Raw genomic sequence first — 115343 nt, forward strand, 5'->3', positions numbered from 1 at the left:
AGGTGAACCTGAACATTGAGGCAGCATATGAAGAAAGATATGGCACGATGCAGGATGAAGAGTTGGTTGGACGGATACACAACGGCGAAAGTGAAGCGTTGGATTACTTGATCCAAAAATACAGAAATTTTGTCAGGGCAAAAGCGCGTTCTTACTTTATCATCGGGGCCGACCGTGAGGATATTATCCAGGAAGGCATGATCGGGCTGTATAAGGCCATCCGCGACTACAGAGAGGACAAGCTCACGTCTTTCAAGGCTTTTGCTGAATTATGCATCAACCGGCAAATGATTACCGCAATTAAGACTGCCACCCGCCAAAAGCACATACCGCTTAATTCTTATATTTCCCTGGACAAGCCAATTTATGATGAAGAATCTGACCGTACGTTGATGGATGTCATCACCGGCGCGAAAATTTCCAATCCTGAAGAATTGATTTTAATCCGCGAAAAATATGTCCATATAGAAGTGAAAATATCCGAACTGTTGAGCGATCTGGAAAGAAAAGTGCTCGCCCTTTACCTGGACGGGCAGTCCTACCAGGAAATTTCAGAAGAATTAAACCGTCATGTAAAATCAATTGATAACGCTTTACAGCGCGTCAAAAAGAAGCTGGAGCGCCTGTTGGAAATGAGGGAGATGACTTACTGAGAAGGTGTTGTAAGCCGTTTTTCCGCCAGGCTGTTTTTCCCGAATGCAAGTGCAACATTAAGGCGTACAAAAGCACGTCTTTAAATGCCCGGTATTCAATGCTTTCGGGAAAAACCCGGCACATCCCTTCTCCTGCTACTAATTGACACAAGCTTTCTGCCGTGTTATGTTGATTTGTAGGATTTTATGTTTTGATACGATACCGGCGCGGAACCGGCAGCATCCAACAGATTCTCCCGGTTTTTCGGGGATCTTTACAGCGGCGGGTTCCGTTAACGCCGTAAGATCATAAGACAGCTGGTGATGAGATGCAGAAAAAAATGGTACTTGCCTGTTCGGTTTGCGGTTCGCGCAATTACACGACTACAACGGGCAACGGAAAGGCTGAAAGAATGGAATTAAAGAAGTTTTGCAAGCACTGCAACGAACACACCATCCACCGCGGGACAAAATAACAACGAACATGAGCTTACTTGGAGGTCTTAAATACATGTCCATCACAAATTTTTTTCGTAATGTTGCTTCCGAAATGCGAAAAGTCAGCTGGCCTGGGCGCAAAGAGCTGGTCAAATACACGATTACAGTCCTTGTAACAGTTGCCTTCCTGACATTGTTCTTTATTGTCATCGATCTCGGTATTTCCGCAGTGATCCGGTGGGCTGAAAACTCATTGTAAAAGGATCATTTTTCACTTGAATATCCAATGATAAAACATGGTATAATGGGAGTATCATAAGCAACGACTCAAACCCGGTTAGCGGGTTTTTTCATTTGTCCAAAAAATCAAAAGACCAACAGGGAGGGACGGACATCAAGTCCTATTAAATGGAAAAAAACTGGTATGTTGTCCATACGTATTCAGGCTATGAAAATAAAGTCAAAACCAATTTGGAAAAACGTGTAGAATCAATGGGGATGCAGGATAAAATTTTCCGGGTAGTGGTGCCGGAAGAAGAAGAACTTGAAGTGAAGAATGAGAAGAAAAAAGTGGTGAAACGAAAAGTTTTCCCGGGCTATGTCCTGGTGGAAATGGTGATGACGGATGATTCCTGGTATGTCGTCCGGAACACGCCGGGTGTCACCGGTTTTGTCGGGTCGTCGGGAGGCGGTTCCAAGCCGACGCCGCTTTTGCCTGAAGAAATTAATACCATCTTGAAACGGATGGGCATGGAAGAAAAACGGGCCGATGTGGACTTTGAAATCGGCGAGACGGTTACGGTAAAAGAAGGGCCGTTTGCAAACTTTGCCGGCAAGATTGTGGAAATGGACCGTGACAAAGGCAGGGCAAAAGTCATGGTCAATATGTTCGGTCGGGATACACCGGTAGAGCTCGTTTTTGAACAAATTGATAAAATATAACGGGATAAAACTTGAAATCGATATGCTGAGATGTTAATATGTTATAAGTCAGTATGTTCTTTGCGGATGGCCCGCTGACCGGGATCCCACAAAGAACAGACACAATGCAATCACATGATCTTATGATACACTCGTGACGCGGGTCATGAGATGAATTGGCTTCGGATATGGCTTGTCTTTTTAGCTTGTCCATTGTCCGGCTAACCGCAAGAACTTGCGGGGATAGCCTGCGAAGATAACGAAGCATGTTTCGTTGTCTGCAGGAAGCTCGCGGCTTCAGCCGTGAGGGGTTCAATCAAACAGATGAGTGGGAGGGCTCAGCCCTGTTACCACATCACGGACTTAAGGAGGTGTGTCTCGTGGCTAAAAAAGTAGTAAAAATTGTTAAATTGCAGATTCCTGCCGGTAAAGCAAACCCTGCACCACCAGTTGGTCCTGCACTGGGCCAGGCCGGCGTCAATATTATGGGATTTTGTAAAGAATTTAACGCTCGTACTGCAGATCAGGCAGGCTTGATTATACCTGTTGAAATCACGGTGTTTGAAGACCGTTCATTTACATTCATCACAAAAACCCCGCCAGCTGCAGTTTTGCTGAAAAAAGCAGCCGGCATTGAATCAGGTTCAGGTGAGCCGAACCGTACAAAAGTGGCAACTGTGAAGCGTGACAAGGTGCGTGAAATCGCAGAAACAAAAATGCCTGACTTAAATGCGGCAAGTGTTGAAGCGGCAATGCGTATGGTGGAAGGCACGGCGCGCAGCATGGGGATTACGATCGAAGACTGATTCATGCAGTACTAGTTCTGTCCAACGGGGTTGCGATGCGATACTGGCTCGCAACCTTTTTCGTGGGAGGTTATTCCGTTAAAACCACATTCGAGGAGGAAATACAAATGGCGAAAAAAGGAAAAAAATATGTTGACGCTTTGAAACTCGTTGACCGTTCCAAAGCTTACCCGGTTCAGGAAGCCATTGAACTGGTGAAAAAAACAAGTTTTACAAAATTTGATGCAACCGTTGAAGTTGCATTCCGCCTCGGCGTTGACCCGAAAAAAGCGGACCAGCAAATCCGCGGTGCCGTCGTGCTTCCAAACGGAACAGGGAAAACCCAGCGCGTGCTTGTTTTTGCAAAAGGCGAAAAAGCAAAAGAAGCGGAAGCAGCCGGTGCGGATTATGTCGGCGATACAGACTACGTCAACAAAATCCAGCAGGGCTGGTTTGATTTTGATGTCATCGTGGCAACGCCGGATATGATGGGCGAAGTTGGTAAACTCGGACGCATCCTTGGGCCGAGAGGGTTAATGCCGAACCCGAAAACCGGCACGGTAACATTTGATGTGACCAAAGCGGTTCAGGACATTAAAGCCGGTAAAGTCGAATATCGTGTTGACAAAGCGGGCAATGTCCATGCTCCGATCGGGAAAGCCTCTTTTGAACCGGAAAAGCTGGCTGAAAACCTGACGACATTGTTTGACACATTGATGAAAGCAAAACCATCAGCTGCAAAAGGCACTTACATGAAGAATGTTTCTGTCACATCGACCATGGGGCCTGGCATCAAAGTGGACCCGTCTTCTTTTGCGGTAGCAAAATAATCATTTGACATGCTGCATATCGGCTGATATAATGAAAAACGGCTTTGAAAAGTAAACATTTGTACCGTAGACAGCAGGTGCCGAAGGGCTTAATTTCCTGCCGAGGTAATGCGTATAAATCCGGGGGTGCCTTAGGCCCTCCGCATGCATGAAACCTCCATGTCTCGGGATATGGAGGTTTTGTTTTGGTATAAATGTTCATCAAGAATATCTGTAGGAGGTGTCAAGATGGGCAGTGTAATTGAACAAAAGAAACAACTGGTGGAAGAAATCACCGATAAATTCAAATCAAGTACAGCTGTTGTGGTTGTCGATTACCGCGGCTTAAACGTGGCTGAAGTAACTGAACTGCGTAAACAGCTGCGCGAAGCAGGCGTTGAATTCAAAGTGTACAAAAACACGATGACGCGCCGTGCTGTAGAAGCAGCCGGGTTGGATGGATTAAACAGCGTGATGACCGGCCCGAATGCGATCGCATTCAGTACGGAAGACGTGGTTGCACCTGCGAGAATCCTGAATGATTTCGCAAAAGACCACGAAGCTTTGGAAATCAAAGCGGGTGTCATTGAAGGCAATGTTGCAACCGTTGATGAAATCAAAGCACTCGCAACGCTTCCTTCACGCGAAGGCCTGCTTTCCATGCTTCTCAGCGTACTGCAGGCGCCGATCCGCAACTTTGCTCTTGCTGCAAAAGCAGTCGCAGATCAAAAAGAAGAACAAAGCGCATAAGTTTTACGAAATATACTTTGAAAAAATATCTTGTAGGAGGATATGAAAATGACGAAAGAAGAAATCATCTCTGCTGTCAAAGAAATGACAGTGCTTGAATTGAACGATCTTGTGAAAGCCATTGAAGAAGAATTTGGCGTAACCGCTGCTGCACCGGTTGCTGTTGCTGGCGGCGCTGCAGGCGGGGAAGCTGCTGCAGAAAAAACGGAATTTGATGTTGTGCTGACTGAAGTAGGCGCACAAAAAATCAAAGTCATCAAAGTTGTCCGCGAAATCACTGGCCTTGGCCTTAAAGAAGCAAAAGAACTCGTTGACAATGCTCCAAAACCGCTTAAAGAAGGCGTATCGAAAGAAGAAGCCGAAGAACTTAAAGCGAAACTTGAAGAAGTTGGAGCCGGCGTAGAAGTGAAGTAAGACCCTTTTTAAAGTAAAAGCCCGCATTTGGCGGGCTTTTTTCAACATCTCTTCTTCCTGAATCCTCCAAGAAAGAGTGGGACTTTTCATGGCTGAACATTACTACTCGCAAAACCCTGAAGCAAAGCATCAACCGATAGATTTCACCTTTACATTGAGAGGCCATACCTTTCATTTTCAAACAGACCAAGGGGTTTTTTCAAAAAAAGAAGTCGACTTCGGCTCCCGCGTTTTGCTTGATCTGGTGACCATGCCTGAAACGGAAGGGCCGGTCCTTGATATGGGTTGCGGTTACGGACCGATCGGCCTTGCGCTTGCAACATCTTTTCCCGGCCGCCATGTGCATATGGTGGATATTAATACAAGAGCGGTCGAGCTGGCGGAGAAAAATGCTGCCCGGAACCATATTTCAAATGTTTCCATATACGAAAGCAATCTTTTTGAAAAAGTGAAAAGCGGCCCGTTTGCCCTGATTGCTACGAATCCCCCGATCCGCGCCGGAAAGCAGATCGTGCACCGGATTTTTGAAGAAAGCTACCAATATCTCGCAAAAAACGGGGAACTTTGGGTGGTCATCCGGAAAAAGCAGGGCGCCCCTTCTGCCAGGAAAAAATTAGAAAGCATATTTGATGAAGTGGATTGTGTTGGAAAAGAAAAAGGATATTTTGTTTTTAAAGCCAAAAAAATTTGACTCCCGATTTCATATATGTTAAAATCATAAAATGCCAATAGATTAAGGTTCTTTATGCAATTTAAGCTATATTTGTCAAGTATATATTTTGGATGAATTGGAAAATACTTATAAAATCATAAGCTCGTCATGCGATATGTGGTTTTTTCATAAAAAACCCTTTTTCTTTTTGCCTTAGCTTTATTGTTGTTTGACGAAAGATGCAAACAAAACGCTTGATTTGAGGGGTGAATCAGTTGTCACATCAACTAGTTCAGTATGGACGGCACCGCCAGCGCAGAAGTTACGCGCGCATCAAAGAAATTTTAGAGCTGCCAAACCTTATCGAAATTCAAACCGCATCTTACCAATGGTTCCTTGACGAAGGTTTGCGTGAAATGTTCCAGGACATCTCTCCAATCGAGGATTTTGCCGGAAACCTGTCGCTGGAGTTTATTGACTACAGCCTCGGCGAACCGAAATATTCCATCGACGAATGCAAAGAGCGCGATGTAACATACGCTGCTCCGCTTCGTGTAAAGGTGCGCCTTGTCAATAAGGAAACAGGTGAAGTAAAAGACCAGGACGTGTTCATGGGCGATTTCCCGTTAATGACCGAAACGGGGACTTTCATCATTAATGGCGCAGAACGTGTTATTGTATCCCAGCTTGTCCGTTCCCCTAGTGTTTATTTTAACAGCAAAATGGACAAAAACGGGAAATACGGCTACACCGCAACGGTCATTCCGAACCGCGGCGCCTGGCTTGAATATGAAACAGATGCGAAAGATGTGGCCTACGTCCGCATCGACCGCACAAGAAAGCTGCCGATCACGGTTCTCCTCAGGGCGCTCGGTTTCGGCTCTGACCAGGAAATTATTGATCTGATCGGTGATAATGAGTACTTAAGAAATACGCTTGAAAAAGATAATACTGAAAGCACGGAAAAAGCGCTTCTTGAAATATATGAACGCCTCCGTCCGGGCGAACCCCCGACCGTTGAAAATGCAAAAAGCCTGCTGATTTCGCGTTTCTTTGATCCAAAACGCTATGATCTGGCCAATGTCGGTCGTTACAAAATGAATAAAAAGCTTCACCTGAAATTCCGGCTGTTCGGGCAACGGCTGGCTGAATCAATCGCAGACCCTGAAACCGGCGAAATCATCGCGGAGGAAGGAACCGTTTTAGACCGGCGTACGCTTGATAAAATTGTGCCTTTTCTCGAAAAAGGCCTGAAGTTTGAAACGTACAGCCAGACTGGCGGCGTTGTTGATGATGATGTTACTTTGCAGTCCATCAAAATTTATGCCCCGATTGACGATAACGAAAAAGTCATCAATGTAATCGGAAATGCTTATGTTGATGAAAGCATTAAACATATTACACCTGCGGATATTGTGGCTTCCATTAGCTACTTCTTTAATTTGCTGCATGGCGTCGGCAATACGGATGATATCGACCACCTCGGTAACCGCCGTTTACGGTCTGTCGGCGAATTGCTGCAAAACCAGTTCCGTATCGGTCTTTCCCGGATGGAACGCGTTGTTCGTGAAAGAATGTCGATCCAGGACATTAACACCATTACGCCGCAGCAGCTGATCAATATCCGTCCGGTCATTGCGGCCATTAAAGAATTTTTCGGCAGTTCGCAGCTGTCCCAGTTCATGGACCAGACAAACCCGCTTGCGGAACTGACCCATAAACGCCGGCTGTCGGCACTCGGCCCGGGCGGTTTGACCCGTGAGCGCGCCGGGATGGAAGTGCGTGACGTGCACTATTCCCACTACGGCCGCATGTGCCCGATTGAAACGCCTGAAGGCCCGAACATCGGCTTGATTAACTCTTTATCAACCTATGCAAAAGTGAACCGTTTTGGCTTTATTGAAACGCCTTACCGCAGGGTTGATCCGGATACAGGGCGTGTTACGGAGCATATTGATTATTTAACGGCTGATGAAGAAGACAATTATGTCGTCGCACAGGCGAACGCACAGCTGGATGAAAACGGCTTTTTCGTTGACGATGAAGTATATGCGCGTTTCCGCGGTGAAAACATTGTTGTCAAAACAGACCGCGTTGATTATATGGACGTTTCGCCGAAGCAGGTTGTATCGGCTGCAACGGCATGTATTCCGTTCCTTGAAAACGACGACTCGAACCGTGCCCTGATGGGTGCAAACATGCAGCGCCAGGCTGTTCCGCTTATGAACCCGCAAGCGCCGATTGTCGGCACCGGGATGGAATATGTCAATGCGAAGGACTCCGGCGCAGCACTTATCTGCAAACATGACGGTATTGTCGAACATGTGGAAGCCAGGGAAATCTGGGTGCGCCGCGTCATCGATGTCGATGGCCAGGAAGTAAAAGGCGACCTTGACAAATACCGCCTGCAAAAATTCAAACGTTCCAACAATGGCATGTGCATTAACCAGCGCCCGATTGTGAAAAAAGGCGACCGTGTGGTAAAAGGCGAAATTTTAGCGGATGGCCAGTCAATGGACCACGGCGAACTTGCCCTTGGCCAGAACGTGCTCGTTGCTTTTATGACATGGGAAGGCTATAACTATGAAGATGCCATTATTATGAGCGAAAAACTTGTAAAAGAAGATGTGTATACTTCTATCCATATTGAAGAATACGAATCTGAAGCGCGCGATACAAAACTCGGGCCGGAAGAAATGACCCGTGACATCCCGAACGTCGGGGAAGATGCTTTGAAAAACCTTGACGAACGTGGGATTGTCCGGATCGGTGCCGAAGTAAAAGACGGCGATCTGCTTGTCGGAAAAGTCACCCCGAAAGGCGTTACGGAACTGACAGCGGAAGAACGGCTGCTCCACGCGATTTTCGGTGAAAAAGCGCGCGAAGTCAGGGATACATCGCTTCGCGTTCCGCACGGCGGCGGCGGCATCGTGCTCGACGTCAAAGTGTTTACACGTGAAGCCGGGGATGAACTCCCGCCTGGCGTGAACCAGCTTGTCCGCGTCTATATTGTACAGAAACGGAAAATCCACCAGGGCGACAAAATGGCCGGGCGCCACGGGAACAAAGGGGTTATCTCCCGGATTCTTCCGGAAGAAGATATGCCTTTCCTCCCGGATGGTACACCTGTCCAGATCATGTTGAACCCGCTCGGCGTGCCTTCCCGGATGAATATCGGCCAGGTGCTTGAACTTCACCTTGGCATGGCGGCCAAAAAACTTGGCCTCCACGTGGCGACGCCTGTATTCGACGGCGCGCGCGAAGAAGATGTATGGGAAACGATTGAAGAAGCCGGCATGGCACGCGATGCAAAAACGGTTCTTTATGACGGCCGCACCGGTGAGCCTTTCGACAACCGTGTGTCTGTCGGGATTATGTATATGATCAAGCTCGCCCACATGGTTGATGATAAACTGCATGCCCGCTCAACAGGCCCTTACTCGCTTGTCACCCAGCAGCCGCTCGGCGGTAAAGCGCAGTTCGGCGGCCAACGGTTTGGCGAAATGGAAGTATGGGCGCTTGAAGCCTATGGCGCAGCCTATACGCTCCAGGAAATCCTGACCGTTAAATCGGACGATGTTGTCGGACGTGTGAAAACTTATGAAGCGATCGTCAAAGGGGAAAACGTCCCTGAACCGGGTGTCCCGGAATCGTTCAAAGTGCTGATTAAAGAACTTCAAAGTTTGGGACTTGACGTGAAGATTCTTTCCGGCGACGACGAGGAAATTGAAATGCGTGATCTCGAAGACGACGATGACCTGAATCAGGCCGATACGCTGAATATTGCGCCTGAGACAAAAGAAGAACCGGAAGGAATCGGGGCATCCAAAGACTAATCGTTTATGTTGCTGGGAACAAACAGAGGCTTTTGCCCGGATTGTATGCCTTCGTACAATCCGGCTTCTGTTTCTGTTTCTTCTGCGTGTGTTTTAAGGTATGAACCTAAAGACGAAAGGGAGGCTGGCCCCTTGCTGGATGTAAATAATTTTGAGTACATGAAAATCGGTCTTGCTTCACCGGATAAAATCCGATCCTGGTCGTACGGTGAAGTCAAAAAACCGGAAACAATCAACTATCGGACGTTAAAACCTGAAAAAGACGGGCTTTTTTGTGAACGGATTTTCGGACCGACGAAAGACTGGGAATGCCATTGCGGAAAATATAAACGCGTCCGTTACAAAGGCGTGGTTTGTGACCGCTGCGGCGTGGAAGTAACAAGATCAAAAGTGCGCCGGGAAAGAATGGGACATATTGAACTTGCCGCCCCTGTTTCGCATATTTGGTACTTCAAAGGGATTCCAAGCCGCATGGGCCTTGTCCTTGACATGTCCCCGCGTGCCCTGGAAGAAGTCATTTACTTCGCATCTTACGTTGTCACGGAAGCAGGCGACACTTCTTTGGAAAAGAAACAGCTTCTTTCCGAAAAAGAATACCGTGCTTACCGTGAAAAATACGGCAATAAATTCCAGGCAGGCATGGGTGCGGAAGCCATTAAAAAGTTGCTCCAAGATGTAGATGTCAACAAAGAATGCGAAATGCTGAAAGAAGAGCTGAAAGTTGCCCAGGGGCAGCGCCGTACACGCGCCATCAAACGCCTTGAAGTACTGGAAGCTTTCCGTAATTCCGGCAATAAACCGGAATGGATGGTGCTGGACGTTCTCCCGGTCATTCCGCCTGAACTGCGGCCAATGGTACAACTGGAAGGCGGCCGCTTTGCGACATCCGACTTAAATGATCTGTACCGCCGTGTGATCAACCGGAATAACCGCCTGAAACGCCTGCTTGATCTTGGCGCGCCAAGCATCATTGTCCAAAATGAAAAACGGATGCTGCAGGAAGCCGTTGATGCTCTGATTGACAACGGCCGCCGTGGACGTCCGGTAACCGGCCCGGGGAACCGCCCGTTAAAATCGCTTTCCCATATGCTGAAAGGGAAACAGGGTCGTTTCCGTCAAAACCTGCTCGGGAAACGGGTTGACTATTCCGGCCGTTCCGTTATTGTTGTCGGCCCGAACCTGAAAATGTATCAATGCGGCCTGCCGCGCGAAATGGCGATCGAACTGTTCAAGCCGTTCGTAATGAAAGAACTGGTTGAAAAAGGCCTCGCCCATAATATTAAAAGTGCAAAACGGAAAATTGAACGTTTGCAGCCTGAAATTTGGGATGTCCTTGAAGAAGTCATTAAAGAACACCCTGTCCTGTTGAACCGTGCGCCTACTTTGCACAGGCTCGGGATCCAGGCGTTTGAACCGACGCTTGTGGAAGGCCGTGCGATCCGTCTTCATCCGCTCGTATGTACGGCTTACAACGCGGACTTTGACGGCGACCAAATGGCGGTTCACGTTCCGTTATCCGCCGAAGCACAGGCGGAAGCACGCATGCTGATGCTTGCCGCACAAAATATTTTGAACCCGAAAGACGGGAAACCGGTTGTTACCCCGTCCCAGGACATGGTACTTGGCAACTACTACTTAACGCTTGAACGTGAAGATGCAGTCGGTGAAGGATCTGTCTTCAAAGATGTAAACGAAGTGTACACGGCTTATTACAACGGCTACGTGCATTTCCATACGAGAATTGCCATTTATGCCGGATCGCTGAACAATCCGACGTTCACGGAAGAGCAAAACAAGAAGCTGTTGATTACCACAGTCGGGAAAGTGATCTTCAATGAAATTTTGCCGGAGAGCTTCCCGTATATTAATGAACCGACGACAACAAATCTTGAAGAAAAAACGCCGGATAAATACTTTGTTGATCCTTCGATTGACGTAAAAGCGCATATTAAAGAACAGCCGTTAATTCGCCCGTTTGTAAAGGGCTTCCTTGGCAGCATCATTGCCGAGGTGTTCAAACGGTTCAAGATTACGGAAACATCCAAGATGCTTGACCGCTTAAAAGATCTTGGCTTCCATTATTCGACCAAAGCTGGTATTACCGTTGGTGTTGCGGATATCGTCGTTTTAGGCGAGAAAGAAAAAATTCTTTCGGATGCCCAGAAAAAAGTCGATACAGTCATGAAACAGTTCCGCCGCGGTTTAATTACCGAAGACGAACGCTATGACCGTGTTATTTCGATCTGGAGCGGGGCTAAAGATACGATCCAGGGCAAACTGATGGAATCGCTCGATAAACGGAACCCGATTTTTATGATGAGTGACTCGGGGGCCCGGGGTAACGCGTCGAACTTTACACAGCTTGCCGGTATGCGCGGTTTGATGGCCAACCCGGCCGGCCGGATTATTGAATTGCCGATTAAATCGAGCTTCCGTGAAGGCTTAACTGTGCAAGAGTACTTTATTTCGACACACGGTGCCCGTAAAGGCCTTGCTGATACAGCCCTTAAGACGGCAGACTCGGGTTATCTGACACGCCGGCTTGTTGATGTGGCGCAGGATGTTATCATTCGTGAAGACGACTGTGGCACAGACCGCGGGCTTTTGATCAGTGCGTTGAAAGAAGGAAATGAAATCATTGAATCGCTTGAAGAACGGTTAACCGGCCGTTATTCAAGAAAAACGATCAAGCATCCCGAAACAGGCAAAGTCATCATTGAGGAAAACGGCTTTATTACTGAAGATATCGCGAAAGAAATTGTCGATGCCGGCTATGAAAAAGTCTGGATCCGTTCGGCCTTCACTTGCAACACCCGCCATGGTGTATGTAAAAAATGCTACGGCCGCAACCTTGCCACCGGCCAAGAAGTGGAAGTCGGCGAAGCAGTCGGGATTATTGCCGCCCAATCGATCGGCGAACCTGGTACACAGCTGACGATGCGTACATTCCATACAGGCGGTGTTGCCGGGGATGACATTACACAAGGTCTTCCGCGTATTCAGGAATTGTTTGAAGCTCGGAACCCGAAAGGCCAGGCTGTTATTTCCGAAGTGGAAGGTGTTGTCACTTCCATCAGCGAAGGGCGCGACCGTCAATATGAAATTGTCATTCAGGGCGCTGTCGAAACACGCACTTATACAGCCCCTTATACTTCCCGCTTGAAAGTGGCGGTAGATGACCACGTCGTGCGCGGGCAGGAACTGACGGAAGGTTCCATTGACCCGAAAGACCTGTTGCGTGTCACGGACGTCACAACCGTACAGGAATACTTGCTCCGTGAAGTACAGAAAGTTTACCGGATGCAAGGGGTGGAAATTGGCGACAAACATATTGAAGTGATGGTCCGCCAAATGCTGAGAAAAGTAAGGGTGCTCGATGCCGGCGATACGGATGTCCTGCCGGGAACATTGCTTGATATCCATCAGTTCGGTGAAGCGAATGAAAAGGCGCTCAAGGAAGGCAACCGCCCTGCAACAGGCCGTCCTGTTCTGCTCGGGATTACAAAAGCTTCCCTGGAAACCGATTCGTTCTTATCGGCAGCCTCCTTCCAGGAAACGACCCGCGTGTTAACCGATGCGGCGATCAAAGGGAAACGCGATGAACTGCTCGGCTTGAAAGAAAACGTCATTATCGGGAAACTTGTTCCTGCAGGGACGGGCATGACCCGCTACCGCAAAACGGTTCCTGAACTGGTGAAAAAGGAAGAAGAAGTGCCGGCTGAATAATCGGCGGCAGCACCGGCAAAAACCGGTGCTGCACCTTTTTCTGTTTTTTAGCAAAAAACCATGGCCTTTTTTACACAGGATGTTGACTTTGGATTTTCAAAGTGATAATATATTCAAGGTGCTCCTATGAATACCTGTATACTTTGGAGGATATTGCGATGTCTTATGAAAAAGTAAATCAGGCGAAAAGAATTGTTGTAGGGACAAAACAAACAGCGAAAGCGATAAAGTCCGGAAATGTGGATGAACTGCTCGTTGCCAGAGATGCTGATCCGAATATTACGGGCAAAGTCATTTCCGTTGCCGAACAATTCAATGTGCCGGTTACGTATGCCGAGTCGAAAAAACAACTTGGAAAAGTGTGCGGCATTGAAGTCGGAGCTGCAGCTGTTGCACTTATTTATTAAACACTTTTTGCGGGAGAAACCGCAAAAATTTGTTTTTGCCATTAAATGAACCACCTGGATGTGTGGACTTAAATTGTTCGAAGGGAGGAAAAACAGATGCCTACTATTAACCAATTGGTGCGCAAACCTCGTAAATCAAAAATCGAGAAATCTAAGTCACCTGCGCTGAATAAAGGCTATAACAGTTTCAAAAAAATCAATACCGATCTTTCTTCACCCCAAAAACGCGGTGTATGTACGCGTGTTGGGACGATGACGCCGAAGAAACCGAACTCGGCGCTTCGTAAATATGCCCGTGTCCGTTTAACAAACGGGATTGAAGTAACGGCTTATATCCCTGGTATCGGCCATAACCTGCAGGAACACAGCGTTGTTTTAATCCGCGGTGGACGTGTAAAAGACCTGCCTGGTGTACGTTACCACATCGTGCGTGGCGCGCTTGACACTGCCGGTGTTGACAACCGGAAACAAGGCCGTTCCAAATACGGGACGAAAAAACCGAAAGAAAAGAAATAATAAGAACGATAACCATACTTGAAAGGAGGATCATTTATGCCACGTAAAGGACCTGTCGCAAAACGCGACGTATTACCGGATCCGATTTACAATTCGAAACTGGTCACACGTTTAATCAACAAAATGATGATCGACGGCAAGAGAGGGAAAGCCCAGACGATCCTGTATTCTTCCTTTGATATTATTCGTGAACGCACTGGCAAAGATCCAATGGAAGTTTTTGACCAGGCATTAAAAAACATTATGCCTGTACTTGAAGTAAGAGCTCGCCGTGTCGGCGGTGCAAACTATCAGGTGCCGGTTGAGGTGCGCCCGGAACGCCGGACAACTTTAGGGCTTCGCTGGCTGGTCAATTATGCCCGCCTCCGCGGAGAAAAAACAATGGAAGAACGACTGGCGAACGAAATCATGGATGCGGCCAACAATACAGGCGCTGCCGTGAAAAAACGCGAAGATACGCATAAAATGGCGGAAGCAAACAGAGCGTTCGCGCATTATCGCTGGTAATATTCCGATACTCCTACATTACACCTATTAAGGAAGGAGAAAGTACGAGATGCCAAGAGAGTTCTCCTTAGAAAAGACTCGTAACATCGGTATCATGGCGCATATCGATGCCGGTAAAACTACAACAACCGAGCGCATCCTTTATTATACCGGCCGTATTCATAAAATCGGCGAAACGCATGAAGGTGCGTCTCAAATGGACTGGATGGAGCAGGAACAGGAGCGCGGGATTACGATTACTTCCGCTGCTACTACAGCACAATGGAATGACCACCGCATCAACATCATTGACACCCCGGGACACGTGGACTTTACCGTTGAAGTTGAACGCTCCCTTCGTGTCCTTGACGGTGCGGTTGCTGTCCTCGATGCCCAGTCCGGCGTTGAGCCTCAGACCGAAACCGTTTGGCGCCAGGCAACGACTTACGGTGTACCACGGATTGTATTCGTCAATAAGATGGATAAAATCGGGGCTGATTTCTTATATTCTGTCAGCACCCTGCATGATCGTCTGCAGGCAAATGCGCATCCGGTCCAATTGCCGATCGGTGCCGAAGACAACTTTGTAGGGATCATTGACCTTATTGAAATGAACGCTACTTTCTACGGTGATGATCTCGGCACGAAAATTGAAGTACGCGAAATTCCGGATGAGTACCGTGACCAGGCGGAAGAATATCATGAAAAACTGCTTGAAGCAGTTGCTGAAGTTGATGAAGATATTATGGAAAAATATCTTGGCGGAGAAGAGATTTCAAAAGAAGAACTGAAAGCTGCGATCCGCAAAGCAACCTGTAATGTTGAATTCTTCCCGGTACTGTGCGGCTCGGCATTTAAAAACAAAGGTGTCCAATTAATGTTGGATGCGGTTGTTGACTATTTGCCTGCGCCGACGGATGTTCCTTCCATCAAGGGGACGCTTCCGGATACAGGGGAAGAAGTATTCAGGCATTCCAGCGATGATGAGCCATTTGCGGCTTTGGCCTTCAAAGTCATGACAGACCCGTTCGTTGGTAAACTGACATTCTTCCGTGTTTATTCAGGTACATTAAGCGCCGGTTCTTATGTCAAAAACTCGACAAAGGACAAACGCGAACGCATCGGGCGTATTTTGCAGATGCACGCAAACCACCGGAAAGAAATTGACAAGGTTTATGCCGGAGATATTGCTGCTGCTGTCGGTTTAAAAGACACGACAACAGGCGACACGCTTTGCGACGATAACAATCCGGTCATCCTTGAATCGATGGAATTTCCAGAACCGGTTATCCAGCTGTCGGTTGAACCAAAATCGAAGGCCGACCAGGATAAAATGACGACTGCGCTGCAAAAACTGCAGGAAGAAGACCCGACTTTCCGTGCCCATACGGATCCGGAAACAGGACAAACGATCATCGAAGGAATGGGTGAGCTTCACCTCGATATCATCGTCGACCGGATGAAACGCGAATTTAAAGTCGAAGCCAATATCGGTGCGCCACAAGTTGCATATCGTGAAACATTCCGCAAATCGGCACAAGTCCAAGGTAAGTTCGTACGCCAGTCTGGCGGCCGCGGGCAATACGGGGATGTGTGGATTGAATTTTCACCAAACGAAGAAGGAAAAGGCTTTGAGTTTGAAAATGCGATTGTCGGCGGTGTCGTTCCGCGCGAATACATTCCGGCGATTCAATCCGGTCTTGAAGATGCCATGCAGCGCGGTGTAATTGCCGGTTATCCGCTCGTTGACATTAAGGCAAAACTGTATGACGGTTCTTACCACGATGTTGACTCGAGTGAAATGGCGTTTAAAGTGGCTGCTTCCCTTGCATTAAGGAATGCAGCATCCAAATGTGATCCGGTCCTGCTCGAACCTGTGATGAAAGTGGAAATCGTCATTCCGGAAGAATATCTCGGCGACATCATGGGACAAGTTACAGCCCGCCGCGGTCGTGTAGAAGGAATGGAAGCACGCGGAAATGCCCAGGTTGTCCGTGCTATGGTTCCATTGTCCGAAATGTTCGGTTACGCAACAGCACTTCGTTCCAGCACGCAAGGACGCGGTGTCTTCACTATGACATTTGATCATTATGAAGAAGTGCCGAAGTCTATTGCGGAAGAGATCATCAAAAAAAATAAAGGCGAATAATTGATTTCTTGCCTTCAATGAAGTATAACTTTACTAGATTGGTTCAAAGCGCTTTAAAGCTGTCCTTTCAGCTTTAAAGCATCCATATACTTACTCAATCCAAAATATTAAGGAGGATTTCCTGATGGCTAAACAAAAATTTGACCGTTCTAAAGAACACTGTAACATTGGAACAATCGGTCACGTTGACCATGGTAAAACGACTTTGACTGCTGCAATTACTGCTGTTCTTGCAAAACAAGGGAAAGCAGAAGCAAGGGCATATGACCAAATTGACGGTGCTCCGGAAGAACGCGAACGTGGTATTACCATCAACACTGCACACGTTGAATATGAAACGGAAAAACGCCACTACGCACACGTTGACTGCCCTGGACACGCTGACTATGTGAAAAACATGATCACGGGTGCTGCACAAATGGACGGTGCGATTCTGGTTGTATCCGCTGCTGACGGCCCAATGCCGCAAACACGTGAACACATCCTTTTGTCCCGCCAAGTTGGTGTGCCTTACATCGTTGTATTCCTGAACAAATGCGACATGGTGGACGACGAAGAATTGCTTGAACTTGTTGAAATGGAAGTTCGTGACCTTCTTTCTGAATACGACTTCCCTGGCGATGAAGTGCCGGTTATCAAAGGTTCTGCTTTGAAAGCTCTTGAAGGCGACCCTGAATACGAAGCAAAAATCCTTGAATTGATGGATGCTGTTGACGAATACATCCCGACTCCGCAACGTGACACAGACAAACCGTTCATGATGCCGGTTGAAGACGTATTCTCCATCACCGGCCGTGGTACAGTTGCAACCGGTCGTGTAGAACGCGGTCAATTGAAAGTTGGCGATGTTGTTGAAATCATCGGTTTGAACGACGAACCGAAACAAACAACGGTTACCGGCGTTGAAATGTTCCGCAAACTGCTCGACTATGCTGAAGCAGGCGACAACATCGGTGCACTTCTCCGCGGGATTGCACGTGAAGAAGTCCAACGTGGTCAAGTTTTGGCGAAACCGGGTTCTATTACACCGCATACAAAATTTAAAGCACAAGTTTACGTATTAACGAAAGAAGAAGGCGGACGTCACACTCCTTTCTTCTCTAACTACCGTCCGCAATTCTACTTCCGTACAACGGATGTTACCGGCATTATTACGCTGCCTGAAGGCGTTGAAATGGTTATGCCTGGTGATAACGTTGAAATGAGCGTTGAATTGATTGCCCCTATCGCGATCGAAGAAGGAACAAAATTCTCGATCCGTGAAGGCGGCCGTACAGTTGGCGCCGGTTCTGTTTCCGCTATCGAAGCTTAATCGGTTATTAAAAAAAGCCCGGCCAGGTTATCCCGGCCGGGCTTTTTCCATGCTTACGAGTCCGGGTTGCAGCAATATTTTCCAAAACTTGATGTTGCGCCACAAGGCCTGTATAATAAAAAAAGTTGCTGAAATCAGCAGTATATCAAAGTTTATGTTGCATTACACCCGGTTTTTGTGTATAATTTTTTATGTTGGTCTTTGACTGCGATGAAGTGGGAGGTTGCTGGCACACCCGGCCGCTTTGCCATGGCGCGTGGGCCAGGAAAATTTCCATGGAGAATGTCTATTAGCAAATAGGCGAAAAAGGAGGGAAAATAATGGCAAAACAAAAAATTCGCATTCGATTAAAAGCATACGATCACAGAATTCTGGATCAGTCTGCAGAGAAAATTGTAGAAACAGCAAAACGATCAGGTGCAAACGTCTCCGGACCGATTCCGCTTCCGACTGAGAAATCTGTTTACACCATTCTGCGTGCTGTCCACAAGTACAAAGATTCTCGTGAACAATTTGAAATGCGTACACACAAACGTTTGATTGATATCGTAAATCCAACCCCGCAAACGGTTGATTCACTGATGCGGTTGGATCTGCCATCCGGCGTTGACATTGAAATTAAACTTTAATGATAAAACATGACATATTTAACAGGAGGTGTGACTGATGACCAAAGGAATCTTAGGAAGAAAAATCGGTATGACCCAAGTTTTTGCCGAGAACGGCGATCTTATTCCTGTCACTGTAATTGAAGCAACACCAAACGTTGTGCTGCAAAAGAAAACAGTTGAAACGGACGGCTATGAAGCGATCCAGCTCGGATTTGCCGACAAACCGGAACGCCTGGCAAACAAACCGGAAACAGGGCATGTTTCGAAAGCCAATACGGCACCTAAGCGCTTCATCCGCGAATTCAGCGGCGTAAACACAAGTGATTTTGAAGTTGGTCAAGAAGTCAAAGTAGATATTTTTGCAGAAGGTGACATTGTAGATGTTACCGGTGTTACAAAAGGAAAAGGATTCCAAGGCGTCATTAAACGCCACGGACAACACCGCGGTCCTATGGCTCACGGTTCGCGTTACCACCGCCGTCCCGGTTCAATGGGTCCGATTGCGCCAAACCGCGTCTTCAAACAAAAAGCACTCCCTGGACGCATGGGAGGAGAACGGGTTACCGTTCAAAATCTGCAAATCGTCAAAGTGGATGCAGAACGCAATCTGCTTTTGATTAAAGGTAACGTTCCTGGTCCGAGAAAAGCTTTGGTTACAGTTAAAGCAGCTGTAAAAGCAAAATAATTGTAAAGAAAGGAGGAAACAGGAATGCCAAAAGTAGCTCTATACAACCAAAACGGTTCCCAAGTCGGTGAAGTGGAATTAAACGACGCTGTATTCGGCATCGAACCGAATGAACATGTTTTATTTGAAGCGATCATCATGCAGAGGGCATCGCTCCGCCAAGGTACTCACAAAGTAAAAGGCCGTTCTGAAGTACGCGGCGGCGGACGTAAACCATGGCGGCAAAAAGGTACAGGACGCGCACGCCAAGGATCGATTCGTGCCCCGCAATGGCGCGGAGGCGGTACGGTTTTCGGGCCTGTTCCACGCAGCTACAGCTACAAACTGCCGAAAAAAGTACGCCGTCTTGCGATTAAATCCGCTCTATCGTCAAAAGTACGGGAAAACAATATTTTGGTTCTGGACGCATTAAATTTTGATGCGCCAAAAACAAAAGATTTTATTGCTGTCCTGAAAAATTTGTCCGTGGATAAAAAAGCACTTGTTGTCACAGACGGATTGAACGAAAATGTGGTATTGTCTGCACGCAACATTCCGGGTATTACGGTTGTTGAAGCAACAGGCGTAAATGTTTTGGATGTTGTAAACCATGATCAATTGATCATGACAAAATCCGCTGTTGAAAAAGTAGGGGAGGTGCTTGGTTAATGGATGCACGTGATGTTTTGAAGCGCCCCGTGATTACTGAACGTTCAATGGAATTGACGGCAGATAAGAAATATACATTTGAAGTAGATGTCAAAGCGAATAAAACAGAAATCAAAGATGCTGTGGAAGAAATTTTCGGCGTCAAAGTTGCGAAAGTGAATGTTGCGAACTACAAAGGCAAGTTCAAACGCATGGGCCGTTATACTGGCTATACTAACAAGCGCCGCAAAGCAGTTGTTACGCTAACACCTGACAGCAATGAAATTGAAATCTTTGAGGTTTAAATACGTTCCATCAAACTTGAAGAGGAGGGAAAAACATGGCGATCAAAAAATACAAACCAACCTCTAATGGGCGTCGCGGCATGACGGCTTTGGATTTTGCGGAGATCACGACGGATAAGCCTGAAAAATCACTGCTTGCTCCGCTTTCGAAAAAAGCAGGCCGCAACAACCAGGGGAAATTAACTGTTCGTCATCAGGGCGGCGGTCATAAGCGTCAATACCGGATTATCGACTTCAAACGCGATAAAGATGGTATACCAGGGCGCGTTGCCACAATTGAGTATGACCCGAACCGCTCATCTAATATTGCTTTGATTCACTATGCAGATGGTGAAAAACGATACATTCTTGCACCAAAAAATTTAACTGTCGGCATGGAAATTATGTCCGGACCGGATGCAGATATTAAAGTCGGAAATGCACTTCCGCTTTCTGACATTCCTGTTGGTACGGTCATCCATAATATTGAATTGAAACCGGGCAAAGGTGGCCAATTGATCCGTTCTGCCGGTACTTCTGCACAAGTGCTTGGTAAAGAAGGCAAATATGTGCTTGTCCGCCTGAATTCCGGTGAAGTGCGCATGATTCTTGCAACTTGCCGCGCAACGGTCGGCCAGGTTGGTAACGAACAGCACGAACTGGTCAACATCGGTAAAGCAGGCCGCAAACGCTGGATGGGTGTACGCCCGACTGTCCGCGGATCTGTTATGAACCCGAACGATCACCCGCACGGCGGTGGTGAAGGAAAAGCACCAATCGGACGCAAATCACCAATGTCACCATGGGGTAAACCGACACTTGGTTACAAAACGCGCAAGAAGAAGAATACTTCAGATAAATTTATTGTACGGCGCCGTAAAAAATAACGCTGTTGAACTACGGTTCACAGCTTGAACCGTAGCTCTAATCAGGAAGGAGGACTATTCATGAGTCGCAGTCTGAAAAAAGGGCCTTTCGTTGACGATCACTTAATGGTGAAAGTGGAAAAATTGAACGAATCCAACAAGAAGCAAGTGATCAAAACATGGTCACGCCGTTCGACGATTTTCCCTGCATTTGTCGGCCACACAATCGCTGTCTATGACGGCCGTAAACATGTTCCGGTATACATCACGGAAGATATGGTCGGCCATAAGCTCGGTGAGTTTGCTCCGACACGCACATTCAAAGGTCACGCCGGTGACGATAAGAAGACAAGACGCTAACGGGAGGAGGTATTCCAATGCAAGCAAAAGCTGTCGCGAAAACAGTCCGTATTGCTCCTCGTAAGGCACGCCTGGTAATTGATTTAATTCGAGGAAAGCAAGTAGGAGAAGCGCTTTCGATTTTGAAATTTACGCCTAAAGCTGCTTCGCCGGTTATTGAAAAAGTACTCAACTCTGCGATTGCGAACGCAGAACACAACTACGATATGGACGCAAATGACCTTGTTGTGGAAAAGGCTTATGTCGATGAAGGGCCTACATTGAAACGTTTCCGGCCGCGTGCAATGGGACGCGCAAGCCAGATCAACAAACGCACGAGCCATATTACGATTGTAGTATCAGATCAAAAGGAGGGATAATTGGTGGGTCAAAAAGTAAATCCTATCGGTTTGCGAATCGGAGTGATTCGTGACTGGGAATCGAAATGGTACGCAGAAAAAGATTACGCCGATCTATTGCACGAAGACATTAAAATTCGTGAATATATCGCAAAGCGCCTTGCGGATGCTTCTGTTTCTGGCGTGGAAATTGAACGTGCTGCAAACCGTGTCAACATTACAATCCGTACGGCAAAACCGGGCATGGTGATCGGTAAAGGCGGTTCGGAAGTAGAAGCATTGCGTAAAGCGCTGAATGCTTTAACAGGAAAAAGAGTCCACATTAACATTGTCGAAGTTAAAAAAGCAGATATTGATGCAAAACTTGTTGCGGAAAACATTGCCCGCCAGCTGGAAAACCGCGTTTCTTTCCGCCGTGCGCAGAAGCAGGCGATTCAACGCGCCATGCGTGCCGGTGCAAAAGGAATCCGGACGCAGGTTTCAGGACGTTTGGGCGGTGCGGATATTGCCCGTGCAGAACATTACAGCGAAGGTACAGTTCCGCTTCATACGCTTCGTGCGGATATTGACTATGCACATGCTGAAGCAGATACAACTTACGGAAAACTGGGCGTAAAAGTTTGGATTTACCGTGGGGAAATCCTTCCTGCTAAGAAAAAAACCGAGGAAGGGGGAAACTGATCATGTTGATGCCTAAACGTGTAAAATACCGCCGTGAACACCGCGGAAAAATGCGCGGCCGTGCAAAAGGCGGCACTGAAGTTGCATTTGGCGAATATGGTTTGCAGGCTTTGGAAGCTTCCTGGATTACAAACCGCCAAATCGAAGCTGCCCGTATTGCGATGACACGTTATATGAAACGTGGCGGTAAAGTATGGATAAAAATTTTCCCTCATAAACCATATACAGCAAAACCGCTTGAAGTCCGGATGGGTTCCGGTAAAGGTGCGCCTGAGGGCTGGGTGGCTGTTGTGAAACCGGGCAAGATTTTGTTTGAAATTGCCGGTGTTCCTGAAGAAGTTGCACGCGAAGCTTTACGCCTTGCGTCCCACAAGCTGCCGATTAAATGCAAGTTCGTAAAACGTGAAGAAATTGGTGGTGAATCTAATGAAAGCTAAAGAAATTCGTGACTTAACCACTGCCGAAATTGAACAAAAAGTAAAGTCGCTGAAGGAAGAGCTGTTCAACCTTCGCTTCCAGCTTGCGACTGGACAATTAGAGAACACTGCCCGCATTCGTGAAGTTCGTAAATCGATTGCCCGCATGAAAACCGTCATTCGTGAAAGAGAAATTGGAATTAACAACCGATAATGGGAGGAGGTTCGCGATACATGAGTGAACGCAACCAACGCAAAGTATACACCGGCCGTGTCGTATCCGACAAAATGGATAAAACCGTTACTGTTCTTGTAGAAACTTACAAAAAACATTCTCTGTACGGCAAACGCGTAAAATACTCGAAAAAATTCAAGGCACATGATGAAAATAACGAAGCCAAAGTCGGCGATATCGTAAGAATCATGGAAACACGCCCGTTATCTGCTACAAAACGTTTCCGCCTGGTGGAAATCGTTGAAAAAGCAGTCATTATCTAATTTGTATCAGTTCGGATACGGTTGATTCCGAAGGGAGGTAAACGAGGATGATCCAACAAGAAACCCGTTTAAAAGTAGCTGACAACTCAGGTGCACGTGAAGTTTTAACGATTAAAGTATTAGGCGGATCCGGCCGAAAAACTGCGAATATCGGAGATGTCATCGTTGCTACGGTAAAACAAGCAACACCTGGAGGCGTTGTTAAAAAAGGCGATGTGGTGAAAGCTGTTGTGGTCCGTACAAAGAGCGGAGTGCGCCGCAGCGATGGTTCTTATATCCGTTTCGATGAAAATGCATGCGTCATTATCCGTGACGACAAGAGCCCTCGCGGCACGCGTATTTTCGGGCCGGTTGCACGCGAACTGCGCAACAACAATTTCATGAAAATCGTATCACTGGCTCCGGAAGTACTTTAATCGATATAGTTTGTGACAATCAAGGAGGTGCGATTGTAATGCATGTCAAAAAAGGTGACAAGGTAATGGTGATCTCCGGCAAAGATAAAGGCAAGACCGGGACGATCCTTGCGGTATATCCGAAAAAAAACCGTGTGATTGTGGAAGGCGTGAACGTTGTCAAAAAACACGCAAAACCTTCCCAGGCAAACCCTCAGGGCGGTATTCTCGACATGGAAGCGCCCATTCACGTGTCAAATGTGATGCCGATTGACCCGAAAACAAATGAGCCGACACGTGTCGGATATGAAATAAGGAACGACAAAAAAGTGCGTGTAGCAAAAAAATCCGGTGAAGTTCTAAGCGTGCTTAAGGAAATTAAGAAAAAGCCTGAAGAAGAAGGGAGGTAAGCGACATGAACCGCCTAAAAGAAAAATACGAAAAAGAAGTTATTCCTGCTTTAACAAGCAAGTTTCAATATACATCCGTTATGCAAGTGCCTAAAGTTGAAAAGATCGTGATCAACATGGGTGTTGGTGATGCTGTTCAAAACGCAAAAATGCTCGACAATGCAGTAGAAGAATTAACATTGATTTCCGGCCAAAGACCGGTTGTGACAAGAGCGAAAAAATCAATCGCAGGTTTCCGCCTTCGTGAAGGGATGCCGATTGGCGCAAAAGTAACGCTTCGCGGCGAGCGCATGTACGAATTCCTCGATAAACTGATTTCAGTTTCGCTTCCGCGTGTGCGCGACTTCCACGGCGTATCGAAAAAATCGTTTGACGGCCGCGGAAACTACACACTCGGCATTAAAGAGCAACTGATCTTCCCTGAAATTGATTACGACAAAGTCAGCAAAGTGCGCGGGATGGACATCGTCATTGTCACCACTGCGAACACGGACGAAGAATCACGTGAACTGTTAGGCCTGCTCGGAATGCCATTCCAAAAATAAAGCGGACGCTAAAAAGGGAGGCGAAAACGTGGCTAAAAAATCAATGATTGCGAAACAAAAACGTGAACCGAAGTATAAAGTTCAGGCTTATACGCGGTGCGAACGATGCGGCCGGCCGCATTCCGTCATTCGTAAATTTAAACTTTGCCGTATTTGTTTCCGCGAACTTGCATATAAAGGTCAAATTCCTGGCGTGAAAAAAGCCAGCTGGTAAAACCCGAATTTGGGAAGGAGGTAAAAGAAATGGTCATGACTGATCCGATTGCAGATTTGCTTACGCGTATCCGTAATGCAAATACAGTGCGTCATGAAAAATTGGAAGTCCCGGCTTCCAAGATTAAGAGAGAGATCGCCGAGATTTTAAAACGTGAAGGTTTCGTGCGTGATGTTGAATATATCGAGGATAACAAACAAGGGATTATCCGGATCTTCCTGAAATACGGCGCAAACAACGAACGCGTCATTACAGGGATCAAGCGTATCAGCAAACCGGGCCTGCGCGTATACGCAAAAGCAGGTGAAGTGCCGAAAGTGCTGAACGGACTTGGCATCGCAATTGTTTCTACTTCTCAGGGCGTTTTAACCGACAAAGAAGCACGGAAAAACAATGTCGGCGGAGAAATTTTAGCATACGTTTGGTAATTATTTGACGTTGAACGGAGGTGTAAATTATGTCACGTATAGGAAAAAAACCGGTTGAAATTCCATCCGGCGTTACGGTAACCATTAACGGAGATACAGTTACGGTTAAAGGGCCTAAAGGTGAGCTGACCCGCAGCTTCAACCCTGATATTAACATTACCGTAGAAGACAATATCATTCACGTAACACGCCCTTCAGACAGCAAAAACCACCGCGCTTTGCACGGAACGACCCGCGCACTGCTCGCAAACATGGTGGACGGCGTGTCGAAAGGCTTCGAAAAATCTTTGGAACTGGTCGGGGTTGGATACCGCGCCCAAAAACAAGGCAAAAAACTCGTATTGAACGTCGGCTACTCCCATCCTGTTGAATTTGAACCGGAAGAAGGCCTGGAAGTCGAAGTGCCTTCCAATACAAAAATTGTCGTAAAAGGCGTAAGCAAAGAACGCGTCGGCGCATTTGCCGCCAACATTCGCGATGTCCGTCCGCCTGAACCTTATAAAGGCAAAGGGATTCGTTACGAAGGCGAATATGTACGCAGAAAAGAAGGTAAAACCGGTAAATAATGCCGCCTAGGATGAGAAAGGAGTGAATTCGATGATCACGAAGCCGGATAAAAATCAAGTACGCAAAAAAAGGCATGCACGCGTCCGCGCAAAATTAAGCGGAACGGCTGAACGTCCGCGCCTGAATATCTATCGTTCCAACAAAAATATTTATGCCCAATTGATTGATGATGCAAATGGCGTCACACTGGCCAGCGCTTCCACGCTCGATAAAGAGTTGAGCCTTGAGTCAACCGGCAATGCGGAAGCTGCACAAAAGGTGGGCGAATTGATTGCAAAGCGCGCAATGGAAAAAGGCATCAAAGAAGTTGTTTTCGACCGCGGCGGATACCTCTATCATGGCCGTGTCAAAGCGCTTGCCGATGCAGCCCGTGAGAACGGATTACAATTTTAATCAAAAAGGAGGGGAAATTTTACATGCTACGTATTGACCCAAACAAACTTGAGTTAGAAGAACGTGTTGTTACGATTAACCGCGTTGCCAAAGTGGTAAAAGGGGGACGCCGTTTCCGCTTTTCCGCACTTGTCGTTGTTGGCGACCGGAACGGACATGTCGGATTTGGAACCGGCAAAGCGCAGGAAGTGCCGGATGCGATCCGCAAAGCTGTTGAAGATGCGAAGAAAAATCTTGTTGAGGTACCGATTTCGGGCACAACGATTCCGCACGAAGTTGTCGGCCACTTCGGTGCAGGCAAAATCTTGCTGAAACCGGGTTCCCCTGGTACCGGTGTTATCGCCGGCGGCCCTGTCCGTGCGATCCTTGAACTTGCGGGTATTGCGGATATTACGTCCAAGTCGCTTGGTTCAAACACACCGATTAACATGATCCGTGCTACAATGGACGGCATTAAACAATTGAAGCGTGCGGATGAAGTTGCGAAACTGCGCAATAAATCTGTCGAAGAATTATTAGGTTAAGGAGGGAACGCTCATGGCAAAATTGAAAATCACCCTCACCCGCAGTGTCATCGGCCGCCCGCAGGATCAGCGCGAAACGGTAAAAGCGCTCGGCCTGCGCAAAGTCAACCAGACTGTTGAGAAAGAAGACAATGCTGCAATTCGCGGCATGATCAATAAAGTGTCCCATCTTGTTTCCGTATCGGAACAATAATTTTCGATTTTAAGATAAGGAGGTGCAACCATGAAACTTCATGAATTAAAACCTGCAGAAGGATCCCGTAAAAAACGCAACCGTGTCGGTCGTGGTATTGGTTCCGGCAACGGAAAAACAGCCGGCAAAGGGCACAAAGGTCAAAACGCTCGTTCCGGCGGCGGTGTACGCCTCGGTTTTGAAGGCGGTCAAACCCCGTTGTTCCGCCGTTTGCCAAAACGTGGTTTTACGAACATTAACCGTAAAGAGTATGCCATTGTGAACCTTGACGTTTTAAACCGTTTTGAAGACGGCACGGAAGTAACGCCTGCTCTTTTATTGGAAACAGGTGTCATCAGCAAGGAAAAATCGGGTGTAAAAGTGCTTGCAAACGGCAAACTTGAGAAAAAATTGACCGTAAAAGCACATAAATTCTCCTCTGCTGCCAAAGAAGCCATAGAAGCTGCCGGCGGTACAGCCGAGGTGATTTAATGTTCAAGACAATCGCCAATTTTATGCGTGTGGGTGAGATAAGAAATAAAATTATTTTCACCCTCCTCATGCTGGTCGTATTCCGCATAGGAGCCTTTATTCCTGTTCCTTATGTGGATGCTTCCGTTTTGGATGCCTCCACCCAAAACGGTTTAGTTGGTTTTCTAAACACTTTTGGGGGCGGTGCGCTGAAGAACTTTTCCATTTTTGCAATGGGCATTATGCCATATATCACATCTTCCATTATCGTGCAGCTTTTGCAAATGGATGTTGTGCCGAAGTTTGCCGAGTGGGCAAAACAGGGTGAAGTGGGGCGTCGTAAGCTGAATGAGTTTACACGCTATTTTACGGTTATCCTGGCTTTGATTGAAGGCTTCGGCATGTCATATGGCTTTAATAATTTGGCGCAAGGGGCACTGATTACGAAGTCCGGTTTCTGGACGTATTTGATCATCGCACTTACGCTGACAGCCGGCACCACATTTTTAATGTGGCTTGGCGAACAAATTACGGCCAAAGGTGTAGGAAACGGGATTTCCATTTTGATTATGGCCGGCATTATTGCCGGGATTCCGACAGCCATCAACCAGATTTACGCGCAGCAAATTGAAAATGCCGGTTCCCAGCTGTTTTTGAAGATTGTTTTGCTGGCTTTTCTTGCATTGATTATTCTGGCCATTGTGGTCGGAGTCATCTATTTCCAGCAGGCATCGAGAAAGATACCGGTCCAGTATGCCCAGCACATTTCCGGCAGGGCAACAACCGGCAGGCAGTCAACGCATTTGCCTTTAAAGGTCAATGCTGCCGGGGTCATTCCGGTTATCTTTGCGATTTCGTTCATTATTGCGCCGCAGACGATCGCTTCGTTTTTCGGTTCCAGCAGTGTGGCAAGCACCATCCAGTATATTTTTGATTATACAAAACCGGTCGGAGCTTTGATTTATGTGGCGTTGATTATCGCTTTCTCGTACTTTTACGCATTCGTACAAGTCAATCCGGAGCAGCTTGCCGACAATTTAAAGAAACAAGGCGGCTATATTCCGGGGATCCGCCCGGGCAAAAACACACAGCAATATGTCACTTCGGTTTTATACCGGCTGACATTTGTCGGTTCGATCTTTCTTGCTGTGATTGCCATTCTGCCTGTCATTTTCACGAATGTCATCGGGCTCCCGGCTTCCGCCAGAATCGGCGGCACAAGCCTGCTCGTTGTGATCGGGGTTGCGCTTGAAACGATGCTGCAACTGGAAGCACAGCTTGTTAAACGCCATTACAGAGGCTTTATCAAATAAAAATGGTTTCGTTTTTTTGAGACCATGTCAGGAATAAGGGGGCTGTACGATGAATCTAGTGTTAATGGGCCTTCCCGGAGCCGGTAAAGGGACTCAAGCCGAAAAAATCATTGATAAGTATGCCATTCCTCACATTTCCACCGGAGACATGTTCCGGGCGGCAATAAAGGAAGAAACGGAGCTGGGGCTTAAAGCCAAGTCCTTTATGGACAAAGGCGAACTGGTCCCTGACGAAGTAACGATCGGGATCGTGCGCGAACGGTTAAGCAAGGATGACTGCAAAAATGGCTTCCTGCTTGACGGTTTCCCGCGGACGGTTGCCCAGGCAGAAGCTTTGGAAAATATTTTAAGCAGCCTTGGCAAACAGCTTGACTATGTCATCAATATTGAGGTGGACCGGGAGATTCTGACAGAGCGGCTGACCGGCCGGAGAATCTGTGAACATTGCGGTGCGACTTACCATCTCGTGTTTAATCCGCCAAAAACGGAGGGCGTTTGCGACAAATGCGGCGGCCCGCTGTACCAACGGGCGGACGACAACGCAGAAACTGTCGGGAACCGGCTCGATGTCAATATGAAACAAACCCGGCCGCTACTGGACTTTTATGAGGAAAAAGGCTATTTGCGGAATGTAAACGGCCAGCAGGATATTCATCAAGTTTTTGCGGATATCGATCAATTGCTGAGCCAACTGGGTTAAACGTGAACGACTTGGTGAATTCATGAGAGCCGCAATCACGTTGGATGGAAACCACCTTTGGAAGTTTTAACCGGCCGGCTTTTCGGCCATGTCCTGACGGTAAAAAACTTTTCAAGTTTGATGCAATTTCCGCTTAAAAAGGTTATAATGGTTTTCGTGGCATTTTCACCGCTGGATATTTCACGGGTGAAATGACGGCTCTGTTTTATTGGCGATTTGCTTCATCCGTTAACTTGTAATCAATAGATGAGGAAGGCGGCTTCCGTTGTCAGGATTGCCAGTAAGCGTCATTCGAACGTCTCTCATGCAATTCAATTCTGTGCAAATGGCTTTCGTTCGTTCACATGTATGCCGGACATGGGATTGGTCAAGACTGACATGAAAGAACCATGTAACCTTGGGAACGTTTATCAGCTCTTGCCGGCCCCTCGGATCAGCCGGTTTACGTGAATATGCAGCAGGCCGACCGCTTCCTGAAGAGGGAGTTTTGGCGAGCCTGATCGTTTTAAGGTTTTGGAAAAGTATCATTGCCAGGTCCTAAATGTTAGGAGGAGGGAGAAAAGTTCGATGGCGAAAGATGACGTTATTGAAGTTGAGGGCATTGTGAGCGAAACTTTGCCGAATGCCATGTTTAAGGTAGAATTAGAAAATGGTCACACTGTTCTTGCACATGTGTCGGGAAAAATCCGGATGAACTTTATCCGCATTTTGCCGGGTGATAAAGTAACAGTTGAACTGTCTCCGTATGATTTGACCCGCGGTAGAATTACGTACCGCTTTAAATAATGTAGATACACGGCTTTTTCGGTGAAACGGAAAGTCTGCCTGGGGAATCTGTTTGGAAAAAAGGTACCGGGCTTGTACTCCGTATATTAAGGAGGGTAAACCATGAAAGTTAGACCATCTGTGAAGCCGATCTGCGAAAAATGCAAGGTTATCCGCAGAAAAGGCAAAGTAATGGTAATCTGTGAAAATCCGAAACACAAACAAAAACAAGGATAAATTTGAAGGAGGTGCACCTGTATGGCTCGTATTGCCGGTGTTGACATTCCACGTGATAAACGTGTTGTTATTTCTTTAACATACATTTACGGAATTGGTAAATCAACTGCACAAAAAATTCTTGCTGAGGCCGGAATTTCTGAAGATACACGCGTCCGCGACTTAACAGAGGATGAAGTAAACAAAATTCGTGACATCGTGGACAGGCTGAAAGTAGAAGGAGACCTTCGCCGTGAAGTTTCTCTGAACATTAAACGCCTGATGGAAATCGGATCTTACAGAGGTCTCCGCCACCGCCGCGGTCTTCCTGTTCGCGGGCAAAACACAAAAAACAATGCCCGTACACGCAAAGGCCCGCGTAAAACGGTTGCCGGTAAGAAGAAATAATAAGCAAAGGAGGTTGTTCATATGGCACGCAGAACAAATACGCGTAAACGCCGCGTAAGAAAGAATATTGAATCAGGAGTCGCTCATATTCGTTCCACTTTTAACAATACAATCGTTACGATCACGGATGTGCATGGGAATGCTGTTGCATGGTCCAGTGCCGGTGCGCTCGGTTTCAAAGGTTCCCGTAAATCAACGCCGTTTGCTGCACAAATGGCTGCTGAAACAGCCGCGAAAGCATCGATGGAACATGGGATGAAGTCTTTGGAAGTAACTGTAAAAGGACCTGGTGCAGGCCGTGAAGCCGCCATCCGTGCCCTGCAGGCTGCCGGGCTTGAAGTTACAGCCATTAAAGACGTAACACCTGTGCCGCATAATGGTTGCCGCCCGCCAAAACGTCGCCGTGTCTGATTTTTTTTGTATAGATTTTGTATCCTTGTCAATAATGGGATATGATGCATAATCTGCAAAAAAAATGATTTGAATGATCCAGTTGTTATGCATAATAGGGAATTTTGCATGGGGAATTTCGAATAGGGCTCTTTCTGGGGTGCTATACGGGGTTTCGACGTTTTGAAGGAGGGTTAATTTGAATGATCGAAATTGAAAAGCCAAAAATTGAAACGGTTGAGGTCAGCGATGACGCTACTTATGGCAAGTTCGTCATAGAACCGCTTGAGCGTGGATATGGTACTACTTTGGGTAACTCCTTACGTCGTATCCTATTATCCTCACTCCCGGGTGCCGCTGTCACTTCCATCCAAATCGATGGCGTGATGCACGAATTCTCGACAGTTGAAGGCGTTGTTGAAGATGTGACCAGCATTATTTTGAACCTCAAAAAGCTGGCATTAAAAATCTATTCCGATGAGGAAAAAACGCTTGAGATTGATGTTCAGGGAGAAGGCGCTGTGACAGCAGCCGATATTACGCATGACAGCGATGTGGAGATTTTAAATCCGGATCTCTATATTGCGACGGTTGCCGAAAACGGGCATTTGCGTATGCGCATGACCGCCAACCAAGGCCGCGGCTATGTTCCTGCTGATCAAAATAAGCGGGAAGACCATCCAATTGGTGTCATTCCAATAGATTCTATTTATACCCCGGTTCAACGCGTGAACTACCAGGTCGAAAATACCCGGGTAGGGCAAATCAGCAATTATGATAAGCTCTCACTGGATGTCACGACTGACGGGAGCATCGGCCCGAAAGAAGCAATTGCTTTGGGCGCCAAAATTTTAACCGAGCATTTGAACATCTTCGTCGGACTGACAGATGAAGCACAAAATGCGGAAATTATGGTGGAAAAAGAAGAAGACCAGAAAGAAAAAGTGCTTGAAATGACAATTGAGGAACTTGATCTTTCAGTCCGTTCTTATAACTGCCTGAAACGTGCCGGCATCAATACCGTTCAGGAACTGGCCAATAAAACGGAAGAAGATATGATGAAAGTCCGGAATCTTGGCCGCAAGTCCCTTGAAGAAGTCAAAGCAAAGCTCGAAGATTTGGGCTTAGGTTTGCGTAAAGACGACTGAGCCGGTTAGAAGGCAAAGCGATTAATCCAACATAAGGGAGGGAACTTCATGCCTTACAGAAAGTTAGGACGCACAAGCGCCCAACGTAAAGCATTACTGCGCGATTTGGCAACAGACCTTATCATTAATGAACGTATCGAAACAACTGAAGCACGCGCAAAAGAATTACGCTCAGTTGTTGAAAAATTAGTTACGCTTGGAAAACGCGGTGATCTTCATGCCCGTCGCCAGGCTGCTGCATTTGTACGCCATGAAACAGCTGACGAAGAAACAAAACAGGATGCTGTTCAAAAATTATTCTCGGTCATTGCAGAACGTTACGCGGATCGCCGGGGCGGCTACACCCGCATCTTGAAAGTAGGCCCGCGCCGCGGAGATGGTGCACCGGTTGCCATTATTGAATTCGTTGAAAAAGAAAAGCAAGATCAGAATCAAGAGCAAGATCAAGAGCAAGTAAACGAATGATTTTCTTGAGGGCTGGACAGTTGAAAGGTTCTTAACTGCTTCTTTGCCCTTTTTCTATCTTTTTTCGGTTTGTAATCGCAGACTTTGCAGCGCTGGGATGGTCTGTACTTGCGAAACCCTTTCGTTTATGTGTGATGCAATAAACTGTGAGTGTTACGATGGGCGCATTTTGTGCCCGTCTAGCTCTTGCACCCCTTTTTATTTCTGTGCGCCGGATTGTTAACGTCTACACTGAAGAGGGGTGCAGGCTTTTTTATTATGGGGATATTTTACCCGCCAAACTGCACGACAATACGGTAAAATATAAATACAAGCAAACGGGCGAAACATTGGTTATCATCGTTCGGAAGAGAAGCCGTTTGTAAACGGGCTGTTGCTGACGCGTGGCGAGGCGCATAAAGGCTGGGTAAACACCCAAGCAACTTTGCGGTGCCGCCATCAGGATGGAAATGAAGTTGAAGAGAATAGCGAAGGATTGCTTAGCATGTTTTAACCGTGCTAAAAAGCAGGTTACAGAGGAGGAATCCGGCATTGGCAGACAGCACGAACGTGATCATTGACATCGACCAGGTTTCCTTCCGTTACCCGGAACAGGAAACGTATGCACTAACAAATATTTCTTTTCAAGTTTATAAAGGCGAGTGGCTGGCCATTGTCGGGCATAACGGATCCGGAAAGTCTACGCTGGCGAGGCTCTTAAACGGCTTGCAGTTTCCCGGAAAGGGCACGATAACGGTTTCCGGCCTCAAGTTGTCGGATGAAAATGTCTGGGAGATCAGAAGGCGCGTCGGCATGGTGTTTCAAAATCCCGACAACCAGTTTGTCGGTACAACCGTTCAGGATGATGTCGCATTCGGGCTGGAAAATCACGGTGTGCCGCGTGAGGAAATGGTGAAACGCGTCCATGATGCCTTAAAGCGGGTGCGGATGTCGGACTTTCTGGACCGCGAACCGCACCATTTATCAGGCGGGCAAAAACAACGGGTGGCGATCGCCGGGATCATCGCGCTAAAGCCGGAAGTGATCATTTTGGATGAAGCCACGTCCATGCTCGATCCGGTCGGCCGCAAAGAAGTGCTGGAGACGATTCGACAGCTGAAACAAGAAGCAGGGCTGACCGTCATTTCGATTACCCATGATCTTGAAGAAGCTGCCCAGGCGGAACGGATGATCGTGATGAACCGCGGCGAGGTCTACCGGGAAGGCACACCGCGTGACATTTTTCAAATGGATGAGACATTGACTGCGCTTGGCCTTGATATTCCGTTCCCGGTCAAAATGGCAAAAGCGCTAAAAGCAAGGGGCTTGGACTTACCGGAAATTTATTTAACAGATGAAGAATTGGTGGATGCACTATGGACATTGCATTTGAACAAGTAGAATACCGGTATCAGCCGAATACGCCGTTTGAAAGGCTTGCACTCTATGACATTTCCCTCGCCATCCCGTCCGGCCGCTATATCGCCGTGATCGGGCATACCGGCTCAGGTAAATCGACGCTGCTGCAGCATTTGAATGCCCTGCTTCAGCCGACAAAAGGAAAAGTAACAATCGGCAGCCGGGTGATTGAAGCCGGAAAAAAGGAAAAAAACTTGAAGGCGATCCGGCAAAAAGTCGGGATTGTGTTCCAGTTTCCTGAACACCAGCTGTTTGAAGAAACGGTGGAAAAAGACATCTGTTTCGGCCCGAAGAATTTCGGCGTTCCGGAAAAAGAAGCGAAACAGCGGGCGAGGGAGCTCATCCGGCTTGTCGGGCTTTCAGAAGAGATTCTTGCAAAATCGCCGTTTGACCTGTCAGGCGGGCAAATGCGGCGAGTTGCCATCGCTGGTGTGCTTGCGATGGAACCGGACGTGCTTGTGCTGGACGAGCCGACTGCCGGGCTTGATCCGCGCGGGCGCCACGAGATGATGGGCATGTTTTACGAATTGCACCAGAAGAAGCATTTAACGACTGTGCTTGTTACCCACAGCATGGAAGATGCCGCCCTATATGCCGATGAACTCGTCATTTTGCATCAGGGGAAATTGATGAAAAAAGGCGCACCCCGTGACATCTTTTCCGATCCTGGATTGCTTGAAAAATGGGGATTAAGCGTGCCGGAGATTGTCCGCTTCCAGACGATGCTCGAGGAAAAAACCGGTATGAAGTTCAATAAGACATGCCTGACAGTGGAAGAACTTGCGGAAGCATTGCAATCGGTTTTGAAACGGGGTGGGCGCGTATGATGGAAAAAATGATTTTCGGGCGCTATATTCCGGGCGATTCCGTCATTCACCGGATGGATCCACGTTCAAAATTGATTTTTGTATTTGTCTTTATTTGTATTGTATTTTTGGCCAATAATGCGGTCACCTACGGGATTCTGGTAATCTTTACCTTGCTTGTGATGCTGGTTTCAAGAGTTCCTGTCCGCTTTTTTATTAAAGGGTTATTGCCGATTTTATGGCTGGTCATTTTTACTTTTTTTCTGCAGCTATTTTTCAATCGCGAGGGCAGCCTTGTTTTCCATTATGCATTTATTCATATTTATAGTGAAGGGATCCGGCAGGGTGTGTTTATTTCGCTCAGGTTTATGCTGCTGATCTTTTTAACATCGCTTTTGACGCTGACGACAACGCCGATTTCGCTGACAGACGGGATTGAAATGCTGCTTGCGCCGCTCCGGAAAGTAAAATTTCCGGTCCATGAACTGGCATTAATGATGTCCATTTCCCTGCGGTTTATTCCGACATTAATGGACGAGACGGAAAAAATCATGAAGGCGCAGATGGCCCGGGGTGTCGATTTTTCCGGCGGGAGTATAAAAGACCGGGTGAAAGCCATTATTCCTCTATTAATTCCGCTGTTTGTCAGTTCGTTCAAACGTGCGGAAGAGCTGGCAACGGCAATGGAGGCCCGGGGTTACCAGGGCGGGGAGGGGCGGACGAAATACCGCCTGCTCGTCTGGCGTACGGCTGATACGCTGTCCATTTGTGCGCTGGCCGTCGTTATTGTCCTGCTCGTGCTGTTCCGTGACGGGGGGATTTTATGAAGCGCGTAAAATGTACGGTCAGTTACGATGGTTCCCGATTCGCGGGGTACCAGGTCCAGCCGGGGCAGCGGACGGTCCAGCAGGAAATTGAAAAGGCGCTGGCCACTCTTCATAAAGGCCGCCACGTGAAAACGGCGGCTTCCGGAAGGACGGATGCCGGCGTGCACGCGATGGGGCAGGTGATCCATTTCGATACGGATCTTTCTATTCCGGAAACAAGCTGGCCGGCCGCTTTAAACAGCCTGCTTCCAGGCGATATTTCGGTCTCGAAAGCGGCATATGCGGACCCTGCTTTTCACGCCCGCTACTCGGTAAAAGAGAAGGAATACCGCTACCGGATCTATTTTTCTCATGTCCGCAGTCCGTTTAAGCACCGTTACGCGTTAAGGGTCTGGTATTCGCTTGATATCGAGGCGATGGAAGCAGCAGCTGAGACCGTGCTCGGCACCCATGATTTTACGAGTTTTTGTTCAGCGAAAACAGAGGTGGAAGACAAGATTCGTACGTTAAAAGAGATTCGGTTTTTGCAGCAGGACGATGAATTGGTGATCTGTTTTAAAGGAAACGGTTTTTTATACAATATGGTACGGATCTTAACCGGCACTTTGCTTGAAATCGGAAGTGGCAAACGCGACCCCGGTGAAATGCGCGAAATCCTTGAAAAACGGAACCGGATTTATGCGGGCAAAACCGCGGCGCCGGAAGGGTTGTATTTATGGAAAGTATCTTATTGACGGAGCATGAATCCGCATGATCAAAAGAAGATAAAAACAACCGGGCCAGGCGTAACATTCACTTGACATTCTTGCCCCAAAACGATATTATAACCTATGGTATTGTTTTTTAACTCCACGATAAGCCCCGGAAACTTATTGTGATAATGACAATAGATCATGACTGTGTTTTTGTGAATATTTTTTAGGAGGGTAACTCATGCGTACGACTTATATGGCAAAAGCAAACGACGTTGAACGTAAATGGTACGTAGTGGATGCTGAAGGCAAAACCCTTGGGCGCCTCGCTTCTGAAGTGGCATCCATTTTACGCGGCAAACATAAACCAACTTTCACACCGCACGTGGATACGGGCGATCATGTGATCATCTTGAATGCTTCTAAAATAGAATTGACAGGCAAAAAACTGGAAGACAAAATTTACTACCGTCACAGCCAGTTTGCAGGCGGTTTGAAACAACGTACAGCAGGCGAAATGCGAACGAAATATCCGGAAAAAATGCTGGAACTGGCTATTAAAGGCATGCTTCCGAAAGGTTCTCTTGGACGCCAAATGTTTAAAAAATTACATGTGTATGCTGGTACAGAGCATCCGCATGAAGCACAAAAACCGGAAGTTTACGAACTTCGCGGATAATTTTAAAAGGAGGGCATTATTTTGGCACAAGTACAATACGCCGGAACTGGACGCCGCAAAAGTTCTGTTGCACGTGTCCGCTTAGTTCCTGGAAATGGCAATATTACGGTGAACGGGCGTGATGTAAAAGATTACATTCCGTTCGAAGCTTTAGTTGAAGTGATTAAACAACCATTGAATATAACAGAAACAAACGGCAGCTACGATGTTCTCGTAAACGTAAGAGGCGGCGGTTTCACAGGCCAAGCTGGCGCAATCCGCCACGGTATTGCCCGCGCATTGCTGCAGGCTGATCCTGAATACCGTGCAGTGTTAAAACGCGCAGGCCTTCTGACACGTGACGCCCGTATGAAAGAACGGAAGAAATACGGTCTCAAAGGCGCTCGTCGTGCACCTCAGTTCTCGAAACGTTAAATTATTGGCACTTCAAAGGCTCTCTTCACTTATGTGGGGAGGGTCTTTTTTATGTCCAAAAAAACCCGTGACCACATGTGACGCAGCAAATGCAAAAAGACTGTTATAACAATAAACTTCCGTACCGAAAAGATTCGAGAGGAGATAGTTCATATCTTAGATATTCAAGCAATACTGGGACAAGTTGCTCCTTGTAGATTGAAAAGGGTGATCCGGCATAATTTACCGGATTGCAACGTATGAATATATTAGTTTGAAGTTTATTTGTGAAGGGTGATCACATGGATGAAGCAACAAACGACAGGAAGAAAGTGAGCGTGAATAGAAAGGATGAGCAACTAGAACAGTTCCGTGTTAACAATGTAGGTAAGAAACTTACAACCAATGAGTCAGTAAAGATTTCAAATGATGAACAGACTTTAAAAGCTGGAGTCCGCGGCCCTACATTAATGGAGACTTTTATTTTTTTGAAAAACAGATGCATTTTGACCATGAACGGATACCGGAAAGAGTTGTTCAAGCAAGAGGTTTCGGGGCACATGGAGAATTTGAATTGTATAGATCAATGAAACAATATACAAAAGCTTGCTTTCTACAGAAACCCGGGGAAAAGACACCCGTATTTGTTAGGTTTTCCAACATGCAAGGAAATAAAGGCTCAAGTGATACGACATTGGGTCCACGCGGCTTTTCAATCAAGTTTTATACAAGGGAAGGGAATTACGATTTATTAGCGCTCTCATTCCCTGTATTCATTCTTAACGATGCCTTTAAGTTAGCGGATGCGATACATGCGCTTAATCCGGAGCCACATAATGATATCCCACAAGCCTCACCCGCTCATGATCATTTTTGGGATTTTGTTGCGAATAATCAATCTTCTGCTCATTTCATTATGTGGGCAATGTCTGATCGAACCGCTCCCAGAAGTTGGCGAATGATGCAAGGGTTCAGTATTAATACCTTTCGATTTGTAAACGATGATGGAAAAGCTACTTTTGTAAGATTTCATTGGAAGCCTGTCCTTGGCGTTCATTCATTACTAATCGATGAAGCGCAAATTATTGGTGGGGTGGACCCCGACTTCCATCGAAGAGACCTGTGGGAGTCCATTGAGCTTGGAGCTTACCCTGTATTTGAATTAGGTGTACAAATGATTGATGAGGATGATGAATTTAAGTATGGTTTCGATATTTTAGACCCTACCAAATTATGGCCGGAAGAAATGGTTCCCGTAGAAATTATCGGGAAAATGACATTAAATAAAAATGTTGATAATTTCTTTGCGGAGGTAGAACAGGTAGCGTTTAATCCAGCAAATGTGATCCCAGGAATAGATTTTTCCAATGATCCGGTTTTACAAGGCAGATTATTTGCTTATCGGGATACACATATGCACCGACTTGGCGGGCCAAACTTCAATGAAATACCGATCAATCGTCCCATCTGCCCGGTTCACAATAACCAGCAAGGCGGGTATATGCAACAAAAAATCAATGTTGGAAAAATAAACTATCATAAAAATTCCTTAGCGCATAATACTCCTGCCACTTCCAGTCCGGCAGAAGGAGGTTATGTGCATTACAAGGAGAAGGTAGAGGGGCACAAGATTAAAGCGGAAAGTAAATCGTTTAAAGATTACTTTTCGCAGGCCAGACTGGTTTGAAATAGTATGTCGTCTGTTGAGAAGCATATTACACAAGCATTTTGCTTTCAGCTCGGAAACGTGAAAAGCCAATCAGTTCGCCAGCAAGGCGTTGATATGTTTGCCAATGTTGATGAAGGTTTGGCAACCACTATTGCTGAATATGTTGGTGTGAATCGTCCGAGCGGGGTGCAAGTTCCAGTTACAGCAAGTTCCCCGGCTCTTAGCATGATGAATACGCCAAAATATCCATATTCGCTTAAAGTGGGCGTTCTGATCGGCAATCATTTTAATGGGAAAGAGGTAAAAACTGTCATTGGTCTTTTGCGGAAATATGGTGTTTTTATCGAATTTGTTGGCGAAAAGTTTGGAACGGTGACAGGGACAGATGGCACGAAATTCAAAGTGAATAAAACATTTCTAACAACAAATCCCAACCTGTTTGATTCACTCTATATCGTTGGCGGAAGTTCCGGAAATGAAACAAGGTTCAGTCAGGATATCATGCGTTTTGTAAGTGAAGCATACAAATATTATAAACCGATTGGTGTTGCAACAACTGCACATACTTATATTAAAGCAACAGAGAAGAATAACTTACTCGGGGTCGTTTTTGCCGCAAATAATCCTTACTTCGGTGAGGAGTTTGTCTCTGCTATCGCTCAGCAACGTTTTTGGAATAGAAAATAATATGGTTATTTATATGGGGGCACGCTCGTTCTAGCATCTCCTGAATAATAATTGAGCATATAAATATTTTGTAAAGATGATAAAATTGATAATCCTTCGACTACATTTTAAACATCAACGATAAAAAAACAGCAAAGCCGCCGTAAGCAGCGGCTTTGCCCTCTCTCCCGCCATTATGGCACCAGTTCTTTTATTTCCTTCCCGTCCACAAAGAAAGGCGCAGGCACGTTCATCATCCGGTAAAGCGTCGGGGCAATGTCGATTAAAGAAAGCCGGCGCGATACCTTTTTATGCGGAATGTCCTTTCCGTATGCAAGCAGAACCGGGCGCAGATCACTCCTTTCCGGGTTGCCACCGTGGTTTCTAAGTTCGGACGGGGCATGGAAAGAGGAAGAGATGTCCGAATCCATCATGTAACCTCTCGCTGCGACAAGCGTCACATCACCGGCATGCGGGTGGTGAAACCACTCACTTTTTTTGCTTTGCGCTTTGATCACGGACTCGTACGGCCGGGCCGGGTCATTTTTTACCGTATCATACAGGGACGATACCGTTTCTTTTGTAGTGGACCAGCTGCTATGCCCGTTTGTTATGCCTTGCCACCAGTCCGAAAGATAGAAACCCGCCAGTTTGGATTTTGAAGCAAGGATGCGCGGGTCGCGGACAGACGAAAAGATTTTTGCCACCTCCTGCTGCACATTCCCGTAATCTTGTTTAGAAACAATTCCGCCTTTCTTACTTCCTTTCAAATTGATGTAGACATGGGCCATCGTGCCAGAAGCAACTGCATACGATTTTGTCCGGTTCAAATCAATTTCTCCGTTTTTCTTTAAAACAAGCAGACCGTGTTTTTTAAGCTCGTAATTCGGAGAGAGCCCAGTGTGCATCGGTTCCATGCCGTGGTCTGACACAACAAACAATTTGTCATTTTCCCCAAGTGACTGCAATGTTTTTCCAACTGTATGGTCGGCCAATTGATACGCCCAACGGACCCGGGCCGCATATGTTTTTGCTTTTTTATCGGAATAGCCGGACTGGCGCGGGTCTGTTGACAAATAGGCATGTTCTTCATGGTCGATTTGCGGCTCATAAAACATGAGCAGATCCGGTTTATAGCGATCCTTAATGAATAAGGAGACATTTTGCACCCATTGGGCAAAGCGGGTGGAGATGTCTTCATATTCTGTCCGGGTAATCCAGCCTTTTTTGAAGGCAGCCAAGTCTTCATCCACAGGGAAAAATCCGAACAGGCTGTTTATCGTTTTGGCAAAATCCCCCGGTCCCTTGATTGATGCAGATGTGACCGCTGTCCGGTACATTTCCGCTTTCGACAGGGTGCGGTCGGTTTTTTTCATCTTGAACCAGAAGCCGGCCGGTTGATGATTTTCATTTAACGTGAAACTGCCCCATTGATTGACACCCACTCGCGCATCTTTATCTTCAATCGTTTTGTTGTCCGAAAAATAGAAAAGGTCATACGCATCATGGTGAAGAGCGGCAGCCAGCACATGAATGGTCCGGTTCTTTGCTCCCTTAAGTTTTAACCGGTAAACGGCTTCTTTTAGCGGTTTCCGGCTTTTCGGGGCATTGTTCCATCCTTTGGCGGGACGGAATGTAAGATGGACAAGGTCACTTTTTGCAAAAGTATCCTTGTAATAGATGGCGTAATCGGCATGCGCCTTTGAAACTTCCGGGTTGGAGCCGGGAAAGCAGATCGTCGCCGTCACTTTTCCGTGTTTCCGTCCTTCAGACCAGATGGCCGGGACGTCCAGTGCAGACCAGAAGGCGTCCTCTGTTTCCGTCAGTTTAAAATTTTTATTGTGAAATGCGTTGCTGACCAGGCCGGTTTTCTCCGGTTTGGCCCCTGTTGCAATGGAAGCATGGGAGGCGGCGGTGAGGGACGGATAAACCGCTGTAATGTCTTTGGCATCAAATCCATGCTTCATAATTTTGTTTAAATGCGGCAGTTCCTTTTTATGTTCGTGGACATAATCGTTTTTCATGCCGTCAAAAGACACGACAACAATGGTCCCTTTTTCAGATGCAGCCAGGGGTCGGCCCGGAACAAGCGCACAAAGGAGGGCGGCCGGCAGGATGTACTGAAGCAAACGGCTGAATCGTTTCATGGACCTTCCTTCCTTCCTTTCTTATATGTACTGTCAGCATTCTATTTTCCCTTGATGGCTGCAGGTAAACAAAGCGCGGAAACAGGGAAGCTAAGGCACTGGCTAACTTGTTCATCATTTTTTAAGCATCTTCATAATGGAATTGCGATCTCCGCCAGCGGCAACTTAGGACCCATTCTCCATCCGAACTTACGGATTAAAGCGGATCATTTTTTCACACGAAGAACGGTTTGATCATACACTTGATTGTCACTTTAAATTGCCGGCACCTTTCATTTGCCATAGCTGGAAGACGAAACGAAGCTGAGGCAGAAAATCAATCTTTTCTTCCCCCGGCACTGCAAACAAGCCTTGACGATTTGATGCAGCGTGTAGACATCACGGAGATACTTGCTTGCCCTTGAAGGAAGTCTTTCAGTCCAGGGCATATCATGAGCGGTCGAGAAGCTATACCAGGATTATTTAAATGATTACGGCGAGCTGTACCGTGATCCGCCAAGATCTGCAAAAAAATAAATGCAAAAATAATCTGTTTAATGCTAAAATAAATATTACGGAAGTATTCCAATTGTTTTTATAGGAAAAATGCAAACGAGTGGAGGAAATTGGAACATGGCTTTTTCAACGAGCATCCCGCACGGCGGTATATTGGTAAACCGGGAAAACCACAGTGCGGAAGCTTTAAAACAGGCAGAACAATTACCGGCATTAACCGTTTCCGACTGGAGCATCTCCGACCTGGAACTGATCGGTATCGGCGGCTTCAGCCCGCTGACCGGGTTTATGGGGAAGCAGGATTATGAAACGGTTGTGGAAAATATGCGGCTTTCAAACGGCCTTATCTGGAGTATTCCGATCACGCTTCCCGTAACAGAAGAGGAAGCGGAAAGGTTTGAAACCGGCGAAACGCTCGCATTAAAAGGTGCAGACGGCGTGATCTACGGCACGCTCACACTGGAAGAAAAGTATACAGTGGACAAAGAACGGGAAGCAAGGCTCGTGTACGGGACAACCGACCCGGCGCACCCCGGCGTTAAACGCTTATATGAAAACGGGGATGTGTATCTTGCAGGGCCGGTTACGCTTTTAAACCGCCCGAATCATGACGAGTTTGCCGCTTATTATAAAGATCCGAAAGAAACAAGGGCATTGTTCGCATCCCTCGGCTGGAAAACGATTGTCGGCTTCCAGACGCGCAACCCGGTCCACCGCGCCCATGAATACATTCAGAAAAGCGCGCTTGAAATCGTTGACGGGCTGCTTTTAAACCCGCTTGTCGGCGAGACAAAAAGCGATGATATTCCGGCGGATATCCGGATGGAAAGTTACGAAGTGATTTTGAAACATTATTATCCAAAAGATCGTGTGCGCCTTGTTATTTACCCTGCCGCCATGCGCTATGCAGGCCCGCGGGAAGCAATCCTGCATGCGCTCGTCCGTAAAAATTACGGCTGCACCCATTTCATTGTCGGCCGGGACCATGCCGGTGTCGGCGATTATTATGGGACGTATGAAGCACAGGAACTGATCAGCACTGTGGAGCAGGAACTGGGCATCACCATTTTAAAATTTGAGCATGCGTTTTACTGCACGAAATGCGGCAATATGGCCACAACGAAAACCTGTCCGCACGGAAAAGAAGACCATATTCATTTGAGCGGGACAAAAGTGCGCGAAATGCTGCGCGCCGGCCAAAAACCGCCGAAAGAATTTTCCCGGCCGGAAGTGGCAGAAGTGCTGATCAAAGGGATGAAAGTGCACAATTAAACGTCCGCAAATCATAAGGAGGGAACCGGCCGCATGGCGAAAGCAACCAATATCACATGGCATGAAACCCAAATTAAAAAAGAAGACCGCCGGAGGTTAAACGGGCACTCCAGCGCAGTCCTCTGGTTTACCGGGTTATCCGGGGCGGGGAAATCCACGCTGTCCGTCGCCGTTGAACAGGAACTCCACGGGCGGGGGATCCGCACGTATATCCTCGATGGCGATAATATCCGCCACGGGTTGAATAAAAATCTCGGGTTTTCCCCGGAAGACCGGAAAGAAAATATCCGCCGCATCGGAGAGGTATCAAAACTGTTCGTGGATGCCGGCGTAATGGTGCTGACGGCGTTCATTTCACCGTACCGTGCTGACAGGGACATGGTGCGCGAACTGGTCGAAGATAATGAATTCGTAGAGATTTACGTGAACTGCCCGCTGGAAGAATGTGAACAGCGGGACCCGAAAGGCTTATACAAAAAAGCCCGCAATGGGGAAATACAAAATTTTACCGGTATAGATGCCCCTTATGAAGCCCCGGAACATCCGGAACTTGTCGTGGAAACCGACAAACAGCCGTTGGAACAGGCTGTCGGGCAGGTGATCCGCTTTTTGGAAGAAAAAGGGTACATCGAAAAGTAGCCGGTCTTATAAACGGCAAACGTGCAGCAGGTGCAAAACCTTGCTGCACGTTTTTCTACATAGGGATGTAAGATTATGCAACAAAATGCTGGAAATATGCAAAATCCTGTTTTCATCCGGAATTTTTTGTGCTATGGTATGGACGTTGTGATTTATTTTAACCAGATGCGTATGATAGATAAATGGAGATGAACATACGATGGCAACACAAAAATCCGGCCTGAAACGGCGTTTAAAGGCGCGGCATCTGACCATGATATCACTCGGCGGCTCGATCGGGACCGGGCTTTTTCTCGGAAGCGGCGCCGCGATTTACCAGGCGGGCCCGGGGGGAGCGCTGCTTGCCTATTTGGTTATCGGTGTGATGGTCTATTTTATTATGACAAGCCTCGGGGAACTGGCTTCATTTATGCCGACAAGCGGGGCATTCAGTACGTATGCAACCCGCTTTATTGATCCGGCGCTCGGTTTTGCGCTCGGCTGGAATTACTGGTACAGCTGGGCCATTTGTCTTGCAGCGGAACTGTCGGCATCGACGCTGGTCATGAAATTTTGGTTTCCGCACAGCCCCAGCTGGTTGTGGAGCGGCCTGTTTTTGCTCGTGATTTTTCTTTTGAACATTTTGTCCGTGAGAGGCTATGGCGAAGGAGAGTACTGGTTTTCCTTTGTCAAAGTGGCGACCATTATCCTTTTTATTGTTACCGGCTTTTTGATGATATTTGGCATATTGGGCGGGGCACCGGCCGGCTTTAAAAACTTTACAATCGGGGATGCGCCTTTCCACGGTGGTGCGCTTGCCGTGCTTGGCGTGTTCATTACAGCCGGATTTTCATTCCAGGGGACGGAAATTGTCGGCGTTGCAGCCGGGGAAAGCGAGAATCCGCGCAAAAACGTGCCGAAAGCAATCAAAAGCATTTTCTGGCGCATTTTGTTGTTTTATGTCCTTGCAATTCTTGTCATCGGGCTGATTATCCCTTATACGACAAAAAGTTTGCAAAGTACGGATGTAATGGTGAGCCCGTTTACGCTTGTCTTTAAAAAAGCGGGGCTTGCATTTGCTGCATCCCTGATGAATGCGGTCATTTTAACGGCTGTGCTGTCGGCGGGAAACTCGAGCCTGTATGCTTCCACAAGGATTTTGTATGCAATGGCCCATGAAGGCCAGGCGCCGAAGTTTTTCGGCAAACTGAACAAACGCGGTGTGCCGGTCGCAGCCCTTGTTGCCACGGCCATTGTCGGCGCGCTTGCATTTCTCGCATCCGCATTCGGGGACGGCGCCATTTATATCTGGCTGTTGAATGCAGCGGGCGTCACGGGCTTTATTTTCTGGCTCGGGATTGCCGCCAGCCATTACCGTTTCCGGAAAGCGTATCTCGCCCAGGGACGTTCACTTGACGATCTCCCTTACCATGCGAAATGGTACCCGTTCGGCCCGATTTTTGCGCTGATTGTCGGCGTGATCGTTATTCTTGCGCAGGATTATCAGGCATTCCTCGGCGGCCGTATCGACTGGATGAGCGCCATTGCCGCGTATCTCGGCATCCCGCTTTTTGCCATCATGTGGCTCGGCTACAAGCTCGTAAAGCGGACAAAAGTCATCCCGCTTGAGGCATGCCGGATTGATGACCGGGGATTTGACCAGGAGCCGGAGCATACTGAAAAAAAGGATGCGCGCTCCTGAGCGGTGTGTTGGCTTAAAGCGCGCGCCCATGTTGCGATATCGATTCCTTGTTTGGAAATCATTATAAAGTATCGACGCCTCTACGCCCGCGTACAATACCGGTAAGGAGTGGGTAGAGATGAATGAAGTCATTACCACCCTGTCTGCGAAAAGACGGGAGAGGCAAATGAAGGCGGAACGCAATTTGCTCCGCGAACTGCCGGTTGAAGTGCTGAAGAAAAGCTTCCAGTCCCATTTCGGTTCGTTCCGGATCAACGGGGGAGCGTGGATGGAGCAGGGGATCGAAGAAGGGTGTTACGATGTCGCCATTGAAGCCTATTTATTGGGCGGCCATTACAGCCGGTTCGGGTATTACGGCGAGCCGGCCGAGCAGGCAAAGAAACGGTGCGAAACCGAATTAAAGCATATTACAGATACTCTGTACAATTTTTGGCTTTATTGGACATTCGGCAATGATACGATGCAGGAGTCCATTTACTATACATGCGAGCAGTTTGCCGACTACTTTTGGTCTTACGGCTTTAAAAAAGGCGAACAAAGGCGGAAACTGCGGCTTCATTAGGGGATGCCCGTTTGCGGCTCCCTTTTTTGCAGTTCTATTTTCCTCCCTTGTCCCATAACTTTTCAATAAGGACAGGGAGAGGGAGATTGTGATGAAACGGAAAATCAAAATTGCGGGGTTTCTGCTTGGTGTCACCCTTTTATTTTTACTTGTGCAGTTTGAGTTTTTCCAAAAAGATACGTGGCGCCCGTGGAATCTGCCGCTTTCCGGGAAAATCATCTATCTGGATCCGGGGCACGGGGGGCCGGACGGCGGGGCAACGGGAGATGAAGTGCTGGAAAAAGATGTTGCCTTAAGTGTGGCGGCCAAAATCAAAGACTATCTTCAGCAGCAGGGCGCGCTTGTTATTATGACGCGCGAAACGGATACAGACCTTGCTGATAACGAGACAAAGGGCTACAGCCGCCGCAAAGTGGAGGATTTAAGAAAAAGGCTTTCCCTGATCAACGAGTCGGAAGCGGATCTTTTTATCAGCATCCATCTGAACGCCATTCCGCAATCACAGTGGCACGGCGCCCAGACTTTTTACGCCCCGACTATGATTGAAAATAAAAGGATCGCCACGTTTATCCAGGCGGAGCTGGTCCGGAATCTCGAAAATACAAACCGGGCTTCCAAAACATTGTCTAATGTGTATTTGCTGAAGCATGCGAAAAAACCGGGCTGCCTTGTGGAAATCGGGTTTTTGTCCAATCCCGGGGAGCGGGAGCAATTAAAATCCGATGCGTACCAGACAAAGGTGGCGGCATCCATTTATGAAGGGATTATGCGCTACTTTACAAAAGAAAAGGACTTAAAGAACTGACAAGCATCCGGAGCCGTTCCAGCGCAAAACACTGCCATTGTATGGTATACTGGAATCAAGCTGGAAACGACTTCATTTTAAGGATGGTGTAGAAAATGTTGACGGAACAACAGGTTTACGACGTGTTAAAAGGGTTTGAAGATCCTTTTTTACATAAAACGCTGGAAGAAACAAAAGGGATCCTCGAAATCAAAATCAAAGAAGAGATCCAGCATGTCAGTGTCAAAGTAGCGATTGCCAAAACTGGTACAAGCGAACAGCTGCAGCTGCAGATGGCCATTGTGAAAGCATTGAAGGGGATTGGCGCGAATACAGTCGGCATCCGTTTCGGCGAACTGCCGAAAGAAACGCTCGACCGGTTCCGCGATTTGTTGCAGGAAGACAACAAAAACCCGCTCGGCTCCGCCAAAACGGAATTTATCGCCATTGCAAGCGGCAAGGGCGGCGTTGGGAAATCGACCGTTTCCGTCAATTTGGCGGTTGCACTCGCCCGCCTTGGGAAAAAGGTCGGCCTGATTGATGCCGATATTTACGGATTCAGCGTGCCGGACATGATGGGCATTATGCAGCGTCCGGTTGTCCGCGGAGAAAGAATTATCCCGGTGGAACGGTTCGGGGTCAAGGTCATTTCGATGGGCTTTTTTGTAGAAGACAATGCGCCGGTGATCTGGCGCGGGCCGATGCTTGGCAAAATGCTGAACAATTTCTTCCATGAAGTGGAATGGGGCAACCTCGATTATTTGCTGCTTGACTTGCCGCCGGGCACCGGGGATGTGGCGCTCGATATCCATTCGATGCTGCCGCGCTGCAATGAGATTATCGTGACAACCCCGCATCCGACTGCGGCTTTCGTTGCGGCACGGGCCGGCGCGATGGCACTCCGGACGGAACACAATTTGCTCGGTGTCATTGAAAATATGGCTTATTTTGAAAGCAAGGTGACCGGCGAACGCGAGTATGTATTTGGTCGCGGCGGCGGGGAAAAACTTGCCGAAGAATTGCGGACCGAAGTGCTCGGTCAGCTCCCGCTTCAGCAGCCGGACTGGAATGAACATGATTTCGCGCCGTCCATCTATGCCGAAGACCACCGGCTCGGAAAAATTTATACGGAAATCGCACAAAAAATTGTGGACAAGCTGAAAAAATAAATGTGGAAAGCGGCGGAGCCAAATCCCGCCGCTACTTTTTGTCTTTCATCGTTTTCGCCGCTTTCAGCAGACTGTCTTCCATTTTCGCTTTAAAAGCCGGGTCATTAAACGTATCGATGACAACCTCCTGCATGGTTTTCCGCATTTCTTTGCTCTTTAGCATCGTTTGCACTTCTTTTTCGTAAGCCGGGTCTTTTAAAATATCCATCATCATTGCCTGGTAATCCGGATCCTTCATCAAACTTTTCAACAGCGCTTTGTTTTCAGTTTTCATGCTGTCTGCAACCGCGGCGGCAAATTTCGGATCCTGCATGGCTTCTCTCCAAAAAGCCTTGCCTTTATCGGAAGTTAATGTTTGTTCGATCGCTTCTTTCATGTACGCCTTGTCAATGACCAGATTCTTTTTCATTCCGTCGCTTGTAATCACGTCCTGCAGCGCTTTTTTTCCTTCATCGGTTTTCAATATGTCAATGACCATTTTTTTCGTCTGGTTATAATCCGCTTGCCCGCCTGTTGAAGCCTCGCCCGAGCAGGCTGTAAGGGCAGCGCAAAGGCTGATCAGGAGCAAAACGGTTCTTGGTTTCATGCTTTTGGCTCCCTTCTTCATTCTATCTTTAATATGTGAAGTTCTTTTCGGATTATGCGCTCGGCGGGGAGGCTTAAAAGCACTGGAATTTTTTCCCGGGACCGGAGCCTGATCGTGCTACAGCTCTGCAAAAACCGGCTTCATCGTGCGGATTGGTAAAACAGTACAGTTGGGAAAGCCGGCATGATGTGCTGGATTTTTCTCATGATTCTCTGTTACAATAAAGGTACTTTAAAGGCAAAGGGGGATGGGGATTGACAAGCCGGAACTGGGTTCGTTTCTTTTTTGCCGCTCTTGCCATCGGAGGGGTGTCAGCCGGGATTCTCGGGTTTTTCGTCCGCTGGCCGGAAATGGCGCCTTATTTTGCACATGCGGATCTTTTGTCCATCGCTGGCGCGTTTTTCTGGTTTGCGGGGTTGGGCTTGATTTTCAGTCTTGTCAGTCAGGTAGGTTTCTTCGCCTGGTTAACCGTGCACCAGCTCGGGCTTGACATTTTCCGTTCGCGGCTTGTTTGGCAGGCCATTCAGCTTGTTGCAGCCTGTTATGTACTGTTCGATTTTGTGTACTTCCGCGCGGATACCCGCCAGTCCCTGCTGTTTGCAGCACTGATCCTTGTGTCCGCGTTTGTGGCGGCAGCTGCTAAGACGAAGCAGGCAAAAAGTGCAGGGGCTTTTATTCCTGCCTTGTTTTTCATGGTGGCAGTGACCATTCTCGAGTGGGTGCCAGCTTTGCGTGTCAATAGCATATCCTCGCTTTATCTTATGCTTTTCCCGCTTCTCATCTGCAATGCTTACCAGCTGCTTGCGCTTCCACATTTTTTAAAGCGCTCCCAAAAGGAAAAAGAGGAAAAAGCAGCATTGCGCAAGATCGCAGAAGAAAAGACGGCAAACTAAAACCGGAGCCTGATGGGGTATCCGGTTTTTGCTGTCTGGGCAGTAAATGCATAAAAATTTTCTCAGCTGGCAATAGACACGATAACAGTGGGAACGCTTGAAACGCCCGCGGCCCATGAAAAAAGCAATAGAAGAGTCCATGGCTTCTGCTCCATACGACACAGAGCACCGGATGATTCCATTTTTGCAACCGCAGCATTTTTCCGGTAAAGGATGCCGCGGCCGGAATCCATGGTTCATGACCGCGGTTTCGATCATTTTTGAAACCAGTCGGCCCCTTTGTCCATATGGAGGAAGGGGATATCCGTATCCACTTCGCCGGTGATCTTTTCAATGGGCAAGTCTTCTCCTGACAGCCATTTGGCAAAGTCAATTTTCACCGGCTAGCAGTCACCGCCTAAAGCGAACCAGGCTTCCATTTGCTTTAGCAGGTAAGCGGAAGTATGGATTGTGCCCGCCCAGCTAGCGTATAGTTCTGAAAAAACGCCTTTATCCCGGCTATTTAATAATTGAAACGCGTCCCGGGCGCTGGATAGATGCCCTTTTTCCTGTTCCAAAATGGCGGTTCTGCGCATCGAATCGCTGAGATGATGCCGGTTTTCTTTGCTGAGGGTTTCAAAATGATTGGTGCAAATATCTCCGTTCCGCACGGCGACCGCGCGCGGAGAGGCTTCGACAATCCGGGTTTCCCCGCTTTTATCATAAACGACATAGCTGAATGAATGGCGGTGCGGAATTTCTTTTAACATGGCAACGGCTTCGTCAATATTTACGCATGATTCCAGTAGCAGCCTGCCAATCATGCAGCAAATAAACCCGTCGCCGGGACTTTTTCGATGGATAAACGTATAGCCGATGGCGAGCCCTTTTTCATTCATGCCGTCCATCCGCCCGGTGACGCGCTGGCTCGGCCCGGCAATCGCGTACCCCTGGTCGGTTGGCTGGTACAGGACATAGCGTCCTTCATAGGTTTTAGGATGGTAATCATAGTTGCGGATGAGATAGCCATCGCCTGTTAAAATCGAGCAGCCTGATTTTGTGTAATCCACCCGGTAGCCGCCAAATTCCTGCAAAACTTTTTCCATCGGCCATTTCAGTGCTTCCTGCAATCCGCACAACTCGTCCCAGATTCCGGGTGCAAAGCGGGTGATTGCGTCTTTCGTTTCGTTAAGGTCGATTACAAACCGCGGTTTTCTGACTTTCCATTGATTGTCGCGGTTTTGGATGGAAAGGGATTCTTTTAATGCAAGCCCCTGCATATAACCGAATTTTTCATGTGACCCGCGAAATTGGACCACTGTGCTGAAAATTTGCTTCATTATTCCATTCACCTGCAAGCCCATTTGGATATCCTTTCATATCATTCATTTTAACACATTGTATTTCTCTTCTCCTAACAACGATATACCAAGTGGGCCTGTGGCTTTAAGGAATCACTTTCGTTTCTGCTTTGCCGTTTGCAATCATTTCGGAAACGGTCACAAATTTTCCTTTATCCGACAAGTGGCGGATGATTTGCGGCAGGGCTTTGTTCGTCTGCTTTGCGGCATCAGAAGCGTGCAGCAGGATGATATCCCCGTTTTCGGCTGTGCTTGCTTTTTCAATAATTTTTGCGGTGCCCGGGTTTTTCCAGTCATCGGTGTTGACGCTCCAGTGAACCATTGTAAGCCCCAGTTGGTCCGCAATTTTTAATGCCGTTTTGTCAAAATGGCCGGTCGGGGAACGCAAAAGTTTTACATCCTTTATTTCAAGTTTTTTAAACACTTCTTGTGCCTTCTGCATATCATGCCGCACTTTAGCCGGTTCTTCATCCGTGTAATCCACATAGGCATAACCGAGGCTTCCGATCTCATATCCGGCTTTTTCAATCCTATTCACAATATCCGGGTGCTGTTCCGCCCACGCGCCTGACAGGAAAAAGGTTGCGGACTTTACGCCGTTTTTCTGCAGCGTTTTCAAGATAGGGACGGCTTTTTCATCGCCCCAGCCAATATTAAAAGTTAACGCAATGCCGTTTTCTCCTTTAAAAACGGCTTTCGGGGTGCCTTTTGCTGAAAAAGCTGCCGTCTGCGCCAGTGTTTGGGTATAGATCAATAAGGCAGTAAAAAACGAGACAATGACAATGAAAAGATACGGTTTCCAGTTTCGCGATTTCGTATGGTGCATGATTCAACCTCCCGTTAAAAACTGCACTTGTCTTATTGTATGCGCCATTTTTTCAGGATTATGCAAGGAAAAGTGCTGTGATATTTTCCTTAAATTTGGTAAAAATAGACGTACCATGAACAGAAAGGGTGCATGCGGGTGTTAGGTCTTGTCGTCCATGAAAAAGAGCTGCTGGAACTGCAGTATTTGTTGAAAAGAGAAATGGAAGAAATTTTACTTGACCTGAATGATGAGCGGATTGAGCGGGTCATCAAAAGGGCCATGAAAGAACGGTACCGGATTCTTTTTAAGCTCCTGACAAAAGTCGCGCCCCAAAGCGAATATGCCCAATTCGCCGTGTCCTATAGGCGGGAAATGAAACAGTAAAGAGCGGAGGCAGCCGCTCTTTTTTTTACGGTCTTTTGGAAAAGAAGAAGCGAAGAGCGTTCTGGAAAAAGGGAAATCACGGACCTTGACCGGAAAGAAGGACGCGAGTTGTCCCGGCCGCCCGGGTGAGCCGCACCCTTTTGATCACTCTTTCACAAAAAGTCAATAGGCCTGGAAGAATAATTTTCCAGAAAAATAATTTGTCAAATAATATTCGACAGTTTTTAACCGAATTGTCACATGGCTCCTATCTGTACCATAAAAAGATTAAATATAATATAAGTGTAATGATAAAGTAACGGAAATATGGAAGAGGAGGGGATTTTGGGAAATGAGTGAAGTCATATTGGCACGGACCCAGTTTGCAACGACAACCTTGTTCCACTTCATTTTCGTGCCGCTTTCAATCGGATTGGCATTTATTGTCGCTGTCATGCAAACGCTTTACATGGTGAAAAAGAAAGAAATTTACAAGAAAATGACGAAGTTTTGGGGAACCTTTTTCCTCATCAACTTCGCAGTCGGAGTGGTGACCGGGATTATCCAGGAATTCCAATTCGGGATGAACTGGTCGACCTACTCGCGGTTCGTCGGGGACGTATTCGGCGCACCGCTTGCGATTGAAGCGCTGCTTGCGTTCTTTATGGAGTCGACTTTCATCGGCCTATGGATTTTCGGTTGGGACAGACTCCCGAAAAAACTGCATCTGGCCTGCATCTGGCTCGTCTCGATCGGAACGATGCTGTCGGCGCTCTGGATTATGGCCGCAAACTCGTTCATGCAAAATCCGGTCGGCTATACGATTCACAATGGCCGTGCCGAAATGAACAATTTTGCCGCCGTGCTGTTGAACCAAAAATTGCAGGTGGCTTACCCGCACATTATTTTCGGCAGCCTTGCCACCGGTGCGTTTTTCATCGCCGGCGTTTCGGCCTGGAATTTGATCAGGAAAAAAGAAGTGGCCTTTTTCAAACGGTCTGTTGCCATCGCACTTATCGTTGGTCTTCTCAGCGGGCTCGGCCTTGCCTTTTCCGGGCACAGCCAGGCACGTTATCTCATTAATGTCCAGCCGATGAAAATGGCTGCTGCGGAAGGCATCTGGCAAAACACCGGGGACCCTGCGCCGTGGACATTGTTTAGTGTCATTGATACGAAAAATAAAAAGTCGGAATACAGGGTGCAAATTCCGTACTTGCTGAGCTACTTATCCTATGGCAAATTTTCCGGATCTGTCAAAGGGATGAACGAGCTGCAAAAAGAATACACACAAAAATACGGGGCAGGCAATTATATTCCGCCTGTAAAAACAACGTTTTGGAGCTTCCGGATCATGGTTGCCACCGGCGGCATTATGATCCTGATGAGTTTGATCGGCCTGTACCTTGTCTGGAAGAAAAAAATTGAAAACAGCATGCGTTACTTGAAATGGCTGTTCCCTTGCATGTTTATCCCGACGATCGGCAACTCGTTCGGCTGGATTATGTCTGAAATGGGCCGGCAGCCATGGGTGGTAAACGGCTTGATGAAAACAAGTGCGGGCGTTTCGCCGAATGTTTCGGCCGGCGAGCTGCTGTTTTCACTGGTTGCGTTCTCGATTGTCTATACGCTGCTTGCCGTGGCAATGGCTTACCTGTTTATCCGCGTTATTAAACAGGGCCCGCAGGCAAAACCGATGGAAGACATTACTGCATCGGATCCTTTCAATACAAGGAGGGTTGTATAATGCAGTTAAATGAATTGTGGTTTTTGCTCGTTTGTGTGTTATTTGTCGGATTTGTATTTCTGGAAGGTTTTGATTTCGGAGTCGGGATGAGCACAAAATTCCTTGCCAAAAATGAGACGGAAAAACGGGTGCTCATTAATACGATCGGGCCGTTCTGGGATGCCAATGAAGTATGGCTCCTGACAGCGGGCGGCGCCATGTTTGCTGCTTTCCCGAACTGGTATGCCACGCTTTTTAGCGGCTATTACCTTGCCTTTGTCGTCCTGCTGCTTGCGCTTATTGCCAGAGGGGTTGCCTTTGAATTCCGCGGCAAACTCCAGGCAAGCAAATGGAAAGGTATTTGGGACTGGGCCATTTTGCTTGGAAGCCTCCTGCCGCCGTTTTTGCTTGGTGCTCTGTTTTCCGGGATGATCAAGGGGCTTCCGATTGACCGCTCGATGACGATGCATGCCGGATTTTTCGACATCGTCAACCTCTACACGATCGTCGGCGGGCTTGCTTTTGTCGCTCTTGTCTATCTGCATGGCCTGATGTTTATCCGTTTAAAAACGGATGGCGAAATCCGTGAACGTGCCGGAAAAGCCGCGATCAAAATGTATATCGCTACAGGCGCCGTCGTTGTCCTGTTTACCGTATTAACCGCTGTTTTTACAGACGCGTTTGTGAAACGGGGTGCCATTTTAATTCCGGTCTATGCCGTTGCCATCGTGCTTTATCTGGCACTGTATCCGCTTTTGCGGAATAAAAAAGAAGGATTGAGTTTTGCCGTAACCGGGTTGATTTTAATTCTTGTAACCGTCTCGTTTTTCATCGCACTTTTCCCGAACGTGCTGATCAGTTCAATGGGGGCGGCGAACAACTTGACGCTTTATAAAGCATCGTCAAGCCCGTATTCGTTAAAAATCATGACGATCGTCGCATGCACGATGGTACCGGTCGTGCTCGCTTACACGATTTGGAGTTACTACGTCTTCCGGAAACGGGTTACACCGCATGAATTGCATTATTAAAAAAGTTCAGGGGGCGGGGGTTAAAGATCGCCGTCCACTGCTCACCCGGGGAGCGGATTTCGGGCAAACCGGGTGTTTTCTTTTTCATTCGGCACCGTTTGGACGGGTGCGGAGAGAAGCAGATCAATACGGGAATAGGGAATGGATACTACTCCTGGAATGGAACCTTTTGGATGGGTACGGAGAGAAGCAGTCCGCATATTGCGGATTGAAGCAGGAACCTGGCACGATCTTAGGGACTCCGTACAGGTGAAAATATGCCAATGAACGAATCAAAAAAGCCCTGCGTATGGCGGAATGGCCCCATACCGGAGAGGAGCTGGTGCGGATGGATAAACATCTGATGCAGTATAAAGGCAGCTTAAAAACTTTTATCATTGCCGGATGCCTGACGATGATCCAATCGGTTGCTATTATCGTGCAGGCAGTATACCTGGCAAAAGCGATTGTCCATTTATACAAAGGGGTGCCGTGGCAGGAAGCAGCGGCTGAATTTGGCATCTTTTTCGCCGCCCATCTCATCCGCCACTTTTTGCAGTGGGCAAAGTCGCGGGTTGCGTTCCGGTTTGCCGGCCGCACGTCCCTCCATTACCAAAACTTGCTCGTTGAAAAGCTGTTTCGCATCGGACCGCGCGCCATCAGCAGGCATGGCACGGGCAATCTGGTGACGCTTTGCCTTGAGGGCATTCCGGAGTTCCGTACTTATTTAGAGCTTTTTATTCCACGGTTTATCGCGTGCCTGACGATCCCGGCTGTTCTCCTTGTGTATATTTTTTCACAGGATGTTGAAACCGGGATCACGCTGCTGGTTGTCATGCCGATTTTAATCGGGTTTTTGATTCTGCTCGGGCTCGCCGCGCAAAAGCAGAAAGAAGCGAGATGGGAAACGTACCAGCTGCTTTCCCGCCATTTTGTGGACTCGTTAAGGGGGCTCGTGACGCTGAAATTTTTAGGGCGGAGCAAAAGCCATAAAGAAGCCATTTGGGAAGTCAGCAACAAGTACCGGATTGCCACAAACCGCACGCTCAGGATTGCTTTTTTATCGTCGTTTTCCCTAGACTTTTTTGCGACTTTGTCCGTGGCGGTCGTGGCCGTGGAACTCGGGCTCCGGCTGATTAACGGGCAAATCGGATTTGAACCGGCCCTTGCGCTTTTAATTCTCGCGCCGGAGTATTTTATGCCGGTCCGCGATCTTGGCAGCGATTACCATGCCACGATGAACGGCAAAGAAGCGGGCGAGAAGATCCACCGCCTGCTTGCCGAAAAAGAAGACTTTGGAAACGGGCTTTCTTTTCCCGTCCCGGTTTGGAACGAACACAGTACATTAACAGTGGAAGGGCTCGAAAAACAGTCGCCGGAAGAAAACCGGGCGATCTTGCAAGATGTCACGTTTACCGCCCGCGGGTTTCAAAAAATCGGTGTGATCGGAATCTCCGGTTCGGGCAAATCGACGCTGATTGACCTGTTATCCGGGTTCTCCATGCCGGATGGCGGACGGATCAGGATTGACGGCCTGGAAGTTCCGCATTTGTCCTTTACAGAATGGCAAAAGCAGGTGAACTACATTCCGCAGCATCCGTATATTTTTGCAAAGACCGTACGGGAAAATATTGCCTGGTATGCGCCGGATGCGCCGCTTGAAAAGATTGAGGAAGCGGCCCGGACAGCAGGGCTTTCCGACCTCATCGCCAGCTTTCCGAACGGGCTTGATGAAAAAATCGGCCAGGGCGGACGGGTGCTAAGCGGCGGTGAAGAACAGCGGATTGCGCTTGCGCGGGCATTGCTGGATGCACGTCCGGTTATGCTTTTGGATGAGCCGACTGCGCATCTCGATATCGAAACGGAACAGGAAATTAAACAGCTGATGCTCCCGCTTTTTGAACGTAAACTTGTCTTTTTTGCCACCCACCGCCTGCACTGGGTAAAAGAAATGGATTTGATTTTGGTGATGGATGGCGGCAGGCTTAGAGAAGCGGGCACATACGATGAGCTGTACCGGAAAAAGGGCGCCTTTTACGAACTTGTCGAGGCGCAGCGGGGAGGGGTAGAACATGGCATACTTCAACCGGTATATTAAACCGTATATCCGCCAGTACCGGTGGCTGATGGCAGCTACTGTCCTGCTTGGCATTATTGCTTTTCTTGCTTCATCGATGCTCACCTTTACGTCCGGGTATTTGATCACAAGGGCTTCGGAAATGCCGGTGACGATTCTTTTGATTTATGTCCCGATCGTCGGCGTGCGCGCTTTCGGGATCGCGCGGCCGGTCGCCCGTTATTTTGAGCGACTTAGCGGGCATAATACGGTGTTGAAGATTCTTGCTGATATGCGCGTCAAACTGTATGAAATGCTCGAACCGCAGGCGCTGTTTATCCGCTCGCGTTTTCAGGCGGGGGATCTGCTCGGCACGCTTGCCGATGACATCGAGCACTTGCAGGACGCTTATATCCGCACCATTTTTCCTGTCGTGACGGCGCTGTTTTTGTTTTTATATTCTGTTTGCACGCTGGCTGCATTTGACTGGCAGTTTGCGTTATGGATTGCCTTATTAATGGGGATCGTCCTGTTTGTTTACCCGCTTTTATCCTTATATTTCATGAAAAAACGACAAATCGCGCTGAAAGAAACACAGAGCCGGCTGTACCGCAACGTCACGGATACTTTATTCGGCATCCGCGACTGGATCATCAGCGGAAAGAAAGAACGGTTTTTCAAGCAGTTTCATGAAGACAGCCAGGAAAGCCACGAAATGGAAAGGAAGATGTCCTTTTGGAATCATAACCGGAACTTTCAGCTACAGGTCATCTCGGGCATGATTTTAATATTGACCGGCATCTGGGCAGGGCATGCCGCAATGCATGGAGACATCGCCCCGACCTATATTGCGTCTTTTACACTTGTAACCCTTCCGATTCTGGAAGGCATCATCCCGGCATCCGTGGCGGTGGAAAAGATTCCGGCATACAAGGAATCCCTGCAACGGATTGACGCGATCCGGCAGTACGTCCCGGATAAAAGCAGGAATAGCGCAGTTCCTGGAGAGAAAGCGGATATCCGTTTGGAACATGTCTTTTACTATTATGAAAACGAACCGGCCGCAGCTTTGAACGATGTGTCACTCACCATTCCCCATGGGCAAAAAATCGCGGTGCTTGGCAAAAGCGGAGCGGGCAAATCGACGCTTCTCCATCTGCTGATTGGGGCGCTGCAGCCTGCTTCAGGGACCGTTTCCATCGGCGGGCATGCCCCGGCAGCATATGGCGAAGGGATTCACCAGCTGGTCAGTGTCTTGAACCAGAAACCTTATCTGTTCGCGACAACGGTCGAAAATAACGCTGCCCTCGGACGCCCCGGCGCCACATCAGAAGAAATAGAGGAGGCCATCCGGCAAGTCAAACTTGACCGGTATCTCCACTCCCTTCCAAATGGGATCCATACCCAAATGGAGGAAACCGGCCAGCGTTTTTCGGGAGGCGAGCGGCAAAGAATCGCCCTCGCACGGATCCTGCTGCAAAATACGCCTGTGGTCATTTTGGATGAACCGACTGTCGGGCTTGATCCCCTGACAGAGAAAGACCTGCTCGATACGATGTTTGAAGTTTTAAAAGACAAAACGGTGATTTTCATTACTCACCATCTGGCCGGGATGGAAAAAATGGATCAGATCGTCTTTCTGGATGAAGGAAAAATCGCCATGCAGGGCACACACGCGGCATTGATGGAAAACCATGCGCGTTACCGCAAACTTTATCAACTGGACCGCGGGGACGCTTGACCAGCCCCCGCTTTTTCCAGTGCCACTGTTGCAGCATGGGCGCCTGCAAGTGAATTTGCCGTTTTTTATTTCTGCCCGTGCCGCGAAAGAAGCAGATGGGTTATCTATCGCCGGTTGCAAAAAATAGACACAATTTTTGAAAGCGTTACCATTGCTTTCTTCTTTACAAACCATTACACTGAAGATGAACCGAATTTGGAAAGGGTGGCGCCAGTGCAAACATTTGATTTCACAGGAAAAGTTGCAATCGTAACCGGCGGCGGGGGAGGAATCGGCCGCGAAGCATGCTTGAAACTGGCTGCGGGCGGAGCAAATGTCGTGGTCGCTGATTTATCTGATGAATTGGGAGAAGAAACGGCTGGAAAAATCCGTGAAAATGGTGGGGAAGCGATTTTTGTCCGGACCGATGTTTCCAAATCCAAAGATGTCCAACATTACGTCCGAACTGCGCTAGATACTTATGGAAAAATTGATATTCTTTTAAACAATGCTGGTTGGGAAGGAAAGATGAAACCGCTCATAGATTATCCCGAAGAAGTATTTGATAAACTGATGGGCATTAATGTACGCGGCGTCTTTCTTGGTATGAAGTATGTGTTGCCGCATATGATCAGCCAAAAAAGCGGCACCATTGTCAATACGGCTTCTGTTGCCGGCCTCGTCGGCACACCGGAAATGGTGGCATACGGCGCCAGTAAGCATGCGGTGATCGGCATGACGAAAACGGCAGGAATTGAGGCAGCTCCGTCCGGCGTCCGTGTCAATGCGGTATGTCCAGGGGTTGTGGACACAGAAATGATGAGAAAAATTGAAAGCGGTTTTGCCGGAGGTGATTCAGCAGCTGCTGAACAAACGAGGCAGCAAATGGCTGCATCCGCCCCGACTGGCCGCTATACACAACCGGAAGAAGTGGCGAATGTTCTGCTCTATCTTGCATCAGACCTGTCTTCCCATATCATTGGGCAAACGGTTGTCATTGATGGCGGGGCAGTCCTTTCCTAAAGTCCGGCTGTAATATCTATTATAAGAAATAACAATTTCGATAAATGGAGGGAAGCTCCCGGGTATACCGTCTGCAGTATAACGCCTGGCTGTACAGCGTAAACAAGTTGATTTGGCTTCCCTCCGTAAAGCTGAAAAAATATATAAAATAAATAAAATCTCTCAGCTCTGTTGCCTGCTGCAAAAAGTATCGTCATGCAAATCGGTGCCCAGGCTTGATGTAAAAACTCAAGTTCATTTTATATAGAATAACCTGAAATATTCATAGCTACAAATCCCATTTGATAAATTTTGTTAAATTAGTTGAAAATAACGGTATTTAATTAAGAACCGTAGCCAATTCATAAAATAACTGAATTTTCAATAGAACAACTCTGGTATTTTGGGCATACTTGCCCCTTGACTGAAAAATTTATTTTTTCAGTTATGAGAAGTATTCTATTGGTCATTCCAATTGTAGCTTTTGAATTCGATTCAGTACATTCCAAAAGAAATTTTGATACACAAAACTCGATGATAGTTTGAAGTAAAGGGATCTGCCTGATTTCACGACTTTACTTGCCGCTTTAATTAACCGAGTACGTATCGTATCAATTTGCATAGTTTTTTGACCTTCCGGAAAACAAAGAGTTCGTAACCAATTGGTCAAATTATATGCAAGAAGTGTTAACATCATTTTTACTTCGTTCACTAGAAAAGCGTGGCTATTCATATGATCAAAGTAAAAGCCATTTTTTGCTTCTTTGATATAGTTTTCCATCGTCCCTCTTTTTTGATAAGCTCGGACGATATCTTGAGGGAAAGCTAATTCAAAGTTAGTAACAAAAAAGGAATGGGTAAAGAACAGCTCACCTGCAGGACGTACCGATTGAATAATCACCCTTCTTGGTTTTGACCATGATTTTGCTTGGTAAATCGTTTCTTCATAATAGGTTTCCGTCTTGGAAACATCTAAAGGTGCGGAAGAAGGATGGTATTCCTTCGCTAAACTTTGTAGTTGTGAATTCGATTTCAACCGAATAATATACAAAACAGATTCTTCTTCACACAGATCGTATAATCCCGGAACAGCAAACCCGCTATCTCCACGAAGAAACAGGGTAGTTTCTGGAAACATTTCGTTATAATGTTTAATGAGAGGCCGAATAAATTCCACCACACCATTTGATGTATAAACATTTCCGGGACGGAGTTGTGCTTTCAAAAAGTCACCAGTCGCACCATCAAAGGCGACTAATGGATGAAAACCCATCGTGCCATAATGAGTATTATATGACGAAGATTCTTGGTCCCCATATGTATCCGAATGAGTCGAATCCAAGTCGATAAATAACTCTTTCGATTGTCGAAAACAATGAATCTTATCAAGCATTTCTTGGTTAGCCAGATTTAATTGTTCAATTGAATCTTTATCAAATCGTGTATAAAAGCGAGACAAACTGGGCTGGGAAGCAAGTGTTGGAGTTTCAATGATTTCCTTAAACACAGGATCATGAGTCAACTGATCAGCCGCATCATCTTCCGCATACCCGGCAATGATTTGATAGACTTTTTGACGTAACAAGTTTTCATTTGAATGAAGATAATATTTCCTTGAATCGTTAAGTCTCAAGTACTTAACTAAAGTCTTTGAAAAACCAATTTTTTCATCGAATTCTCTAAAAAGAAACTCACCTGTATCGGAGGAAAGAGAACCTCCATCATTTGACAATTTAATTTTATGATTGAAATCAAGTGTTTTTTGCGTTAAAGTAACCATATAAAGAGTCCTTTCTGTTTGGTTTTTGTTTTGGTTACTTTAACTTTAACAGAAATGGATTCTTTTTTCATTTTTTTAATGAATTACAATAAAGCCGAAAAGGCTTGGTAATCCATAAGTTATAATAAGTTTCTGAATTTCTGTGAATAATTCAGGAATAAAAATATACAAAGGCTGTTGACATCGATTTGCTATCTTGGTACATTAATAAATGTCGCTGCTTCACATGAGGTAGGTCAGATAAAAAAGTGTTGACAAAGCACTTTATACTTGATATAATATATAAGTCGCTGCTATGAAGAAACAGCGAAGATTGTTCCTTGAAAACTGGACAAAACGAAACGTCAAATTCTTTTTGAGCTTTTATCAAACATCTTTACTGAGAGTTTGATCCTGGCTCAGGACGAACGCTGGCGGCGTGCCTAATACATGCAAGTCGTGCGGACCTTTTAAAAGCTTGCTTTTAAAAGGTTAGCGGCGGACGGGTGAGTAACACGTGGGCAACCTGCCTGTAAGATCGGGATAACGCCGGGAAACCGGGGCTAATACCGGATAGTTTTTTCCTCCGCATGGAGGAAAAAGGAAAGACGGCTTCGGCTGTCACTTACAGATGGGCCCGCGGCGCATTAGTTTGTTGGTGGGGTAACGGCTCACCAAGGCAACGATGCGTAGCCGACCTGAGAGGGTGATCGGCCACATTGGGACTGAGACACGGCCCAAACTCCTACGGGAGGCAGCAGTAGGGAATCTTCCGCAATGGACGAAAGTCTGACGGAGCAACGCCGCGTGAGTGAAGAAGGCCTTCGGGTCGTAAAACTCTGTTGCCGGGGAAGAACAAGTGCCGTTCGAACAGGGCGGCGCCTTGACGGTACCCGGCCAGAAAGCCACGGCTAACTACGTGCCAGCAGCCGCGGTAATACGTAGGTGGCAAGCGTTGTCCGGAATTATTGGGCGTAAAGCGCGCGCAGGCGGCTTCTTAAGTCTGATGTGAAATCTTGCGGCTCAACCGCAAGCGGTCATTGGAAACTGGGAGGCTTGAGTGCAGAAGAGGAGAGTGGAATTCCACGTGTAGCGGTGAAATGCGTAGAGATGTGGAGGAACACCAGTGGCGAAGGCGGCTCTCTGGTCTGTAACTGACGCTGAGGCGCGAAAGCGTGGGGAGCAAACAGGATTAGATACCCTGGTAGTCCACGCCGTAAACGATGAGTGCTAAGTGTTAGAGGGTTTCCGCCCTTTAGTGCTGCAGCTAACGCATTAAGCACTCCGCCTGGGGAGTACGGCCGCAAGGCTGAAACTCAAAGGAATTGACGGGGGCCCGCACAAGCGGTGGAGCATGTGGTTTAATTCGAAGCAACGCGAAGAACCTTACCAGGTCTTGACATCCTCTGACCTCCCTGGAGACAGGGCCTTCCCCTTCGGGGGACAGAGTGACAGGTGGTGCATGGTTGTCGTCAGCTCGTGTCGTGAGATGTTGGGTTAAGTCCCGCAACGAGCGCAACCCTTGACCTTAGTTGCCAGCATTCAGTTGGGCACTCTAAGGTGACTGCCGGTGACAAACCGGAGGAAGGTGGGGATGACGTCAAATCATCATGCCCCTTATGACCTGGGCTACACACGTGCTACAATGGATGGTACAAAGGGCTGCGAGACCGCGAGGTTAAGCCAATCCCAGAAAACCATTCCCAGTTCGGATTGCAGGCTGCAACCCGCCTGCATGAAGCCGGAATCGCTAGTAATCGCGGATCAGCATGCCGCGGTGAATACGTTCCCGGGCCTTGTACACACCGCCCGTCACACCACGAGAGTTTGTAACACCCGAAGTCGGTGAGGTAACCTTTACGGAGCCAGCCGCCGAAGGTGGGACAGATGATTGGGGTGAAGTCGTAACAAGGTAGCCGTATCGGAAGGTGCGGCTGGATCACCTCCTTTCTAAGGAATGAAAGGAAAACTTCGTTTTCCAAAATTAAGTTTGACGTTTCCGTTTTGTTCAGTTTTGAAGGTTCAATCCTTCAACATGTGTTCTTTGAAAACCGGATAGGAGAAACAAACCAAGTAAACCGAGAATCGCTTATTTTTGGATTTAATCCTTTTATGGTTAAGTTAGAAAGGGCGCACGGTGAATGCCTTGGCACTAGGAGCCGATGAAGGACGGTACAAACACCGATATGCTCCGGGGAGCTGTACGTAAGCTTTGATCCGGAGATTTCCGAATGGGGAAACCCCCTGTCTTTAATCGGACAGGATTCCTGCCTGAATCCATAGGGCAGGAAGGGCACACCCGGGGAACTGAAACATCTCAGTACCCGGAGGAAGAGAAAGCAATTGCGATTTCCCAAGTAGCGGCGAGCGAACAGGAAACAGCCCAAACCGGAAGGCTTGCCTTCTGGGGTTGTAGGACACTCATATGGGAGTTACAAAAGAACGGGGTAAGTGAAGCGGCCTGGAAAGGCCTGCCGGAGAAGGTAAAAGCCCTGTAACTGAAACTTCGTTCTCTTCCGAGTGGATCCTGAGTACGGTGGGACACGAGGAATCCCGCCGGAATCCGGGAGGACCATCTCCCAAGGCTAAATACTCCCTAGTGACCGATAGTGAACCAGTACCGTGAGGGAAAGGTGAAAAGCACCCCGGGAGGGGAGTGAAAGAGATCCTGAAACCGTGTGCCTACAAGTAGTCAGAGCCCGTTAACGGGTGATGGCGTGCCTTTTGTAGAATGAACCGGCGAGTTACGGTCTCATGCAAGGTTAAGCTGAAGAAGCGGAGCCGCAGCGAAAGCGAGTCTGAACAGGGCGAAAGAGTATGAGGCCGCAGACCCGAAACCAGGTGATCTACCCATGTCCAGGGTGAAGGCAAGGTAACACTTGCTGGAGGCCCGAACCCACGCACGTTGAAAAGTGCGGGGATGAGGTGTGGGTAGCGGAGAAATTCCAATCGAACTTGGAGATAGCTGGTTCTCTCCGAAATAGCTTTAGGGCTAGCCTCAAGCGGAGAGTTTTGGAGGTAGAGCACTGTTTGGACGAGGGGCCCTCATCGGGTTACCGAATTCAGACAAACTCCGAATGCCAAAAACTTATGCTTGGGAGTCAGACTGTGAGTGATAAGATCCATGGTCGAAAGGGAAACAGCCCGGACCGCCAGCTAAGGTCCCAAAGTATACGTTAAGTGGAAAAGGATGTGGCGTTGCTTAGACAACCAGGATGTTGGCTTAGAAGCAGCCATCATTTAAAGAGTGCGTAATAGCTCACTGGTCGAGTGACGCTGCGCCGAAAATGTACCGGGGCTAAACGTATCACCGAAGCTGCGGATGGACACCGTTTGGTGTCCGTGGTAGGAGAGCGTTCTAAGGGCGTTGAAGCCGGACCGGAAGGACCGGTGGAGCGCTTAGAAGTGAGAATGCCGGTATGAGTAGCGAAAGAAGGGTGAGAATCCCTTCCACCGAATGCCTGAGGTTTCCTGAGGAAGGCTCGTCCGCTCAGGGTTAGTCGGGGCCTAAGCCGAGGCCGAAAGGCGTAGGCGATGGACAACAGGTTGATATTCCTGTACCGCCTCTTCACCGTTTGAACGATGGGGGGACGCAGGAGGATAGGGCAAGCGCGACACTGGTTGATCGCGTCCAAGCAGTTAGGCCGGTGCGGAGGCAAATCCTTCGCGCCAAGGCGGAGCTGTGATGGCGAGGGAAATTTTAGTACCGAAGTTCCTGATTCCACACTGCCAAGAAAAGCCTCTAGTGAGGTGAAAGGCGCCCGTACCGCAAACCGACACAGGTAGGCGAGGAGAGAATCCTAAGGTGAGCGAGAGAACTCTCGTTAAGGAACTCGGCAAAATGACCCCGTAACTTCGGGAGAAGGGGTGCTTTTTGGGGTGTATGCCCCGGGAAGCCGCAGTGAATAGGCCCAGGCGACTGTTTAGCAAAAACACAGGTCTCTGCAAAGCCGCAAGGCGAAGTATAGGGGCTGACACCTGCCCGGTGCTGGAAGGTTAAGGAGAGGGGTTAGCCGTAAGGCGAAGCTCTGAACTGAAGCCCCAGTAAACGGCGGCCGTAACTATAACGGTCCTAAGGTAGCGAAATTCCTTGTCAGGTAAGTTCTGACCCGCACGAAAGGTGTAACGATCTGGGCACTGTCTCAACGAGAGACTCGGTGAAATTATAGTACCTGTGAAGATGCAGGTTACCCGCGACAGGACGGAAAGACCCCATGGAGCTTTACTGCAGCCTGATATTGAATTTTGGTACAGCTTGTACAGGATAGGTAGGAGCCTTGGAAACCGGAGCGCCAGCTTCGGCGGAGGCATCGGTGGGATACTACCCTGGCTGTATTGAAATTCTAACCCGCACCCCTTACCGGGGTGGGAGACAGTGTCAGGCAGGCAGTTTGACTGGGGCGGTCGCCTCCTAAAAGGTAACGGAGGCGCCCAAAGGTTCCCTCAGAATGGTTGGAAATCATTCGCAGAGTGTAAAGGCATAAGGGAGCTTGACTGCGAGACTTACAAGTCGGGCAGGGACGAAAGTCGGGCTTAGTGATCCGGTGGTTCCGCATGGAAGGGCCATCGCTCAACGGATAAAAGCTACCCTGGGGATAACAGGCTGATCTCCCCCAAGAGTCCACATCGACGGGGAGGTTTGGCACCTCGATGTCGGCTCATCGCATCCTGGGGCTGTAGTCGGTCCCAAGGGTTGGGCTGTTCGCCCATTAAAGCGGTACGCGAGCTGGGTTCAGAACGTCGTGAGACAGTTCGGTCCCTATCCGTCGCGGGCGCAGGAAATTTGAGAGGAGCTGTCCTTAGTACGAGAGGACCGGGATGGACGCACCGCTGGTGTACCAGTTGTCTTGCCAAAGGCATCGCTGGGTAGCTATGTGCGGAAGGGATAAGTGCTGAAAGCATCTAAGCATGAAGCCCCCCTCAAGATGAGATTTCCCACAGTTTATACTGGTAAGATCCCTGAAAGATGATCAGGTTGATAGGTCCGGGGTGGAAGCGCGGCGACGCGTGGAGCTGACGGATACTAATCGATCGAGGACTTAACCAAATAGAAAAGCGGAGGTGCCTTGTTTAGCCCCGACAAGCGAATGTTCTGACCGGCATGGAGCCGTCTTTTGGCTCCGTGACGGGCAGGTTATTCGACCTCGAGGGGCTAGGCACCGGAGCTGGACAATAGAAAAGCGGAAGCGCCTCGCTCATCGGCGTACGGATTTCGGAGCTTTCGACTGAGATAAAGGAAACACGGCGAGCCCCTAAAGGCGAGCCGATGTTGACTTATCGTAGGGAGAAAGCGTAGAAATACGCTAGCCGATAGGCGCTGGAGCTAGACAATTCTCAAAGTTAGAAACGCATTCTCCGTTTACAGTTTTTTCTCCCATCCGGTTTTCAGGGAATCACATAATTCCTGTTGATAAGCAATGGAAACTTTGCTATAATGATTTTTGTCATTGAGGTCCGGTGGCGATGGCGGAAAGGTCACACCCGTTCCCATCCCGAACACGGAAGTTAAGCTTTCCAGCGCCGATGGTAGTTGGGGGTTTCCCCCTGCGAGAGTAGGACGCTGCCGGGCCCGATATTCCGCAGTAGCTCAGTGGTAGAGCAATCGGCTGTTAACCGATCGGTCGTAGGTTCGAATCCTACCTGCGGAGTTATATGCTTCCATAGCTCAGCAGGTAGAGCACTTCCATGGTAAGGAAGAGGTCATCGGTTCGAGCCCGATTGGAAGCTTATAGTTTTTTGGCCCGTTGGTCAAGCGGTTAAGACACCGCCCTTTCACGGCGGTAACACGGGTTCGAATCCCGTACGGGTCACCATTTACATATTTGGAGGATTAGCTCAGCTGGGAGAGCGTCTGCCTTACAAGCAGAGGGTCGGCGGTTCGAGCCCGTCATCCTCCATTTTTATGCCGGCCTAGCTCAATTGGTAGAGCAACTGACTTGTAATCAGTAGGTTGGGGGTTCAAGTCCTCTGGCCGGCACCATTTACGGAGGGGTAGCGAAGTGGCTAAACGCGGCGGACTGTAAATCCGCTCCCTCAGGGTTCGGCGGTTCGAATCCGTCCCCCTCCACCATCCATTTTTTTGGACATGCACTTTGGTGCATTTTTTTGGTGAGAGGGTTCATACTATAGATAATTGGGCCATAGCCAAGCGGTAAGGCAACGGACTTTGACTCCGTCATGCGTTGGTTCGAATCCAGCTGGCCCAGCCTTTTGCTATTGAATTGGCGTAGCCATTTGATATATAGATTTTTACGAGCCATTAGCTCAGTTGGTAGAGCATCTGACTTTTAATCAGAGGGTCGCAGGTTCGAATCCTGCATGGCTCACTCTTTTCTTTTTTTAAAGTGTGTGGTATTCTATAAATATGCGGAAGTAGTTTAGTGGTAGAACAACACCTTCCCAAGGTGTGGGTCGCGGGTTCGAGTCCCGTCTTCCGCTTAAAGTTTAAACGCTCAAACCTCTTGATATAAAAGGGTTTGAGCGTTTTTTGCTTTTCAATAAATTGTAGCTCACGGAAGCACAATTTATGACTTGTTGACGGATTGTTGACGGTTTGATTCTTTTTGGCTTTTTGACCGGAAAATAGTATCCAATTTTTCAGCTGCCGACTTATCCGCAGTTCGGAGCGCGTGGCCGTAAGTATCCATCGTAATACCGATATCAGCATGCCCAAGTCTTTCTGATATAATTTTAGCATGCACACCCTGGTTAATTAGAAGCGTAGCCGAAGTATGTCGCAGATCGTGCAGGCGGATATGCCTTACTCCAGCTTTTTTAACAAATCGGGACCACCATTTGCTTGGTGTCGTCGGATAAAGATGATGACCGTATTCGTTACAAAACAGCCATTGGTGTTCTTGCTCATATGCATCGCCCATTTTTTCCTTTTCTTTTTCAAGATACTTTACATAAAACTTTAGCTCATCCATAACGGTTTTAGGCAACGAGACAAGGCGTGCCGACTTTTTAGTTTTAGTTGACTTGATTTCGGGTTTATTATTTTCTCCCATTACAATGGTCTGGTCAATCTCAATTGTCTGCTCGTCAAAGTTTATTTTCGAGACTTCAAGCCCTAATAATTCGCCTTTCCGCAGCCCGCCGGCCAATGCGAGGGAAGTAAAGATCCGCCAATGGATCGGCTCAGATTGTACAGCTAAAAAAAGTTGTTCCACTTCTTCCTCGTCATACACATTAACTTTGTGCATTTCCTCATCCTTATTTCGTGGCTTTTTCACACCGTCTACCGGATTGTTTTTTACCAGCTTCCATTCGTAAGCACGGCTCATGATGTTCCTTATCACCCGGTATGTATATTGTTTGACGTGGATTGAGCTTTCCCCATTTCCATCGGTGCGCTTTAGATTATTCAAAAGGTTTACGATGTGTATTGTTTTGATTTGGTCTAGCCTAAGGTCACCAAGCACCGGTTCTATATGGTTTTTAAAGTTGCTCAGATAATTATTTAAAGTGCCACCTGACAGGGCTTCTTTTGCATATTTTTTCTCCCATTCCTTTACAAACTCAGATAGTACCATTTTTTCAGGTGCAATATATTCCCCGGCTTCCACTTCAATTTTAAATTTTGTCAGTTCATCATTTAAATACTCATTGAGTTTTTTCTTTTTCTTTAATAACTGCGGATCATTAACATGGATTGTTTTTGTTCTTTTTAGGCGTTTTCCCTTCGCACTATATCCAATCTCAACAACAAGTAGAAAAGAGTTTGCGCCACGTTTTTGTATACTTGCCATATTCATTTACCTCCATTTTGTACAAAAAACTCATTGACATTGTACAGAAAATTAAGTACGTATGTTCTTCTTTAGTTCTAAAGAAAAGCCCCTCAGGGCCTTTCTTATCTTTCACATGCATAATTGTCGTGATCCCGGTCCATCTTTTCTTGATAAGCAGGGTGTCCTTTCGGCACTCCGTTTGGATATTTTTTTCTCAACTCGGTACAGTTTGCAAAAATTTCTGTTGCCCCGGAAGAAGCGGGAGCACTTGTAGCCGATGAACTTGAACTATTTGAAGATCCAGAACTCGTTGAATGCCTCGTTGTGCTGGAACTTGATCTACTGGAAGCTGTGCTTGTTCCTGCCGATGCCTTTGCACACCCATTGAATCCAGAATCAGTTACAAATCCACTATCTGACCATATATTGAGGTGCCTGCTTTTAGCAGCATTTTCATCACTTTCATATTTTGAGAGATACTTGTATGGTGGGTTATAAATGTAAGCTACCCGGGCGTATCCGCCTTTCAGTAATTCTTCCTGGACTGATTTTCCGTTGACATAAACATAGGCCAGCAACCGACCATATTTATCATATTTATCACCGTTGGTTTCAAATTCGAGTGTCAGCTTGCCACTATTAACCAGCTGCTTGTTTTTGTTATAGGCACTTTCCGCAAACGGCTGTACACATGTTCCTGGTTTCTTTTCCTCTGGCGTGTCAACCAACAGGTACCGCACCGTTTCAACTTTCCCATTGTAGTTTACCTTTATTGTGTCACCATCAACCGTCTCGACTAATGTAACAGCTTGTTGATTAGATGATGATGCCGGCTTTTTAGTCGTATTTGTGCTGGAACTTGATTTGCTTGTTTCTTTTTTATCAGCTGTTGCAGCAGTTGTGCTTGCTTTGCTGGAATTTGAAGCGTCGTCTTCAGTCTTTTTACTATCATCTTTCTTGTTACCGTTATCTTCCGTCTTAGATTCGTCTGATTTTTTACTAGATGATGGAGCATCAGCTTTATCTTTATCTTCATCTTGTACTTTAGACGATGCTGTTTGTGTATCGACATTGCTCTTTTTAGTAGCTGTATCTTGATTTGGGGCTGAAATTCCAAAAAGAATAAAAAATACAATAGTAAGGATAAGATATCCGATCCCAGCGGATTTCTTTGTCTTCTTCTTTGACCAAAAGGCAACGTTTGGTTTGAACAGACCTACAAATATTAAAACAAGAGAAACTAATGCCAATATCAGAAAGATGCCGTAGATGTGAGTAAATACAAATTTTACTGCCTGGATTGCCAAACCAATTAAAAATAAAACAATAATAAATCCCAGGCAACCGGTTCCTCCCTTTTTCATTTCTTGAACCCCCTAAATTAATTTGCAAAATGCGTATGTTTTGCTTTCCATTTTTCTAAAGCGATAAATAACCAAAAGCTATATATTCCTAGTGTGATCACGCAGAAAAACCACCATTTAATCCAGTTTCCAAACAACTGGACTGCTGTACCATCGAAACTCAAGCGCCGGCCTTCTACAACGGTGTGTTTGGTTTTCCAACTATAAATCATAGTAAAAGACCATGGGTAGCAGATCCCCAGTGTACAAACCGTTACCAAAAATCCTAAAATGCAATAACCGATGTACTGTGCTAACCCCCCATCAAAATGTGATTCTAAATTCTGACTTGCTGCAACCGGACTTGCCATTAAAATTCCCCCTGTAAAATATTTTTATATTAATCTCTTTATGAGATTACGCACAATTATGAAATCAGCATATGTATTTAGCAAGAGTGTTATAAAACTTCAATGCCTCATCTTTCCCTTGTAGTAGCTTTAATTCATGCTTATCGTGCTTTGTGGTAATCATAATTTTATCGGACATAGACCAAAACTTATCCTTTACGATCCCAATTTCATCAATACGGGAATAGGGAATGGATACAACTCCTGTTTCTTTACCAAGCAAGGATTGGTCAACAAAAATCAGACGTTTATTTGTCAAAGCAACAAAATCAATGGCTAGACCATAAACATGCTCGATTGTTTCCCCATCGAATAGAAATTCCTGTATTTGCTTTTTGTACCTGTCTTCTGCAGATGTGTTGAAAAAAGCCAAAGTAATTTCCTCCTTAAAAGTATTGTATATAAATAATTTCTATTTAGAGAATGCTGACTTTTCATGTAAGTATAATTGCAGGAAAAAAGTACCATTTTTCATCTATAAAAAACGTTCCATTTCATAAGGAATGCCATTTTCTCGGAGTACATCGAACTTAGTTTCGTAATCTTGCATATTTTTATTGTATAAAAGCAGATTGACAGCGAATTCATTTGCTTCGCGTTCGATTTTTGCCTTTGAAAACAATGTGTTTTTATGAAGAAATGGCGTGTTTTCATTAGGGTGTAAGATAGCATGTCCAAGTTCATGAGCACAGACAAACATCATTAAATAGTCATCTATGTCACAATTGATCGTAATTACCTGTTGTCTGACATTTTTCATATAAAAGCCTAGAGTATTGCCTAAAGGGAAATATCTTATGATAATATTTTTGTGATCAGCAATCTCAAATGGATTGTTTGTTCTGTGCTTTTTTATTTCTTTATTAACAATCTCTTTTAACCAATCCATAATCCTTCACCCCTAAGCTTCATCATCTGGATCTTTGCGATATTTCTTCGGAGTGAATTTTTTCTTTGCGATTTGCTTAGTCAGGCGAAGGTTGCTTTCAATTGCGGCTCGCACAAGTTCTCTTGTTTCCTCATCCATTGGTTCCCCGTCGAATGCTAGCGCCGTGTCGGAGTCCATTTCTTCCAGGATGCTTTCCATTTTTTTTGCAATGTCTTTTTCGTCTTTTTCTGTCAGTTTCGGGAGATCACTAGACCGACCTAATAAATAATCGGTTGTAACGTCTAATGCTTTAGCAAGATCCTTAAGCATTTCATTAGATGGTGTACTATATTCATTTTCATAGTTACTTATGGTTCCCTTGGTTGTCTTGACTAAGTGGGCAAGTTGTTCTTGGGTAAGTTTTTTGTTTTTTCGTGCCTGACGGAGCCGTTTCGCTAGCACCTTAATCACCACTTCCATTTATGTACAAGTTTATTGTACAGCAAAAACAGGATCTTTAAATAAAAGTACAAGAAAATCATATTTTTCTATTGACATACAAGAAACTTGTACTATAATGGGGATATAAAGTTCAAGATTCTCATACGACAGGAGGGGATAGCTTGAGAAATGAACGCCTTGCTAAGGCACGCCACCGGAAGAATCTAAGCCAAAGTGAATTAGCAGAGAAGCTTGGATGCAGTAAGCAAGCCGTTAGCAATTGGGAAACCGGATATTCTAACCCACCTTTAAAAATGGCAATAAAATTATCTGAGATTCTTGATAAAGATGTCGATTATTTATTCGGCAAAAAAGTACAAGATTCTCAAACAAAGAAGGAGGTTTGTTAATTGAACTCATTGCAAGTCTTCAATTTTAAACAAAATGAAGTTCGCACCATTTTAAAAGATGGCGAACCATGGTTTGTTGCAAAAGATGTAGCAAGTATTTTGGAATTTAAAGATGCTTTTTCGATGTGCCAGCATTTAGACGATGATGAAAAGCAAAACCTTCAATTAGAAGGTTTTAAACGGGGAGCTATTGCCATAAGCGAGTCAGGACTATATTCAGCAATACTCCGCAGCCGCAAACCTGAAGCCAAAGAATTCAAACGTTGGATTACCCATGAGGTTATCCCGTCCATCCGAAAACATGGCGCATACATGACACCAGAAACGCTCGAAAAAACAATCAGTGATCCTGACTTCCTGATCGGGCTACTTACCAATCTCAAAGAAGAAAAAGCAAAACGAGTTAAGGCCGAGCAGGAACGAAATCAATTGATCGAACAGCAAAAAGCTGACCTACCGTATACAAGTTTTGGAAAAGTCGTTTCAAACTCAACTGGTGCAATCAGTATCGGAGCATTTGCCAAAATGCTGTACGACAAGCACGGCATCAACATCGGCCGTAACAAATTATTCGCTGGCTACGTTCCCATGGATATCTCATCTCCGGCGGACGGTGAACACAACAATCCAAAACAAACTTATTTGGAACAAGGGTTGTTTGTTGTAAAGCCAACCGTTGTCAGCCGAACAGAAGGAGACGTTGAAAAACTAACACCTCTAATTCACTGGCAAGGGGTCAAATCAAAATTGGCCGAACTCCTGATCAAAGAATTTGAGGTGGTGGTCTAAATGCGTAACAACACCCTAACAGTCCAAGAAGTTGCAACTTATTTAGGTGTTCACCCAGACACAATTTATACCATGGTCCGTGAAAAAGCAGATCCCATTTTTCCGAGTTAGGAAACGCATCTTCTTTTCGCGTGAATCAATCGATAAATGGATTGCTGCCAGGAAAACAGTGTTGCATCGTTCTAGTTTTATCTTACTGTTTTCTGATGTCCAGAATAAACAAGATCTTTGTACAGGGGGAAACTACTGATGAAAGAATCTGCAAAGGTGCAAGAAGCCTTGGCGATTCTGCAACAAGAAGGACTAACACAGAAACAATCGCACAAGACACTTACCAGTCATATGAACTCCATTTGTTCGTTTGCTTTCCTTGCGCATGGTACTTATTTCTACAGCGTGCAGTACGGTATGTCTGGATATTTTTAATACTTAAGCTCGTTAGTTAGGACGTGCTCAAAAGCCTTCCTGACCGTTCGGGCCAATACCCTCCTGGCATGCAACTTGCCGTGGCATACCAAGACCTTCTTTAGCGTCTTCGTCTCTATTTCCTACGTGAGGCATAGTAGCTGCTTCAAAGGAACCAGTTCGGAGGCTTGCATACGAGTTTACTGCTTGCCCTCCTACAAGCTGCCTACTACGTACTCGAGTAGCTCCGAGCCCATTGCTAGCTGTTGGACGAGTACTATAACCTTGCTCTAATACCAAAATGACATTACCTTCTTAGTTTCTTTCATGAATCTTTTGATGCTTCACTCTCCGCTTAAACTACTAATGGTTTCTTCTAAAAAACGGCCAACTAAACGGTTTTCGTTAACTCGTAATGTTTACGACATTTTGTACGGACGTAAATCGACTTTGGCTTGACCTTGAGCCCGTCGAGTTGTACCGTCTTTACGCTTACTAACTAAAATTGGCCAGAGAGCGTCTCGACTTCGCTAACTTTCTTGCCTTTTAGGTCGTCCTGGCTTAGTTACGGTACTAAACACTTAACTAGCTTTTTCCGTAACTATAAGTGTTTTAATATAAAAACCCACCAGTTGTTTTACCCACTCGAGTATAAGTACCCTACCAAACAAGGCCGGCATTAGTAACCGTCTACCGAAAATCTCCTCACCGACTTTACTTATAAATGCTTTTCCGACTTTAATAAGACCTTCGTAACAGGCTTATGTAGTTGCAGCTGCTACTTCGAAAAGTACTGTAAATATAGTTTCGTTAGCAGTTACCGAACCAACTTTAATCTGTTTTTCTTTTCGTCATTCTTCTACGCGAAGTTTGATGGGAAATTGCTTCCTTTAATATATGTACAATTAAACGAGAAAGTAATATGGTGTATGTCGCTCCACACACTTTACTTCTTCTTTACCTAATCGATAAGTTCACAATTAGCAATAAAATTTTTTCACAAACCGGCGTCAGTGCCCACCAAATAACTCTGGTGTCTGCGACAGTAATAGTAGTTTCTAATACTGGTATCGGCCGACTATCTAGTATTCGTTCTTTAGTTCAGCTTTGATCCGCACTACGAGCGGATCAGGTGGCCTCTATCGGAGGGCCACGACTACTCTGTCCGGTTTCCGTCACCGCCTTATCATCTGCGATTTTAGACTCTCAGTCCGACGCTCAGCCAAGCTAAGGCTGTATCTCGACCACGATCCCAGACCTGTGAACGTTCCACGTTTAGGAACGAACGGAAAATCTGTTTTTTTCCTCCACTTAAATACTAAAATTGGAAATAATCAACCTAACAAAGATAAGAAAGAGACTAACAAAGCTAACAGCATTACTAAGTCATGTCCTTGATTATACGAATTTAAAAAATTATTCTTTCCCCGCTCATTTACTTTTAATTTTGTCCACTAACCGAATTTGACTTAGCGAAACTTTTCGTGTAGAACAACACGGACCGTTAAGTTCGACCTTCCCCTTTTCTTACTTTGTCGGTCACGAATTACACTTACCCTTTGCTAAGTTTCAAGTGTCGTAGCTAACCATGGCACTGCCTTCCTAAACGTCATAGTGTCAAACCTACTTACCCTTCTCGTTTTGTTAAAAGTTACTATTAGGAAGATAAAGTTCATACCTTAACAAAAGCTACCACTTTGCCTTCTGAGTATAAGTGTCGTAATGTACGAACTAAATTCGGTCCTTCCTGACTATTGTGATACTTGTGTTAACTTGTGGGGCTATAATGTTCTTACGCGGCCATACCTCTAGACTCTTTACTGGGCCTCAAAAAGCCAAAGCTGATAAAGCCACTACTTTAGAAAAAACCGCTTCTTCATCAACTTTAACTACCACTAGAGCAAAACGTTCTATTGGAAGTTAACATAGACCTTCTTCAAACACCACGCTTCAAAATGTGTCGGATTATTTTTTGAGGGAAACGGCTCCCTCACTTTGCGTGTTTATAATTGGTAGTGTTTGTAAAATGTCCAGAAACTTTTGATTTAGTTCTCCACTTCTTTGTACCGCTACTTAGTTTTATGGTAAGGATGTTTCCTTTACTCGGCCATACTTACCGAGGTTCTCGCGTGTTTCCCTTAACCGCCGTCGCTACGACCGCATTAAGATCCAGATTTATTTATGGCGTGTCGTAAACTTAACACCGAACTTTTTTGGCCGGTCCATCTCGGTTTTCTTTAGCTGTCACTTCGTTAAATAACCCCTTTAGTTTACCTCTTACAGCACCGTTTCCTCAAACTTTTCGCGTGACTATTTTTCCAAGCGGCCAGTTTGAAATACATAGTTGTAGGTCTAATAGGAAAATAGGCACCGTTACATCTATCTAACCACCAGCCGCTCAGACGCCACGACCTTACATTCTGTCGGTCGCGCATAGAACGCTTTCTCACCCGTCCACTACTCCAAGGCCGGAGTATGGAACAGGTTCAGGTCGTGATAAACCCGCAATGTCCGGCCCTTTTTCCTATGTAACGGCACGACTAGCCGCCTTTGGCCAAGCACACCTTCCTTTAGCTCGCACTGCTTCTCAACTAGTTGTACTAAAAACTTCGGCTTTTCTTGAAAACCCTTTTGTTACACTACCGGCCACAACGGGGCTTTGACCTGCCTTCATCGCGTCGGCTCTTCATGGACCGACTTTTTATACGATTTAGCCTAGGCCTATTTCTCTAACAAGAAGGGTTTCTAAAATTACGGATAAACTTCCTTATGAACTTCTATTTCCTTTTGCTCTTCGAGTAGTTTTGTCGATTTTGACTCTAGCTCTTGTTTTAGTTCCGACTTAACTTCCTACGACTTTAGCCAGTCCATTCACTAATGGAACAGTGAACCTTTTTCGTCCATGTTTTGGCCCAACTGAGGTTTCGCAATGCTCTTTTCAAGGGTCTGTAAATGGTCGTCCAAAACTTTCTTTGTAGTAAGGCGTTTAAACGCCATTTCCTCCAATTCATTACCGATGTTTACGTCGTGATTTTTTAGTTTAACGTTTGTTTGTCCTTCCTTGTTTTGTTCATAGACGGGTCAGTGACCCCAATTTCCGTGACGACTTATGGGGTTGCTACGTCTTCTTTAAGCTCGTCCATGACCTGTTCTTTCGCGGTGTCAAATACAGAAGTGACGAATTAGAAATGTTGCCACTGGGTTTGTAAGTCCGGCGGCTTGGTTACTCATAATAAAGTTCACGGTACCAACGTCGTTCGGAACTAAACGGCCACCTGTTCTTGGACCCAATACGTACCTAGCACGGTAAGATACTATCGTTCTTTCCGGTATTTCGTCGAGTCAAAGTTGAACCGATATTTCCCATGTAAGTCGACCGAAACTCCTGTCCTGTTATATTCCGTTATTTGCAATAACGTCAGGCTCTTCCGCTCGAATTCTTTACCTTAGCTAACTGCCTTCTTTAACTTGACCTAGACCTTCCACGGTGTTCGCTATTCCATCAGCCGATGACGCCTATAAAATTCGACTAATTGCCTAAACTCTTCTGTCAAATAACCTGGTTTCTACTCTAGCTTCGCGTGGCCTAGGCCGTGTTGTTTTACTTTCTGTTCTTTCGAGAATTATTGCAAACCTTTTCGCTAATACTGCGTTACCGGTACTTCTGTCAATAGGCCTTGTACGAGCCGTTTACCCCGTAGGACTCGCAACTTTACGTCTGACGACAATGACTCCTACTTGCTCTTTGCGTACTGTATTGTCTACTTCACCTACTGCTCGGCCTTCATTAACTAATAGTAGGTCTTGGCCTTCTTTTCTTTCTTCTTCAACCTGGACTAGGCGTTGGCCTTTGTCTTTTACTTTTTGTCAGTCAATTCCTTTACTTTCTGTTGCTCAAAGGTAAAATTATTTTCGCAGGGGAGAAGAAACTCCCCCGACGGTTATTTTTATTCCACCACTTTTGAAACCGTGCCGGTTTTTTTCTTCCTTACCTGATAAAAGGCGTACTATGTCTACGTCATTTACTACTTTTTTAACTTCGAAATGCCAACGAAATACCCTTGCTACCTATACGAAAAATAAAGTAGGACGATCTTTCTTAAATGGCGTGGCGTCTTAAACTTGAGCTGTAAAGACTGCGTCTTTGATAAGTCTATGAGTCGTCTTTTCATCCCCAAAGACGACTCTTTAAACTTGTTTACAACCTTTGTAGTGAGTTTGCCTTTACAAAGCTGGCTCTCCGTATACTCTTGTCCTTTCAAAACTGTAGGGGGCCCTATTTTTCGTCCCGCCCCCACCACTAACTTTTCGCTTTTTTCTACGTCTTTGCGATGGTTGATAGTTTTTTACTTCAAAGACGGGGACAAAGACTACTCAAAGACGGCGTCTTTGGTCTGTCTTTGCGGCGTCTTTCATGTGTTTCATTTCATTTCGTTTCATTTCATTTCTTTTCATTCATACGACGATATCTTAGGCGGAAAAATTTAGAACCGCCTCCTTAGTAAGAATTAGGACTACTATAACGAACGTATTTATCTTACCGGCTTAACCTACAGCTTCAGCTCGTTTAATAAAGTACCTACTTTTGCTTTGTACTACTAAAGATGGCTTTTTTAGGTTTACCCTTCTATAGCAGATAATTTATGATACTTGGTATACAGTTACTATACATAGTTTTTGAATTTTCGTTACAACAAGGTAAAAGGCCTATATCCGGTTTTTTCTTCTTTGCGACCTCCTTGCTACCCTTGCCTACTTTGCTCTTCCTTTTGAAAGAAAAGAACTCCTCCCGTCATTTACTTGCGACTAGTCTAGAATTTTTATAATTTCTGCTAGTTGAGACGGATAAGCGCCAAACTGCAATGGCTACTAGCCTAACGAAATACCCCTCTGTACGAGTTTCTATACCTGAAATTGTTCCATTACGTGGCCGATTTTCGGGTATAGTTTCTATTCGGAAAGGGTGGAAGGTATAGGCTTTATAGCCAGATACTTTGTGGATTTTTGCTTAAAAATCTCTTTATGTCTTCTACCGTTGAGCTCCCCGACTTGCGTAACGTTTTGTTGCTTCTCTACTTGCACCTGTCAGACTTGTTGTCGGAGCGAGGCTGTTCACTCTGCGATCTTCGGCTTTTATACCAAGAACCCCGGCACAAAAACCTTGGTCTGGACTATTTACTTTAGCAAGACCTCGGCCTTGTAGACTTGGTATACTTTTTGGCCGAGTAAAACTTTCGTTACTTTCTCGACGTTTCGCTCTTACACCCTTAACTGTGACGTTGCCAACAGTTGTTCTAGCCTTTGTTGAATCTTTTACAGCCGCCCCAGAGGATGTATTGTCTTGATCGACAAAGTACAGGCAGGTGACGTTTATAACGTAGGATAGTTTTATAACACAACCTCGTTATGTTCTGTGCCTTTGACCGTCTTCGACGCCGTTTAAAGGACTTGTTGTTTTGGCTAGTTTGCCGTCTACTGTAAATAGCTTGCATACACCTTTACGTCCTTTAACCCAATTTTTTTCTTTCGTTGTTTGCTCTTTGTGAATACCTTTAGATACGGCTCTACTTGCTTCTAGTGCCGCTCGAATGGCCTTAACTATGCCCAAAGTTTCTAAATTTGCTGTACTGGCCACCTGATTTACCGCCTCTGAATTAGTATCACCGCCGGTCCGGGAGTTACCCATTTTGTCGGAAACGGAATTTGAACCGTTACTTTACGACGCACTGACCACCACATCGTCTACATAAAAGAGAACTCTACGGCCTTTTCGTCGACTGTGTCGCGTACAATTCACGTTAGCCTTTATAACTTCCACGGTTCACCTCTTTGGGCATGGCCTGTAAAAGACTGCTTCTAGCTTTGTCCCGCTACTTTCGTTAGCCTTATATACTGTTCACCGAATACTTGTAGGTACTACTTAGGTGCGTTTGGCAGCGTCTCTATTCCCGCCGGCATTCTTTTTGCGTCGCCTTCATGGGCCTAGACTTTGTGTAACAGCACTATCTAATGGACGTCGACTAATGCTGCGAGCCTTTTAAACTGGCCGTGCTGGACCGTTAACCGTCGTAATGCGCTCTCAATTTTGTCTACCGTTCCGTCAAATTACATGGACATCACGAGAATAGCGTTGAAAGGGCTCCGCAACTCGTTTCTGTCCTGTTTGTGGGATACTACTCACTAGACGCGCTGAGACCGTCGTAACTCGTCCTACGTCTATACTAATACAAGAATATAGCGCTTCTAATAATACTTGCGCTATGTCTGCGTTTCTTGTAACAACTTTAGTTATAACGCTTCGTTGCTTTACCGGGACAGCCGTGCCATGTCGACCGTAAGTACTTTCTTATATCGTTCAAGAACGGTGATCTTTCCTCTATACTCCTTACTCGCGTGTTCGACAAAAATTTGTCTACGCATTAGTGAAAGACTTCTGACCACTTTAATACGTTCCACGACTTAAGTGATCCTTTTAACGTTACTCTATACTACAACTAAGGCATTAACTACCCGACAACTACAAATTAGCCATAGATCTACTTGTCGCCTTCCTTCACCCCACTTTTTTACTGGTTACGGTGTTATAGGCTCGATTTCGCCTCGGTGGATGAGGCGGTCGAGCTTTTTCACTTATAGTGACTTAAATTATTAGTTAGTTAGATGTTGGATAGAATAGTACTAGAGAACATGCGAAATTGGGAGGTTTTTTATGTTTACCCACTCACTATACCGTTTCTTAGGCCAATAGGTCGTCCGAATACTCGCACCGTTCGCACTTCCTTAGCTCTAGCCGTACGTCTACCCGTAATCGTTTCGCTAACCTAAATACGTCCGTTCCGATTTGTTTGACCGACTCTGCGGGCCCTAGCCCGGGTTCTGCTATCTCTTTAAGTTTGTCCGAAAACCTTTCCTCATAAAATTCACTTGGATGTTTTTAATAAACTTCGCGTCCGCCTTGACCTATCCGTGTAACAACTTTTCTTTCCTAACGTACCGCAATTAAACGATGGCTTGAATTAGGACCGAAACGTTCAACTTGAACCGCTTACACGTTTACTTACCGCTCCCAAATTCGTAACCTCGTTACTAGTCCTTGGCTCTTGTCTTTATGGCTAACTAACAGGCATAACAATGCCATTTCCAATGTACTTGGTGCTACTTCAAAAACTTCCACCTCTTGGAACCGGAACATTTTCCACACTACCTAGTCCACAAATGCCTATGTTTTTAGGAAATGAACTTCTTAAGCAGCTAACAGACGTAAAATAAAACTCGTAACCTTTGGCAGAACCCAACGTTCTATATTTAGGAACCCAACAACATCTCTCAACCAGCATTGAGCAAGCATATACGAAATTAGGAAAATGAACTTGGCGTCGTGATTTGAATGAGCTTCAACTTTTAGACAATATACAGAAGATAGCAGAAAAGCATGGTATGAATTTCTATTTTTCAAACTTCCATGGACTAGGTGAAATGCTCGGCTATACCCTGGGAAACAGATTGAAGCTGCCTATATCGAAAAGAATGCCGTAAATCATAGACGGCAGGAAAATGGATAATGACGGTGCAAACATGCAGGAACGAATGACAGCAAAAGAATACCGCAAGCAAACTAAAAAAACGAAGTACTGGCTCAAAAAAGTTGAATTGGATGGATATATCTTCGATAGCAAGATCGAGGCCAGATATTATGAACCAGCTCAAATGGTTGCAAGCAAACGATCAAATCTTATTTTATCGGTTACAGCCCGCGGTACTTGCTTCAGGAAGCTTTCGAGAAAAACGGAAAAAAAAATCCGCAAGATTGAGAACATCGCAGATTTCGAGATCCACCATTTGGATGGATCCCATCGAAGTTGTGGATGTAAACGGGCGTGGAAACTGAAGCGTTCAAGATAAAGAAAAAGCTGTTCGAACATAAATATCCCCATAAACTCAGCTTGGTTACATACAGCAAGAAGTGGGGCGGCTGGGTTGAGCTTGACGAGCTGGAGAAGAAGCGGAAGGCAGTAAGAAAATGGCACAGTTAGGGATTTAGTTTTCTAGCCTTCGAGTTGGCTCCATATTCGAGTCTTAAAACTAAGCATGACTATTTATATATACAACTCTCAAAGCGTCTTATAACCAAAATAAACAGTTTAGGAGTGGTATGGATGACAGTAACTTACGTTCATGATCCTGAGGACAGATACAATCTCCGAACCAGCACCGGATGGAGAGCCAAACGCCCCGGCAAGGATACAATCAGGTATCCTAACTCCGGAACAGCTGGAAGCGGGTAAGACGGGGCGAGCGCACAACGGATGAGATTGGCAATGGCAAGAAGGGTCGTTGAACATCGGGCCCTTATCTAAGGACCGTGAAGAATTGGTAGATATAACAGTCTAAGAGGAAGGGTTGAACAAAGAACGGATACGGAAGGATAGCATCTTATAGCAAGAAACATGCCGATGCTGGTAAAACGCGGCGGAAAATATGACTGGAAGTGATGGAGACAATGTCGGTTGACAGGCATGATCAAGCTTTTTGAAAAACTTGCGATACAGGCACGATAATGTTTACTGTCTTTGCGGATTTTCTTGAAATGTCGGCGTATAGATAAAGTTTGCGCCACCTAAACGTTGTATACTTTCTCGCACTCCGTGCCATGTACCTCTAGCACTTTTTCATACTGTTCTTCCTTTACCTTTATAAAGGAGTTTAGGAACCACTCGACTAATTGAGTGATCTGTTCGTAGGCAGTCTACACGACCCACTATAGAAATACTTTAACCTTGAAAGTTCAAGGACCGTACCAGTCAAAAAATGTGGCTACAGCGAACGTTTATACAAACGTCTTGACTGTTAATCGCCTATACTCTTCGTTTAATTCTTCTTTCCAATGAAGTGTAATTTACTCGGACGAACACCACCTCCTCGTTGGTATTAGCCGTACCAGTTACGTAACCTTTTTGCTTTCAATTTAATAGTCCGGACATACGCCCAACACCGTGTTCTATAGCTACGTTTTCGTCAAGTGTACACAATAGACGTCGACTCGGAAGAACCGCACCTACGCCAGTAAGACGTCCCGCTATGCGAAAGGATATTTAAAAGTCTGCATACCTACTGCGGTTTGGTATAAAACTTTACCCGTGCGAGTGCCTTTGTCCATGGCCTAGGTTTCGGTGTTAAACTTGTTGATTCGGAACGCGAAACTTACCTACATATTTTTTTTGGCCCAAGGGGCCGCACCATTTCCAACCAATGGATATAAAATGGTATCCCCCTTATGGCCACCTTCTTAATTTGTTTGTTTACCAGCGAGTTTATCTAAACTACCTTTTACGCCAAATATCCCAGCATCTACCGGTTGACTAGTTCCATTGTTTCGGTCCCTGTCCCAAGCCACTCGTTTAATAGTGCACCGTTTTATTATTCGGCTGGGTAACGTTTTAGTGAAAATGCCTTTTCATCTTGTTACGACGCTATCTTTCCCACTCTCTTACCGATTTAGAAATAATACCAACTATCAGTAGAACCCCAAAAATAGAAACCATTAATGAGTAAGATCACCACTAGTATAACCCCGCAAGGGAGCTCATTACAACGAAAGTACGGACCCTTATAACCGAAATACGCTCAGCTAACTTTTCCATTTATTCATTAAGTGTAATCTGGCTTTGATGCGCCCTTCCTCTTTGTCTATTAACGTTTCTTAGAATCTGCGGACAACACCGTCGTTTTACAAAACCAAACTATTCGTTTTACTTCTACATGAAATATACCTGTTGGCCGTCGACTTGCTACAGAACACACTACCTTCTTGTAACTTATAATTAGGTCTACACTAACGGCTAAAGGCCCTATACGGAAAACGTCTACTTAGCAAAATAAATCAACAAAAACTGGGTGGTGTAGAATAAGTACGTCCGCATCTAAGGACCAACCGGTTTTTCATGCCGGATAATCTACTTAATACCGTTAAGCTATATTTCGTTCCTAAACTTCTTACGTACGCCCAAAATTTTTGTTTGCCTTGTGAGTAAAAATTTACCTTGCTCCTAGTTCACGGAAACTTTCTTCATGACGTTCGATAACTGGTATTTGGAAATAAGCCGTTGTCTTCTTCGTTTTGCGTGACCGAACATAAATACTTCCTAACTAGAGTGCATGCCCGTGGTAACGCCCCCTCACTATTTAGTAACTTTTTTGTATTTAAAAAATACTTACAAAACATACAAAGACCACGACGTAAACTTCTTTAACAACTTAATGGTCGACTAAATTGACTACTTCTTCAACTCCTTCTTAAATTTCTTACCTAAACCTTATTGGAACTACAAATGGCTCTTTATTTTCTAATCAAGCGTCAATCTGGTATAACACGTATCTTCTTTCCACTACTTAAACTTTTATTTAGCATCTGCCTTTTCTCGTTAATTTTTCCGTCTTTCTCTTTACCTTTATGAGCTTCTAACCTTCCTTGCACACAATGACCAGCCACCAAGTAATTCTTTTCTGTCTCTGCCATTTATAATGCCTCAACGTATAAAGCTAATTAACCGGACAGTGATCCGTCTAACTGCACCTTTTTTATTTATAACGATGACCTTGTTGGTCCCGTGACTAATTAGCGATAATACCGCCAATAAGCCACGGAAAAAATAAAACATTTTTCCCCACACCTACTACTTCGGTCTATAATTCCTTGTCGAATCCCTCACCTTTGTCGTCGTGGCCCTTCGTTGGCCGATGCCGTTCTTTTTCTTTGCGGCCGTCTTCCGTCTTTTCCCTTTTAGTCTCGCAAATTCGCTTGCACTCTATTTTCTGGAATACCCTATAATGCTCGGACATAAATTCGCGCCATTTCCGCCTCGTACCTCCTTACCTTCTACTTATTTTTTCTCTAAAGTCGACGAAATTTCCTGATGGTAACCTACTAATTACTTTAAGTTTCTGTCGCGTTTTACAACCTTTTAGTTCACCCCCCCTTAGAATGTCGAGTTATACCACTTCTCAGCCGATACGGTTTTCGCTTTCCTCACTTATCGCTAGGCTAGAAAGCGCTTCACTAGGCGGCACTCTTTTTTAGCTTTACCTAACGGTCCTAACTTTTCTTTCACGACAAATAGGTCCTCGTATAACTGACACACGTCCCTCTTTCCCTTTCCCGTCAAAACCTTACAAACGAACTACCTTACTCACACTAACGCTATTCGGCCGTATACCCGAATAGACTTGCCTTATAAATATTCGATGCTCTTTTATATTAACTTTACTACTACGTTTTACGTCCTTTACGTCTTTTACGTCTCTAACGTACTTCAAAAAACGAAGATTAAAAAAAGACATGTTACCCTCCGTCCTTGCCGCGCCGTCCAACCAGCACGGTGACAAGCAACTTTTGGAGTAAAGTGGAACGTCACTTGTTATGTTCTTTCGTGAGTCATGCCTAGCAAAGCCCACGAAAAAATAAAACACAGATTTTTTATAAGCCTCCACCCCCTCACTACACTCTACCGTTTTCCATTTATGGTTCTTACCAACTGCGGACTTCGAATTGTGAGGATCTTCCGACCGATCTCTTCCGGAATGACTACTTGTTTATCGGGTATTATACTCATAGAGTGCAAGTTGCAATTTACTTACCTTTTTCTTCATAGGCCTGTAAAGCCTGCGGAATTTTTTCCCGTTCCTCCAACAACTAGAGGTCCAACTTTTACGAAACGACTTTGCTCGTAATCCGATACTTATGTGACTCTTTTTATACTTTGTCACCTTTACAGTCTCCTTCTTATAATACGCACGGTTTTTCGACGTCATTCGGCAAAGTTTAATCTTGTAGGCCTTCGTTGAAAACTCCTTTAAGTTCGACAGCTCAATCCACAAGGTGCGATATTTGGGCAAAACTGTCTTCTTTTTTGTTTTCTCCAGCGAGGGCTACAGTGCCGGGTTTAGAAAACCGAGTTCTTGGCCTCCGGCCTATTTACCGCACTATTTGTCCTATAACTCGTATCGCCTAGGTAATTTTTACTTTAACTATACAGGCCAGACAGGGAGCTCCTCAACTCTGCTGAACGATTTCTGCTAGTGAGGATTCTATGCCTTTCGGTAACGTGTCGTTCGGTTTTCCCTCAACCGGTCCGCAAGGATAGCACTAATGCAACTTATACAGGTGGTGCCGGTAATGTCCGTAAAATCCGTATGACTTAACTAAACACTTGTAGACGTCGGCTAGCGTCTGCCGCTTGTCGTAAAATAGTACTAGCTTTACGGGGGCGCCGTGCCCTTCAGGTACTGCCACTGCCTTTGCAAGGGCAGAATAAAATAACCGTTTTTGGGACTATTTGCCCAATATTGGCGTCGTATAAGTCTACCTAATCGTTGTTTCAAACCCGCCCATTTGGCCTTATTCAAGTTACTCAAACGAGGACTTTAAAAGCCACACGTTAATAGACTTAGATTACGACGATGTTTTCTGACCCCGCAAAGCCCCGTATTGCCGCCGTACTAAAGTTGGCCATAGCCACCGAGTTAGTGGCCGGTCCCGCGGCTGAATTACTAGTAACTACTGGGCTAGTTCTTGTACTTTCTTCGTGTCAGGGTTAACTAGGCGCTATTGTAGACCCTACTTACCCTTCGCTGTGACAGTTGGGCAAACGTACTACCGCGGTCGCATTAACAGTAATACTGATCTACCGTGCTTCTACTAGAATAGCCGGCCGAAAATCGGTCCTCGGGGGCCTTTACCCTTGCCGACTCCGACGGTCGCTAACGTCTCCTACTTTTGCTAGACGAACCGGCCCTTTAACCGCTTCGAGAAACGGGACTTGAGCCAAACTACTCGTTACCCGTCTTCTTTTCTTTTGACTTCACCCCAGGGCCTGTACCCGCCGTGAAATAGTCGTTTCCGGTAGGGGTCGGCCGCCGCCATAGAAGTTTGCATTTACCACCTTTAAGATGCATGGCCTATAAGTCTGTGCCTTGTTCGACTTGGACCCGCTTCTACATCGCTAAAACGGCCGCGCCAAACTACTGTTAACGGTTAGAACCCTGACATGAAAGTTTCGTTGTCTGTTTTCACTGAAACAACGACCGGTACAAACCCGTGCTCTTTTTCGTTTGAAGATAAACGACCTGGCACTCGTACTGGCAGAACTAAAAGGTTTATGCTAGTCTCGTTATTTCGCATGCAGTAGGTTTACCGGTGTCTAGTTACGTTTCATGTAACTCCTGTTCCGTTTACCGAGTCGTCAGTAAGTCAGCGAAGTTTTACTCTAACAACCATAGTAAGGTCAGCTTGGGCTCCCGCCCTTCCTTCGGTCCCGCTTGCGACAAAGAGGTAACCAACTCCGCCCTTTGCAAATGGATGGCGTAGGTCGCACCGCGGGTACCCAATTACTAGACTAACTCCTTCGTTGTCGGAAGGGTTTACCCCGGGTACTACTACTGCACCTGCGATACTGCGTCCGGTAGTTAGTTTACTTATTCGGCTTTCTCAAATGCTCTTATTACGGCGGCTAGAAACCACCGTATATTCCCCCCACTCTTGTTAGTCATAAGAACTATCAAAGGCTCGGACCGTCTTATTCTCTTTACGTTTCTCTATAGAATCGTCACAGGCAAGCCGTTAGTTATCGGTCGACTGCCCGCCGGCCCTCTGTGACCTATTTACCCTCGCTGTCAAATCCACCATACTGCCGTAATAAGCGGCCCTTGTCGATGCGAGATTTTTGCATTACCTGAGTAATTTTTAGTAAGCTCTGTAGTTGGGCCTACGTTCGTACCGTTAGACCTTGAAGGACGCCGAGAGGTTGGTCCCGGTACTCGACCTTACGAATTTCGGTTGTCCGTCAGGCCTATTTGTCCCCAACCTAATAAATTTATCGGATCGGCGCTCTCATCCCTCCGACATGCCGCCGCCACGCCTAGTTAACTAGTTACACGAATTAAATTGTCCTATATGTGTCCCTCGGTAACGCGAGCTTCAGCTTGACTTACTCGTCGACTTACTACAACAGCTAAAAGTACGACACCTGGGCCGATGCGATCTAAAAGCCTTCTTATTTCTGTGTCCTCTTTAGCTTAACCAAGTCTTTGTCGACCTACCGTGTATGTCCCAGTACTTAGGTTTAGTTCATAAGATAGTTGGAAAACTAGGCCTGTAACCCCTAGGTATGCCGGCGTCAGGTTATAACGGCCACGACGTCTAGCAAAAGAAGGTCCACCTTCACGACTTTCTAAACTTCCGTCAGCGGGTGGTAGTCCCCGTACGGGCCAAACTATAAAGGCAGTACCTCCTTAGTTAAAATTTTTTGTAGGGCGGCGTCCACCGGCGTGTCCCACTCCTACGCCATGCTTGCAAACAATTTTTTATGTAGCCACTGTAACTCTTTCGCAAGTTTGTCAACTTCGGCCTGCTATTAAAAAAAGTGTGCCTATCGCACTTCCACCTGTACCGGCCCCCGTGCGTTCCATTCTCGTACCTACGATGCCGCGAATAATTACACTATTTGGTCGTTCACCAGTGTAGTGAATTTGTTGACGGTTAGGACAACCCGGCATTGCTCCCATGGTGCCTTTGCGTACCTAGGTAAGTCACCGTTTAAATACACCGTCCCTATCTTTCGTAGGTCGCACCGCAGTTCGCGTATTACCTCGCACGTATATTGCAACGAAACGTCCACGTCCCTGCCGTCTCATGGCGTGCCGACTGCAAATTGTTCTAAGCTTGTTGGCTATCCGTCCGTCTCCGATGTCGCCGGCGGTGGCTTTGGTTATGTGAATAATGGGTCCAATTAGTTCCCACCCAATGTTTACTACTCCGCCGGTACGTCCGCCAGCCGTATTCCGACAATCACTCGGTCATATAGCCAACAGACGCGGCCGACTTTGGCTTCCTCTACTCCTTTGTTTGCTAAGGGCTCGACGGGCTAATGAATTTTTTTTCATGGAAATTGCGCCCGATGACTTCTACTTATACAGTTCCCACACCTTCGTGTTACCCGTTCACTGTAACGTTTCCTTTGCTCGTTTCGTTGTCTACTAAAGGTACCGAAAAACGTTCTTCTTTACCTATAGTAACAACTTTTAAATTTTTTGCGTGGCCTTTACGGTTGTTCTAACAACCAACTTTACATGAGAGCTCGTCTATAGTTGCTTGGCTAATTTCGTAAGTAGCTAACCCAGTTTTTCATATAAAACTTTAGCTTTCTGGCGTTCCTTTCGACCCATCTATTTGATGAGCTAACCAACTTTGCATATTCGTGTTTTTGGCCACTTTAGTGCGATCGCCTCAATTGGTGCCTATAACTTAAATTACTGTTCCTACTCTTTGACGAGGCCCGTGACGTCCTTGCTAGAAATGCGGTCCGACTTGAATAGGTCCCGCAATGGCTACTCCTACAGTATTTCTGAAACACCCTACAACAGTACCTACTTTTTATGTGGTAGGTCTTCCGATGTCGACGAAACGTCCTCAGAAAACGTAAGTCGTTCAGGTCTCGTGTCTGTTATCGTTCTTGTCTTTAAAACCCTCGTCGTGCGTGGCCTGTCAAATACCTGCTGAGGTTAGGCCTTTACCATTAACCCTTTTGAACCGCCTCACGAGTGCTGTCGTTCTGGTCCGTGCGAGTACGACGTCGACTGCCGGTTTGCAATTTAAACTGGTTTGTAAATATCACCCACCACTCCTTAACTACAAGGGCCTATGCTGGTACCGCGGTCACGATTCTTGCACTAAGTCACGGCCACGAAGATGTGTTCCATGACTTTCCGCTCCTTCTATGCAACCTTCTTGACTACTTTCCCCACTAATTACCCACTTCTTCGTCTTTAGAATGTAAAGGGCCAGGCAACCGCGGCTAACGGGGTCATGTCTAAGTCTAGACCTTTTCTAGTTGTCTAATTGCAACTTGGTAATCGAAGGCTTCTATAAAAATGTAAAAGCCATAAACAAGTTTGCTGTTATACCTAAAGAATATGAGCCTACCTAGGTTTGTGTTGCAATTTTTTGATACAACTCCTAGAAGCCAGGCCACATCGGGACGTCCTTCCGGTGTTGTAAACCTAATTAGGTATGCCTGCGTCGATACTACCAGTTTACTCCGTTTAAGTCAAGCACAAAAACCATGTAACAGGCATTATACTACGACTTACCGTTATTGTGACTACTATACTATGCCCGGTAAGTTTCGCATAACACTTTCTATACAGACAGAAACCGCCTCTATATAGGTTATATAAACAAGTCAGCTACCTGTTCTGAATATACTATGTGGCATAACCGGCCCTCTGGCCCCAGGCCTGCCCTCTGTCATAAGAAAACCTAATTCTTACGTTCTAATTCTCTTCATAGTTGGCAAATATTTCCTAGAACAGGTCCACGAATATAACTATTCCGTCCCGTATGCGTGTTGTTCCACTTAACCTAGGATTTTTTTACGTTGTTAATCTTGCCGCGATGTTGTAGTCCGACCTACTACCCTTCGCAGCAAAAATATACGGTTTTGGTTTCCCCCTTTTGTCACACCCTAATAACCTACTTCAATCTTGTCGATAAGCGCTTTTGTTTTAACTTTTCGCACGGCAAATACTACATAACCGTCGTCTTCCCCTTTGAAAGGCCGTTGGCCTACTGTAACGGTAAGCCTTACTCGAGCCACTCGTTCGGTGGCATCTTCCGCACGCACGCAATTTTTTTCTTCGTCTCGTTCCCGCCCGTATACAACGGCTAAACTAACTGGTCCGCCACGTTTCGGCCCATGCCCGGGTCCCACTGTTCAAATTACGTCTACGGATGTTTGTTTACGACCGTGCCAGGCCTCTATAACCGAAATAGTTTCTGCTTTAGTTAAGGATAGTCCTTTACTGTTTTCTGGCCAAATGCGGACCCGCGGTTTGGTTAGGCCTACTGGGCCCTCGTGCGCCGCGACTACCGCCGCTATGGCTTCTACATCACCAAAGTCTTATAAAGTTCCCTCTACTTATTACGGTATATAATTCTGTCCGCCGCATAACGGCCTACTAATACCTACGAGATAATGTCATAAACGTTCAGTTCGGTGTTGTCTACGCGGTTAATTCCGTCCCTGCGATAATTTTAAACTATGGTCACGTGGTATGTGCCGGCACTTTACACGCCTACCCCTACGATAAGTTTACCACCGTTTCGTACTACATGTTTCGGGTCTTGTCGGTGAACCGCATATAAACCTTGGATACAAACGCATTACAAACTTCCGGATTCTGGTACTCTTGCCATTGGTGATTCCGGTCGTGGCAGATGGTAATGGCGGGGTTTAAAAATGCAGATGCCGCAAATGGTACGTTTGTTTGCTCAAGTAAATTCTGACGGCACGGTAGAAGTATTCGAATAAGGGGAGGAATGCAGAATGAAAAAGATTAAAAACAAGCGTGGCGAAATCGTCGAGCTGAAAACAGGATCGGAGTTGCGCGCTGAGATGAAAAATATTGCTTGATAGACAAACGCCTGGCTGTGTCGGCTGATTCTCGTGTAAAAAGGGAACAGCTCTTTTTTATATCGGTCATATCTTGACCAAAATGCGGTAACAGTGAGAGATGTAGCCGGGCATTTGGCTATTGACATCATCGGTATGGAGCAGGTCCGTACTTTATACGAGAACGACATCACGAAACCACTTTTCAATACGATCGTTGAAGATGGGATCCCGTATTGGATATGCAAAACAGGACGTGCTGCTCAATTGGTTGCCAAAACGGTGCCAATCGAGCAGCAAACCTACCAATGGGAGTACATCGATGATGTCCGGACATGGTTGAGCTGGACTTTTCGTATGTTGGCCAGGCCGCCCCAATCCCGACCGCGGTGATCAAGATCGTGGGAATCGCATTATGCGCGTATTTAAGCGCGCGCTGGGGTAGAAATCACGGACGAAAGCGCGCAGCATGATATTGATATGCTTGCTTTACTTGTACAACTGCGCGGCCAACGTTTAGGCCGAACAGATGAATACAGGGCTGTCGAACGGCTGCGGAATGGCTACTTTTGATGATGGAGCAGATGCGGCCCCAACACGCGGCGTGAAAACGGCAAACGAATTAAATTGACGGATGCCTGGTATGCAGCCCAATACATGCAGGACAAAGTCCGGTGTACACCGAAAGTCGCTGTTATGAATCTTAAAACTGCTGAAATGTGGGCAAGCCAATATAGAGGATGCCGGAAACCGTATCTTCGTACTAGAGGTCCGCACGGCGATTATGCCGGACTTTATTAATGCAGCCCCGTTCGTATCAGATCAAATGCCGGATAACCGAATTATGCTGGTTGATACCGACTATGCGCTTGTAAACTACCAATACAAGCCACTGAGCGTTGAAACTGACCGCAATGTGAAAACACAGGTAGAAGGCAGCTATGCAACTGTAACGGACGAATATGTTCCATTCCAGAAAAATGCCCGCCTAATCTTGACACTGGATCAAGCACGATAAGGAGTGGTCTAAATGGCAGAAGCAAAACAAAAAGCTAAAAAATATAAATTAAAAGACCCATCCACACAGTATGCGGAAGGGTCTTTTACTTTGTCTGGGAAACAGGAAAAAGAGTTGCCAGAACAGCCGTCACATCAACTCTTAAGACGCATCAAAGCCGGCTTTATTGTCGAGGCGAAATGACATGTACGCCACGGTAGATGACGTGAAAAAACGGTCTGCTTTTGCAGAGGTGAAAGCTTTGCCGGATGTAGACATCGACTCCTATCTTTTCAGGGCGGCGCGGTGGATATATTACTCTACGAAAGTAGATTACTCTGAAACGGCAGATCCCGGCATCTTGGAAGATTTAAAGACAGCATCCATCCATCTAGTAGATTTGTTGTGGTACCAGGATAACGTGGATGTGAAAGAAGCAGGCATGGCGAATCTGCAAAGTGAGAGAATTGGATCCTATTCCTACACTGCAATGGAAAAGGCAGCACCTGGGGGAAAAACTGGTATTACCGAATTGGACATGATTTTAGATGGGCTAAAGCCAACGCTTACCGGTTCGGCTTTTTCAATGTATCAGGGCCGGGTGATTATCAATGAGATTTGAAAGCTTATTAATCCATCGGTGCACACTTGTAAAACATGTCCTTATTGGCAAAGACGACTACAATCAGGATATCTATGAGGATGTCCTGGTTGAAAACGTCCCCTGCCGAGTTGACCAGGTGAAAAAGTTTGTTTCCCGGGATGATAACGGTGAAAACTATATCACTCAAAATGTCTTATTTTACCGGCTTCACGCAGGCACTGAACAATGATATGAGAGTGCGTGACATTAAAGACAAGCAGGGCAATATGGTTCTGGCCGGTGAATATACGCTCGAGAGTGCACAGCCGGTCTATGGTCGCGTCAGGCTCCATCACTACGAAGCAACTTTGAAAGGAAGTGAGTAGCTTGGGGGACATGAATTTTAATTTGAAGATAGACAAGAAAACAGCAAAATATTTTCAGAAGACAATGCCACACAAGTTGACGGAAGCGAAAAACCGCGCCGTTGAAGCAATGGGAAAGGTGTGGGCAGACGAAACGAAAGAATTAACTAGAAACGAAGGCCATATACAAACCGGTCTTTATGTCAATTCAATTGGATATAACACTGGTTCTCCTGCTTCTGATGGCGATGTTATTCATAAAATTGTTGATAAAAATGGGAAAACAATTCTTGAAACAGGTTCAAATGTCGCATATGCAGGATATTTGGAAAAGAAATATAACCTTATGGCCCGTGGACTTGATATATCAAGTGAACGGATGCAAAAGGTTGCAAAAACGCAAATCAAAGATACGCTGTTCGGATAGGGGGAGAACTAAATGATCGACTACGTGGATCCGGTTCCTCCTGTCCTAAAGTTTTTCGGGGTATACATGCCGGATGTTCCAACGTACGGTAATTCCATTCCCGCAACAGCTAAGCTACCCGTTCTGCTCGTTAGAAATGCGGGGGGTAGCGATTATACCAGATTACAGTTATTAGCCCGTGCTGACAGTCCTGTGCAGGCCACACAGGTACTTATTAGGGCAATGAATACATTAGAGCGATATGCCGGCAATATTCAGGGGCTAGCCGTTACTTGGTGCCAACATGAAAGCTCTCCAATCGCGGATATGGACGAGGATACCGGTAAGCCAGAAGCATGGTGTTATATGAAATTAAAAAATATCGAAGCATAGGAGGAAATGGCATGGCAAATTTTCAAAGATTAATAGCAAACAGGCGTCCATTTATGGCGGCCCCGGCCGGCTGCTTGTGGCCCCGTTTGGAATGGCACGTCCAGAAAAGTTGTCTGATATCATCGACTTAACGACATATGAAGCAAAAGACGGATGGAAGGATCTTGGAGCGACCAACGATGGTATTGCTGTTTCTCGCGGATTTAAAGCTGACGACATCGAGGTTGACCAATCCACCGAACCGGTTGACCAAGTCATTACCGGGTTTACTAGCTCACTTTCTACCAAACTTGCGGAGCCAACGATTGACAACCGTCAACTAACTTGGATCGGCAGCCAAATCACAGATGTTCCGCCTGTGTTGGGTTCACCTACTACGCTATCAAATCCTGTTGCTGCTGGAGCTACAGTGCTGACCGTTGCTGCAGTTACCGGATTTACAGCTAATGGATACTTAAAACTTGGTGACGAAGTGAAAAAGATTGCTGCAGTAGATGCTGCAAATACAAAGATCACTTTAAAAGATCCTCTGACAGCAGATCACGAAGCTGGTGCAGAAGTATCACCAGTAACAGAATTGGGCTATAAAAAAATGAGTTACGGTGCACCTTCTGAGGTTCCAGCATTTATGGTTGCCTTGTTATCGCTCAAAAAAGACGGCACATTATATGGCATTGTTTTTTACAATTGCAAAGTAAGTGGGGACGACTCGGAAACTACCTTTGAAAAAGGGCAAAGATTATTACCTCTGCAGATGAATGCCCACACAGTAGACGATCTGCCGGAAGATCAAAATGTCATGATTGAATTTGAACAGGTGATCTAAGGGGGAAAATTAAATGGCAAAGAAAACAATTGAATCGTTGGATTTAGAACCAAAAATCATTGGATCCGTTGAGCTTAGTGACGGATCCTCTTTTAATATTCCGAAGCTGACTAACAAAAGACTGCTGCAGGCCGCCCGGTTTTTAGTAACGGACGGCATGGAAATTTATTCGGCTATTGGCGAAAACCTGGATAATATGTCCGAGGCAGCACTTGTTGTGCAGGCACTTGATGGGTTAGAAGACGAACAAATTATGAAGCTACTCACAATTATGTTTGATGTCCCAGCTGAGGAAGCACTGGAAATGAGTCCAATTGATACGATCTTAATTGTTACAAAATATCTGGAATTAGTAGATTTTAAAAAGGCTTTTACGGCGGTCCGGAAGCTGACGCAGATGTTCAAACCAGCAGCGTAAATTCCGGACAGGAAAATTCATTCTTTGACGATATAGAAATCTTTTTTCAAAACATGGTTGAAATGCTAGAAGTTGTCTCTTCACACTTCGGGTACACGGAAGAATACGTGCTTGACAGGACGCTACCGTGGCTGAAAAGAAAGTACCAGCAGGCCAGCAGAGAAAAGTATGAACAACGGCAGATCATGAGTGAGGAAACCATGCGGGGCGTTCTGGCCGCGGTAACTAACCTATTTGGCGGGAAAAATGTCGAAAAGATTTTGTTGCCGGCATATGAAGAGGAGACGAACGAAAATATAAAATCCACCGATGAATGGGTCACTACACAGTGGTGGAAACCAAAGCCTGCGAGTTAGGCTTTTTTATTTTGTTTTAGACGGGAGGTGGAACTATGGCAAATAATGTCGGCTCGGCTAATGTTGAGATCAGCGTGGATGACGGCAAGGCGAGAGGCAAGATAAAAAGCTTTTTCAGCTTTTTAAAAAGCACTACCAAAATTGCCAGTGGTGTGGCAGCGGGAATCGGTATTTTTGAAGGTATTTCTTCAGCAATTAAGGGCGCCAGTGAATCCACAATTGGTGCCAATGCTGACATGGAAACATACCTAAACACCCTTACTGTCGTCATGAAAAGCCATAAAAAGGCTGCTCAAACGTTAGCTTGGGCCAAAGACTTTGCTAACAAAACACCTTTCGAAACGGATGAAATTGTAGATGCTACGGCAAAACTGCAATCGTATGGCATGAACGCAAAGAAAATATTACCGCAGATTGGCGATATGTCGTCAGTAATGGGCAAGTCGCTTGATCAGGGTGTAGAAGCTATTGCAGATGCTCAAACTGGCGAGCTCGAGAGGTTGAAAGAATTCGGAATAACGAAGGATATGATCGTAAAACAGGCCCAGAAAATGCGTCTTGGGATGGTTGTGAACAACAAGGGACAAATTACCGATCAGAAGAAATTTAACCAGGCATTATTCGGATTAATGAAAGAGCGGTACAGTGGTGGCATGAAGATGCAGTCGCAGACATGGAAAGGGATGTTGTCCAACATCCGTGGCTTTATGTCCACAGCCATGCAGCAGCTGTCTCAACCGATCTTTCAAAAGTTGGAGAACGGATTGCGAAAGATCATGCCACTATTTGACGGGTTAACCGGTTTAATGAGTGGTGATACAAAAGCCTTTGCTGATTCTCTTAACAAAGTTTTCGGTGAAACCGCCGGTCAGAAAATATTTTCCTTTTTTGGATATGTCAAGCAGGGCGTTGACCAGGCCAGGCAAGTACTAGGGACATTTAAGAAATTTGTTTCCGGTGTTTTTGCTATTTTTACCGGCGACACTGGAAAGGGAGTATCAATTTTATCACGGCTCGGATTAACGCCGGATCAGATAGCTTTGGTCGTAAGTGCGGTAAATGTCATAAAATCTGCAATTTCTGGATTTATTGCTTTTACAATCGCAAGATTCCAGGCAGTAAAGTCTTTTATTATTGGACTGATTAGCTTTTTGATGCCGTACATTCAGCCGGCTCTAATGGCGGTATTTGGCTTTATCAAGTCCATAATTAGCCAAATACAAACGTTTTGGCAGCAAAACGGTGCTATGATCATGCAGGCCGTCCGAAATGTAATGACCGTTATTGTGGGCATTATCAAGTTTCTCATGCCGATAATCGCGGTAATCGTGCGGCAAGTCTGGGGCAATGTAAAAGGTGTCATCCAGGGCGCCTTAAATATAATCATGGGCTTGATTAAGATTTTCGCCGGTCTTTTTACCGGTAACTGGAAAAAGATGTGGGAAGGCGTCAAGCAGCTTGTCAAAGGCGCAGCACAGTTTATCTGGAACTTAATCAATCTAATGTTTGTGGGCCGGATAATCAAGACCGCCAAAGGATTTATAAACGGTTTCAAGGCTATCTTTTCCGGTGGATTAAATGCGGTTAAGGGATTCTTTTCCAATTTCAGGACGAATATTACTAATATAATAAGTAAGGCAATAAACTGGGTCGTAAGCTTTACAAAGAACGGCTTCACAAGAATGAAAAATGGTATAGGCTCGATCATGAGTGGAGCCAAAAACCTAGTCTCAAAAGCCTTTTCTAGCATGGTTAGTGGTGCCAAGGCTTTACCGGGGAAAATAGGATCCGGAATAAAGTCGATGGCCGGAAAAGCACTAAGCGGAATCAATCATTTGCGAAATAAAATGATTGACGGCTTGGCTTTTGGCGTTAATGGCGTCATTTCCGGGATCAACTGGGTTTTGGACAAAGTCGGTGTCAAAAAGAGACTGAAAAAATGGACACCACCTGCATATGCAAAAGGCACCGGCGGTCATCCAGGCGGCCCAGCAATCGTAGGAGACGGTGGAAAGAGGGAACTTATCCGTACACCAGATGGGAAGCTGATGCTGTCTCCTAATACAGACACGATGGTAAATCTCCCGAAAGGTTCGGAAGTATTGGATGGCAATACAACTGAAAAAGTATTGTCTGGAAAGCTTCCGTTCTACAAAAAAGGAATTGTCGGGAGCGCATTTTCTTGGATAAAAGACACAGCCCTGGATATTTGGGACTATGCATCGCACCCAGGTAAGTTGTTAAATAAGCTTTTGGATAAAGCGGGCGTAAAATTGCCGGATATTCCTGGTGCTTTCGGATCCATAATGAAAGGTGGATTTTCGCTCGTAAAAAATAAGGCTGCCAACTTTATTAAAAATAAGATGGCAGTCGCTGGTGATCCGCCGGGTAAAGGTGTAAAACGCTGGACAGCAACCGTTAAAAAGGCATTATCAATGAATGGATTGCCGACGACAGCGGAATATGTAAACGCATGGTTGCGGCAGATCCAAACCGAATCAGGTGGTAATGCTAAGGCTGTGCAGCACGGGTACACTGACATTAACACGCTAACTGGCAACCTTGCCCGTGGCCTCGTCCAGGTAATTCCGCCGACGTTCCGGGCTTTTAAATTTAAGGGGTTTGGCAACATCATGCGTGGGCTTGACAACCTGCTGGCAGGGATCAATTACGCGAAACACCGTTATGGTGTTAAAGGCATGTTGAGTGTCATCGGTAAAGGGCACGGCTATGCAAAGGGTACGAAAAACCACCCGGGTGGCGATGCTGTATTAGGAGACGATTATGAGTCTGAATTATATATGCTACCGGATGGAACGGTCGGATTGAGCCCGAACAGGCCGACATTGTTTAAACGGTTTCCGAAAGGTGCTAAGGTGCTCTCGGGAAGCAATACACTGAAATTCTTGAAGTCTATTCCGCAGTACGCTGCTGGAATTGGCACTATTCCGCAGGTAAAACTGCCGAGTGTTTCCGGCATACTTAGCTCAGCAACCGGACAATTAAAGAATTTAACGCAGCAAATTAATATCAATCTTAACGGTGACCAACATTTTTACTATGAATCTGATGTTGATAATTTCTCGAAGCAACTGGCTGATAGGGTTACGGCATCATTGTACCGGAAAGGAGAGAGAGCATGAGGATCCCCGAGTATCTCAGCAGCAACTTTAAGATTATTAGACTGGATGGGACAACCTACGACATGCGTGAATGTGGCATCCTGGTAAAATCCTTCATCGTTGACTCTCCTTCCCCGGTGCATAGTAGAGAGACGATCGAAGGACGCGACGGTTTTATTGACATGGGGACAACATACGACGGACGAACAGCACATGCCGAGCTGCAGTTGATGTCAGTCGATATCCCGGACTTTGCTTTATTCAGAAACGAGGTTTTCCGAATGTTTGACAGTCGGGAATATTTTTATCTGATATGTGACGCAGAGCCCGGGAAACGGTGGCGCTTTAAATATGACAGTAAATATTCAATAGAGCAGAAAGCAAAGAGCGGCACCTTTTCAATTGATTTCATAAGCGACTCTGCATATGCGGAGAGTGTTGGCCGGACAGACACGGACCCGGTTGACATGGACTCGGATGCATGGCAGGCGGTAGGCGGCGGTCTAGTAATGGACGAAGATCTTATCTATAAATGGTCGCAAAGCAGCTTTCGAATTTACAACGGCGGGGATGCTATTGTGGATCCGCGTCAATATGAGCTGATAATCAAATTTGAAGGTGCCTCAAGTGGCCTGCAGATTAAAAACACAACAACAGGAGAGACATTTAAATATAGCAAAAGCACGGCGGCCGGCGATATTCTTACAATAAACGGGCCGCGTGTACTGCTTAACGGTGTATCATCGCTAAGAAATTCCAACCGCCAGCTGTTAAGAATTGTCCCAGGATGGAATGACATACAAATAAGCGGAACCAGCGGATCCTTTACCATTACTTTTGGATTTCGCTGGCTTTATTTGTGAGGTGACTTTATGGATGCATTTGTACGTTCACTGACAACTGGACAGGAAGAAATGATCCTTGATGCAGAAATCACGCGGAAAAACACCGTTAACGGCGAGAAAACACTCGATGTCACGGCGCGACTAACGGAGAGGGGACAGGATGCATTTGCGCTGCTGATGAACGAGAATTACGTGATCTATGGAGATGACGAATATGTCATTAAAAATCTTACACAGTCAACAAAAGGCCGGCGGACAGTAAAGACGTTTACAGCTGAGCACCGTTTTTATGAGGATTTAATCGCGAATTACATTTATGACACGCTGACTGGAACCTATTCGCTGAAACAGCTTTGTGATTTTGCGTTAAAGGGGACAGGCTATTCGGTTGAAATTGATTCTACCGGACTTGATAAATCGGTTGAGGTCGAAAACTTTGGGGATAACAATTCTTCTGCGCTTTTTCAGGATGCAATAGAAAAATTTGCTTGCGAATACGAGATAAATGGCAAGGTATTTAAAATTGCAAAAGAACTGTCTCGACATACCGACAATCAATTTCGATACCGCATGAACGTCCAGGATCCGCAGATGCAAATCGACACGACGAACCTCTGCACGTATATCCGCGGGTTTGGTAAGCAAAATGATAACGGAAGCTACGTAACAACAGCGGAGTATACGAGTCCATTGGCCGCGACTTATGGCATTAGGCATGCAACTCCTATTAGGGATGATCGGTTTACGCAACACGACAGTCTACTGGCATATATAAAATCACAATTGACAGACTCCATACCAATTACTATCACATTGACTGCGCTGCAACTGGCTAGTCTTGGCGTGCAAGATGTCCGTAAGGGTGACTACTGCTTTGTAACAATTGAGCCGTTTGGTATTGATCTCGAACTAAGAATTACGGAGGTTGACGATTACAACAACCCGAATAAGTCCCCTGCCTATACATTTGGTACGCGGCAGAAAAAGGCAGAAGATGTGCTGGCCAAGCTGACAAAAACGGCGTCATCATTTGCCGGCGTAGAGAAAAAGGCATCTGAGGCGCTTACAATGGCAGGGGCTGTAAATGCAACAGCTGTAAGAATCGGAACCGTGGAAGGTGAAGTCAATGACTAATATCAGATCCCTGCAGGATCCTGATGGAAATACATTTTACCCACGTACGCACGCACAGGCAGTAAATGGGCTGTCTGACGCTGTGTCAGAGCAGATTAATTATCCGGTTACAAGCGTCAACGGGAAAACCGGTGATGTAATGGTAAATAAATCGGATGTTGGTTTGAATTATGTCGATAATACGGCAGATATGGACAAACCAATAAGCACAGCTATGCAAGCAGCACTAGACCAAAAGCAAGACAAAATTATAGTATCTCCAAACGGTAATAAATTTGTGCTTACTGTTGCTGATGATGGAACTTTATCAACTACACCATATGTGGAAAGTGGGGGCGAGGCATAATGCGATGGCCATATGAAAAAATTGGAGTCACGACAACAAGGGCATTTCGCAATTTATTAAACAAGATCCATGGAGATATTGCGGACGACATGCAAGAGCATAAAGACCGAGCAGATAACATCCAAGCCCAGGTGAATAATCTTGTCGCGGACGGCGACAGCAGCCCAGAGGCAGCACAGGCAAGGGTTGGGGCAGACGGGACAAATTACACGACTTTAAAGCAAAGGTTGGACGCAGAAAACCAAAGTGTTACCGCGCAGTTGGCGGAAACTGGGGTATATCCAAAAGAATTGGGGGCGGCCCTTGATGGGTCATCGAACGATACTGGTTATATCAATCAAGCAATTGCTTCTGGGAAAAAACTTTACGGAGTAGGCAAAGCAATTGTCACCAGTCTTGAAGCTCCATACGGTTTTGACTCTTCTGACACATTGAAAATAGTAAGACAGTCTGACGGTTATTTGTACAACTCATATGCCGACAAATATAATCGCCTAGTTTTTGGACAGGAATATTTATCTTATTACCATCGTAGGATAGCGTCCGGGAGTAGTACAAAAATCGTAATGACTGGGGATAGTACTACCGAAGGTATCGGCTTATTGAGCGGATATAAAATTACCGATTTAATCGCAACTTTGGCGAAAAACGATGGATTTTATAATGTCAGTGTTGTCAATCGCGGTCAATCTGGAAAGACATCGTGGAATTGGATAAATGATTACCTTAGTGATGATCTTGCTTTTGCTCCAGATTTGATGATCATTCGCTGGGGAATTAACGACCCAGCTATGGGCTCAGATTTAGATGATTACATGAAAAATATGAGGACTGGGCTACAAACGATCCGGAGCAATAAAACATATGCCCAAATGTCAGTTGTGCTAATGATGCCAAACTCTACAAGCGATACAGCACATGGTAGAGACGAGGTTTGGTATGAAAGCATGGTTAATGGGCTAAAAAGACTAGCAAGAGAATTTCAGTGTTGTTTTATCGATACTTATGCATACCTGCAGTCAAGTCGGAATGCTTTTGACTATATGGATAGCGCTTATGGTGGGTCAAGCAGCATCCATCCTAAAGAAATTATGAATATTTGGATCGCTGATATTATTTATGAAACTGTGTTCCCTAGAGCTTTGAAGTTGTTATATGCTCAACCAGAGCCCTCACCTCTTACAGGGAGTTTACAAAACGGATGGTCGGCCTTGAACGATTTCCGGACGCCTGGGTATTGGATAGAAAACGGCTCACTGAAACTTAGAGGCGTTATTACCGGTGGAACAACAACGCCAGGTACTCTTCTTTTCACACTTCCTATAACTTTAGCAACTGCAACATTTTTGCAAGTCGGAACTAGAGGGGGAGGAGGCGTACTTTTAATAGGGGTAGACGGGTCAGTAAAAGTCGAAAATCTGATCGCACCAGCTAGCGGGACCCAGTGGATTTCATTCGATGGATCTGAGGTAAAACTAAACAGAAATGTTATTACATTACCATAGGAGGATTAAAAATGGGCTTATTGAAACATAGCGTTGAACTCGAAAACGGGCTTGTCGCCGAGAATGTTTATTATAAAATCGAATCTTTTCAAGGTAACTCTGAATTCGTCCTGTATATTGTTAGTGCATACAGCTCTCAAGAAGCTGCTAACATCGGGAGTCCAGTCCTGTTCAAAAGGGCATATTCATTTCCGTACGTAGGGACTGATGTTTTTGCTAATGGTTATTCTCAGTTAAAAGCGATACATGAATTTTCTAATGCAGAAGACGTTTAAAGATATTAATAAAATAAACTTTTAAAATTTTTATTGAATTTTCCCCTGAAAACTGTATAATAACTATAGGATTTTATAAGGGGGGAATATTTTTGTGAATAAAGCTTTAAGTGTTATTATAGCTTTTTTAGTATGTATTTTAGCAATAGGTTTTGGATATGTTTATTACGATAATAAAATTACAAGCACAATAGCTGAAGCTTCAGATAAATATAATAATGAGCAACATTCTATTGAGAAAGAACTTGCAGACAATGAGTACAGAAGTGCGGTTGATTGGATAAATTACAGGGCATATAAAAACGGAGATACTGGTATCACTATGGCTGTTTTGGGTAGTAGCGTTACAAAAGGCGCCGGAGCTTCTACTGAAGAAAAAAATTGGAATGGGTTGTTGCAAACATACTTAGAAGGGAGAACAAGTACTCAAATTATACTAAAAAATCACGGATACGGCGGATATACAACAACTCGATTATTAAAGGAAAAGAAGGTAGACGCAATAGTTAAAGATAAACCGGATTTGGTTATTTTCGAGATTACGACTATAAATAACTTCGACCATGGTATATCAGCTTCGCAAACAGAAACGGAAAGTAAAGAAATTTATAATAAGATAAGAAAAGCATTACCAAATTCTTTAATAATTGTTCAAAACTCGCATGAAATCGAGAAGTTAGCATATCGAAATTATGATCAATATGCTTATGATGATTTCAATAGAAAAATTACAGACTACGCAAAAACACAGAATTGGAATTACGTTGATGTTTACGACACCTACAAATCAAAGGTGATGCAAGAAGGGTTGAATTATAAGAATTTGCTTTCGGATGGAATCCACCCTAACGACAATGGATATAACATATGGTTTAGCATATTGAAGTCGTATTTTTCTAATCAAAAAATTAAACAGTAGGATCAAACTGCGCGGTAACGTGACAATTAAAAATAGTATTTTAAGCACTCCCAATGGGGTGCTTTTTCTTATGCTCAAATTAAGGAGGCGGATCGAAAATCGATAGAGAAACAAAGAACGGGGGTGTGGATCCATTGGAGGCGGAGAAGGTTGATATCTGGAAAGAGACAATACAGAAAGATATTGATGCAATCAAGTCAGAACAAAATAACATGAAACTTGATCAAGAAAGAATTAAGGCGGATATATCAGAACTGAAAACGAATGATAAACTGCAAGATCAGCAAATCAGTAACATCCGTGATGACTTAAAAGAAATTAAAGGCGATACAAAATGGCTACGGCACACGATTACGGCGGCAATCATTGTTGCCTTCATTAGTGGGGCCGTGGCTATTTTTTATGCAGCAATACAATAAGAGGAGATGGTTAAAATGATGAAATATTTGTCAGATTCAGACTGGTGGAAGCAATTCTCAACAAATCTTGGTGGGGTGCTAACTGCTCTCATGGGGGCATTAGCCATCCTCAATATCCATTATAAATGGCTAACGGCCAATTCAATCAATGCTTATGTTACGGTTGTCATGGCCGTTGGTACTCTATTTGTTGGATCTTTTGCAACAATCGTGAATACTTATCTCACAAAACGGGCGAAGGAAAAAGCAACTGTGGTTGCTGTCGACTATGCCCAGGAACAGGCAACAAGCGAGGATGCAGAAAGGGAAAAGATTAAAGCTGTCGTAGCACAAGTATTGGCGGCACAAAATGCAGGTATTGCGTCTACAGAAGAAGAAACAAAATCGACAGCAACTACAAAATAAGGAGTGGTAAAGTTGAATAAGATCACGAAAACAATCGGCGCGCTGACCCTCTCTGCAGGGCTGGCGTTTTCTTTTGCGCCGAATACTTATGCCGCGACGCCGAGTGTGGATTTTATCGACGTCAGCCATCATAACGCAGAACAGGGCCTGCCGTTAAGTTTCTACCAGACAATGAAATCCGGAAAAATCAATGCAGTTGTCGTTAAAGTTAGCGAAGGACAGTCTTATGTGGATCCGGCAGCCAGCGTAAATATTGCCAACGCAAAGCAGGCGGGTATGGCTGTGCATGCTTATCATTACTTTAGAGCAAAAACCGTTGCTGACGCGAAGTTAGAGGCACGGTGGTTTGACAAGAAACTGAAATTGGTGGGATTTGACAAAACAAAGGATGGCTATGTTGTAGTTGACGTTGAAGACAGCTCGTTAAAAAGCCTTAGTGCTGCAGAACTAACCAAAGTTACAAATGCATTTGTTACCGAGATGAAATCACTTGGGTATAGCAAAATTGACTTGTACACGGGGTCATCCTTTTATAATACAGAACTGCAGCCATCAAATCTATCAATCTCGCAGCCGTGGTTAGCCAGGTATCCATTATACCCGGAAACTGGACAGCCGACACCAGCCTGGTACAATGGGCAAAAAGGGGCTTGGCAGTGGTCAAGCACTTACAAGTTTACTGGCATTCCCGGCTACTTTGACGTGAGCCAGGACTATGCCGGTAAGTACACAAACGTTGCTAAAGTCGACAACGCAACCAGCACAGGCGTGGTCAAAAAAATCGGGTCCTTAAGCCTGGTCGATTATCTAAAATCCAAGGGGAAGAGCTCAACGTTCAGCGCCCGAGTTAAGTTGGCCAAGCAGTACGGCATCAACAATTATTCAGGTACTGCAGCTCAAAATTTGGCACTATTAAGCAAGCTTAAATCTGGTGTTAAGCCGGCGAAAGTGAACACCACAAACAGCAAGCTGACGACATCCAGCAAGGTTCCAGCTAAAACGTACACGGTTAAGCGTGGAGATACGTTAAGCGGGATCGCGGCAAAATACGGCACAAGCGTCGCAACCCTGCAAAAATTAAACGGTATTAAAAATGCAAACAGGATTTACGTTGGACAAAAGATTAAGATTTCCGGATCCGTGGCTGTCGGAAGCACGAAATATGTAACCGTAAGAAGTGGGGATACTGTTTCGGAGTTGGCCGAAAAATATGGGTCCACAATCTCCAAGATAAAGGCCTGGAATAAGTTGAATAGCAAATATGTCATTTATCCTGGCCAAAAATTGCGTGTAAAATAAGCGTAATTTGGACAAGCTAATAGCTCACCAGGACAAAACAAAAGCCCTCGCATTTGCGGGGGCCTATCTTGTTTCCCAAGCATTAACTCTGCTGCTAGAGTTTTACACAAAAAAATAAAAAATCCCCAAAAATTTTTTTCAGGGGAGATATAGACGAAATAAGCCAATTTTCTTATAATTATGTCGCAGGCGCTTATTTCTAATTGTCCGATCATAATGCAGGAAATACCCCCCTATATTATGCCTGCAAAAAAGAGCAGGCTTTCACCTGCTCTTTTTTCTACTCAATACAGCTGGCTGGCTGTCATCTTTTGAGTTGTTGACGAATTGTTGACGAAATTCATCATTGTTGACCATTTTACTCCCCATAAAATCAGATAACTAATTTTTAAAATCCACTTATACCAATGGTTTTCGATTCATTTCCATCGAGTTCCTAAATTGCCTAACACCTTCCCAAGGTGTGGGTCGCGGGTTCGAGTCCCGTCTTCCGCTTAAAGTTTAAACGCTCAAACCTCTTGATATAAAAGGGTTTGAGCGTTTTTTGCTTTTCAATAAATTGTAGCTCACGGAAGCACAATTTATGACTTGTTGACGGATTGTTGACGGTTTGATTCTTTTTGGCTTTTTGACCGGAAAATAGTATCCAATTTTTCAGCTGCCGACTTATCCGCAGTTCGGAGCGCGTGGCCGTAAGTATCCATCGTAATACCGATATCAGCATGCCCAAGTCTTTCTGATATAATTTTAGCATGCACACCCTGGTTAATTAGAAGCGTAGCCGAAGTATGTCGCAGATCGTGCAGGCGGATATGCCTTACTCCAGCTTTTTTAACAAATCGGGACCACCATTTGCTTGGTGTCGTCGGATAAAGATGATGACCGTATTCGTTACAAAACAGCCATTGGTGTTCTTGCTCATATGCATCGCCCATTTTTTCCTTTTCTTTTTCAAGATACTTTACATAAAACTTTAGCTCATCCATAACGGTTTTAGGCAACGAGACAAGGCGTGCCGACTTTTTAGTTTTAGTTGACTTGATTTCGGGTTTATTATTTTCTCCCATTACAATGGTCTGGTCAATCTCAATTGTCTGCTCGTCAAAGTTTATTTTCGAGACTTCAAGCCCTAATAATTCGCCTTTCCGCAGCCCGCCGGCCAATGCGAGGGAAGTAAAGATCCGCCAATGGATCGGCTCAGATTGTACAGCTAAAAAAAGTTGTTCCACTTCTTCCTCGTCATACACATTAACTTTGTGCATTTCCTCATCCTTATTTCGTGGCTTTTTCACACCGTCTACCGGATTGTTTTTTACCAGCTTCCATTCGTAAGCACGGCTCATGATGTTCCTTATCACCCGGTATGTATATTGTTTGACGTGGATTGAGCTTTCCCCATTTCCATCGGTGCGCTTTAGATTATTCAAAAGGTTTACGATGTGTATTGTTTTGATTTGGTCTAGCCTAAGGTCACCAAGCACCGGTTCTATATGGTTTTTAAAGTTGCTCAGATAATTATTTAAAGTGCCACCTGACAGGGCTTCTTTTGCATATTTTTTCTCCCATTCCTTTACAAACTCAGATAGTACCATTTTTTCAGGTGCAATATATTCCCCGGCTTCCACTTCAATTTTAAATTTTGTCAGTTCATCATTTAAATACTCATTGAGTTTTTTCTTTTTCTTTAATAACTGCGGATCATTAACATGGATTGTTTTTGTTCTTTTTAGGCGTTTTCCCTTCGCACTATATCCAATCTCAACAACAAGTAGAAAAGAGTTTGCGCCACGTTTTTGTATACTTGCCATATTCATTTACCTCCATTTTGTACAAAAAACTCATTGACATTGTACAGAAAATTAAGTACGTATGTTCTTCTTTAGTTCTAAAGAAAAGCCCCTCAGGGCCTTTCTTATCTTTCACATGCATAATTGTCGTGATCCCGGTCCATCTTTTCTTGATAAGCAGGGTGTCCTTTCGGCACTCCGTTTGGATATTTTTTTCTCAACTCGGTACAGTTTGCAAAAATTTCTGTTGCCCCGGAAGAAGCGGGAGCACTTGTAGCCGATGAACTTGAACTATTTGAAGATCCAGAACTCGTTGAATGCCTCGTTGTGCTGGAACTTGATCTACTGGAAGCTGTGCTTGTTCCTGCCGATGCCTTTGCACACCCATTGAATCCAGAATCAGTTACAAATCCACTATCTGACCATATATTGAGGTGCCTGCTTTTAGCAGCATTTTCATCACTTTCATATTTTGAGAGATACTTGTATGGTGGGTTATAAATGTAAGCTACCCGGGCGTATCCGCCTTTCAGTAATTCTTCCTGGACTGATTTTCCGTTGACATAAACATAGGCCAGCAACCGACCATATTTATCATATTTATCACCGTTGGTTTCAAATTCGAGTGTCAGCTTGCCACTATTAACCAGCTGCTTGTTTTTGTTATAGGCACTTTCCGCAAACGGCTGTACACATGTTCCTGGTTTCTTTTCCTCTGGCGTGTCAACCAACAGGTACCGCACCGTTTCAACTTTCCCATTGTAGTTTACCTTTATTGTGTCACCATCAACCGTCTCGACTAATGTAACAGCTTGTTGATTAGATGATGATGCCGGCTTTTTAGTCGTATTTGTGCTGGAACTTGATTTGCTTGTTTCTTTTTTATCAGCTGTTGCAGCAGTTGTGCTTGCTTTGCTGGAATTTGAAGCGTCGTCTTCAGTCTTTTTACTATCATCTTTCTTGTTACCGTTATCTTCCGTCTTAGATTCGTCTGATTTTTTACTAGATGATGGAGCATCAGCTTTATCTTTATCTTCATCTTGTACTTTAGACGATGCTGTTTGTGTATCGACATTGCTCTTTTTAGTAGCTGTATCTTGATTTGGGGCTGAAATTCCAAAAAGAATAAAAAATACAATAGTAAGGATAAGATATCCGATCCCAGCGGATTTCTTTGTCTTCTTCTTTGACCAAAAGGCAACGTTTGGTTTGAACAGACCTACAAATATTAAAACAAGAGAAACTAATGCCAATATCAGAAAGATGCCGTAGATGTGAGTAAATACAAATTTTACTGCCTGGATTGCCAAACCAATTAAAAATAAAACAATAATAAATCCCAGGCAACCGGTTCCTCCCTTTTTCATTTCTTGAACCCCCTAAATTAATTTGCAAAATGCGTATGTTTTGCTTTCCATTTTTCTAAAGCGATAAATAACCAAAAGCTATATATTCCTAGTGTGATCACGCAGAAAAACCACCATTTAATCCAGTTTCCAAACAACTGGACTGCTGTACCATCGAAACTCAAGCGCCGGCCTTCTACAACGGTGTGTTTGGTTTTCCAACTATAAATCATAGTAAAAGACCATGGGTAGCAGATCCCCAGTGTACAAACCGTTACCAAAAATCCTAAAATGCAATAACCGATGTACTGTGCTAACCCCCCATCAAAATGTGATTCTAAATTCTGACTTGCTGCAACCGGACTTGCCATTAAAATTCCCCCTGTAAAATATTTTTATATTAATCTCTTTATGAGATTACGCACAATTATGAAATCAGCATATGTATTTAGCAAGAGTGTTATAAAACTTCAATGCCTCATCTTTCCCTTGTAGTAGCTTTAATTCATGCTTATCGTGCTTTGTGGTAATCATAATTTTATCGGACATAGACCAAAACTTATCCTTTACGATCCCAATTTCATCAATACGGGAATAGGGAATGGATACAACTCCTGTTTCTTTACCAAGCAAGGATTGGTCAACAAAAATCAGACGTTTATTTGTCAAAGCAACAAAATCAATGGCTAGACCATAAACATGCTCGATTGTTTCCCCATCGAATAGAAATTCCTGTATTTGCTTTTTGTACCTGTCTTCTGCAGATGTGTTGAAAAAAGCCAAAGTAATTTCCTCCTTAAAAGTATTGTATATAAATAATTTCTATTTAGAGAATGCTGACTTTTCATGTAAGTATAATTGCAGGAAAAAAGTACCATTTTTCATCTATAAAAAACGTTCCATTTCATAAGGAATGCCATTTTCTCGGAGTACATCGAACTTAGTTTCGTAATCTTGCATATTTTTATTGTATAAAAGCAGATTGACAGCGAATTCATTTGCTTCGCGTTCGATTTTTGCCTTTGAAAACAATGTGTTTTTATGAAGAAATGGCGTGTTTTCATTAGGGTGTAAGATAGCATGTCCAAGTTCATGAGCACAGACAAACATCATTAAATAGTCATCTATGTCACAATTGATCGTAATTACCTGTTGTCTGACATTTTTCATATAAAAGCCTAGAGTATTGCCTAAAGGGAAATATCTTATGATAATATTTTTGTGATCAGCAATCTCAAATGGATTGTTTGTTCTGTGCTTTTTTATTTCTTTATTAACAATCTCTTTTAACCAATCCATAATCCTTCACCCCTAAGCTTCATCATCTGGATCTTTGCGATATTTCTTCGGAGTGAATTTTTTCTTTGCGATTTGCTTAGTCAGGCGAAGGTTGCTTTCAATTGCGGCTCGCACAAGTTCTCTTGTTTCCTCATCCATTGGTTCCCCGTCGAATGCTAGCGCCGTGTCGGAGTCCATTTCTTCCAGGATGCTTTCCATTTTTTTTGCAATGTCTTTTTCGTCTTTTTCTGTCAGTTTCGGGAGATCACTAGACCGACCTAATAAATAATCGGTTGTAACGTCTAATGCTTTAGCAAGATCCTTAAGCATTTCATTAGATGGTGTACTATATTCATTTTCATAGTTACTTATGGTTCCCTTGGTTGTCTTGACTAAGTGGGCAAGTTGTTCTTGGGTAAGTTTTTTGTTTTTTCGTGCCTGACGGAGCCGTTTCGCTAGCACCTTAATCACCACTTCCATTTATGTACAAGTTTATTGTACAGCAAAAACAGGATCTTTAAATAAAAGTACAAGAAAATCATATTTTTCTATTGACATACAAGAAACTTGTACTATAATGGGGATATAAAGTTCAAGATTCTCATACGACAGGAGGGGATAGCTTGAGAAATGAACGCCTTGCTAAGGCACGCCACCGGAAGAATCTAAGCCAAAGTGAATTAGCAGAGAAGCTTGGATGCAGTAAGCAAGCCGTTAGCAATTGGGAAACCGGATATTCTAACCCACCTTTAAAAATGGCAATAAAATTATCTGAGATTCTTGATAAAGATGTCGATTATTTATTCGGCAAAAAAGTACAAGATTCTCAAACAAAGAAGGAGGTTTGTTAATTGAACTCATTGCAAGTCTTCAATTTTAAACAAAATGAAGTTCGCACCATTTTAAAAGATGGCGAACCATGGTTTGTTGCAAAAGATGTAGCAAGTATTTTGGAATTTAAAGATGCTTTTTCGATGTGCCAGCATTTAGACGATGATGAAAAGCAAAACCTTCAATTAGAAGGTTTTAAACGGGGAGCTATTGCCATAAGCGAGTCAGGACTATATTCAGCAATACTCCGCAGCCGCAAACCTGAAGCCAAAGAATTCAAACGTTGGATTACCCATGAGGTTATCCCGTCCATCCGAAAACATGGCGCATACATGACACCAGAAACGCTCGAAAAAACAATCAGTGATCCTGACTTCCTGATCGGGCTACTTACCAATCTCAAAGAAGAAAAAGCAAAACGAGTTAAGGCCGAGCAGGAACGAAATCAATTGATCGAACAGCAAAAAGCTGACCTACCGTATACAAGTTTTGGAAAAGTCGTTTCAAACTCAACTGGTGCAATCAGTATCGGAGCATTTGCCAAAATGCTGTACGACAAGCACGGCATCAACATCGGCCGTAACAAATTATTCGCTTGGCTACGTTCCCATGGATATCTCATCTCCGGCGGACGTGAACACAACAATCCAAAACAAACTTATTTGGAACAAGGGTTGTTTGTTGTAAAGCCAACCGTTGTCAGCCGAACAGAAGGAGACGTTGAAAAACTAACACCTCTAATCACTGGCAAGGGTCAAATCAAAATTGCCGAACTCCTGATCAAAGAATTTGAGGTGGTGGTCTAAATGCGTAACAACACCCTAACAGTCCAAGAAGTTGCAACTTATTTAGGTGTTCACCCAGACACAATTTATACCATGGTCCGTGAAAAGCAGATCCCATTTTTCCGAGTTAGGAAACGCATCTTCTTTTCGCGTGAATCAATCGATAAATGGATTGCTGCCCAGGAAAACAGTGTTGCATCGTTCTAGTTTTATCTTACTGTTTTCTGATGTCCAGAATAAACAAGATCTTTGTACAGGGGGAAACTACTGATGAAAGAATCTGCAAAGGTGCAAGAAGCCTTGGCGATTCTGCAACAAGAAGGACTAACACAGAAACAAATCGCACAAGACACTTACCAGTCATATGAACTGGTAAACAAGCAAACGAAAGGAACGCGTACCATGAATAAAGATGTCGCACGTCATGCCATACAGACCTATAAAAATTATGAATTCGAGCAATCAATCCTGCACGAGTTTTCGGAAGGACTGGCAAGCCCGGTTATGGGAGGACCGTACGTTGAACGGCACCGTATGGTTCTGGAAGAAATCGCAGAAGCAGAGATAAAGGATGCACTCCGTATCATCGACGAAGTTTCCTTGGTCAAGCCTCCGAACGTATGCTCAAATGACGAACGGGAGGATGTTCGACGGATGATGCATGAGCTCATCGAGGCTCGGGTAACGATCGACAACCTGCTCATGATATTGGAACGAGATTATGGTTTTACTGTAATGGAAGAATCAAAGAAAGTACTTAGAAAACTACGAAGTGAGAGGCGAATTTGATGATTACCAAAGAAGATTTTTTGCCGGTTGATTTGCCAAAAGCAATTGAGCATTACAAATGCTGTAAAACATGCCTGCATTTAGCTGAAACCGAACTGGAACTCGGGCAGCTCAACATGGCAGAAATGCGAATGATTGATTTTAACCGGTCTCTCGCAGAGCTGAAGCGATTGAAAGAACGGAAAATCCAGCAGGACCGAATCAATGCCATGATTTGTGAATTGATCGAAAAAGGCATTGATATTCACAAAATTATATTTTTGGGTGGTCAACAAAATGGGTGAGCTCATATTCATGGGATGGTTTGTTCCGGCCGTAATCATTGGCAGATGGCTTTTAGAGGAGTGGCTGAAATGAATATTTACGAAAAGGCTGAAATTATTCTGGAAGCATTGTCCGAATACATCAACGTCGACGATGAAGCTTTTCATGACATTTATATCAAAGCAATCGTCAATGGCTTGGTTGAAATTAGACAAAAAGAAAAGCAGTAAGAAGATGCGCTTCAAACTACCCTTTAACGAAGGAAATTATATACATGTTAATTTGCTCTTTCATTATACCACATACAGCGAGGTGTGTGAAATGAAGAAGAAATGGATTAGCTATTCAAGTGTTAATCGTTATTTTAAAAAAGTGTTTGGCCGCAGTCACGGGTGGTTTATTGAGACCACAGACGCTGTCATTATCATCAAAGATTATGACCATAGCCGGCTGATAGATCATAAGCAAGAAATCAAGTCGAAACTAGGCGTGATGCTCGCCTAGTCCACCGGAGATAGCCTCCCGGTGCTGATGAGACAGGCCAAAGGCAGTGGCGGAATAGTAGACGCTAAAATCTGAGAGTCAGGCTGCGAGTCGGTTCGATTCCGACATAGAGCTGGTGCTAGGGTCTGGACACTTGCAAGGTGCAAATCCTTGCTTGCCTTTTAGACAAAAAAAGGAGGTGAATTTATGATTTTAACCTTTATTAGTTGGATTGTTTCTATTCTTTCTCTGATTGTTTCGATTGTCGTAATGATTCAGTACAGGAACTAATATGCTTAAATTTTTTAATAAGAAAGGGGCGAGTAAATGAAAATTAAAACAGGTGATTGGCTTAAACTGAATCGCTTTGAAAAGCACATCTTGTTGTGCCTGGCAATTCAAGCTGGAAGGGGTGAAAAGAATGAAACAGCCAGTGCTTAATGTGAATGGGAAACGATTCAAAGTTCACAGCATCGATTGGTACCGTGACGGAAGGATTTGCAGTATCACAGTTTGGATGAATGGGAAGAGCAAAACAATTTTCAATGATAATCCTTCTATTTTCAAGTATGGAATTGTTTTCGATGGTGAAACGGAAGACTCATATTCACAGCATTACATGCTTGATTTAAGCCAGGAAGGACTGATAACACTATGAACACAATTGAACACCCCGATATTACAAGAATGCGCCGGTATGGAGATCTGAGAAATGACCCGGAGTTTTTCGGTTTCGACTATTTCGGTGATGAAATCTTTTTTGGCGAAGAAGTAGTTGAAATTGATGGTGATCTCGTTTTGCAAGATAACCTTCAATTGTATCTGGAAGAAGTTTGTGGTGCGAAGTTTTACACAGCCTAATAAAAAACTCCCTTTGCCGAGGGAGTGAAACGCACAAATATTAACCATCACAAACATTTTACAGGTCTTTGAAAACTAAATCAAGAGGTGAAGAAACATGGCGATGAATCAAAATACCATTCCTACAAAGGAAATGAGCCGGTATGAATGGCTCCAAGAGCGCACAAAGGGAATTGGCGGCAGCGATGCTGGCGTAATTCTAGGTCTAAATAAATACCGCACAGCATTTGAATTGTGGCTTGAAAAAACCGGCCAGGTAGAGCCAAAAGAAATCGACAGTGAAGCAATTTATTGGGGAAATCAAATGGAGAATGTCGTGGCAAAGGAGTTTGAAAAGCGCACTGATAAAAAGGTTCGCCGGTCAAACTTTATGTATCAACATCCAGATTATCCTTTTATCCGTGGCAATGTAGATAGATTGGTGGTCGGCGAGTCTGCGGTGCTGGAATGTAAGACAGCCAGCGCGTATCTTGCGAAAGAGTGGGCAGGTGATGAGGTTCCGGCCTCATACCTTGTCCAAGTCCAGCACTATTTGGGCGTTACAGGCCGGGAAAAAGGATACATTGCCGTGCTGATCGGCGGAAACCGGTTCGTGTGGAAG

Annotated in this window: 116 protein-coding genes, 9 tRNA genes, 3 rRNA genes, 1 other RNA gene, 3 pseudogenes and 1 other annotated feature (1 of these 133 cut by a window edge); of the genes and pseudogenes, 113 read left to right on the forward strand and 19 right to left on the reverse strand. The window is 45.5% G+C overall.

From position 1 onward, the window contains the following. The first annotated feature begins 47 nt into the window (after positions 1–47). The 52 genes and pseudogenes from sigH to OF158_RS00805 all read left to right on the forward strand — a co-directional run bounded on the left by sigH (position 48) and on the right by OF158_RS00805 (position 39874). A complete protein-coding gene (gene sigH / locus OF158_RS00550) occupies positions 48–653 on the forward strand; it encodes an RNA polymerase sporulation sigma factor SigH (protein ID WP_043052606.1) in 606 nt (201 codons plus the stop codon). Between the two features lie 308 nt (positions 654–961). Then, positions 962–1108: a 50S ribosomal protein L33 gene (rpmG, locus tag OF158_RS00555; RefSeq protein WP_017551231.1), complete on the forward strand. Its 147-nt coding sequence runs from the start codon at positions 962–964 to the stop codon at positions 1106–1108. Positions 1109–1143: 35 nt separating this feature from the next. Next, positions 1144–1329, forward strand: coding sequence for a preprotein translocase subunit SecE (gene secE, locus OF158_RS00560; protein ID WP_014096515.1), 186 nt, complete (start codon positions 1144–1146; stop codon positions 1327–1329). Between the two features lie 149 nt (positions 1330–1478). Beyond that, on the forward strand, positions 1479–2012 hold the full coding sequence (nusG, locus tag OF158_RS00565) for a transcription termination/antitermination protein NusG (RefSeq protein ID WP_014096514.1): 534 nt from the start codon (positions 1479–1481) through the stop codon (positions 2010–2012). A 359-nt stretch (positions 2013–2371) separates the two neighbouring features. Beyond that, complete coding sequence (gene rplK, locus OF158_RS00570; protein WP_014096513.1) at positions 2372–2797, forward strand: 50S ribosomal protein L11; 426 nt, start codon at positions 2372–2374, stop codon at positions 2795–2797. A 107-nt stretch (positions 2798–2904) separates the two neighbouring features. Next, positions 2905–3606 carry a 50S ribosomal protein L1 gene (gene rplA, locus OF158_RS00575; protein ID WP_035182961.1) on the forward strand — a complete coding sequence of 234 codons (702 nt, stop codon included), beginning with the start codon at positions 2905–2907 and terminating at the stop codon, positions 3604–3606. Between the two features lie 46 nt (positions 3607–3652). Then, positions 3653–3799, forward strand: a sequence feature (ribosomal protein L10 leader region). A 35-nt stretch (positions 3800–3834) separates the two neighbouring features. Continuing rightward, positions 3835–4335 carry a 50S ribosomal protein L10 gene (gene rplJ / locus OF158_RS00580; protein WP_014096510.1) on the forward strand — a complete coding sequence of 167 codons (501 nt, stop codon included), beginning with the start codon at positions 3835–3837 and terminating at the stop codon, positions 4333–4335. A gap of 48 nt (positions 4336–4383) precedes the next feature. Continuing rightward, positions 4384–4749: a 50S ribosomal protein L7/L12 gene (rplL, locus tag OF158_RS00585; RefSeq protein WP_014096509.1), complete on the forward strand. Its 366-nt coding sequence runs from the start codon at positions 4384–4386 to the stop codon at positions 4747–4749. An 88-nt stretch (positions 4750–4837) separates the two neighbouring features. Further along, complete coding sequence (locus tag OF158_RS00590; RefSeq protein WP_026684120.1) at positions 4838–5440, forward strand: class I SAM-dependent methyltransferase; 603 nt, start codon at positions 4838–4840, stop codon at positions 5438–5440. A gap of 236 nt (positions 5441–5676) precedes the next feature. Further along, positions 5677–9237: a DNA-directed RNA polymerase subunit beta gene (gene rpoB, locus OF158_RS00595; RefSeq protein WP_014096507.1), complete on the forward strand. Its 3561-nt coding sequence runs from the start codon at positions 5677–5679 to the stop codon at positions 9235–9237. A gap of 132 nt (positions 9238–9369) precedes the next feature. Next, a complete protein-coding gene (gene rpoC, locus OF158_RS00600; protein WP_035182958.1) occupies positions 9370–12963 on the forward strand; it encodes a DNA-directed RNA polymerase subunit beta' in 3594 nt (1197 codons plus the stop codon). 158 nt (positions 12964–13121) lie between these two features. Further along, positions 13122–13370 carry a 50S ribosomal protein L7ae-like protein gene (locus OF158_RS00605; RefSeq protein WP_014096505.1) on the forward strand — a complete coding sequence of 83 codons (249 nt, stop codon included), beginning with the start codon at positions 13122–13124 and terminating at the stop codon, positions 13368–13370. Between the two features lie 96 nt (positions 13371–13466). Beyond that, positions 13467–13886 (forward strand): 30S ribosomal protein S12, encoded by a 420-nt coding sequence (gene rpsL, locus OF158_RS00610; RefSeq protein ID WP_014096504.1) that lies wholly within the window; start codon positions 13467–13469, stop codon positions 13884–13886. 36 nt (positions 13887–13922) lie between these two features. Next, a complete protein-coding gene (gene rpsG, locus OF158_RS00615; protein WP_013858074.1) occupies positions 13923–14393 on the forward strand; it encodes a 30S ribosomal protein S7 in 471 nt (156 codons plus the stop codon). Between the two features lie 49 nt (positions 14394–14442). Beyond that, complete coding sequence (gene fusA / locus OF158_RS00620) at positions 14443–16521, forward strand: elongation factor G (protein WP_026684118.1); 2079 nt, start codon at positions 14443–14445, stop codon at positions 16519–16521. 124 nt (positions 16522–16645) lie between these two features. Then, positions 16646–17833, forward strand: a complete 1188-nt coding sequence (gene tuf, locus OF158_RS00625; RefSeq protein WP_014096502.1) for an elongation factor Tu — start codon at positions 16646–16648, stop codon at positions 17831–17833. A 320-nt stretch (positions 17834–18153) separates the two neighbouring features. Then, positions 18154–18462 carry a 30S ribosomal protein S10 gene (rpsJ, locus tag OF158_RS00630; RefSeq protein WP_013858078.1) on the forward strand — a complete coding sequence of 103 codons (309 nt, stop codon included), beginning with the start codon at positions 18154–18156 and terminating at the stop codon, positions 18460–18462. A gap of 37 nt (positions 18463–18499) precedes the next feature. Continuing rightward, the gene (rplC, locus tag OF158_RS00635; RefSeq protein ID WP_017551220.1) at positions 18500–19129 is read left to right on the forward strand and encodes a 50S ribosomal protein L3; all 630 of its coding nucleotides are present in this window, start codon (positions 18500–18502) and stop codon (positions 19127–19129) included. Between the two features lie 24 nt (positions 19130–19153). Further along, positions 19154–19777, forward strand: a complete 624-nt coding sequence (rplD, locus tag OF158_RS00640) for a 50S ribosomal protein L4 (RefSeq protein ID WP_014096499.1) — start codon at positions 19154–19156, stop codon at positions 19775–19777. Continuing rightward, positions 19777–20061, forward strand: a complete 285-nt coding sequence (gene rplW, locus OF158_RS00645; protein WP_026684117.1) for a 50S ribosomal protein L23 — start codon at positions 19777–19779, stop codon at positions 20059–20061. The genes rplD and rplW overlap by 1 nt, the downstream gene beginning before the upstream one ends. A 35-nt stretch (positions 20062–20096) precedes the next feature. Further along, the gene (gene rplB / locus OF158_RS00650; protein ID WP_014096497.1) at positions 20097–20927 is read left to right on the forward strand and encodes a 50S ribosomal protein L2; all 831 of its coding nucleotides are present in this window, start codon (positions 20097–20099) and stop codon (positions 20925–20927) included. Positions 20928–20987: 60 nt separating this feature from the next. After that, a complete protein-coding gene (rpsS, locus tag OF158_RS00655) occupies positions 20988–21266 on the forward strand; it encodes a 30S ribosomal protein S19 (RefSeq protein WP_017551218.1) in 279 nt (92 codons plus the stop codon). Between the two features lie 17 nt (positions 21267–21283). Further along, the gene (rplV, locus tag OF158_RS00660) at positions 21284–21625 is read left to right on the forward strand and encodes a 50S ribosomal protein L22 (RefSeq protein ID WP_013858084.1); all 342 of its coding nucleotides are present in this window, start codon (positions 21284–21286) and stop codon (positions 21623–21625) included. Positions 21626–21628: 3 nt separating this feature from the next. Next, positions 21629–22285, forward strand: a complete 657-nt coding sequence (gene rpsC / locus OF158_RS00665) for a 30S ribosomal protein S3 (RefSeq protein WP_026104594.1) — start codon at positions 21629–21631, stop codon at positions 22283–22285. A 2-nt stretch (positions 22286–22287) separates the two neighbouring features. Continuing rightward, positions 22288–22722, forward strand: a complete 435-nt coding sequence (rplP, locus tag OF158_RS00670; protein WP_013858086.1) for a 50S ribosomal protein L16 — start codon at positions 22288–22290, stop codon at positions 22720–22722. Further along, positions 22712–22915: a 50S ribosomal protein L29 gene (rpmC, locus tag OF158_RS00675; protein WP_013858087.1), complete on the forward strand. Its 204-nt coding sequence runs from the start codon at positions 22712–22714 to the stop codon at positions 22913–22915. The genes rplP and rpmC overlap by 11 nt, the downstream gene beginning before the upstream one ends. A 20-nt stretch (positions 22916–22935) precedes the next feature. Then, the gene (gene rpsQ, locus OF158_RS00680) at positions 22936–23199 is read left to right on the forward strand and encodes a 30S ribosomal protein S17 (RefSeq protein ID WP_013858088.1); all 264 of its coding nucleotides are present in this window, start codon (positions 22936–22938) and stop codon (positions 23197–23199) included. A gap of 47 nt (positions 23200–23246) precedes the next feature. Then, positions 23247–23615 (forward strand): 50S ribosomal protein L14, encoded by a 369-nt coding sequence (gene rplN, locus OF158_RS00685; protein ID WP_013858089.1) that lies wholly within the window; start codon positions 23247–23249, stop codon positions 23613–23615. 38 nt (positions 23616–23653) lie between these two features. Beyond that, positions 23654–24004: a 50S ribosomal protein L24 gene (gene rplX, locus OF158_RS00690; protein WP_014096496.1), complete on the forward strand. Its 351-nt coding sequence runs from the start codon at positions 23654–23656 to the stop codon at positions 24002–24004. A gap of 5 nt (positions 24005–24009) precedes the next feature. Beyond that, positions 24010–24549, forward strand: a complete 540-nt coding sequence (gene rplE / locus OF158_RS00695; protein WP_014096495.1) for a 50S ribosomal protein L5 — start codon at positions 24010–24012, stop codon at positions 24547–24549. Between the two features lie 28 nt (positions 24550–24577). Further along, positions 24578–24763, forward strand: coding sequence for a type Z 30S ribosomal protein S14 (locus OF158_RS00700; RefSeq protein ID WP_014096494.1), 186 nt, complete (start codon positions 24578–24580; stop codon positions 24761–24763). Between the two features lie 29 nt (positions 24764–24792). Continuing rightward, positions 24793–25191: a 30S ribosomal protein S8 gene (gene rpsH, locus OF158_RS00705; protein ID WP_013858092.1), complete on the forward strand. Its 399-nt coding sequence runs from the start codon at positions 24793–24795 to the stop codon at positions 25189–25191. Between the two features lie 29 nt (positions 25192–25220). Continuing rightward, complete coding sequence (gene rplF / locus OF158_RS00710; protein ID WP_017551217.1) at positions 25221–25757, forward strand: 50S ribosomal protein L6; 537 nt, start codon at positions 25221–25223, stop codon at positions 25755–25757. Positions 25758–25788: 31 nt separating this feature from the next. Next, positions 25789–26151: a 50S ribosomal protein L18 gene (gene rplR, locus OF158_RS00715; RefSeq protein ID WP_014096492.1), complete on the forward strand. Its 363-nt coding sequence runs from the start codon at positions 25789–25791 to the stop codon at positions 26149–26151. Positions 26152–26174: 23 nt separating this feature from the next. After that, entirely contained in the window at positions 26175–26675 is a 501-nt protein-coding gene (rpsE, locus tag OF158_RS00720) for a 30S ribosomal protein S5 (RefSeq protein ID WP_014096491.1), read from the forward strand. A 13-nt stretch (positions 26676–26688) separates the two neighbouring features. Continuing rightward, positions 26689–26868, forward strand: coding sequence for a 50S ribosomal protein L30 (gene rpmD / locus OF158_RS00725; protein ID WP_014096490.1), 180 nt, complete (start codon positions 26689–26691; stop codon positions 26866–26868). A 30-nt stretch (positions 26869–26898) separates the two neighbouring features. Continuing rightward, positions 26899–27339: a 50S ribosomal protein L15 gene (rplO, locus tag OF158_RS00730; protein ID WP_013858097.1), complete on the forward strand. Its 441-nt coding sequence runs from the start codon at positions 26899–26901 to the stop codon at positions 27337–27339. After that, on the forward strand, positions 27339–28631 hold the full coding sequence (gene secY, locus OF158_RS00735) for a preprotein translocase subunit SecY (protein WP_014096489.1): 1293 nt from the start codon (positions 27339–27341) through the stop codon (positions 28629–28631). The genes rplO and secY overlap by 1 nt, the downstream gene beginning before the upstream one ends. Before the next feature lie 49 nt (positions 28632–28680). Beyond that, complete coding sequence (locus tag OF158_RS00740) at positions 28681–29331, forward strand: adenylate kinase (protein ID WP_014096488.1); 651 nt, start codon at positions 28681–28683, stop codon at positions 29329–29331. 567 nt (positions 29332–29898) lie between these two features. After that, on the forward strand, positions 29899–30117 hold the full coding sequence (gene infA, locus OF158_RS00745; RefSeq protein ID WP_013858101.1) for a translation initiation factor IF-1: 219 nt from the start codon (positions 29899–29901) through the stop codon (positions 30115–30117). Positions 30118–30219: 102 nt separating this feature from the next. After that, on the forward strand, positions 30220–30333 hold the full coding sequence (gene rpmJ / locus OF158_RS00750) for a 50S ribosomal protein L36 (RefSeq protein WP_003156543.1): 114 nt from the start codon (positions 30220–30222) through the stop codon (positions 30331–30333). Between the two features lie 21 nt (positions 30334–30354). After that, positions 30355–30720, forward strand: a complete 366-nt coding sequence (gene rpsM / locus OF158_RS00755) for a 30S ribosomal protein S13 (protein ID WP_013858102.1) — start codon at positions 30355–30357, stop codon at positions 30718–30720. 21 nt (positions 30721–30741) lie between these two features. Beyond that, the gene (gene rpsK, locus OF158_RS00760) at positions 30742–31131 is read left to right on the forward strand and encodes a 30S ribosomal protein S11 (protein WP_013858103.1); all 390 of its coding nucleotides are present in this window, start codon (positions 30742–30744) and stop codon (positions 31129–31131) included. A gap of 182 nt (positions 31132–31313) precedes the next feature. Next, positions 31314–32258, forward strand: a complete 945-nt coding sequence (locus OF158_RS00765) for a DNA-directed RNA polymerase subunit alpha (protein WP_014096487.1) — start codon at positions 31314–31316, stop codon at positions 32256–32258. Positions 32259–32306: 48 nt separating this feature from the next. Further along, a complete protein-coding gene (gene rplQ, locus OF158_RS00770) occupies positions 32307–32723 on the forward strand; it encodes a 50S ribosomal protein L17 (RefSeq protein WP_014096486.1) in 417 nt (138 codons plus the stop codon). 531 nt (positions 32724–33254) lie between these two features. After that, positions 33255–34103 carry an energy-coupling factor ABC transporter ATP-binding protein gene (locus tag OF158_RS00775; protein ID WP_014096484.1) on the forward strand — a complete coding sequence of 283 codons (849 nt, stop codon included), beginning with the start codon at positions 33255–33257 and terminating at the stop codon, positions 34101–34103. Further along, complete coding sequence (locus OF158_RS00780) at positions 34079–34948, forward strand: energy-coupling factor ABC transporter ATP-binding protein (RefSeq protein ID WP_014096483.1); 870 nt, start codon at positions 34079–34081, stop codon at positions 34946–34948. The genes OF158_RS00775 and OF158_RS00780 overlap by 25 nt, the downstream gene beginning before the upstream one ends. Continuing rightward, positions 34945–35754, forward strand: coding sequence for an energy-coupling factor transporter transmembrane component T family protein (locus OF158_RS00785; protein WP_014096482.1), 810 nt, complete (start codon positions 34945–34947; stop codon positions 35752–35754). Before OF158_RS00780 ends, OF158_RS00785 begins: the two co-directional genes overlap by 4 nt. Continuing rightward, on the forward strand, positions 35751–36488 hold the full coding sequence (truA, locus tag OF158_RS00790) for a tRNA pseudouridine(38-40) synthase TruA (RefSeq protein ID WP_035182950.1): 738 nt from the start codon (positions 35751–35753) through the stop codon (positions 36486–36488). The genes OF158_RS00785 and truA overlap by 4 nt, the downstream gene beginning before the upstream one ends. Positions 36489–36687: 199 nt before the next feature. Then, a complete protein-coding gene (gene rplM / locus OF158_RS00795; RefSeq protein WP_026684511.1) occupies positions 36688–37125 on the forward strand; it encodes a 50S ribosomal protein L13 in 438 nt (145 codons plus the stop codon). 21 nt (positions 37126–37146) lie between these two features. Then, entirely contained in the window at positions 37147–37539 is a 393-nt protein-coding gene (gene rpsI / locus OF158_RS00800) for a 30S ribosomal protein S9 (protein ID WP_013858111.1), read from the forward strand. Positions 37540–37820: 281 nt separating this feature from the next. Beyond that, positions 37821–39874: pseudogene (locus OF158_RS00805) on the forward strand (catalase). Positions 39875–40047: 173 nt separating this feature from the next. Here the strand turns inward: OF158_RS00805 and OF158_RS00810 are convergent. Beyond that, positions 40048–42000, reverse strand: a complete 1953-nt coding sequence (locus OF158_RS00810; RefSeq protein ID WP_035182948.1) for an alkaline phosphatase family protein — start codon at positions 41998–42000, stop codon at positions 40048–40050. 612 nt (positions 42001–42612) lie between these two features. Here OF158_RS00810 and sat point away from each other — a divergent pair. From sat to OF158_RS00840, 6 genes are all read left to right on the forward strand, one after another. Continuing rightward, a complete protein-coding gene (gene sat, locus OF158_RS00815) occupies positions 42613–43767 on the forward strand; it encodes a sulfate adenylyltransferase (RefSeq protein WP_019722045.1) in 1155 nt (384 codons plus the stop codon). 33 nt (positions 43768–43800) lie between these two features. Further along, the gene (gene cysC / locus OF158_RS00820) at positions 43801–44406 is read left to right on the forward strand and encodes an adenylyl-sulfate kinase (RefSeq protein WP_035182946.1); all 606 of its coding nucleotides are present in this window, start codon (positions 43801–43803) and stop codon (positions 44404–44406) included. 199 nt (positions 44407–44605) lie between these two features. Continuing rightward, positions 44606–46087: an amino acid permease gene (locus OF158_RS00825; protein WP_014096474.1), complete on the forward strand. Its 1482-nt coding sequence runs from the start codon at positions 44606–44608 to the stop codon at positions 46085–46087. 118 nt (positions 46088–46205) lie between these two features. Then, complete coding sequence (locus tag OF158_RS00830; protein WP_014096473.1) at positions 46206–46649, forward strand: YbaK family protein; 444 nt, start codon at positions 46206–46208, stop codon at positions 46647–46649. A gap of 91 nt (positions 46650–46740) precedes the next feature. Then, positions 46741–47454 carry an N-acetylmuramoyl-L-alanine amidase CwlD gene (gene cwlD, locus OF158_RS00835; RefSeq protein WP_014096472.1) on the forward strand — a complete coding sequence of 238 codons (714 nt, stop codon included), beginning with the start codon at positions 46741–46743 and terminating at the stop codon, positions 47452–47454. Positions 47455–47549: 95 nt separating this feature from the next. Next, on the forward strand, positions 47550–48602 hold the full coding sequence (locus tag OF158_RS00840; protein WP_014096471.1) for an Mrp/NBP35 family ATP-binding protein: 1053 nt from the start codon (positions 47550–47552) through the stop codon (positions 48600–48602). Between the two features lie 31 nt (positions 48603–48633). On the opposite strand, the gene gerD is transcribed toward OF158_RS00840, so the two are convergent. Further along, positions 48634–49188: a spore germination lipoprotein GerD gene (gene gerD, locus OF158_RS00845; RefSeq protein ID WP_014096470.1), complete on the reverse strand. Its 555-nt coding sequence runs from the start codon at positions 49186–49188 to the stop codon at positions 48634–48636. Between the two features lie 254 nt (positions 49189–49442). On the opposite strand from gerD, the gene OF158_RS00850 reads away from it, so the two are divergent. After that, positions 49443–50081: a KinB-signaling pathway activation protein gene (locus OF158_RS00850; protein ID WP_017551211.1), complete on the forward strand. Its 639-nt coding sequence runs from the start codon at positions 49443–49445 to the stop codon at positions 50079–50081. A gap of 254 nt (positions 50082–50335) precedes the next feature. On the opposite strand, the pseudogene OF158_RS00855 reads toward OF158_RS00850, so the two are convergent. Continuing rightward, positions 50336–51400 (reverse strand): annotated as a pseudogene (locus OF158_RS00855) (C45 family autoproteolytic acyltransferase/hydolase). Positions 51401–51506: 106 nt separating this feature from the next. Further along, a complete protein-coding gene (locus OF158_RS00860; protein WP_014096467.1) occupies positions 51507–52247 on the reverse strand; it encodes a polysaccharide deacetylase family protein in 741 nt (246 codons plus the stop codon). 138 nt (positions 52248–52385) lie between these two features. Between OF158_RS00860 and OF158_RS00865 the strand changes: the two genes are divergently transcribed. From OF158_RS00865 to OF158_RS00890, 6 genes are all read left to right on the forward strand, one after another. Further along, on the forward strand, positions 52386–52613 hold the full coding sequence (locus tag OF158_RS00865) for a hypothetical protein (RefSeq protein WP_014096466.1): 228 nt from the start codon (positions 52386–52388) through the stop codon (positions 52611–52613). Positions 52614–52944: 331 nt separating this feature from the next. Beyond that, positions 52945–54336 carry a cytochrome ubiquinol oxidase subunit I gene (locus OF158_RS00870; RefSeq protein ID WP_014096465.1) on the forward strand — a complete coding sequence of 464 codons (1392 nt, stop codon included), beginning with the start codon at positions 52945–52947 and terminating at the stop codon, positions 54334–54336. Further along, positions 54336–55346 (forward strand): cytochrome d ubiquinol oxidase subunit II, encoded by a 1011-nt coding sequence (cydB, locus tag OF158_RS00875; RefSeq protein ID WP_014096464.1) that lies wholly within the window; start codon positions 54336–54338, stop codon positions 55344–55346. The genes OF158_RS00870 and cydB overlap by 1 nt, the downstream gene beginning before the upstream one ends. A gap of 328 nt (positions 55347–55674) precedes the next feature. Beyond that, a complete protein-coding gene (cydD, locus tag OF158_RS00880; RefSeq protein WP_017551209.1) occupies positions 55675–57423 on the forward strand; it encodes a thiol reductant ABC exporter subunit CydD in 1749 nt (582 codons plus the stop codon). Then, a complete protein-coding gene (gene cydC, locus OF158_RS00885; protein WP_035182943.1) occupies positions 57398–59122 on the forward strand; it encodes a thiol reductant ABC exporter subunit CydC in 1725 nt (574 codons plus the stop codon). The genes cydD and cydC overlap by 26 nt, the downstream gene beginning before the upstream one ends. A gap of 213 nt (positions 59123–59335) precedes the next feature. Beyond that, the gene (locus OF158_RS00890) at positions 59336–60124 is read left to right on the forward strand and encodes an SDR family NAD(P)-dependent oxidoreductase (protein WP_026684497.1); all 789 of its coding nucleotides are present in this window, start codon (positions 59336–59338) and stop codon (positions 60122–60124) included. A gap of 445 nt (positions 60125–60569) precedes the next feature. Here OF158_RS00890 and OF158_RS00895 read toward each other — a convergent pair whose 3' ends face one another. Then, a complete protein-coding gene (locus OF158_RS00895; protein ID WP_048339791.1) occupies positions 60570–61883 on the reverse strand; it encodes an IS1380-like element ISBco1 family transposase in 1314 nt (437 codons plus the stop codon). A 375-nt stretch (positions 61884–62258) separates the two neighbouring features. On the opposite strand from OF158_RS00895, the gene OF158_RS00900 reads away from it, so the two are divergent. The 12 genes from OF158_RS00900 to OF158_RS00955 all read left to right on the forward strand — a co-directional run bounded on the left by OF158_RS00900 (position 62259) and on the right by OF158_RS00955 (position 68300). After that, positions 62259–63812, forward strand: a 16S ribosomal RNA gene (locus tag OF158_RS00900). 164 nt (positions 63813–63976) lie between these two features. Then, a 23S ribosomal RNA gene (locus OF158_RS00905) occupies positions 63977–66909 on the forward strand. A 406-nt stretch (positions 66910–67315) separates the two neighbouring features. After that, positions 67316–67431: ribosomal RNA gene (gene rrf, locus OF158_RS00910) — 5S ribosomal RNA — on the forward strand. The 16S, 23S and 5S rRNA genes sit together here with 9 tRNA genes alongside, the layout of an rRNA operon. A gap of 7 nt (positions 67432–67438) precedes the next feature. Next, positions 67439–67510: transfer RNA gene (locus tag OF158_RS00915), tRNA-Asn, on the forward strand. A 6-nt stretch (positions 67511–67516) separates the two neighbouring features. Further along, positions 67517–67589, forward strand: a tRNA-Thr gene (locus OF158_RS00920). A gap of 11 nt (positions 67590–67600) precedes the next feature. Then, positions 67601–67675, forward strand: a tRNA-Glu gene (locus OF158_RS00925). 11 nt (positions 67676–67686) lie between these two features. Then, positions 67687–67759, forward strand: a tRNA-Val gene (locus OF158_RS00930). A 7-nt stretch (positions 67760–67766) separates the two neighbouring features. Then, a tRNA-Thr gene (locus OF158_RS00935) sits at positions 67767–67842 on the forward strand. Between the two features lie 5 nt (positions 67843–67847). Continuing rightward, positions 67848–67932, forward strand: a tRNA-Tyr gene (locus OF158_RS00940). A 64-nt stretch (positions 67933–67996) separates the two neighbouring features. Next, positions 67997–68068, forward strand: a tRNA-Gln gene (locus OF158_RS00945). 47 nt (positions 68069–68115) lie between these two features. Further along, positions 68116–68188: transfer RNA gene (locus OF158_RS00950), tRNA-Lys, on the forward strand. Between the two features lie 40 nt (positions 68189–68228). Continuing rightward, positions 68229–68300, forward strand: a tRNA-Gly gene (locus OF158_RS00955). Positions 68301–68386: 86 nt separating this feature from the next. On the opposite strand, the gene OF158_RS00960 is transcribed toward OF158_RS00955, so the two are convergent. The 6 genes from OF158_RS00960 to OF158_RS00990 form a co-directional block, all read right to left on the reverse strand. After that, positions 68387–69619, reverse strand: coding sequence for a tyrosine-type recombinase/integrase (locus tag OF158_RS00960; RefSeq protein WP_264302932.1), 1233 nt, complete (start codon positions 69617–69619; stop codon positions 68387–68389). A 98-nt stretch (positions 69620–69717) separates the two neighbouring features. Next, positions 69718–70959, reverse strand: a complete 1242-nt coding sequence (locus OF158_RS17550; RefSeq protein ID WP_080738156.1) for a thermonuclease family protein — start codon at positions 70957–70959, stop codon at positions 69718–69720. A 17-nt stretch (positions 70960–70976) separates the two neighbouring features. Beyond that, complete coding sequence (locus OF158_RS00975) at positions 70977–71309, reverse strand: YjgN family protein (RefSeq protein WP_035182903.1); 333 nt, start codon at positions 71307–71309, stop codon at positions 70977–70979. A 64-nt stretch (positions 71310–71373) separates the two neighbouring features. Then, positions 71374–71721, reverse strand: a complete 348-nt coding sequence (locus OF158_RS00980; protein WP_035182902.1) for a PH domain-containing protein — start codon at positions 71719–71721, stop codon at positions 71374–71376. A 102-nt stretch (positions 71722–71823) separates the two neighbouring features. Then, positions 71824–72237 carry an ImmA/IrrE family metallo-endopeptidase gene (locus tag OF158_RS00985; RefSeq protein ID WP_052042130.1) on the reverse strand — a complete coding sequence of 138 codons (414 nt, stop codon included), beginning with the start codon at positions 72235–72237 and terminating at the stop codon, positions 71824–71826. A gap of 12 nt (positions 72238–72249) precedes the next feature. Beyond that, on the reverse strand, positions 72250–72678 hold the full coding sequence (locus OF158_RS00990) for a helix-turn-helix domain-containing protein (protein ID WP_035182898.1): 429 nt from the start codon (positions 72676–72678) through the stop codon (positions 72250–72252). Between the two features lie 161 nt (positions 72679–72839). Here OF158_RS00990 and OF158_RS00995 point away from each other — a divergent pair, with 161 nt between their 5' ends. The 4 genes and pseudogenes from OF158_RS00995 to OF158_RS01010 all read left to right on the forward strand — a co-directional run bounded on the left by OF158_RS00995 (position 72840) and on the right by OF158_RS01010 (position 74282). Continuing rightward, a complete protein-coding gene (locus OF158_RS00995; RefSeq protein WP_035182893.1) occupies positions 72840–73067 on the forward strand; it encodes a helix-turn-helix domain-containing protein in 228 nt (75 codons plus the stop codon). Further along, entirely contained in the window at positions 73068–73856 is a 789-nt protein-coding gene (locus OF158_RS01000) for a BRO family protein (RefSeq protein WP_264302933.1), read from the forward strand. After that, positions 73857–74106 (forward strand): annotated as a pseudogene (locus tag OF158_RS01005) (helix-turn-helix domain-containing protein). Then, positions 74106–74282 carry a hypothetical protein gene (locus OF158_RS01010; protein ID WP_264302934.1) on the forward strand — a complete coding sequence of 59 codons (177 nt, stop codon included), beginning with the start codon at positions 74106–74108 and terminating at the stop codon, positions 74280–74282. Before OF158_RS01005 ends, OF158_RS01010 begins: the two are co-directional and overlap by 1 nt. 5383 nt (positions 74283–79665) lie before the next feature. Here the strand turns inward: OF158_RS01010 and OF158_RS01015 are convergent. Next, a complete protein-coding gene (locus OF158_RS01015) occupies positions 79666–79896 on the reverse strand; it encodes a hypothetical protein (protein ID WP_264302935.1) in 231 nt (76 codons plus the stop codon). Positions 79897–81778: 1882 nt separating this feature from the next. Between OF158_RS01015 and OF158_RS17590 the strand changes: the two genes are divergently transcribed. Together OF158_RS17590 and OF158_RS01020 are read left to right on the forward strand one after the other, a co-directional pair. Next, positions 81779–81823 carry a hypothetical protein gene (locus OF158_RS17590; RefSeq protein ID WP_368043845.1) on the forward strand — a complete coding sequence of 15 codons (45 nt, stop codon included), beginning with the start codon at positions 81779–81781 and terminating at the stop codon, positions 81821–81823. Next, on the forward strand, positions 81816–82163 hold the full coding sequence (locus tag OF158_RS01020; protein ID WP_264302936.1) for a DUF1064 domain-containing protein: 348 nt from the start codon (positions 81816–81818) through the stop codon (positions 82161–82163). The genes OF158_RS17590 and OF158_RS01020 overlap by 8 nt, the downstream gene beginning before the upstream one ends. Before the next feature lie 2452 nt (positions 82164–84615). Here the strand turns inward: OF158_RS01020 and OF158_RS01025 are convergent. After that, positions 84616–84777 (reverse strand): hypothetical protein, encoded by a 162-nt coding sequence (locus OF158_RS01025; protein ID WP_264302937.1) that lies wholly within the window; start codon positions 84775–84777, stop codon positions 84616–84618. 7042 nt (positions 84778–91819) lie between these two features. Between OF158_RS01025 and OF158_RS01030 the strand changes: the two genes are divergently transcribed. The 20 genes from OF158_RS01030 (at position 91820) to OF158_RS01125 (ending at position 106318) form a co-directional block, all read left to right on the forward strand. Next, positions 91820–92098, forward strand: a complete 279-nt coding sequence (locus OF158_RS01030) for a hypothetical protein (protein ID WP_264302938.1) — start codon at positions 91820–91822, stop codon at positions 92096–92098. A 391-nt stretch (positions 92099–92489) separates the two neighbouring features. Then, positions 92490–92723, forward strand: coding sequence for a hypothetical protein (locus OF158_RS01035; protein ID WP_264302939.1), 234 nt, complete (start codon positions 92490–92492; stop codon positions 92721–92723). A 12-nt stretch (positions 92724–92735) separates the two neighbouring features. Next, positions 92736–92906 (forward strand): hypothetical protein, encoded by a 171-nt coding sequence (locus tag OF158_RS01040; protein ID WP_155375943.1) that lies wholly within the window; start codon positions 92736–92738, stop codon positions 92904–92906. Between the two features lies 1 nt (position 92907). Then, on the forward strand, positions 92908–93324 hold the full coding sequence (locus OF158_RS01045; protein ID WP_264302940.1) for a head-tail connector protein: 417 nt from the start codon (positions 92908–92910) through the stop codon (positions 93322–93324). Positions 93325–93473: 149 nt separating this feature from the next. Next, on the forward strand, positions 93474–93671 hold the full coding sequence (locus OF158_RS01050) for a hypothetical protein (protein WP_264302941.1): 198 nt from the start codon (positions 93474–93476) through the stop codon (positions 93669–93671). Positions 93672–93681: 10 nt separating this feature from the next. Further along, entirely contained in the window at positions 93682–94077 is a 396-nt protein-coding gene (locus OF158_RS01055) for an HK97 gp10 family phage protein (protein ID WP_225621012.1), read from the forward strand. A gap of 12 nt (positions 94078–94089) precedes the next feature. Further along, positions 94090–94449, forward strand: a complete 360-nt coding sequence (locus tag OF158_RS01060) for a hypothetical protein (RefSeq protein ID WP_035182846.1) — start codon at positions 94090–94092, stop codon at positions 94447–94449. Positions 94450–94540: 91 nt separating this feature from the next. Further along, the gene (locus OF158_RS01065) at positions 94541–95275 is read left to right on the forward strand and encodes a hypothetical protein (protein WP_264302942.1); all 735 of its coding nucleotides are present in this window, start codon (positions 94541–94543) and stop codon (positions 95273–95275) included. A 13-nt stretch (positions 95276–95288) separates the two neighbouring features. Beyond that, positions 95289–95693, forward strand: coding sequence for a hypothetical protein (locus OF158_RS01070; RefSeq protein ID WP_035182840.1), 405 nt, complete (start codon positions 95289–95291; stop codon positions 95691–95693). A 62-nt stretch (positions 95694–95755) separates the two neighbouring features. Then, positions 95756–96049, forward strand: a complete 294-nt coding sequence (locus OF158_RS01075) for a hypothetical protein (RefSeq protein WP_142743400.1) — start codon at positions 95756–95758, stop codon at positions 96047–96049. A gap of 35 nt (positions 96050–96084) precedes the next feature. Further along, positions 96085–99192, forward strand: coding sequence for a tape measure protein (locus OF158_RS01080; RefSeq protein ID WP_052042120.1), 3108 nt, complete (start codon positions 96085–96087; stop codon positions 99190–99192). Beyond that, positions 99189–100034: a phage tail family protein gene (locus OF158_RS01085; RefSeq protein ID WP_043052531.1), complete on the forward strand. Its 846-nt coding sequence runs from the start codon at positions 99189–99191 to the stop codon at positions 100032–100034. The genes OF158_RS01080 and OF158_RS01085 overlap by 4 nt, the downstream gene beginning before the upstream one ends. A 9-nt stretch (positions 100035–100043) precedes the next feature. Beyond that, entirely contained in the window at positions 100044–101150 is a 1107-nt protein-coding gene (locus tag OF158_RS01090; protein ID WP_052042118.1) for a phage tail protein, read from the forward strand. After that, positions 101143–101496 carry a hypothetical protein gene (locus OF158_RS01095; RefSeq protein ID WP_035182834.1) on the forward strand — a complete coding sequence of 118 codons (354 nt, stop codon included), beginning with the start codon at positions 101143–101145 and terminating at the stop codon, positions 101494–101496. The genes OF158_RS01090 and OF158_RS01095 overlap by 8 nt, the downstream gene beginning before the upstream one ends. After that, positions 101496–103001, forward strand: a complete 1506-nt coding sequence (locus OF158_RS01100) for a GDSL-type esterase/lipase family protein (RefSeq protein WP_035182831.1) — start codon at positions 101496–101498, stop codon at positions 102999–103001. The genes OF158_RS01095 and OF158_RS01100 overlap by 1 nt, the downstream gene beginning before the upstream one ends. A gap of 11 nt (positions 103002–103012) precedes the next feature. After that, a complete protein-coding gene (locus OF158_RS01105) occupies positions 103013–103276 on the forward strand; it encodes a hypothetical protein (RefSeq protein WP_035182828.1) in 264 nt (87 codons plus the stop codon). A gap of 94 nt (positions 103277–103370) precedes the next feature. Continuing rightward, positions 103371–104195, forward strand: coding sequence for an SGNH/GDSL hydrolase family protein (locus tag OF158_RS01110; protein WP_035182826.1), 825 nt, complete (start codon positions 103371–103373; stop codon positions 104193–104195). A gap of 134 nt (positions 104196–104329) precedes the next feature. Beyond that, positions 104330–104614: a hemolysin XhlA family protein gene (locus OF158_RS01115; protein ID WP_035182823.1), complete on the forward strand. Its 285-nt coding sequence runs from the start codon at positions 104330–104332 to the stop codon at positions 104612–104614. 15 nt (positions 104615–104629) lie between these two features. Then, the gene (locus OF158_RS01120; RefSeq protein WP_035182820.1) at positions 104630–105019 is read left to right on the forward strand and encodes a hypothetical protein; all 390 of its coding nucleotides are present in this window, start codon (positions 104630–104632) and stop codon (positions 105017–105019) included. A gap of 12 nt (positions 105020–105031) precedes the next feature. After that, complete coding sequence (locus OF158_RS01125; RefSeq protein ID WP_048339792.1) at positions 105032–106318, forward strand: LysM peptidoglycan-binding domain-containing protein; 1287 nt, start codon at positions 105032–105034, stop codon at positions 106316–106318. A 581-nt stretch (positions 106319–106899) separates the two neighbouring features. Here the strand turns inward: OF158_RS01125 and OF158_RS01130 are convergent. The 6 genes from OF158_RS01130 to OF158_RS01160 form a co-directional block, all read right to left on the reverse strand. Further along, a complete protein-coding gene (locus tag OF158_RS01130) occupies positions 106900–108132 on the reverse strand; it encodes a tyrosine-type recombinase/integrase (RefSeq protein ID WP_264302932.1) in 1233 nt (410 codons plus the stop codon). Positions 108133–108230: 98 nt separating this feature from the next. After that, complete coding sequence (locus OF158_RS17555; protein ID WP_080738156.1) at positions 108231–109472, reverse strand: thermonuclease family protein; 1242 nt, start codon at positions 109470–109472, stop codon at positions 108231–108233. A 17-nt stretch (positions 109473–109489) separates the two neighbouring features. Then, on the reverse strand, positions 109490–109822 hold the full coding sequence (locus tag OF158_RS01145; RefSeq protein ID WP_035182903.1) for a YjgN family protein: 333 nt from the start codon (positions 109820–109822) through the stop codon (positions 109490–109492). 64 nt (positions 109823–109886) lie between these two features. Next, on the reverse strand, positions 109887–110234 hold the full coding sequence (locus OF158_RS01150) for a PH domain-containing protein (protein WP_035182902.1): 348 nt from the start codon (positions 110232–110234) through the stop codon (positions 109887–109889). A gap of 102 nt (positions 110235–110336) precedes the next feature. Next, a complete protein-coding gene (locus OF158_RS01155) occupies positions 110337–110750 on the reverse strand; it encodes an ImmA/IrrE family metallo-endopeptidase (protein WP_052042130.1) in 414 nt (137 codons plus the stop codon). Positions 110751–110762: 12 nt separating this feature from the next. Continuing rightward, on the reverse strand, positions 110763–111191 hold the full coding sequence (locus tag OF158_RS01160) for a helix-turn-helix domain-containing protein (RefSeq protein WP_035182898.1): 429 nt from the start codon (positions 111189–111191) through the stop codon (positions 110763–110765). A gap of 161 nt (positions 111192–111352) precedes the next feature. Here OF158_RS01160 and OF158_RS01165 point away from each other — a divergent pair, with 161 nt between their 5' ends. From OF158_RS01165 to OF158_RS01210, 10 genes are all read left to right on the forward strand, one after another. Continuing rightward, entirely contained in the window at positions 111353–111580 is a 228-nt protein-coding gene (locus OF158_RS01165; protein ID WP_035182893.1) for a helix-turn-helix domain-containing protein, read from the forward strand. Further along, positions 111581–112366, forward strand: a complete 786-nt coding sequence (locus OF158_RS01170) for a BRO family protein (RefSeq protein WP_035182890.1) — start codon at positions 111581–111583, stop codon at positions 112364–112366. Continuing rightward, on the forward strand, positions 112367–112552 hold the full coding sequence (locus tag OF158_RS01175; protein ID WP_035182888.1) for a helix-turn-helix domain-containing protein: 186 nt from the start codon (positions 112367–112369) through the stop codon (positions 112550–112552). A gap of 63 nt (positions 112553–112615) precedes the next feature. After that, positions 112616–113134, forward strand: coding sequence for a hypothetical protein (locus OF158_RS01180; protein ID WP_035182887.1), 519 nt, complete (start codon positions 112616–112618; stop codon positions 113132–113134). Beyond that, the gene (locus OF158_RS01185; protein WP_035182885.1) at positions 113134–113418 is read left to right on the forward strand and encodes a hypothetical protein; all 285 of its coding nucleotides are present in this window, start codon (positions 113134–113136) and stop codon (positions 113416–113418) included. Before OF158_RS01180 ends, OF158_RS01185 begins: the two co-directional genes overlap by 1 nt. A gap of 69 nt (positions 113419–113487) precedes the next feature. Continuing rightward, the gene (locus OF158_RS01190) at positions 113488–113628 is read left to right on the forward strand and encodes a hypothetical protein (protein ID WP_155375947.1); all 141 of its coding nucleotides are present in this window, start codon (positions 113488–113490) and stop codon (positions 113626–113628) included. 245 nt (positions 113629–113873) lie between these two features. Then, positions 113874–113944, forward strand: an RNA gene (locus OF158_RS01195) — hammerhead ribozyme type II. A gap of 358 nt (positions 113945–114302) precedes the next feature. After that, entirely contained in the window at positions 114303–114539 is a 237-nt protein-coding gene (locus OF158_RS01200; protein ID WP_035182881.1) for a hypothetical protein, read from the forward strand. Then, complete coding sequence (locus tag OF158_RS01205) at positions 114536–114742, forward strand: YqaI family protein (RefSeq protein WP_052042129.1); 207 nt, start codon at positions 114536–114538, stop codon at positions 114740–114742. Before OF158_RS01200 ends, OF158_RS01205 begins: the two co-directional genes overlap by 4 nt. Before the next feature lie 97 nt (positions 114743–114839). Continuing rightward, positions 114840–115343: the 5' portion of a YqaJ viral recombinase family nuclease gene (locus OF158_RS01210; protein WP_088775933.1), read on the forward strand. 444 nt of this gene lie beyond the right edge of the window; only the first 504 of its 948 coding nucleotides appear in the window; the start codon lies at positions 114840–114842; its stop codon lies off the right edge, out of view.

The sequence above is a fragment of the Weizmannia sp. WK01 genome (assembly GCF_025905465.1).
GTDB lineage: Bacteria > Bacillota > Bacilli > Bacillales > Bacillaceae_C > Weizmannia > Weizmannia faecalis.

Coding starts and splice junctions, on each gene's coding strand:
- OF158_RS01105 (WP_035182828.1), top strand. CDS start 103,013: ATGGGCTTATTGAAACATAGCGTTGAACTCGAAAACGGGCTTGTCGCC.
- secE (WP_014096515.1), top strand. CDS start 1,144: ATGTCCATCACAAATTTTTTTCGTAATGTTGCTTCCGAAATGCGAAAA.
- OF158_RS01155 (WP_052042130.1), bottom strand. CDS start 110,750: ATGGATTGGTTAAAAGAGATTGTTAATAAAGAAATAAAAAAGCACAGA.
- OF158_RS01130 (WP_264302932.1), bottom strand. CDS start 108,132: ATGAATATGGCAAGTATACAAAAACGTGGCGCAAACTCTTTTCTACTT.
- OF158_RS01120 (WP_035182820.1), top strand. CDS start 104,630: ATGATGAAATATTTGTCAGATTCAGACTGGTGGAAGCAATTCTCAACA.
- rpmC (WP_013858087.1), top strand. CDS start 22,712: ATGAAAGCTAAAGAAATTCGTGACTTAACCACTGCCGAAATTGAACAA.
- OF158_RS00765 (WP_014096487.1), top strand. CDS start 31,314: ATGATCGAAATTGAAAAGCCAAAAATTGAAACGGTTGAGGTCAGCGAT.
- OF158_RS01190 (WP_155375947.1), top strand. CDS start 113,488: ATGAATATTTACGAAAAGGCTGAAATTATTCTGGAAGCATTGTCCGAA.
- rplN (WP_013858089.1), top strand. CDS start 23,247: ATGATCCAACAAGAAACCCGTTTAAAAGTAGCTGACAACTCAGGTGCA.
- rpmJ (WP_003156543.1), top strand. CDS start 30,220: ATGAAAGTTAGACCATCTGTGAAGCCGATCTGCGAAAAATGCAAGGTT.
- OF158_RS00840 (WP_014096471.1), top strand. CDS start 47,550: ATGTTGACGGAACAACAGGTTTACGACGTGTTAAAAGGGTTTGAAGAT.
- OF158_RS01175 (WP_035182888.1), top strand. CDS start 112,367: ATGCGTAACAACACCCTAACAGTCCAAGAAGTTGCAACTTATTTAGGT.
- rplC (WP_017551220.1), top strand. CDS start 18,500: ATGACCAAAGGAATCTTAGGAAGAAAAATCGGTATGACCCAAGTTTTT.
- OF158_RS00960 (WP_264302932.1), bottom strand. CDS start 69,619: ATGAATATGGCAAGTATACAAAAACGTGGCGCAAACTCTTTTCTACTT.
- OF158_RS17550 (WP_080738156.1), bottom strand. CDS start 70,959: ATGAAAAAGGGAGGAACCGGTTGCCTGGGATTTATTATTGTTTTATTT.
- OF158_RS00605 (WP_014096505.1), top strand. CDS start 13,122: ATGTCTTATGAAAAAGTAAATCAGGCGAAAAGAATTGTTGTAGGGACA.
- rpmG (WP_017551231.1), top strand. CDS start 962: ATGCAGAAAAAAATGGTACTTGCCTGTTCGGTTTGCGGTTCGCGCAAT.
- rpsH (WP_013858092.1), top strand. CDS start 24,793: ATGGTCATGACTGATCCGATTGCAGATTTGCTTACGCGTATCCGTAAT.
- rplD (WP_014096499.1), top strand. CDS start 19,154: ATGCCAAAAGTAGCTCTATACAACCAAAACGGTTCCCAAGTCGGTGAA.
- OF158_RS01035 (WP_264302939.1), top strand. CDS start 92,490: ATGCCGGACTTTATTAATGCAGCCCCGTTCGTATCAGATCAAATGCCG.
- OF158_RS17555 (WP_080738156.1), bottom strand. CDS start 109,472: ATGAAAAAGGGAGGAACCGGTTGCCTGGGATTTATTATTGTTTTATTT.
- OF158_RS01010 (WP_264302934.1), top strand. CDS start 74,106: ATGAAAGAATCTGCAAAGGTGCAAGAAGCCTTGGCGATTCTGCAACAA.
- infA (WP_013858101.1), top strand. CDS start 29,899: ATGGCGAAAGATGACGTTATTGAAGTTGAGGGCATTGTGAGCGAAACT.
- OF158_RS00870 (WP_014096465.1), top strand. CDS start 52,945: ATGAGTGAAGTCATATTGGCACGGACCCAGTTTGCAACGACAACCTTG.
- OF158_RS00830 (WP_014096473.1), top strand. CDS start 46,206: ATGAATGAAGTCATTACCACCCTGTCTGCGAAAAGACGGGAGAGGCAA.
- rpsJ (WP_013858078.1), top strand. CDS start 18,154: ATGGCAAAACAAAAAATTCGCATTCGATTAAAAGCATACGATCACAGA.
- OF158_RS01145 (WP_035182903.1), bottom strand. CDS start 109,822: ATGGCAAGTCCGGTTGCAGCAAGTCAGAATTTAGAATCACATTTTGAT.
- OF158_RS00785 (WP_014096482.1), top strand. CDS start 34,945: ATGATGGAAAAAATGATTTTCGGGCGCTATATTCCGGGCGATTCCGTC.
- OF158_RS00895 (WP_048339791.1), bottom strand. CDS start 61,883: ATGGTTACTTTAACGCAAAAAACACTTGATTTCAATCATAAAATTAAA.
- rplA (WP_035182961.1), top strand. CDS start 2,905: ATGGCGAAAAAAGGAAAAAAATATGTTGACGCTTTGAAACTCGTTGAC.
- rpsM (WP_013858102.1), top strand. CDS start 30,355: ATGGCTCGTATTGCCGGTGTTGACATTCCACGTGATAAACGTGTTGTT.
- rpmD (WP_014096490.1), top strand. CDS start 26,689: ATGGCAAAATTGAAAATCACCCTCACCCGCAGTGTCATCGGCCGCCCG.
- tuf (WP_014096502.1), top strand. CDS start 16,646: ATGGCTAAACAAAAATTTGACCGTTCTAAAGAACACTGTAACATTGGA.
- OF158_RS01065 (WP_264302942.1), top strand. CDS start 94,541: ATGGCACGTCCAGAAAAGTTGTCTGATATCATCGACTTAACGACATAT.
- rpsQ (WP_013858088.1), top strand. CDS start 22,936: ATGAGTGAACGCAACCAACGCAAAGTATACACCGGCCGTGTCGTATCC.
- rplL (WP_014096509.1), top strand. CDS start 4,384: ATGACGAAAGAAGAAATCATCTCTGCTGTCAAAGAAATGACAGTGCTT.
- OF158_RS01185 (WP_035182885.1), top strand. CDS start 113,134: ATGATTACCAAAGAAGATTTTTTGCCGGTTGATTTGCCAAAAGCAATT.
- OF158_RS01020 (WP_264302936.1), top strand. CDS start 81,816: ATGGATAATGACGGTGCAAACATGCAGGAACGAATGACAGCAAAAGAA.
- rplV (WP_013858084.1), top strand. CDS start 21,284: ATGCAAGCAAAAGCTGTCGCGAAAACAGTCCGTATTGCTCCTCGTAAG.
- cydD (WP_017551209.1), top strand. CDS start 55,675: ATGGATAAACATCTGATGCAGTATAAAGGCAGCTTAAAAACTTTTATC.
- rpsS (WP_017551218.1), top strand. CDS start 20,988: ATGAGTCGCAGTCTGAAAAAAGGGCCTTTCGTTGACGATCACTTAATG.
- OF158_RS00985 (WP_052042130.1), bottom strand. CDS start 72,237: ATGGATTGGTTAAAAGAGATTGTTAATAAAGAAATAAAAAAGCACAGA.
- OF158_RS00975 (WP_035182903.1), bottom strand. CDS start 71,309: ATGGCAAGTCCGGTTGCAGCAAGTCAGAATTTAGAATCACATTTTGAT.
- rpsL (WP_014096504.1), top strand. CDS start 13,467: ATGCCTACTATTAACCAATTGGTGCGCAAACCTCGTAAATCAAAAATC.
- rpsG (WP_013858074.1), top strand. CDS start 13,923: ATGCCACGTAAAGGACCTGTCGCAAAACGCGACGTATTACCGGATCCG.
- OF158_RS01055 (WP_225621012.1), top strand. CDS start 93,682: ATGAATTTTAATTTGAAGATAGACAAGAAAACAGCAAAATATTTTCAG.
- gerD (WP_014096470.1), bottom strand. CDS start 49,188: ATGAAACCAAGAACCGTTTTGCTCCTGATCAGCCTTTGCGCTGCCCTT.
- OF158_RS01180 (WP_035182887.1), top strand. CDS start 112,616: ATGAAAGAATCTGCAAAGGTGCAAGAAGCCTTGGCGATTCTGCAACAA.
- rplW (WP_026684117.1), top strand. CDS start 19,777: ATGGATGCACGTGATGTTTTGAAGCGCCCCGTGATTACTGAACGTTCA.
- sigH (WP_043052606.1), top strand. CDS start 48: ATGCAGGATGAAGAGTTGGTTGGACGGATACACAACGGCGAAAGTGAA.
- rplF (WP_017551217.1), top strand. CDS start 25,221: ATGTCACGTATAGGAAAAAAACCGGTTGAAATTCCATCCGGCGTTACG.
- rplP (WP_013858086.1), top strand. CDS start 22,288: ATGTTGATGCCTAAACGTGTAAAATACCGCCGTGAACACCGCGGAAAA.
- OF158_RS01040 (WP_155375943.1), top strand. CDS start 92,736: ATGGCAGAAGCAAAACAAAAAGCTAAAAAATATAAATTAAAAGACCCA.
- rpsE (WP_014096491.1), top strand. CDS start 26,175: ATGCTACGTATTGACCCAAACAAACTTGAGTTAGAAGAACGTGTTGTT.
- OF158_RS01100 (WP_035182831.1), top strand. CDS start 101,496: ATGCGATGGCCATATGAAAAAATTGGAGTCACGACAACAAGGGCATTT.
- sat (WP_019722045.1), top strand. CDS start 42,613: ATGGCTTTTTCAACGAGCATCCCGCACGGCGGTATATTGGTAAACCGG.
- nusG (WP_014096514.1), top strand. CDS start 1,479: ATGGAAAAAAACTGGTATGTTGTCCATACGTATTCAGGCTATGAAAAT.
- OF158_RS01070 (WP_035182840.1), top strand. CDS start 95,289: ATGGCAAAGAAAACAATTGAATCGTTGGATTTAGAACCAAAAATCATT.
- cydC (WP_035182943.1), top strand. CDS start 57,398: ATGGCATACTTCAACCGGTATATTAAACCGTATATCCGCCAGTACCGG.
- rplR (WP_014096492.1), top strand. CDS start 25,789: ATGATCACGAAGCCGGATAAAAATCAAGTACGCAAAAAAAGGCATGCA.
- OF158_RS00825 (WP_014096474.1), top strand. CDS start 44,606: ATGGCAACACAAAAATCCGGCCTGAAACGGCGTTTAAAGGCGCGGCAT.
- rpsK (WP_013858103.1), top strand. CDS start 30,742: ATGGCACGCAGAACAAATACGCGTAAACGCCGCGTAAGAAAGAATATT.
- OF158_RS00780 (WP_014096483.1), top strand. CDS start 34,079: ATGGACATTGCATTTGAACAAGTAGAATACCGGTATCAGCCGAATACG.
- fusA (WP_026684118.1), top strand. CDS start 14,443: ATGCCAAGAGAGTTCTCCTTAGAAAAGACTCGTAACATCGGTATCATG.
- OF158_RS00860 (WP_014096467.1), bottom strand. CDS start 52,247: ATGCACCATACGAAATCGCGAAACTGGAAACCGTATCTTTTCATTGTC.
- OF158_RS01205 (WP_052042129.1), top strand. CDS start 114,536: ATGAACACAATTGAACACCCCGATATTACAAGAATGCGCCGGTATGGA.
- rplO (WP_013858097.1), top strand. CDS start 26,899: ATGAAACTTCATGAATTAAAACCTGCAGAAGGATCCCGTAAAAAACGC.
- rplX (WP_014096496.1), top strand. CDS start 23,654: ATGCATGTCAAAAAAGGTGACAAGGTAATGGTGATCTCCGGCAAAGAT.
- OF158_RS00810 (WP_035182948.1), bottom strand. CDS start 42,000: ATGAAACGATTCAGCCGTTTGCTTCAGTACATCCTGCCGGCCGCCCTC.
- rplE (WP_014096495.1), top strand. CDS start 24,010: ATGAACCGCCTAAAAGAAAAATACGAAAAAGAAGTTATTCCTGCTTTA.
- OF158_RS01085 (WP_043052531.1), top strand. CDS start 99,189: ATGAGGATCCCCGAGTATCTCAGCAGCAACTTTAAGATTATTAGACTG.
- rplJ (WP_014096510.1), top strand. CDS start 3,835: ATGGGCAGTGTAATTGAACAAAAGAAACAACTGGTGGAAGAAATCACC.
- OF158_RS01200 (WP_035182881.1), top strand. CDS start 114,303: ATGAAACAGCCAGTGCTTAATGTGAATGGGAAACGATTCAAAGTTCAC.
- rplB (WP_014096497.1), top strand. CDS start 20,097: ATGGCGATCAAAAAATACAAACCAACCTCTAATGGGCGTCGCGGCATG.
- cydB (WP_014096464.1), top strand. CDS start 54,336: ATGCAGTTAAATGAATTGTGGTTTTTGCTCGTTTGTGTGTTATTTGTC.
- OF158_RS01075 (WP_142743400.1), top strand. CDS start 95,756: ATGCTAGAAGTTGTCTCTTCACACTTCGGGTACACGGAAGAATACGTG.
- OF158_RS00590 (WP_026684120.1), top strand. CDS start 4,838: ATGGCTGAACATTACTACTCGCAAAACCCTGAAGCAAAGCATCAACCG.
- OF158_RS01080 (WP_052042120.1), top strand. CDS start 96,085: ATGGCAAATAATGTCGGCTCGGCTAATGTTGAGATCAGCGTGGATGAC.
- OF158_RS01095 (WP_035182834.1), top strand. CDS start 101,143: ATGACTAATATCAGATCCCTGCAGGATCCTGATGGAAATACATTTTAC.
- OF158_RS01045 (WP_264302940.1), top strand. CDS start 92,908: ATGTACGCCACGGTAGATGACGTGAAAAAACGGTCTGCTTTTGCAGAG.
- OF158_RS01025 (WP_264302937.1), bottom strand. CDS start 84,777: ATGGCAGAGACAGAAAAGAATTACTTGGTGGCTGGTCATTGTGTGCAA.
- cysC (WP_035182946.1), top strand. CDS start 43,801: ATGGCGAAAGCAACCAATATCACATGGCATGAAACCCAAATTAAAAAA.
- truA (WP_035182950.1), top strand. CDS start 35,751: ATGAAGCGCGTAAAATGTACGGTCAGTTACGATGGTTCCCGATTCGCG.
- OF158_RS01060 (WP_035182846.1), top strand. CDS start 94,090: ATGATCGACTACGTGGATCCGGTTCCTCCTGTCCTAAAGTTTTTCGGG.
- rplQ (WP_014096486.1), top strand. CDS start 32,307: ATGCCTTACAGAAAGTTAGGACGCACAAGCGCCCAACGTAAAGCATTA.
- rplM (WP_026684511.1), top strand. CDS start 36,688: ATGCGTACGACTTATATGGCAAAAGCAAACGACGTTGAACGTAAATGG.
- cwlD (WP_014096472.1), top strand. CDS start 46,741: ATGAAACGGAAAATCAAAATTGCGGGGTTTCTGCTTGGTGTCACCCTT.
- secY (WP_014096489.1), top strand. CDS start 27,339: ATGTTCAAGACAATCGCCAATTTTATGCGTGTGGGTGAGATAAGAAAT.
- OF158_RS01090 (WP_052042118.1), top strand. CDS start 100,044: ATGGATGCATTTGTACGTTCACTGACAACTGGACAGGAAGAAATGATC.
- OF158_RS00740 (WP_014096488.1), top strand. CDS start 28,681: ATGAATCTAGTGTTAATGGGCCTTCCCGGAGCCGGTAAAGGGACTCAA.